Source organism: Collinsella sp. CLA-ER-H5 (genome assembly GCF_040092375.1).
Classification (GTDB): Bacteria; Actinomycetota; Coriobacteriia; order Coriobacteriales; family Coriobacteriaceae; genus Collinsella.
The window spans coordinates 1-115,343 of record NZ_JBBNLR010000002.1; the positions used below are offsets into that span (position 1 = coordinate 1).

At 60.5% G+C, this 115,343-nt stretch carries 100 protein-coding genes, 5 tRNA genes and 1 pseudogene (1 of these 106 running past the window's edge); 24 read left to right on the forward strand and 82 right to left on the reverse strand.

Translation table 11 applies throughout. From position 1 onward, the window contains the following. Positions 1-582: 582 nt before the first annotated feature. The gene (locus AAAX31_RS01195) at positions 583-1,974 is read right to left on the reverse strand and encodes an ATP-binding protein (protein ID WP_349075904.1); all 1,392 of its coding nucleotides are present in this window, start codon (positions 1,972-1,974) and stop codon (positions 583-585) included. A 591-nt stretch (positions 1,975-2,565) separates the two neighbouring features. On the opposite strand from AAAX31_RS01195, the gene AAAX31_RS01200 reads away from it, so the two are divergent. Beyond that, complete coding sequence (locus tag AAAX31_RS01200) at positions 2,566-3,564, forward strand: hypothetical protein (protein WP_349075905.1); 999 nt, start codon at positions 2,566-2,568, stop codon at positions 3,562-3,564. A gap of 426 nt (positions 3,565-3,990) precedes the next feature. Here AAAX31_RS01200 and xdh read toward each other — a convergent pair whose 3' ends face one another. The 5 genes from xdh to AAAX31_RS01225 all read right to left on the reverse strand — a co-directional run bounded on the left by xdh (position 3,991) and on the right by AAAX31_RS01225 (position 13,365). Next, positions 3,991-6,768, reverse strand: coding sequence for a selenium-dependent xanthine dehydrogenase (gene xdh, locus AAAX31_RS01205; RefSeq protein ID WP_349075907.1), 2,778 nt, complete (start codon positions 6,766-6,768; stop codon positions 3,991-3,993). 12 nt (positions 6,769-6,780) lie between these two features. Further along, positions 6,781-7,260, reverse strand: a complete 480-nt coding sequence (locus tag AAAX31_RS01210) for a 4Fe-4S binding protein (RefSeq protein WP_055252516.1) — start codon at positions 7,258-7,260, stop codon at positions 6,781-6,783. Positions 7,261-7,271: 11 nt separating this feature from the next. Further along, positions 7,272-10,271, reverse strand: coding sequence for a putative selenate reductase subunit YgfK (gene ygfK / locus AAAX31_RS01215; protein ID WP_349075909.1), 3,000 nt, complete (start codon positions 10,269-10,271; stop codon positions 7,272-7,274). A 148-nt stretch (positions 10,272-10,419) separates the two neighbouring features. Then, positions 10,420-11,775, reverse strand: a complete 1,356-nt coding sequence (ssnA, locus tag AAAX31_RS01220; protein ID WP_195569018.1) for a putative aminohydrolase SsnA — start codon at positions 11,773-11,775, stop codon at positions 10,420-10,422. Positions 11,776-11,970: 195 nt separating this feature from the next. Further along, on the reverse strand, positions 11,971-13,365 hold the full coding sequence (locus AAAX31_RS01225) for a solute carrier family 23 protein (RefSeq protein WP_055285183.1): 1,395 nt from the start codon (positions 13,363-13,365) through the stop codon (positions 11,971-11,973). 352 nt (positions 13,366-13,717) lie between these two features. Between AAAX31_RS01225 and AAAX31_RS01230 the strand changes: the two genes are divergently transcribed. Next, entirely contained in the window at positions 13,718-14,374 is a 657-nt protein-coding gene (locus tag AAAX31_RS01230; RefSeq protein ID WP_349075911.1) for a PAS domain-containing protein, read from the forward strand. A 122-nt stretch (positions 14,375-14,496) separates the two neighbouring features. Here AAAX31_RS01230 and AAAX31_RS01235 read toward each other — a convergent pair whose 3' ends face one another. Beyond that, positions 14,497-14,874 (reverse strand): RidA family protein, encoded by a 378-nt coding sequence (locus tag AAAX31_RS01235; RefSeq protein ID WP_035137477.1) that lies wholly within the window; start codon positions 14,872-14,874, stop codon positions 14,497-14,499. A 298-nt stretch (positions 14,875-15,172) separates the two neighbouring features. On the opposite strand from AAAX31_RS01235, the gene AAAX31_RS01240 reads away from it, so the two are divergent. Together AAAX31_RS01240 and AAAX31_RS01245 are read left to right on the forward strand one after the other, a co-directional pair. Next, positions 15,173-17,668, forward strand: a complete 2,496-nt coding sequence (locus AAAX31_RS01240; protein WP_349075913.1) for a U32 family peptidase — start codon at positions 15,173-15,175, stop codon at positions 17,666-17,668. 15 nt (positions 17,669-17,683) lie between these two features. Then, positions 17,684-18,343 carry an RluA family pseudouridine synthase gene (locus AAAX31_RS01245; protein ID WP_349075915.1) on the forward strand — a complete coding sequence of 220 codons (660 nt, stop codon included), beginning with the start codon at positions 17,684-17,686 and terminating at the stop codon, positions 18,341-18,343. Positions 18,344-18,720: 377 nt separating this feature from the next. Here the strand turns inward: AAAX31_RS01245 and AAAX31_RS01250 are convergent, their stop codons facing one another. The 18 genes and pseudogenes from AAAX31_RS01250 to AAAX31_RS01335 all read right to left on the reverse strand — a co-directional run bounded on the left by AAAX31_RS01250 (position 18,721) and on the right by AAAX31_RS01335 (position 32,026). Further along, positions 18,721-19,467 (reverse strand): DeoR/GlpR family DNA-binding transcription regulator, encoded by a 747-nt coding sequence (locus AAAX31_RS01250; protein ID WP_349075916.1) that lies wholly within the window; start codon positions 19,465-19,467, stop codon positions 18,721-18,723. Positions 19,468-19,470: 3 nt separating this feature from the next. Beyond that, positions 19,471-20,550: a Gfo/Idh/MocA family oxidoreductase gene (locus AAAX31_RS01255; protein ID WP_349075917.1), complete on the reverse strand. Its 1,080-nt coding sequence runs from the start codon at positions 20,548-20,550 to the stop codon at positions 19,471-19,473. 475 nt (positions 20,551-21,025) lie between these two features. Beyond that, entirely contained in the window at positions 21,026-21,331 is a 306-nt protein-coding gene (gene rplX, locus AAAX31_RS01260) for a 50S ribosomal protein L24 (protein WP_099432059.1), read from the reverse strand. A gap of 13 nt (positions 21,332-21,344) precedes the next feature. Beyond that, positions 21,345-21,713 (reverse strand): 50S ribosomal protein L14, encoded by a 369-nt coding sequence (gene rplN / locus AAAX31_RS01265; RefSeq protein ID WP_006235041.1) that lies wholly within the window; start codon positions 21,711-21,713, stop codon positions 21,345-21,347. A 118-nt stretch (positions 21,714-21,831) separates the two neighbouring features. After that, positions 21,832-22,092 carry a 30S ribosomal protein S17 gene (gene rpsQ / locus AAAX31_RS01270; RefSeq protein WP_006235040.1) on the reverse strand — a complete coding sequence of 87 codons (261 nt, stop codon included), beginning with the start codon at positions 22,090-22,092 and terminating at the stop codon, positions 21,832-21,834. A gap of 16 nt (positions 22,093-22,108) precedes the next feature. After that, entirely contained in the window at positions 22,109-22,324 is a 216-nt protein-coding gene (rpmC, locus tag AAAX31_RS01275; RefSeq protein ID WP_006235039.1) for a 50S ribosomal protein L29, read from the reverse strand. Between the two features lie 107 nt (positions 22,325-22,431). After that, positions 22,432-22,827: pseudogene (gene rplP / locus AAAX31_RS01280) on the reverse strand (50S ribosomal protein L16); the annotation flags it as partial. Continuing rightward, positions 22,827-23,537 carry a 30S ribosomal protein S3 gene (gene rpsC / locus AAAX31_RS01285; protein WP_006235037.1) on the reverse strand — a complete coding sequence of 237 codons (711 nt, stop codon included), beginning with the start codon at positions 23,535-23,537 and terminating at the stop codon, positions 22,827-22,829. The gene rpsC and the pseudogene rplP, both read right to left, overlap by 1 nt. Positions 23,538-23,543: 6 nt before the next feature. Beyond that, positions 23,544-23,915 (reverse strand): 50S ribosomal protein L22, encoded by a 372-nt coding sequence (gene rplV, locus AAAX31_RS01290; RefSeq protein ID WP_117773442.1) that lies wholly within the window; start codon positions 23,913-23,915, stop codon positions 23,544-23,546. A 14-nt stretch (positions 23,916-23,929) separates the two neighbouring features. Then, positions 23,930-24,190 (reverse strand): 30S ribosomal protein S19, encoded by a 261-nt coding sequence (gene rpsS / locus AAAX31_RS01295; protein WP_006235035.1) that lies wholly within the window; start codon positions 24,188-24,190, stop codon positions 23,930-23,932. Between the two features lie 32 nt (positions 24,191-24,222). Next, on the reverse strand, positions 24,223-25,053 hold the full coding sequence (gene rplB / locus AAAX31_RS01300) for a 50S ribosomal protein L2 (RefSeq protein ID WP_055250219.1): 831 nt from the start codon (positions 25,051-25,053) through the stop codon (positions 24,223-24,225). Positions 25,054-25,232: 179 nt separating this feature from the next. Next, complete coding sequence (gene rplW / locus AAAX31_RS01305; protein ID WP_022094197.1) at positions 25,233-25,520, reverse strand: 50S ribosomal protein L23; 288 nt, start codon at positions 25,518-25,520, stop codon at positions 25,233-25,235. Further along, positions 25,521-26,147 carry a 50S ribosomal protein L4 gene (rplD, locus tag AAAX31_RS01310; RefSeq protein ID WP_006235032.1) on the reverse strand — a complete coding sequence of 209 codons (627 nt, stop codon included), beginning with the start codon at positions 26,145-26,147 and terminating at the stop codon, positions 25,521-25,523. A gap of 46 nt (positions 26,148-26,193) precedes the next feature. Continuing rightward, positions 26,194-26,814, reverse strand: coding sequence for a 50S ribosomal protein L3 (gene rplC / locus AAAX31_RS01315; protein ID WP_035137484.1), 621 nt, complete (start codon positions 26,812-26,814; stop codon positions 26,194-26,196). A 599-nt stretch (positions 26,815-27,413) separates the two neighbouring features. Then, positions 27,414-28,211 carry a sulfite exporter TauE/SafE family protein gene (locus AAAX31_RS01320; RefSeq protein ID WP_117647575.1) on the reverse strand — a complete coding sequence of 266 codons (798 nt, stop codon included), beginning with the start codon at positions 28,209-28,211 and terminating at the stop codon, positions 27,414-27,416. Between the two features lie 501 nt (positions 28,212-28,712). Then, complete coding sequence (locus AAAX31_RS01325; RefSeq protein WP_117647577.1) at positions 28,713-29,324, reverse strand: hypothetical protein; 612 nt, start codon at positions 29,322-29,324, stop codon at positions 28,713-28,715. Between the two features lie 15 nt (positions 29,325-29,339). Then, positions 29,340-30,824: an arylsulfatase gene (locus tag AAAX31_RS01330; protein WP_117862211.1), complete on the reverse strand. Its 1,485-nt coding sequence runs from the start codon at positions 30,822-30,824 to the stop codon at positions 29,340-29,342. A gap of 101 nt (positions 30,825-30,925) precedes the next feature. Continuing rightward, complete coding sequence (locus AAAX31_RS01335; RefSeq protein ID WP_117647580.1) at positions 30,926-32,026, reverse strand: radical SAM protein; 1,101 nt, start codon at positions 32,024-32,026, stop codon at positions 30,926-30,928. A gap of 145 nt (positions 32,027-32,171) precedes the next feature. On the opposite strand from AAAX31_RS01335, the gene AAAX31_RS01340 reads away from it, so the two are divergent. Beyond that, positions 32,172-32,567, forward strand: a complete 396-nt coding sequence (locus tag AAAX31_RS01340; RefSeq protein WP_349075921.1) for a hypothetical protein — start codon at positions 32,172-32,174, stop codon at positions 32,565-32,567. A gap of 15 nt (positions 32,568-32,582) precedes the next feature. Continuing rightward, positions 32,583-33,344 carry a DeoR/GlpR family DNA-binding transcription regulator gene (locus AAAX31_RS01345; protein WP_349075922.1) on the forward strand — a complete coding sequence of 254 codons (762 nt, stop codon included), beginning with the start codon at positions 32,583-32,585 and terminating at the stop codon, positions 33,342-33,344. A gap of 99 nt (positions 33,345-33,443) precedes the next feature. On the opposite strand, the gene AAAX31_RS01350 is transcribed toward AAAX31_RS01345, so the two are convergent. From AAAX31_RS01350 to AAAX31_RS01415, 14 genes are all read right to left on the reverse strand, one after another. After that, positions 33,444-33,671 carry a hypothetical protein gene (locus AAAX31_RS01350; protein WP_233506705.1) on the reverse strand — a complete coding sequence of 76 codons (228 nt, stop codon included), beginning with the start codon at positions 33,669-33,671 and terminating at the stop codon, positions 33,444-33,446. Positions 33,672-33,702: 31 nt separating this feature from the next. Further along, positions 33,703-34,323 (reverse strand): histidine phosphatase family protein, encoded by a 621-nt coding sequence (locus AAAX31_RS01355; RefSeq protein ID WP_349075925.1) that lies wholly within the window; start codon positions 34,321-34,323, stop codon positions 33,703-33,705. Between the two features lie 39 nt (positions 34,324-34,362). Next, on the reverse strand, positions 34,363-35,517 hold the full coding sequence (locus AAAX31_RS01360) for a cation diffusion facilitator family transporter (protein ID WP_349075927.1): 1,155 nt from the start codon (positions 35,515-35,517) through the stop codon (positions 34,363-34,365). 150 nt (positions 35,518-35,667) lie between these two features. Next, complete coding sequence (locus AAAX31_RS01365; protein ID WP_349075929.1) at positions 35,668-36,882, reverse strand: hypothetical protein; 1,215 nt, start codon at positions 36,880-36,882, stop codon at positions 35,668-35,670. Between the two features lie 40 nt (positions 36,883-36,922). Then, positions 36,923-38,647, reverse strand: coding sequence for an acetyl-CoA carboxylase, carboxyltransferase subunit beta (accD, locus tag AAAX31_RS01370; protein ID WP_349075931.1), 1,725 nt, complete (start codon positions 38,645-38,647; stop codon positions 36,923-36,925). Next, positions 38,634-39,977, reverse strand: coding sequence for an acetyl-CoA carboxylase biotin carboxylase subunit (locus AAAX31_RS01375; protein WP_117629226.1), 1,344 nt, complete (start codon positions 39,975-39,977; stop codon positions 38,634-38,636). The genes accD and AAAX31_RS01375 overlap by 14 nt, the downstream gene beginning before the upstream one ends. A 10-nt stretch (positions 39,978-39,987) precedes the next feature. Then, positions 39,988-40,410 carry a 3-hydroxyacyl-ACP dehydratase FabZ gene (gene fabZ, locus AAAX31_RS01380; RefSeq protein WP_099432064.1) on the reverse strand — a complete coding sequence of 141 codons (423 nt, stop codon included), beginning with the start codon at positions 40,408-40,410 and terminating at the stop codon, positions 39,988-39,990. A 9-nt stretch (positions 40,411-40,419) separates the two neighbouring features. Further along, positions 40,420-40,893 carry an acetyl-CoA carboxylase biotin carboxyl carrier protein gene (gene accB, locus AAAX31_RS01385; RefSeq protein WP_117629227.1) on the reverse strand — a complete coding sequence of 158 codons (474 nt, stop codon included), beginning with the start codon at positions 40,891-40,893 and terminating at the stop codon, positions 40,420-40,422. 3 nt (positions 40,894-40,896) lie between these two features. Next, positions 40,897-42,147 (reverse strand): beta-ketoacyl-ACP synthase II, encoded by a 1,251-nt coding sequence (gene fabF, locus AAAX31_RS01390; protein ID WP_233540464.1) that lies wholly within the window; start codon positions 42,145-42,147, stop codon positions 40,897-40,899. 36 nt (positions 42,148-42,183) lie between these two features. Next, a complete protein-coding gene (gene fabG / locus AAAX31_RS01395; protein WP_117775852.1) occupies positions 42,184-42,957 on the reverse strand; it encodes a 3-oxoacyl-[acyl-carrier-protein] reductase in 774 nt (257 codons plus the stop codon). Positions 42,958-42,988: 31 nt separating this feature from the next. After that, positions 42,989-43,915, reverse strand: a complete 927-nt coding sequence (locus AAAX31_RS01400) for an ACP S-malonyltransferase (protein WP_117757103.1) — start codon at positions 43,913-43,915, stop codon at positions 42,989-42,991. After that, a complete protein-coding gene (gene fabK / locus AAAX31_RS01405) occupies positions 43,903-44,847 on the reverse strand; it encodes an enoyl-[acyl-carrier-protein] reductase FabK (protein ID WP_117563768.1) in 945 nt (314 codons plus the stop codon). Before fabK ends, AAAX31_RS01400 begins: the two co-directional genes overlap by 13 nt. Before the next feature lie 2 nt (positions 44,848-44,849). Continuing rightward, entirely contained in the window at positions 44,850-45,086 is a 237-nt protein-coding gene (locus tag AAAX31_RS01410) for an acyl carrier protein (RefSeq protein WP_006235019.1), read from the reverse strand. Positions 45,087-45,138: 52 nt separating this feature from the next. After that, positions 45,139-46,098 (reverse strand): beta-ketoacyl-ACP synthase III, encoded by a 960-nt coding sequence (locus AAAX31_RS01415; protein ID WP_349075935.1) that lies wholly within the window; start codon positions 46,096-46,098, stop codon positions 45,139-45,141. Between the two features lie 174 nt (positions 46,099-46,272). Between AAAX31_RS01415 and AAAX31_RS01420 the strand changes: the two genes are divergently transcribed. Then, positions 46,273-47,049 carry a biotin--[acetyl-CoA-carboxylase] ligase gene (locus tag AAAX31_RS01420; RefSeq protein WP_117635351.1) on the forward strand — a complete coding sequence of 259 codons (777 nt, stop codon included), beginning with the start codon at positions 46,273-46,275 and terminating at the stop codon, positions 47,047-47,049. 116 nt (positions 47,050-47,165) lie between these two features. Here AAAX31_RS01420 and rpsJ read toward each other — a convergent pair whose 3' ends face one another. The 8 genes from rpsJ to AAAX31_RS01460 form a co-directional block, all read right to left on the reverse strand. Further along, positions 47,166-47,474: a 30S ribosomal protein S10 gene (gene rpsJ, locus AAAX31_RS01425; RefSeq protein WP_022094184.1), complete on the reverse strand. Its 309-nt coding sequence runs from the start codon at positions 47,472-47,474 to the stop codon at positions 47,166-47,168. Positions 47,475-47,534: 60 nt separating this feature from the next. After that, entirely contained in the window at positions 47,535-49,634 is a 2,100-nt protein-coding gene (gene fusA / locus AAAX31_RS01430; protein ID WP_022094183.1) for an elongation factor G, read from the reverse strand. Between the two features lie 19 nt (positions 49,635-49,653). Further along, on the reverse strand, positions 49,654-50,127 hold the full coding sequence (gene rpsG, locus AAAX31_RS01435; RefSeq protein ID WP_006235013.1) for a 30S ribosomal protein S7: 474 nt from the start codon (positions 50,125-50,127) through the stop codon (positions 49,654-49,656). Between the two features lie 74 nt (positions 50,128-50,201). Beyond that, positions 50,202-50,579, reverse strand: a complete 378-nt coding sequence (rpsL, locus tag AAAX31_RS01440) for a 30S ribosomal protein S12 (RefSeq protein WP_006235012.1) — start codon at positions 50,577-50,579, stop codon at positions 50,202-50,204. A gap of 451 nt (positions 50,580-51,030) precedes the next feature. Beyond that, entirely contained in the window at positions 51,031-52,107 is a 1,077-nt protein-coding gene (locus AAAX31_RS01445; protein WP_349075936.1) for a DUF4179 domain-containing protein, read from the reverse strand. Next, positions 52,058-52,576 (reverse strand): RNA polymerase sigma factor, encoded by a 519-nt coding sequence (locus AAAX31_RS01450; RefSeq protein ID WP_187364957.1) that lies wholly within the window; start codon positions 52,574-52,576, stop codon positions 52,058-52,060. Before AAAX31_RS01450 ends, AAAX31_RS01445 begins: the two co-directional genes overlap by 50 nt. Positions 52,577-52,886: 310 nt before the next feature. After that, positions 52,887-57,362 (reverse strand): DNA-directed RNA polymerase subunit beta', encoded by a 4,476-nt coding sequence (locus AAAX31_RS01455; RefSeq protein ID WP_187361807.1) that lies wholly within the window; start codon positions 57,360-57,362, stop codon positions 52,887-52,889. Positions 57,363-57,368: 6 nt separating this feature from the next. After that, the gene (locus tag AAAX31_RS01460) at positions 57,369-60,860 is read right to left on the reverse strand and encodes a DNA-directed RNA polymerase subunit beta (RefSeq protein ID WP_255413271.1); all 3,492 of its coding nucleotides are present in this window, start codon (positions 60,858-60,860) and stop codon (positions 57,369-57,371) included. A 555-nt stretch (positions 60,861-61,415) separates the two neighbouring features. Here AAAX31_RS01460 and AAAX31_RS01465 point away from each other — a divergent pair. Next, entirely contained in the window at positions 61,416-63,026 is a 1,611-nt protein-coding gene (locus AAAX31_RS01465; RefSeq protein ID WP_349075939.1) for a zinc-ribbon domain-containing protein, read from the forward strand. A gap of 244 nt (positions 63,027-63,270) precedes the next feature. On the opposite strand, the gene AAAX31_RS01470 is transcribed toward AAAX31_RS01465, so the two are convergent. From AAAX31_RS01470 to AAAX31_RS01485, 4 genes are all read right to left on the reverse strand, one after another. Beyond that, positions 63,271-64,179 carry a UTP--glucose-1-phosphate uridylyltransferase gene (locus AAAX31_RS01470; protein ID WP_117806112.1) on the reverse strand — a complete coding sequence of 303 codons (909 nt, stop codon included), beginning with the start codon at positions 64,177-64,179 and terminating at the stop codon, positions 63,271-63,273. A 314-nt stretch (positions 64,180-64,493) separates the two neighbouring features. Next, positions 64,494-64,871 (reverse strand): 50S ribosomal protein L7/L12, encoded by a 378-nt coding sequence (gene rplL / locus AAAX31_RS01475; protein WP_006235005.1) that lies wholly within the window; start codon positions 64,869-64,871, stop codon positions 64,494-64,496. 102 nt (positions 64,872-64,973) lie between these two features. Next, positions 64,974-65,495, reverse strand: coding sequence for a 50S ribosomal protein L10 (gene rplJ, locus AAAX31_RS01480; protein WP_055250258.1), 522 nt, complete (start codon positions 65,493-65,495; stop codon positions 64,974-64,976). A gap of 504 nt (positions 65,496-65,999) precedes the next feature. Next, positions 66,000-67,136 carry an aminotransferase class I/II-fold pyridoxal phosphate-dependent enzyme gene (locus AAAX31_RS01485; protein WP_349075941.1) on the reverse strand — a complete coding sequence of 379 codons (1,137 nt, stop codon included), beginning with the start codon at positions 67,134-67,136 and terminating at the stop codon, positions 66,000-66,002. A 93-nt stretch (positions 67,137-67,229) separates the two neighbouring features. On the opposite strand from AAAX31_RS01485, the gene AAAX31_RS01490 reads away from it, so the two are divergent. Beyond that, positions 67,230-67,901 (forward strand): hypothetical protein, encoded by a 672-nt coding sequence (locus AAAX31_RS01490; RefSeq protein WP_349075943.1) that lies wholly within the window; start codon positions 67,230-67,232, stop codon positions 67,899-67,901. Between the two features lies 1 nt (position 67,902). Here AAAX31_RS01490 and AAAX31_RS01495 read toward each other — a convergent pair whose 3' ends face one another. The 7 genes from AAAX31_RS01495 to AAAX31_RS01525 form a co-directional block, all read right to left on the reverse strand. After that, the gene (locus AAAX31_RS01495; protein WP_349075946.1) at positions 67,903-68,466 is read right to left on the reverse strand and encodes a DNA-deoxyinosine glycosylase; all 564 of its coding nucleotides are present in this window, start codon (positions 68,464-68,466) and stop codon (positions 67,903-67,905) included. A gap of 3 nt (positions 68,467-68,469) precedes the next feature. Further along, a complete protein-coding gene (locus AAAX31_RS01500; protein WP_349075947.1) occupies positions 68,470-69,846 on the reverse strand; it encodes an alpha-amylase family glycosyl hydrolase in 1,377 nt (458 codons plus the stop codon). Positions 69,847-69,998: 152 nt separating this feature from the next. Then, entirely contained in the window at positions 69,999-71,195 is a 1,197-nt protein-coding gene (locus AAAX31_RS01505) for an MFS transporter (protein ID WP_349075949.1), read from the reverse strand. A gap of 121 nt (positions 71,196-71,316) precedes the next feature. Continuing rightward, positions 71,317-73,677 carry a ferrous iron transport protein B gene (feoB, locus tag AAAX31_RS01510; protein ID WP_349075951.1) on the reverse strand — a complete coding sequence of 787 codons (2,361 nt, stop codon included), beginning with the start codon at positions 73,675-73,677 and terminating at the stop codon, positions 71,317-71,319. 121 nt (positions 73,678-73,798) lie between these two features. Further along, on the reverse strand, positions 73,799-74,119 hold the full coding sequence (locus AAAX31_RS01515) for a hypothetical protein (protein WP_349075953.1): 321 nt from the start codon (positions 74,117-74,119) through the stop codon (positions 73,799-73,801). A gap of 462 nt (positions 74,120-74,581) precedes the next feature. Beyond that, positions 74,582-76,045 carry a basic amino acid/polyamine antiporter gene (locus AAAX31_RS01520; RefSeq protein WP_349075956.1) on the reverse strand — a complete coding sequence of 488 codons (1,464 nt, stop codon included), beginning with the start codon at positions 76,043-76,045 and terminating at the stop codon, positions 74,582-74,584. 109 nt (positions 76,046-76,154) lie between these two features. After that, positions 76,155-76,931 (reverse strand): arginine deiminase family protein, encoded by a 777-nt coding sequence (locus tag AAAX31_RS01525; protein WP_349075958.1) that lies wholly within the window; start codon positions 76,929-76,931, stop codon positions 76,155-76,157. A gap of 275 nt (positions 76,932-77,206) precedes the next feature. Between AAAX31_RS01525 and AAAX31_RS01530 the strand changes: the two genes are divergently transcribed. Beyond that, positions 77,207-77,836, forward strand: a complete 630-nt coding sequence (locus AAAX31_RS01530) for a GntR family transcriptional regulator (protein WP_349075961.1) — start codon at positions 77,207-77,209, stop codon at positions 77,834-77,836. Positions 77,837-78,046: 210 nt separating this feature from the next. On the opposite strand, the gene AAAX31_RS01535 is transcribed toward AAAX31_RS01530, so the two are convergent. Beyond that, positions 78,047-78,949 (reverse strand): alpha/beta hydrolase, encoded by a 903-nt coding sequence (locus AAAX31_RS01535; protein WP_349075963.1) that lies wholly within the window; start codon positions 78,947-78,949, stop codon positions 78,047-78,049. Positions 78,950-79,192: 243 nt separating this feature from the next. Here AAAX31_RS01535 and AAAX31_RS01540 point away from each other — a divergent pair, with 243 nt between their 5' ends. From AAAX31_RS01540 to AAAX31_RS01570, 7 genes are all read left to right on the forward strand, one after another. Continuing rightward, entirely contained in the window at positions 79,193-79,756 is a 564-nt protein-coding gene (locus AAAX31_RS01540) for a PTS glucose transporter subunit IIA (RefSeq protein ID WP_271748400.1), read from the forward strand. A gap of 181 nt (positions 79,757-79,937) precedes the next feature. Beyond that, positions 79,938-81,341 (forward strand): asparagine--tRNA ligase, encoded by a 1,404-nt coding sequence (gene asnS, locus AAAX31_RS01545; RefSeq protein ID WP_349075965.1) that lies wholly within the window; start codon positions 79,938-79,940, stop codon positions 81,339-81,341. Between the two features lie 258 nt (positions 81,342-81,599). Continuing rightward, positions 81,600-82,385, forward strand: a complete 786-nt coding sequence (locus tag AAAX31_RS01550; protein WP_349075966.1) for a hypothetical protein — start codon at positions 81,600-81,602, stop codon at positions 82,383-82,385. Between the two features lie 160 nt (positions 82,386-82,545). Next, positions 82,546-83,526, forward strand: a complete 981-nt coding sequence (locus AAAX31_RS01555; RefSeq protein WP_022093885.1) for an ABC transporter substrate-binding protein — start codon at positions 82,546-82,548, stop codon at positions 83,524-83,526. Between the two features lie 203 nt (positions 83,527-83,729). After that, the gene (locus tag AAAX31_RS01560) at positions 83,730-84,653 is read left to right on the forward strand and encodes an ABC transporter permease (protein ID WP_006234992.1); all 924 of its coding nucleotides are present in this window, start codon (positions 83,730-83,732) and stop codon (positions 84,651-84,653) included. After that, on the forward strand, positions 84,646-85,440 hold the full coding sequence (locus AAAX31_RS01565; protein ID WP_022093887.1) for an ABC transporter ATP-binding protein: 795 nt from the start codon (positions 84,646-84,648) through the stop codon (positions 85,438-85,440). The genes AAAX31_RS01560 and AAAX31_RS01565 overlap by 8 nt, the downstream gene beginning before the upstream one ends. Positions 85,441-85,598: 158 nt before the next feature. Then, the gene (locus AAAX31_RS01570) at positions 85,599-87,623 is read left to right on the forward strand and encodes a 5'-nucleotidase C-terminal domain-containing protein (RefSeq protein ID WP_349075968.1); all 2,025 of its coding nucleotides are present in this window, start codon (positions 85,599-85,601) and stop codon (positions 87,621-87,623) included. Between the two features lie 106 nt (positions 87,624-87,729). Here AAAX31_RS01570 and AAAX31_RS01575 read toward each other — a convergent pair whose 3' ends face one another. Next, complete coding sequence (locus AAAX31_RS01575; protein ID WP_199411040.1) at positions 87,730-88,635, reverse strand: IS3 family transposase; 906 nt, start codon at positions 88,633-88,635, stop codon at positions 87,730-87,732. Then, positions 88,602-89,093: a helix-turn-helix domain-containing protein gene (locus AAAX31_RS01580; protein WP_117736974.1), complete on the reverse strand. Its 492-nt coding sequence runs from the start codon at positions 89,091-89,093 to the stop codon at positions 88,602-88,604. The genes AAAX31_RS01575 and AAAX31_RS01580 overlap by 34 nt, the downstream gene beginning before the upstream one ends. Positions 89,094-89,203: 110 nt before the next feature. On the opposite strand from AAAX31_RS01580, the gene AAAX31_RS01585 reads away from it, so the two are divergent. The 3 genes from AAAX31_RS01585 (at position 89,204) to AAAX31_RS01595 (ending at position 92,687) form a co-directional block, all read left to right on the forward strand. Continuing rightward, complete coding sequence (locus tag AAAX31_RS01585; RefSeq protein ID WP_195239368.1) at positions 89,204-89,971, forward strand: mechanosensitive ion channel domain-containing protein; 768 nt, start codon at positions 89,204-89,206, stop codon at positions 89,969-89,971. A gap of 92 nt (positions 89,972-90,063) precedes the next feature. After that, complete coding sequence (locus AAAX31_RS01590) at positions 90,064-91,980, forward strand: BMP family ABC transporter substrate-binding protein (protein WP_349075969.1); 1,917 nt, start codon at positions 90,064-90,066, stop codon at positions 91,978-91,980. Continuing rightward, positions 91,977-92,687: a metallophosphoesterase gene (locus tag AAAX31_RS01595; RefSeq protein WP_117799696.1), complete on the forward strand. Its 711-nt coding sequence runs from the start codon at positions 91,977-91,979 to the stop codon at positions 92,685-92,687. Before AAAX31_RS01590 ends, AAAX31_RS01595 begins: the two co-directional genes overlap by 4 nt. A 125-nt stretch (positions 92,688-92,812) precedes the next feature. Here the strand turns inward: AAAX31_RS01595 and rplA are convergent, their stop codons facing one another. The 11 genes from rplA to AAAX31_RS01650 form a co-directional block, all read right to left on the reverse strand. Further along, positions 92,813-93,520: a 50S ribosomal protein L1 gene (gene rplA / locus AAAX31_RS01600; protein WP_022093892.1), complete on the reverse strand. Its 708-nt coding sequence runs from the start codon at positions 93,518-93,520 to the stop codon at positions 92,813-92,815. 117 nt (positions 93,521-93,637) lie between these two features. Further along, positions 93,638-94,066 carry a 50S ribosomal protein L11 gene (gene rplK, locus AAAX31_RS01605; RefSeq protein WP_022093893.1) on the reverse strand — a complete coding sequence of 143 codons (429 nt, stop codon included), beginning with the start codon at positions 94,064-94,066 and terminating at the stop codon, positions 93,638-93,640. Between the two features lie 120 nt (positions 94,067-94,186). After that, positions 94,187-94,723, reverse strand: coding sequence for a transcription termination/antitermination protein NusG (gene nusG, locus AAAX31_RS01610; protein WP_349075971.1), 537 nt, complete (start codon positions 94,721-94,723; stop codon positions 94,187-94,189). Positions 94,724-94,726: 3 nt separating this feature from the next. Next, a complete protein-coding gene (secE, locus tag AAAX31_RS01615) occupies positions 94,727-95,065 on the reverse strand; it encodes a preprotein translocase subunit SecE (protein WP_035137537.1) in 339 nt (112 codons plus the stop codon). A 76-nt stretch (positions 95,066-95,141) separates the two neighbouring features. After that, positions 95,142-95,217 (reverse strand) — tRNA-Trp (locus AAAX31_RS01620). 13 nt (positions 95,218-95,230) lie between these two features. Further along, entirely contained in the window at positions 95,231-95,380 is a 150-nt protein-coding gene (rpmG, locus tag AAAX31_RS01625; RefSeq protein WP_022093895.1) for a 50S ribosomal protein L33, read from the reverse strand. Between the two features lie 279 nt (positions 95,381-95,659). Continuing rightward, a complete protein-coding gene (gene tuf / locus AAAX31_RS01630; RefSeq protein WP_035137538.1) occupies positions 95,660-96,850 on the reverse strand; it encodes an elongation factor Tu in 1,191 nt (396 codons plus the stop codon). Between the two features lie 96 nt (positions 96,851-96,946). Beyond that, positions 96,947-97,023: transfer RNA gene (locus AAAX31_RS01635), tRNA-Met, on the reverse strand. Positions 97,024-97,026: 3 nt separating this feature from the next. Then, positions 97,027-97,102 (reverse strand) — tRNA-Thr (locus AAAX31_RS01640). Positions 97,103-97,112: 10 nt separating this feature from the next. Further along, positions 97,113-97,194 (reverse strand) — tRNA-Tyr (locus AAAX31_RS01645). An 813-nt stretch (positions 97,195-98,007) separates the two neighbouring features. Continuing rightward, positions 98,008-98,082, reverse strand: a tRNA-Thr gene (locus tag AAAX31_RS01650). Positions 98,083-98,306: 224 nt separating this feature from the next. Between AAAX31_RS01650 and AAAX31_RS01655 the strand changes: the two genes are divergently transcribed. Beyond that, complete coding sequence (locus tag AAAX31_RS01655; protein ID WP_349075973.1) at positions 98,307-99,647, forward strand: DNA-binding protein; 1,341 nt, start codon at positions 98,307-98,309, stop codon at positions 99,645-99,647. Positions 99,648-99,674: 27 nt separating this feature from the next. Here AAAX31_RS01655 and AAAX31_RS01660 read toward each other — a convergent pair whose 3' ends face one another. From AAAX31_RS01660 to disA, 6 genes are all read right to left on the reverse strand, one after another. Then, positions 99,675-100,352 (reverse strand): NYN domain-containing protein, encoded by a 678-nt coding sequence (locus AAAX31_RS01660; protein WP_006234978.1) that lies wholly within the window; start codon positions 100,350-100,352, stop codon positions 99,675-99,677. 3 nt (positions 100,353-100,355) lie between these two features. Beyond that, positions 100,356-101,276: a 23S rRNA (guanosine(2251)-2'-O)-methyltransferase RlmB gene (rlmB, locus tag AAAX31_RS01665; RefSeq protein WP_349075975.1), complete on the reverse strand. Its 921-nt coding sequence runs from the start codon at positions 101,274-101,276 to the stop codon at positions 100,356-100,358. A 142-nt stretch (positions 101,277-101,418) separates the two neighbouring features. Continuing rightward, a complete protein-coding gene (cysS, locus tag AAAX31_RS01670; protein ID WP_349075976.1) occupies positions 101,419-102,885 on the reverse strand; it encodes a cysteine--tRNA ligase in 1,467 nt (488 codons plus the stop codon). A 3-nt stretch (positions 102,886-102,888) separates the two neighbouring features. Continuing rightward, on the reverse strand, positions 102,889-103,383 hold the full coding sequence (gene ispF / locus AAAX31_RS01675) for a 2-C-methyl-D-erythritol 2,4-cyclodiphosphate synthase (RefSeq protein ID WP_006234975.1): 495 nt from the start codon (positions 103,381-103,383) through the stop codon (positions 102,889-102,891). After that, the gene (gene ispD, locus AAAX31_RS01680; protein WP_138339592.1) at positions 103,373-104,101 is read right to left on the reverse strand and encodes a 2-C-methyl-D-erythritol 4-phosphate cytidylyltransferase; all 729 of its coding nucleotides are present in this window, start codon (positions 104,099-104,101) and stop codon (positions 103,373-103,375) included. The genes ispF and ispD overlap by 11 nt, the downstream gene beginning before the upstream one ends. Then, the gene (disA, locus tag AAAX31_RS01685; RefSeq protein ID WP_040359001.1) at positions 104,101-105,168 is read right to left on the reverse strand and encodes a DNA integrity scanning diadenylate cyclase DisA; all 1,068 of its coding nucleotides are present in this window, start codon (positions 105,166-105,168) and stop codon (positions 104,101-104,103) included. Before disA ends, ispD begins: the two co-directional genes overlap by 1 nt. A gap of 346 nt (positions 105,169-105,514) precedes the next feature. On the opposite strand from disA, the gene AAAX31_RS01690 reads away from it, so the two are divergent. The 3 genes from AAAX31_RS01690 (at position 105,515) to AAAX31_RS01700 (ending at position 107,992) form a co-directional block, all read left to right on the forward strand. Then, a complete protein-coding gene (locus AAAX31_RS01690; RefSeq protein ID WP_138339591.1) occupies positions 105,515-106,093 on the forward strand; it encodes a manganese efflux pump MntP family protein in 579 nt (192 codons plus the stop codon). A gap of 120 nt (positions 106,094-106,213) precedes the next feature. Then, positions 106,214-106,684, forward strand: coding sequence for a helix-turn-helix domain-containing protein (locus AAAX31_RS01695; protein ID WP_171025111.1), 471 nt, complete (start codon positions 106,214-106,216; stop codon positions 106,682-106,684). 3 nt (positions 106,685-106,687) lie between these two features. Further along, complete coding sequence (locus tag AAAX31_RS01700) at positions 106,688-107,992, forward strand: type II toxin-antitoxin system HipA family toxin (RefSeq protein ID WP_138339589.1); 1,305 nt, start codon at positions 106,688-106,690, stop codon at positions 107,990-107,992. A gap of 126 nt (positions 107,993-108,118) precedes the next feature. Here AAAX31_RS01700 and AAAX31_RS01705 read toward each other — a convergent pair whose 3' ends face one another. The 4 genes from AAAX31_RS01705 to AAAX31_RS01720 form a co-directional block, all read right to left on the reverse strand. After that, positions 108,119-109,576, reverse strand: a complete 1,458-nt coding sequence (locus AAAX31_RS01705) for an aminoacyl-histidine dipeptidase (RefSeq protein ID WP_250786737.1) — start codon at positions 109,574-109,576, stop codon at positions 108,119-108,121. 214 nt (positions 109,577-109,790) lie between these two features. Further along, positions 109,791-112,433: an ATP-dependent Clp protease ATP-binding subunit gene (locus AAAX31_RS01710; RefSeq protein ID WP_195520834.1), complete on the reverse strand. Its 2,643-nt coding sequence runs from the start codon at positions 112,431-112,433 to the stop codon at positions 109,791-109,793. A gap of 192 nt (positions 112,434-112,625) precedes the next feature. Next, the gene (locus AAAX31_RS01715) at positions 112,626-113,315 is read right to left on the reverse strand and encodes a TetR/AcrR family transcriptional regulator (RefSeq protein WP_055309426.1); all 690 of its coding nucleotides are present in this window, start codon (positions 113,313-113,315) and stop codon (positions 112,626-112,628) included. Further along, positions 113,299-115,343: the end of an acyl-CoA dehydratase activase gene (locus tag AAAX31_RS01720; RefSeq protein ID WP_250786736.1), read on the reverse strand. Its footprint extends 2,395 nt past the window's final position; 2,045 of the gene's 4,440 nt are visible here — the last part of the coding sequence; its start codon lies beyond the right edge, outside the window — the gene reads right to left on this strand; its stop codon occupies positions 113,299-113,301. The genes AAAX31_RS01715 and AAAX31_RS01720 overlap by 17 nt, the downstream gene beginning before the upstream one ends.

Consider the following 115,343-nt stretch of genomic DNA (forward strand, 5'->3'; position numbering starts at 1 on the left):
TGACCGCTTTGGTCTCGCTCCTCACGGCGCTTATCGGACTTTCCGAGGCACTTAAGCAGCGTACGAAGCAAAAGAAGAGGGGTCGACGCCGTTAAGGCATTGACCCCTTGAACTAAGTAACGGCGCTGCCCAGCTATCACCCTTGGGCTGCCGTCGACTTTATTCTACCTACGGTTGCCAGGTTTAACAAATGAATTTTCAGTAATGGAGCCCCGGAGCCCGCTCGCTCAACCACCTGGCCATCGGATTAGCCGGATTCTGGGACACGCCTTCCGTCCCAGGCCTCTACCGGAAAATGCGTCCCACCCTGAGGCTCAATTCCGGAACACGGTTTCCGTTTGAAGCCCCGATGGGAAAGCGTGTCCCGTTCCGAGAGCTCATTCCTGGATGCAGTTTCCGCTAGAGATGCCACCGGGAAAGCGTATCCCGTTTTGGAGCCAAATTCCGGGTCGTAGTTTCCGCCTGAGGGCCGATCCGGAAACGGCATCCCATTCTGAAGCCGAAATCTGGGACACGCTTTCCGCCAAGGGTTGCAAAAGGAAAGCGCATCCCATTCCGAGCATCACATCAGAGCGCGCTTGGTTATCTCCGCTCGCACATCTCGGCAAACGAAATCAGCTTGGCATCTCCCCTGCTCGCCGCAGCTTCCTGACATCCTTGCGTAAAGCCACGCTTCGAGAAGATCACGTAGCTTTTATGCTGCCGCCTAAAGAGCTCGCTTCGGTACACGAGTTTTTCCAGAACATCCTCGCCCACCGGCTCATTGCGCCATTTGCACTCCGCAAACAGCGCAGTGCCCTCGCCATCGTCAACAATCAAGTCGATTTCTTCCTGCGTATGCGTGCGATTGTCCGTCCCCCACCAGCGTCCGACGCTCGCCGGAACCACATCGAGCTGGCCCGCGCGCGCGAGTTCGTACACGTATTGTCTGCATATAAGCTCAAAGACCGTACCCATGTAATCCGATACGTGCGGCTCAATGCGCTTATACGCCATCTCGGCCATATCGTTTTGAATCAGCCCAATGTTCTGCGGCACAAACTTGTACCAGAACCTAAACATCTGGTCGCTCAGCAGATACACGGCTCGCTTATTGCTCGTCTCGTTTAGGGGCAGCTCGCGCTCGACAATCCCAAGCGACGCCAGCTTATCCACATAGCTCTTTACGTTGCTCGCAGGGATTCCCGTAGAGCTCGCAATCTCCGAGATCTTCGAGCGCCCCTGAGCAATTGCTTGCACGATCGCATCATATTGCTCGGGATTGCGGCACTCTTGCAATAGCAGGTTACTCGGCTCCTCAAAGAGATAGCCCGTAGGAGTAAGAAAAAGACGTTTGATGTTGTCCTTGAGCGGTGCGACAGGATCGACTTTCTCGATATATGCAGGAATGCCGCCCGTCATGCCATAGCAAACCGCAGCGTCTTCGCGACTCATGCCCTGCCACAGGCCGAGGGTCGTCGTAAAATCGAGCGGCATGATCTTAAACTGGGCCGTACGCCTACCGTATAGCGGACTCTCGTAGCCCAACACCTGCTCTTCCATAAACGAAAGCGACGACCCGCACAGGATAAGCATAAGCTTGGTCTCTTTGTACAAGTGATCGATCTTGTCTTGCAGCAACGAGCTGATCTCGGGATTCGATTGGGCGAGATAAGGATACTCGTCGATCACGACAATCAAACGTTCCGTGCGAGCCATGGTAGCCAATGCATCGAACGCTTCGTCAAAACTACGAAACGACACGCCTGCAGCACCAACCGAGCCTGCAAGTATCGCCTGGCTAAAGCCGTGCAGGTTTGCCTCCGCATTGGTACGACGAGCTTGAAAGTAAATAGCCTTCTTGCCTTGGATGAATTCTGTGATGAGACGCGTTTTGCCCACGCGACGGCGGCCGTAAATCACAGGCATCTCAAAGGAGCCCGTGCCATACAGTCGATTGAGCTCGGACATTTCCGCCGTTCTTCCGATAAACATAGGGCCATCCTTCCTTTGCGTTATAGCTAGCTATATTATACCTTCCTATAATATAGCTAGCTATAACGCAATTCGACAAGCGGCGCACGAAAAAGGGCGATACACCGCCGCACGTGGACCGTTCCGGAAAATGTATCCCGTTCTGGAACCAAAAACTGGGCCGTAGTTTCCGCTAAGCATGCCATCCGGAAAGCGTGTCCCGTTCTGAGCCTGAATTCTGGGATGCACTTTCCGCTGAAGCTTCTACCGGAAAATGCATCCCATTCCGAGCGCTCATTCCGGGTCACAGCTTCCGCAGATACAAGACGACGATCCGCAGCCCTTATCACATGCCTTCAAATATGCGATCCAGAAACACAAAACAGCAGATAGAATGCTCTTTTTCAAAAAAGTACACGTTCCGAAACTTACCAAGACTTCATATCCAGCTACCGTTCACGGTCGCCGATTACCGCCCACCGATTCAAACAAGAAATATGTCGTCAAAAGCATGTCATCTACCTGCATGGTTAGATTATGGTCAGCTTTTGGTCAGCTGAGCGGCAAGTTCCAGCTGATACGTTTTTGCTACCCAAAAGGAGGCGGTAGCTCATGACCCATTGCAATGACCAGCTCATCGACCAACTGCTCACTCAAGCCGAACAAGAGGGGCGCTGTCTGATTCCCCCGAGCACGGCGATCCGAAAAGCGCTCCTTCGGCGCACCGGCGGCACGGTTGTCTCGCCCATGCCGGGGTTGTTTGCGCGAAAAACGCGCTGGGATGAACTCAACCGAGCGCAACGCCATTGCGAGATTATCCGCGCCCTTGCGATCATCCATCCCGATTGGACGTTCTGCTCGTTTTCGGCAGCTTGCCTGCTGGGGCTCGAGGTCTCGTGGCGACACCTGAACGTCGTGCATGTTTGCAGCTCGACAAAGCCGTCGGCTCGTCCGGGCGCACATATTCAGCGACACCAGATTAAGCCGGCCGGAGCAATACGCAGAGCCGGCATATCGGTAACGCCGCCCATCCAAACGGCCACAGATTGCCTGCTGCAAACTGGTTTTGCCGACGGCATGCCCATTGCCGATTCGGCGATCTCAAAGCTCGGCCTTGCGCCGGAACAGCTGATGGAGGCCGTTGAGCAACGAGCGACTGCCCGCAATGGTCGCGCGATTCGCACCGCCCTCACAACGCTTCAATATGCCGACGCCCGCGCCGAAAGCGGCGGGGAATCGGTCGCCCGAGCCGTCATGATCGAGACGGGCTTTGCGCCCGACTGGCTTCAATACGAGCTGACGGACCCCTTCGATTCGGCCAAGCCCATACGAACGGACTTTGCCTGGGAGCGCCAGGCACGGGAACTCACGCTGGGCGAGCTCGACGGGCTTGTCAAATATACCGACCAGACCATGCTGGCCGGACGCACCACCGCCGAGGCGCTCGTTGCCGAACGACAGCGCGAGGCGCACCTATCGCTCTACGGCCACCCTCTGCTGCGCTTTACCATGAACGAGGTCCGCTCGGCAGGAATGCTCGCCAAAAAGCTGCAGACGGCAGGCATCCGGCAGACCGCTCTACCGACATGGCTCAACGAGGTGGACCTGTAGGAGCTGCTAGGCCACGCATCGCCGAATCGCATCCCCCCTATCTGGGCCGCGTTTTCCCAACGGCCACGCCAACGGAAAGCGCGTCCCAGCCTGGACACTCAAAACGGGATGCGCTTTCCGGATGGCGGGCCTAGCGGAAAGCGTGTCCCGGAATCAGGTCTCGGAACGGGTCGTGCTTTCCGGTTGAGTCCTTCAGCGGAAACCGCATCCCAGAATAAACGCTCAAACTGGGATGCACTTTCCAAACGGCCGGCCAGCGGAAAACACATCCCATTCTGAGGCATGATTCCGGGACACAGCTTCCGCATGCGGAGGCGCTCCAAACAAAAGGCCCCGGCTCTCGATGGAGCTGGGGCCAAAGGCGCAGCGTATGTAGTTGATGCTCAGCGCGAACAGCCCATCAGCAATGACTGTCCGCGCCCTACCCTACCCGCGGTGACGGGCGCGGCTGTACGGCGTATCCGCCATGGGCAGATCCGGACGCAGCTTGCCGTCAAACGCGCGATAGGCGTTCTGCACGGCGGGCGCCGTGGGGATCGTTGCGATCTCGCCGATGCCCTTGCCGCCGTATGCCACGGGCAACAGTTCGTCCTTCTCCACGTAGATGGCGTGGATATCCGGAATCTCGGGCGCGCGGAACAGCCCGAGCGTGCCGTACCTCGCCTGGGGCACGCAGTCCTTGAGCGGCCAATCCTCGGTAAGCGCATAGCCCATACCCATGAGCACGCCGCCTTCGATCTGACCCTGGATGGAGATGGGATTGACCACCTTGCCGGAATCGTGCGCGGCATAGACCTCGCTCACGCGGCCGTCGTCGTCCAAAATGACCACATGCGTGGCAAAGCCGTAGCAGATGTGACTCTTGGGGTTGGGAACATCCGCACCCAGCTTGTCGGTCGGCTCCAGGTACACGTAGCCAAACTCGCATCCCTCGAGTGCCTTGATAGCAGCCGCGGGATCTTGAGGATACATACCCTGGCCGGCGACGAGTTCCTGCGTGCGCAGCTGATAGGCGCGACCGTCGTCGTACTCGATCTTGACGCCATCACCATGCGCACTCACGGGAGCATCGGGCGCGGGCTTGCCGGCCTCGATGTCAAGCATGGCGTCGCGCAGCAGGAAGGCGGCGCCGCGCACGGCCTCGCCAGTCACGACCGTCTGACGCGAGCCAGACGTGGTGCCGGAGTCGGGAGCGTTCTCGGTGGAGCACTCGCCATTGGCAATGCAGCTCAGCGGCAGACCGCAGGCCTCGGCAACGTCCTGCAAAAAGACCGTGTTGCAGCCCTGGCCGATGTCGGACGTAGCGGCGTAGACCACGGCGCGGCCATCCTCGACGCGAATCTTGCAGCGGCCGGCGTCGGGCAGGCCAACGCCCACGCCAGCGTTCTTCATAGCGCAGGCAATGCCGGCGTGGCCGGGATGCGCATAGTAGGCATCCTTGACCTCGAGCAGCGTCTCCTTAAGCGCCGTGGAGCAGTCGGCAATCTGGCCGTTGGGCAGAACCTCATCCGGCTCGATGGCGTTTCTGTAACGAATCTCCCACGGATCCAGGCCGACCTTCTCGGCCAGCAGGTCGATCAGGCTCTCGAGCGCAAACTCGGACTGGCAAACGCCAAAGCCTCGGTACGCACCGGCGGGCGGGTTGTTGGTGTAGTAGCCAAAACCGCGAATGTCGGTGTTCTGGTACTTGTAGGGGCCGACGGCATGCGTGCAGGCGCGCTCGAGCACCGGGCCGCACAGCGACGCGTAGGCGCCGGTATCGAAGTTGATTTCGCAATCCAGGCCGGTAAAGTTGCCCTCGGCGTCGCAGCCCAGTGTAAAGGTGCCGTCCATGGCGTGACGCTTGGGATGGAACGCGAGCGACTCGGCACGCGTGAGCTTACACTTCACAGGACGCTGGAACTTATATGCGGCGAGCGCGGCCAAGTGCTGGATGGACACGTCCTCCTTACCGCCAAAGCCGCCGCCCACGAGCATGGTCTCGACGACCACGCGCTCGGGCTCGTTGTCCCAGCCAAACATGTGGGCACACTCTTTGCGCGTGTCGTAGGCACCCTGGTCGGTCGACTGCACCTTGACGCCGTTCTTGTACGGAAATGCCACGGCGCACTCGGGCTCCAAGAAGGCATGCTCGGTAAAGGGCGTGGTAAAGCGCTGCGTCACGGTAAACGCGCTCTCCGTCAGCGCCTTGGCGGCGTCGCCGCGCGTCACGTGACGGCTCTGACACACGTTGTCCTTGAGCTCCACTGTGTTGCCAAAGGCAAAGAAGCTGTCGTGCAGGCGCGGGGCGTCGGCAGCCCTGGCCTCGACAATGTTACGCACGGGCTCCAGCGGCTCGTAATCGATCTTTACGAGCTTCTTGGCCTTCTCGAGCGTCGCCTCGTCCTCGGCGACCACCAGCACGATGGCATCGCCCACGCAGCGGGTGATATCGCCCGCCGCGATCATGACGTCCCAGTCCTGGATAAGGTGGCCGACCTGGTTGACCGGCACGTCCTCGGCGCGCAGGATGCCCACCACGCCGGGCAGGGCCTCGGCTTTGGAGGTGTCGATGGAGGGCACACGGGCGCGCGGATACTTGGAGCGCACGGCGCTGGCATAGGTCAGGCCCGGCTGATCGAGCTCGTCGATGTCGTCGGGATACTTGCCCTCGCCGAGCACCTTCTTGCGCACGTCGATACGGAAGGCGCGCTTGCCCACGCCGTAGTCATCGCCGCGCTCCAGATCCTCGTCGATCTGCTTTTCGCCGCGGAGCACCGCAGCGGCCAGCGAGATACCCTCGATAATCTTTTTGTAGCCGGTGCAGCGGCAGACGTTACCGCGAATGGCGTACTTGATCTGCTCCTCGGTGGGCTCGGGGTCCTCGGCGATGAGCGCTGCACCCGCCATGACCATGCCGGGGATGCAAAAACCGCACTGCACGGCGCCCACGGCGCCAAAGGCGTACACAAAGGCCTCGCGCACGTCCTGGGGCAGGCCCTCAACAGTCACGATGTTGCGACCGGCGGCAAGAGCAGTGGTCAGAACGCACGCCTTCACAGCCGCACCGTCCACATGGATGGTGCAGGTACCGCAGGCGCCCTCGGAGCAGCCATCCTTGGCGGAGTGAATGTGCAGGTCGTCGCGCAGGTAGCGCAGCAGCGGTTTATTCTCCGTCGTTGTGCGCTCGACACCGTTAACGGTAAAAGTGAATTCCTGTGCCATGGTGATTCCCTTCTACACGCCAGCGGCGATGCCGGTGCGGTCGTGGATGGCGCCATGCGGGCAGACGACGGCGCACATGCCGCACGACAGGCAATCCGCACCGTCGATATGGGCGCAGTTGTCCTCGATGCGGATAGCGCCGGCAGGGCACTTTTTGGCGCACATACCGCAACCGATGCAGCTCGTGTCGCAGATCTTGCGCGCAATGGCACCCTTATCGGTGTTGTTGCAGCGCACCAGGATGTTCTGGTAGCCGGGAACGAAGGCAATCACGCGCTGCGGGCATGCCATGCCGCACAGGCCACAGCCCGTGCACTTGGAGCGGTCCACGCGGGCGATGCCGTCGACCAGCGCAATGGCACCGTGGGGGCAGGCCGTGACGCAGGCGCCACAGCCAATGCAGCCTTCGCTGCAGCGGGCGTCGCCGCCTGCGGAGGCACAACCACTTCCGCAGGCAACGTAGGCCACGTTATGTTGAATGGATTTGGCCATAAGAGACTCGCCTATTTCTTAAGAAGGTACGAATAGTTGTCGCGCACAGCCCTGATGGTCAGGCGGACGGCCTCGGGAAGACCGGTGTTGACGGCATCGACCGAGACGGTGCGGACCGTGCCGGCGACGCGAACCTTAAAGTGGTCCTCGTCCACGGCCAGGAAGCCCTCGTTCTCGGAGTTCTCCATGTCCTCCTCGCTCCAGAACAGGGTGAGCTTGTCCTTGTAGGGACGACCCTCCTGGTAAGGGCAGAACACGGCGCAGTTGCCGCACTCGTTGCACATGCCGTCGACATGGACGACCTGATGCTTGGCCAGGCCCGGCACCTTAATTGCCACGTTGGCGCGGTTGGGGCACACGTCGCAGCAGACCTCGCACACCGAGCCGCAGCCCAGGCAGCGGGTCTTGGTGCAGTTGCGCTTGTCGCGGCACAGCGACCCCTTGCGCTCGTAGCAGGTGTCCTCGCGGCCGGCCTGAGCATTCTGGTCGGCGTACTTGTTAAAGTCCACGCCGGCGATGGCACGGGCAACCTCGGCGGCATCGGCGATGGCCTCGACCACGGTGGCAGGACCGCGACGGCAGTCGCCCGCAGCCCAGACGCCCTCGACGCCGGTGGAGGTGGCGGCAAGGCGGCCGCGACGGTCGTGCTCGACGCCCGCGGCATCGTACAGGCTGGCGTCGATGCCCTCGCCCACGGCGCAGATCACCGTGGTGGCGGGAAGCTCGACGGTCTCGCCCGTGGCGACGGGGCTGCGACGGCCGCTTGCATCCGGCTCGCCAAGCTCCATAACATCGCAGGTCAGCACGGCGCCGTTGAACGCCTTGGGCGCCAGCAACTCGCAGAACTCAACGCCGTCGGTAAGAGCAAGATCGAGCTCTTCCTCGTCAGCGGGCATCTGCTTCTTGGTGCGGCGATACACCAGGCGCACGTTCTTCACGCCAGCCAGACGCTTGGCCACGCGGGCCGCGTCCATGGCGGTGTTACCGGCGCCAATGACCACGACGTCCTCGCCCAGCTCGAGTTTCTCGCCCTTCTTGGCGGCCTCGAGGAACTCCAGCACGTCGAGCTCGGCACCCTCGCCTAGGCCCGCAGAGCCGGGCATCCAGGCACCGGTGGCCACGACCACGTCGGTAAAGCCCTGGGCCTTGAGCTCGTCAATGGAATCAACGCGAGCGTTGAGCCGCACCTTGGCGCCAAAGGCCAGGCAGAGCTCGGCATCGTGGGAGATATCGTCGCTCGCGATGCGGAACTCGGGAATCACGTGACGGACCACGCCACCGAGCGAATCGCGGGCCTCAAAGATGGTGACGGGCACGCCGGCGCGCGTCAGGAAGAACGCCGTCGCCAGGCCGGCCGGGCCGCCGCCGATAACGGCAACGTTGCGCTCACCGTCGTTGGCGATGGCCTGGGCGCGCAGCTTGGGCAGCACGGCGGTCATGGCCTCACGGGCGGCCTTGAGCTTGCTGGCGCGAATCTGGGCACCCTCGGGCTCGTAGAACGCACGCTCGCAGGCACGACCGCAGGGATGCGGGCAGATGGTGCCGGTAATAAACGGCAGGGCGTTGCGCTCGATGATGATGTTGAGTGCGTCCTCGTAGCGGCCCTCGTCAACAGCCGCCAGATAGGCGGGAATATCCTGTTGGATGGGGCAGCTCGTGCGGCACGGCGTGGTAAAGCAGTCGGAAAGCGGGCTCTTGCCGGCGACCTTGCGGTCGGGCAGCGGACGCAGCGGCTTCTTGTAGAGCGGGTTGGTGAGCGAGTCAGCCTGAATCGCGGTCACAGCCTTGAGAGAGACGCCCGCGAACGGCTTGCCGTTCAGATCGCCAAATTCGCCGGCCATCTGACTAAAGCGCTCGTAGCCACCAGGCTTGAGTACGTCGGTCGCCAGGGTGACGGGCCAAATGCCGGCATCGTACAGGGCGCGGATGTTGTAGACCGTGGCACCGCCGGAGTAACTGATGCGCAGCTTGCCATCGAACTGCTCGGTAATGCGACGGGCGGCCTCGATGGTCAGCGAGAACAGCGAACGGCCCGACATGTACATCTCGGTGGAGGGCAGCTCGTTCCTCGTCACATCGACAGGGAAGGTATTGGTGAGCTTGACGCCAAACTCCAGGCCGCGCTCGGCGCACAGGGCAATCAGGCGCTCGAACATGGGCACGGCGTCGGCCCACTGCAGGTCCTCGCGGAAGTGTGTATCGTCGAAGACGATGTAGTCAAAGCCCAGCTCGTTCAGGCGCTGACGGGCAAACTCATAGCCCAGCAGCGTGGGGTTGCACTTGATGTAGGTGTTGAGGCCCTTCTCGGTGATCAGATAGGTCGCGATGCGCTCGATCTCCGCCGGCGGGCAGCCGTGCAGGGTAGACTCGGTGATGGAGTTGGAGACGCGCGCCGGGATGGACTCGACAAACGCGGCATCGACATGCTCAAACTTGTCCAGGTTGGCAAGCGCCCATGTGCGGCACTCGTTCCAAACCTCGGAGCCGCTGGCGTCCTTCATGCCCTCGATGTAGGCGTCGACCTTGGGGCTCTTGATGCCCTCGAGGTCATAGCCCACGGACATGTTGAAGACAAAGCCGTCCGGGCTGCCCAGGCCGTACTCGCGAGCGATCAGGTGGCAGGCGAACCATGCCTTCACGTACTCGGCAAAGGCCTGCGGAACCTCGAGCTCGGTCGACCACTCGCAGTTGTAGCACTCGTCCTGCGCCACAATGCAGGGCTTGTTCACACACTTGGAGAGCTCCTCGCCGTCCATAACCTGAACGGTCTTGAGCTCAAAGAAGCGGGAACCGGCAACGTAGGATGCCACGATGTTCTGGGCCAGCTGCGTGTTGGGGCCGGCAGCCGGGCCAAACGGAGTCTCGATGCGCTCGTCAAAAATGGGAAGCGCGCCCTCCTGGTTGGTCGTGACCATCTTGCGCACGCCAAAGATGGCGTCCTGGGTCTTGTGCTCCTCGATGATCCAGTTCATCAGCTGCGAAAACGGGATCGGCCTCATGATGTCGCTCATAGTGAGCTCCTCTCTGTAACGCCCGGCGAGACCGCGCGGCGGGCGCAAATACGGCGTAGCGCTAGCACAGCGCCGGCGACCCCGCGGAGGTCGCCTATACGCGCGTCGGATGCGGCGAAACATCCGACGCGCGTGAATCTACTTGTAATTAGTACGTGCGATCGTTGAGCGTGCTCCAGAGCTTCTTGGACTCGGCCATGGTCCACGCGTTGATCTTGTCCTCATCAATGCCAACGAACTCGCGATCCTTGTACAGGACGCGGCCGTTGATGATGGTGGTGCGGCAGTTTTTGCCCATCATGCCAAAGAGCATGTGGCCGTCGATGTTCTCCTCGCTCAGCGGCGTAAAGGGCTTGTAGTCCATGACGATGACGTCGGCGGCAGCGCCGGCCTCGAGCACACCGAGTTTGCGATCGAAGTACTTGCTCGCCATCTTGGCGTTGTTCTCGAACAGCATCGTCATGGCCTCGCACCAGCCCACGTTGGGCATGGCGGCGTTGTGGCGCTGAATGATCAGGAAAACCTTAAGGCTCTCGAGCATATCGTGGGTGTAGGCGTCGGTGCCCATGCACACGGGGATACCGCGGCGGAAGAACTCGAGCACGGGGGCGCAGCCCACGGCGTTGCCCATATTGGATTCGGGGTTGTTGACGAGCCAGGTACCGGACTCCTTGACGATATCCATCTCGGCGGGCGTCACGTGGATGCAGTGGCCGAGCATGGTGTCGGGACCCAGCAGATTGTGCTGCAGCAGGCGCTCGACGGGGCTGATGCCACCGCGGTTGAGGCGGGAGTCCCACACGTCATTCATGCCCTCGCACACATGGATGTGGAAGCCGGTCAGGCCGTTGTTGGCCTCGGCCATCTTATCCATGGTCTCGTCCGACAGCGTAAAGGTGGCGTGACCGCCAAACATGGCGGCGATCATGTGGTTGTCGTTATCGCGACGCTCCTTGGCGGCCCACTGGGCAAACTCGGCGTTCTCGGCAATGGCCTGGTCGCATTTTTCCTGGCCGCGGCGGTCGGAGACCTCGTAGCACAGGCACGAACGCATGCCCAGCTCCTGAGCTGCATCCTTAATGGTAAAGAGACTGCCTGGGATCTCGCAGAAGCTCGCGTGGTGATCGAAGATCGTGGTGACGCCATCGCGGATGGAGTCAAGAATCGTGGCATAGGCGCTGGCCTTGGTGCCGTCGAGCGTCAGGTTATCGTCGATCTTCCACCACTGCTGCTCAAGATTCTCCAGGAAGTTGGTGGGGTTGCAGCCCTTAATGGCAAGGCCGCGGGCCAGACCCGAGTAGATGTGGGTGTGGCAGTTGATGAGTCCGGGCATGATGAGGTTGCCCTGGGCGTCGACGTACTCGGCATCCGGGTACTTGGCCTTGAGCTCGCACTCGGGGCCCACTTCGACGATCGTATCTCCGTCAATGGCGACCGCACCGTTGGGAATGAACGGGGTCTGAGCGTTGCGAGTAAAGACGGAACCGTTAGCGACCAGAAGCATGAATGCTCCCTTCAACATCAGGGGCGGGGTTTGACACCTCTGACATGGCGGAGTGCGAAGCGCCGGCCTACACCGGAAACGGGCCCTCTCCCGTCAACGCTTCACCAAAGGGACAAACCCTTTGAAGTGCGGCTTGGCGCCGCATGGCGTCGGCGGACGAGGCGATGCGCCCGCCGACGAATAGCACCGAATTGGTTACTTCTTGCTCTCGGGCAAGACCAGATCCACGGCAGCGTCCTTGGCAGCATCGATGTGCTGAGCCACGACCGGCGTCTGCGGAAGGATCAGGTTAAGGACAATGGCCATGATGGCGGTGGGGGTTACGGCATTGGAACCGATGACGGTGGACACCCAGGCGGGCATACCCTCGCCGGCAAGGCAACCGCTGGCCATCCAGATACCCAGGCCAAAGACGACGGAGGTGCCGACGATGGTGGTAGTGCGCTGCGTGAGGCCCTCGCGGGTGAACATGCGCACGCCGTTCATGGTGATGGTGCCAAAGACGCCGACGGTCGCGCCGCCGATAACGGGCTGCGGGATAGCGGAAAGGACGGCAGAGAGCTGCGGGAACAGACCGGCGATGGCAAAGACGGCCGCGATGATCACAAAGACCCACTTGTTGACGACCTTGTTGGAGCAGATGATGCCCACGTTCTGGCCAAGGGCGCTGGTGGGAAGACCGCCCAGCAGGCCGCCGACCATAGAGGTGAGGCCCTGGGACACGATAGCGCCGGAGAGCTCGCGCTCGGTGGGCATACGGTCGATGGAGCCCAGGCAGGCGGCGGAGACGTCACCGATAACCTGGATGGCAACCATGGGGAACACAACAGCGAGGGTAATGCAGACTTCGGGATCAAACTCGAGCGCGTAGGGCATGAGCTTGGGAAGGGCGAAGACCTGAGCGGTGGCGACGCTGGAGAAGTCGATCATGCCAAAGGGGATCGAAACGATCATGCCAACGATCATGCCAAAGAACACGGATCCCAGCTTGAGCGTGCCCTTGCCAAAGTTGGCGAGCGCAAAGACCACGGCGAAGGTGATAAGAGCGACGCACCAGGCCTGCGGAGTACCCCACAGCGGCGTACCCATACCGCCGGCCATATACTTGACGGCCGTGGGATACAGCGAAACGCCGATGGAGAAGATGACCGTACCGGTCACGACGGGCGGGAACAGCCACTTGATCTTGCTGTAGGCCAGACCAAAGAGGACCGCGACGGCGCCGCCGACGATCTCGCCGCCCAGCAGCGCACCAAAGCTAAAGCCCGAGGCACCCATGGCCTGCAGAGCCGGCAGGAACGCGAACGAAACGCCCATGACGATGGGCAGGCCGCCGCCGATGCGACGGAAGGGAGCGAAGGCCTGAAGGGCCGTATCGATCGCCGAAAGAATGAGCGCGACCTGGATGATGTCGGTGCTCTGCTGGCTATTAAAGCCGTAGACGCCGGCCATGATGACCGCCGGGGTAATGATGCCGGCAAACGATGCCAGTACGTGCTGAAGGGCACACGGGATCATTTCCTTAACGGGAGGCATGCCTTCGCGAGTGAACAGGGCTTCAGTGCCGTTCGTAACCGTCTCCTGGGTCATTTGACCACCAATCCTCGAAGTAGTTGTTTTCGCATCTAACGCTCTATTGTGACGCAGTGCGGGGTTGAGGTTGTGCCTTCATTGCATATCGTATTAAAGATGATTCTCATTCTCAATAATAATTTTTTGTTATCAGACTATTCTTCAGCTGAAATTACGCATTTCCGCAGGTCAGGAAAGTGTCTGGTCAAAATAACATCTAACATTTCTTTTGGTCAACCGTTTACCGCTAAATTCCTACCGTTCGTCTGCATTACGCAATGTACCTGCGGATATACGAGATGATGGGCAGCGTGTTACCATGAGAAAAAATTGTTATGAACATTTCCGATTTCACCCAAAGGAGTTGCCCGTGAACGAGACCGTACGTCGCTTTTTGCCGATGGTCGATTTTCTGGAGCAGATACTCGGCAAAAACAGCGAAATCGTGCTGCACGATTTCTCGGATCCCGACCACGCCATCGTCGATATTCGCAACGGCATCGTGAGCGGCCGCAAGGTCGGCGGTCCCGCCACCGATCTGGCACTCAAGATCATGCACGACGCCAAGTATCGCGACCTGCCGTTTATTACGGGCTACGAGGGGCGCGGTGCCGGCGGCAAGACGTTGGAGTCAGCGACGTACTTTATCCGCGAGAATGACGAGATCGTCGGTATGCTCTGCGTCAACACCGACCTCTCGACCGTGCGCTCCATCAACGCCATGGCGCAGCAGCTCATGGCGTGCTTCGACGCGGCGCCAACGCGCACGGAGCCCGCCCCTATCGAGGTCGAAAGCCTTTCGGAGTCCACACAGGAGCTCATCGACCGCAGCATTGCCGAGTTGCTGAGCGCGCGCGGGCTGGATGTAGCGTCGCTTGGTCAGAGCGACCGCGTGGACGTCATTCGCCACCTCAACGGTAACGGGGTGTTCATGCTCAAGGGCGCCGTGGCCTGCGTCGCCACCGCGCTGGGCATCTCGGAGCCCAGCGTCTACCGCTACCTGCAAAAAGTCCGCAAGGAGGGCTAAACGTGATCCCTTGGGGACGAAGGGAAACGGATCATTTTTGTCGCATCGCTTGACAAAAGACCCTGCAGCTCGCACGCGCTGCAGGGTCTTTTTGCATGTCATGTTTAGTTGTTACCAACACCTTAGAGAGCGGCGACAACCTCGATCTCGACCAGACCGCCAGCCGGAAGGGCGGCAACCTGGAAAGCGCTGCGCGCGGGGAACGGAGCCTCGAACTTGGAGGCGTAAATCTCGTTCACGGCGGCAAAGTCGGCGATGTCGGCCAGGTAGACCGTGGTCTTGACGACATCGGCAAACGTGGCGCCGGCAGCGGTCAGCAGGGCCTCGACGTTAGCAAGGGACTGCTTGGCCTGGGCCTCGACGCCCTCGGGCATCTTACCGGTTGCGGGGTCGATGCCCAGCTGGCCGGACAGGAACACCATGTTGCCAGTCTGGATACCGGGGGAATACGGGCCGATGGCTGCGGGTGCGTTATCGGAAGACACGACGGTCTTGCTCATGTTTTTCTCCTTACAAGTAAAAGGGAACGGGAGCGCGGCGTTCACACCGGGAGGCACAGTTCGGTCTGAACACCGCGCTTGATTGGGATAGTACTCAAGGTTTCCGCGCGATGCAAGATTATTATCACGTTGCGAGAATATTTTATCGTCCAACGGTTTCCCCGGACCGCTGAACGGTTCTCATGTGAAGCAGCCAGTCCAAGCTGCTGAAGACTTTATCCCGCTTAGAGCACGGGCATCGCCTGCCGCGACGGCACCACTATACTTTTGAGTATCTGAGCATTTTGAAAGGCAGGATATGACCGCAACCGCCAGTCGAACCACCAACCGCAGACCCGAGCTTTTGGCGCCCGCCGGAGGCCCGGAGCCCTTTGCCGCCGCGCTCGCCGCCGGGGCAGACGCCATCTACTGCGGCATGGGCAGCTTCAACGCCCGCCGCAAGGCCACCAACTTTACCGACGAGGCCTTTGAGCAGGCCTGCCGCGCCGCGCATCTGGCCGGCTCGCGCGTCTACGTCACGGTCAACATCGTCATCAAGGAATCCGAGATGAGCGATGCGCTGCAGCTCATCCATCGCTGCTCCACGCTGGGCGCCGACGCCTTCATCATCCAGGACTGGGGCCTGTTCTTTGAGGTCAAGCGCACGATGCCCAGCATCGAGACGCATATCTCGACCCAGGCAAACATCCACGACGACCGCGGAACCCTTTGGTGCCGCGAGCAGGGCGCCGACCGCGTGACCCTCTCGCGCGAGCTTTCCATCGACGAGATTGCCGCCATTCACGATGCCGCGCCCGATGTGGACCTTGAGGTCTTTAGCCATGGCGCCATCTGCTTTTGCTACTCTGGCCTGTGTCTGCTTTCGAGCTTTGCCATGGCGGGCCGCTCGGCCAACCGCGGCATGTGCGCTCAACCCTGTCGCCTGCCTTACGAGCTGATCGACGAGAACGGCCGCTCGCTCTCCCCTGCCGGTCGCGAGCGCGCGCTGTGCCCGCGCGACACCAACACTTCGCAGCTTGTTCGCCGTCTGTATGACGCCGGCGCCGCATCGCTCAAGCTCGAGGGCCGCATGAAGGCTCCCGATTACGTGTATTCCATCGTCGACGTGTATCGTCATCAGATTGACGATATGCTGGCCGATGTTTCGACCTCTAAGGACGAGGAAGCCGCCCGTCAGCGCCAGCTCAAGCGCTGCTTTAACCGTGACTTTACGCACGCCTACCAAGACGGCACCTCGGGTGACGAGATGATGAGTTACGAGCGCTCCAACAACCGCGGCCAGATCGTGGGCACGGTGCTCGGCAGCCGCCTGGCCAACCGCGATGTGCGCGGACTCAAGCCCGACGACCGCCGTCGCCGCGCCGCCATCGCCCGCATTGAGTTGTTTGAGCCCGTGGGCAAGGGCGACCTGCTGGAGCTTCGCCACGACGATGAGTTCGACCAGTTCCTGACCACCATCGCCGCCGATGATGCCGCTGCCGGCGATGTTATCGAGTGTCGCGTGCCCCGTAGCATGCCCGAGGGCTGCCGCGTGCGCGTGATTCGAAGCCAGCGCGCTATTGACGCTGCCAGCGCCGCGCTCAAGCGCGATGTGCTGCGCCGCCGAGCTGTTGATGTATCCGTCGTGGCGCGCCTGGGCGAGCCGTTTGCCGTCACACTCACCTGCTGCGACGACCCTTCGCTTACGGCCACGGCCACGGGCTTTATTGTCGAAGCCGCCAAGACCCGTGCGGTCGAGGCGTCCGATCTGGTTGAGCACGTCGGCCGCATGGGTTCCTCTCCCTTTGAGGCTGCGAGCTTTGAGGTGGCGCTCGATGAGGGCTGTGGCATGGGTTTCTCCGCCGTACATAAGGTGCGCGCCGCCGCTTGCAAGGCACTGGAAGAGGCCATTCTGGCGCCGTACGCGGAGCGCGCGAAAACGCTCGAGCTGCCGGCGATTGTCACCAGTGATTCCCGCCCCGCGCCCGAGCACTACCGCGACGAGCCGCAGATCTGCGCCACCGTCACCTCGCTCGAGGCCGCCGAGGCAGCGCGGGCGGAGGGTGCAACGCGCATCTACATGACCACCGACGCGCTCGATGCGGCCAAGCTCTCCCCCGCCGATACGTTTGAGCAGGGCATCGTACCCGTGCTCGATGAGGTCTGCCGCGCCGTTGGCCACGTCCGCGTTGACCCATGGGTTGTTGCTGGCGCCACGGTCGCTATTGGCAACATCTCTGAGCTTGCCCTGGCCGCCCAGGTTGGCGCCACGGCCGAGATTCGCTCTTGCCTGCCGGTGCACAACACGCCCTGCATGGAGGCACTCGCCGAACGCGGAGCCGGCGCGTTTTGGCTCTCGCCCGAGATCACGCTCGACGAGATTGTCTCGCTCGGCGCCGCCGCGCCCGCGGCTCTGGGCATCACCGTCTTTGGCCGCCCGCGCGTCATGACAAGCGAGCATTGCATTCTGCAGGTTGCCAACGGTTGCATCCACGATTGTGCCAGCTGCCGCCTGCGTGCCCGTAAGCTCTCGCTCAAGAATATCGACGGAAAGGTCATGCCCGTCCGCACCGACATCCACGGCCGCTCTCGCCTGTACGACGCCTACCCCATCGACCTCACACCGCAGGTTCCACAGCTGCTCGACGCCGGCGTGCGCCGTCTCATGGTGGACGGAACGCTGCTCGAGACGGATGAGGTGGGCCGTGCCGTCGCCCGCGTCCGTCGCGCCGTTGAGGCCGCGCAGGCCGGTCGCAAGCCCGCCGCCCGCCTACGCGGGGCGACCTCGGGCTGCATGTTTGTGGGAATTAGCTAACCGAAAGGCTTACACGTGAACGAAGAACCTCAAGTCCTCTACTGCGACGCCTGGCTCATGGCCATCGACAAGCCTGCCGGCATAATCGTCCACGGCGATGGCACCGGCGAGCGCACGCTCACCGACTACGCCAGCGACCTGCTGCTGGCGATGGGCGACGGCTTTGCCGCGACCGACATGCAGCCGCTCAACCGCTTGGACTGTGACACCACCGGCGTGGTGCTGTTCTCACTCGACAAGCAGACGCAGCCCGCCTTTGATCAGATGATCATCGACCACGCGTTCGAAAAGCACTACCTGGCGCTGGCCGAGGGCAAGATCGACTGGAACGAAAAGCTCATCGACAAGCCCATCGCCCGCGACCGTCACGACAGTCGAAAGATGCGCGTCGGCGCCAGCGGCAAGCCGTCTCAAACACGCGTAAAGGTGCTCAAGCGTCTTAAGAGCCGTCGAGGCCTGCCCACGCGCTCGTATATTGATGTCGAGCTGCTCACCGGCCGCAAGCATCAGATTCGCGTGCACCTGGCAAGCGAGCATCATCCCCTGGTTGGCGACGACCTGTACGGAACGCCGCGCCCCTGCGGCCTCATGCTCCATGCCCACAGCGTGTCCTTTACGCATCCCGTAACCGGCGAGCACATCCACATCGAAGCCCCCTGCCCCTGGGAGCCCTAAACCACCACAAAGGGGACAAGCACCTTTATGGTGGTTTTGCCGCAATGGCTCAGCCGCGGTCCCAAAACGTCTCGATCTGTAACAGTTAGAACCCATTTTCCGGTCTATCTGTTACAGATCGAGACATTCGAATCCCCTCAAGGGAATAATCTCAATCTGTAACAGTAACTCGGCAAAATCAGTCCCAGATGTTACAGATTGAGACAAAGGGGCGGCGCGGTTCGTAAGTATCTCGATCTGTAACACCTAGCCCACTTTTAACGGTCCAGTTGTTACAGACTTAGACAAACCGGCAGACAACGAAAGCGGCAACGCCCGTAATGGACGTTGCCGCTTTTCTATTGAGAAAACTAAATGGTTTTGACCTTGCCCCGCCGCTAGACCGTGACGACGTTGTCCATTGCCCGGTACTTGGCGGGCACCTCGCCCGCGGTGATGATCGTTGCATCGCGGAAGTCCGCGAACTTGACGGGCGCCACCATGCCAAATTTACTGGCGTCCGAGATTACGAAGCGCTTGGCCGTATGGCGCATCGAGATACGCTTTACTTGCGCCTCCTCGATATCGGGCGCCGTGAAGCCCTGCTCGGCGGCAATGCCGTTAGAGCCCCAAAAGCCACAGTTGAAGTTGTAGCGGTCTAAGGTTGCCAAGGCATCGGGGCCAACGAGCGCCTCGGTCTCGGGTTTGAGCTCGCCACCCAGCACCACGGTACGCATGCCGCGCAAAGCAAGGCGTTGAGCATGGAGCACGGAATCGGTCACATAGGTGACATCTTCAAGGTGTGGAAGATGCTCGATGAGCCTGAGCGTCGTCGAACCCGAGTCGATGTATACAAAGCTCTCGGGCTCCACAAGTGCCGCCGCACGGGCGCAGATACGCTCCTTGTCGTCGTTATGGAGGTCGCTGCGCTCATTAAGCGTTAGGTCGCGCGTCACGTGCGCGCGCTCCAGACTTGTCGCGCCTCCGTGCACCTTGGCGATACGGTGTGCTCGGTCGAGCGTCTGCAGGTCGCGCCGAATGGTAGACGCCGTCACGCCCAGGGCCTCAGCAAGCTCCGGCACGGTAACCGAGCCGGCTCGCTGCACCATCGACACGATCGCGTTGAGCCTATCTTCCGCAAGCATCGCTTATTCCTCCTCGGGGTACACAACTCCCCAGTCGGCGCGGAGCTTGGTCATAAGCTCCATAACATCAGAAGCATAGCCCAGAAGCTCACGCTTCGAATCATCGCCGGCAACGGCCCTCTCCAGGTCGGCCATCTCGTAGCACAGAGCGTATGCCTCGGTGCCAGCGTGGACCTCCTCACGGTGACCGTCTGCAGTCCACACGATGGTCGCGTGATCGGCACGCGGATAATCGTTGACCTCGATATAGCACTTGTCGAAGCTGATGACCGAGCGCTTGGGTTGCTTGGAGTGGAGCGTGAGGCTCACCACGCCCAGCTGCTGTTCGGCATTACGGCAGACGATGCCGCCCGCAACGTCAACGCCGGTCTCGCAGGTGTTGCCCAGCGAGACAACCTCAGCGGGCTGACTTGCCATAAAGAGGCGCATGACGGACAGGGCATACACGCCAATGTCGAGCATGGCGCCACCGGCAAGGTTGCGGTTGTAGAAGCGATTGGTCAAATCACCGTACTCCTTGTAGCTGCCAAAGTTGAGTTGGGCGAGATTCATGCGGCCAAACTCGCCGGCATCCATGCGGCGGCGCAGCTCCTGATACAAGGGCATGTGGAGCACCGTAGTGGCGTCCATAAGGACCACGTTATGCTTGTCGGCAATGGCGCGGGCCTCGTCAAGCTCGGCGGAGTTGAGAGTAATGGCCTTCTCGCAGAGCACGTGCTTGCCAGCTGCCAGAGCGGCGCGCAGGTAGGTGATATGCGTGTTATGCGGGGTGGTGATATAGATCGCGTCGATGTTCGGATCGGCATAGAGATCCTCGACCGCGTCATAGACCTTCTCGATGCCATACTGCTCGGCAAAAGCCTGAGCCTTGGACAGCGTACGGTTGGCGACGCCCGCAAGCTTGCGGCCGGCAAGGGCGAGAGACTGGGCCATCTGGTTAGCGATAACACCGCAACCGATCACGGCCCAGCGAAGCTCGGGAGCCGTAAAGATATCATCGGGGAATGGCTTGTCCTGGACCGAAGCGAACGCTGCCTTAGCGGCTGCCGCAGCGTCGAGCGGAGCCTGTTTGGAATCTGCCATATGTGCCTCCTAAGTCATCGGAAGTCCTTCATTTCTAACAACCCTATATTCGCACAATTGTGCGCGTATCTACTCGTATTTGCGTGTTTATTTGCTTATCGGTCTAAATTTTGCCATGTTTGGCAGATGTCTGTGCAGCTATGCGCATTATCGCGCAAGGCTATGCGCATAAATGCGCATGCGACGATCCTTGTGAAACATTAAGGAACGAACACCATAGCCATAAAAGACAGAGTAGGCTGTATTACTCCACCCCTCTGGGGGCACCAGACATCAAAGGACCGTCCCAAACTGCCGGCACATAGGGACTGTCCCCAACGACTGGTCATTTAAGTCTGTCCCCAATGAATGGTCCCCAATGAATGCCAAGCGACGGCCACTCATGTAAGTCTGTCCCCAATGAGTGGGGATAGAAAAAGGCCCGGGTGCCGTGGGGCATCCGGGCCTTTGCTAGCAACATGATGTTGCGGGCAGCTTAGAACTTGTGGCCGCACTTCTTGCAGACGCGCAGCTTGTTCTTGCCGTCCTTCTCGTGACCGACGCGGGTAACCTTACCGCACTCGGGGCAAACGAGATTGACGTTGGAGGCGTCGATGGGAGCCTCCTGCGAAACGATGCCGCCCTGCTGGTTGGCAGCGTTGGGCTTGACGGCCTTCTTGACGACCGAAACGCCCTCGACAACGACCTTGTTCTCGGCGGGGAGAGCACGCAGGATAACGCCCTGCTTGCCGCGATCCTTACCAGAGAGAACCTGGACCTTATCGCCCTTCTTGATATACATATATCTCCCCTAACTACAGGGTCTCGGGAGCGAGCGAGACGATCTTCATGTACTTCTTGTCACGAAGCTCGCGAGCGACGGGCCCGAAGATACGGGTGCCGACGGGCGAACCATCGTTGTTGATGACAACGCAGGCGTTCTCATCAAAGCGAATGTAGGAGCCATCCTTGCGGCGGATCTCCTTAACGGTGCGAACGACGACGCAACGGACAACGTCCTTCTTCTTGACGTTGGCGCCAGGGGTAGCCTCCTGGACAGCACCGATGAACACATCGCCGATGCCTGCATAACGACGCTTGGAACCGCCAAGCACCTTGATGCAGCGAATCTTGCGAGCGCCGGAGTTGTCGGCGACGTTCAGCATGGTTTGCATCTGAATCATGGTAGATGTTCCTCCGAACTAAGAACCGAAGAGAGGTGCGCTGCCTTTATACGGCCTGTGGTATGCAAGCCAGGCATACGCACATCTTCGGAAACGTACAAGTCGTAAGAGCGACTGCTTATTTAGCGCGCTCGACGACCTCGATGAGGCGCCAACGCTTCATCTTGGACATAGGACGGGTCTCCATAACGCGGACGGTGTCGCCCACGCCAGCCGTGCACTCCTCGTCGTGAGCGTGCAGCTTCTTGGAGCTGGTCATCATCTTGCCGTACTTGGGGTGACGCTTGCGCTCGGTGATGGTGACAACAATGGTCTTGGCACCGGAGACGGAGGTAACGACACCCGTACGGACCTTACGCGAGTTACGCGAATCAGTCATGTTCTCTCCTTAGGTCCTACTCGGCGACAGCGGACTTCTCCGCTGCGATCTCGCGGGCGCGCTGCTCCGTGAGGACGCGAGCGATGTCCTTCTTCACGGTGTTGACGCGAGCGGTGTTGTCCAGCTGGCTGGTAGCCATCTGGAAACGAAGGTTAAAGAGCTCGGCGCGCATTTCCTTCAGCTTCTCAACGAGCTGAGCGTCCGAGAGCTCACGAATCTCTGCGGGCTTCATTAGTTCTCCTCCTTGGCGGCGGCGGCGTCCTCAGCAGCCCACTTGGCCTCGAGAGCGGCCTCCTCAGCCATCTCCTTCTCGATGCGCTGCTCAGCGTTCTTGGCAGCAACAATCTTGGTCTTGATGGGGAGCTTGTGCTGCGCAAGACGCAGAGCCTCGCGAGCGACCTCCTCGGGAACACCCTTGACCTCGAACATGATGCGGCCGGGCTTGACGACGGCCACCCACTCCTCGGGGTTACCCTTACCAGAACCCATGCGAGTCTCGGCAGGCTTCTTGGTGATGGGCTTATCGGGGAAGATCGTGATGTAGACACGACCGCCACGCTTCATGTAGCGGGTCATGGCAATACGAGCGGCCTCGATCTGACGGTTGGTGATCCAATGGGCCTCGAGAGCCTGGATACCAAACTCGCCGAAATGCAGCTCGGTATTACCCTTGGCCTGGCCCTTCATGGAGCCACGCTGCACCTTGCGGTGAAGAATACGCTTAGGGGCAAGCACTACTGACCCCTCCTCTCGGAGTTACGACGACGAGGACGGGAAGAGCCCTCGAGTGCAGGGTTGGGAACAGGCTGGCCCGGGAGCTTCTCGCCCAGGTAAATCCAGACCTTCACGCCGCAAGCGCCCATGGTGGTGCTGGCGACAGCCGTGCCGTAGTCGATCTTGGCACGGAGGGTGTGCAGAGGCACGCGACCCTCGCGGTACCACTCACGACGGCCCATCTCGGCACCGCCGAGACGACCGGAGCACTGGATACGGATGCCCTTAGCGCCGGCCTTGCGGGCGGACTGGACAGCCTTGCGCATAGCGCGACGGAAGGCAACGCGGCCCTCGAGCTGCTCGGCGATAGACTGAGCAACGAGGTTGGCGTCGAGCTCGGGGCGCTTGATCTCGACAACGTCGACGGAGAGCTGGCCCTTGGAGACGCCAGCGACCTTCTCGAGCTCGGTGCGGAGGGTATCGATCTCGGCACCCTTCTTACCGATGACAACGCCGGGGCGAGCGGTGAGGATAATGACCTTCACCTTGTCGCCAGCGCGCTCGATCTCGACGCGGGAGACAGCTGCGCGGGAAAGACGCTTCTCGAGGTACTTGCGGATCTCGAGATCGTTACCGAGGGTCTTAGCGTAATCCTTCTCTGCGAACCAGCGGGAGCGCCAGTTCTCGGTGATGCCAAGACGGAAGCCGGTGGGGTAGACTTTCTGACCCATACAGCTTTACGCCTCCTTTCGAGGAGCAACGACGACGGTGATGTGGGAAGTACGCTTCAGAATGCGAGAAGCGGAACCCTTGGCGCGGGGACGGATGCGCTTAAGCGTCGGACCCTCGTCAACATAGGCAGCGGCGACAACCAGGTTGTCGGCACGCAGACCGTTGTTGTTCTCGGCGTTCGCAACGGCGGAACGGAGAACCTTCTCGACATCCACGGCGACGGCGCGGTCGCAGAAGTGGAGGATGTCGAAGGCCTGAGTGACAGGCTTGCGGCGGATCAGATCGACCACCAGGCGGGCCTTGCTGGGGGAAACACGCACGTACTTAGCGACGGCGCGAACCTCGGTGGCCTCAGTTTCAATAGACTTAGTTGCCATTTACGGTTAACCCCCTATTTGGCCTTGTGGCCACGGAACGTACGAGTCGGCGCGAACTCGCCGAGCTTGTGACCAACCATGGACTCGGTAACATACACGGGCACATGCTTGCGGCCGTCGTGGACGGCGATGGTGTGACCAACCATCTCGGGGAAGATGGTGGACGCGCGGGACCAGGTCTTCACGACGTCCTTCTTGCCAGCCTCGTTCATCGCGGTGATACGCGAGAGAAGGCGAGTCTCCACGAACGGGCCCTTTTTGAGACTTCTGCTCATAAGTGCTTTCTCCTAAAACTCGGTATCCGAAATTACTTCTTACGGCGACGAATGATGTGCTGGTTCGAGACCTTCTTCTTCTTGCGCGTACGAAGGCCCTTCGTCGGCTTACCCCAGGGGGTAACAGAGGGACGACCAGAGGTGTGGTTCTTGCCCTCGCCACCGCCGTGCGGGTGGTCGACAGGGTTCATGACGGTACCGCGGACGGTCGGGCGCACGTTCATGTGACGCTTACGGCCGGCCTTGCCGATGACGATGTTGGCGTGATCGGCGTTGCCGACCTCACCGACGGTGGCGCGGCAGGTAACGAGGATGCGGCGCATCTCGGAGGAAGGCATACGGACGATAGCGTACTTGCCCTCCTTACCCATCAGCTGGCAGGAGTTACCGGCGGAACGGGCGATAGCAGCGCCCTTGCCCGGCTGGAACTCGACGGCGTGGATGAGCGTACCGACGGGGATGTCGGCGAGGGGCAGAGCGTTGCCCGGCTTGATGTCGGCGTCAGAACCGGACATGATGGTCTGACCGACCTCGAGGCCCTTGGGGGCCAGGATGTAGCGCTTCTCACCGTCAGCGTAGTGCAGCAGAGCGATGCGAGCGGAACGGTTCGGATCGTACTCGATCGTGGCAACCTTGGCGGGCACGCCGTCCTTGTTGCGCTTGAAGTCGATCACGCGGTAACGACGCTTCACGCCGCCGCCCTGGTGGCGGGTGGTGATGCGGCCGTTGTTGTTACGACCGGCCTTCTTGGGCAGGGGCTCGAGAAGGGACTTCTCGGGCTTGGTGCAGGTGATCTCGGAGAAATCGGAGATCGTCTGCCAACGCCTACCAGCGGAGGTCGGCTTAAGGTGCTTTACAGCCATTACAATCCCTTTCAATAGGAATCCGTTAGCCATCGCAGACAGGGATTCGAGGTTCTGCCTCGGGTGCGATGACACCGGACGTATACACGGTTCCGGGCGTGTCCATTTTATACGCCCGAAACCTTGAGCTCTCGCCTCCCCTATTTGGGAGGCATGAGCTCACTCAACAGCAGCGAGTCTTAGGCCTGATTGCCAAAGACCTCGATGGTGTCGCCCTCGGCCAGCGTGACGATGGCCTTCTTCCAAGAACGGGTCTTGCCGGCGACATAGCGCACACGCTTGGTTTTGGGCTTGACCGTCAGGGTGTTCACGCGAACGACCTTGACGCCGAAGATCTCCTCGACAGCGTCCTTGATCTGATACTTGTTAGCATCCTTGGCGACCTCGAACGTGTACTTGTTCAGCTCCATGCCGGAGAAGGAACGCTCGGACACGATCGGACGGATGATGATCTCGTGGGCGGTCATTTATGCAAGCACCTCCCCGAAGTGAGCGGCGATGTCGGCGGGCATCAGCACAGCGTTGTTGTTGACGAGATCGTAGGTGTTGGCCTCGTCAGCGGTGATGATGAACGTCTTGGGAATGTTGCGGAACGACAGGTAGGCGTTGACGTCCTCATCGCGAACGATGATGGTCAGACGCTTGCCCTCAAGGCCGAGAGCCTTGAGCATGGCGACAGCAGCCTTGGTGGAAGGCTTCTCGAAGCCGTAGTCGTCGACGAGCACGAGCTCGCCATCGGCCAGCTTGGCGGACAGCGCGGAGCGCATAGCCAGCTTGACCTCCTTGTTGTTCATACGCTTGGCGTAGGAACGGGGCTTGGGGGCGAAGACGACGCCACCGTGACGCCACTGGGCAGCACGGATGGAACCCTGGCGGGCACGGCCGGTGCCCTTTTGACGCCAAGGCTTCTTGCCGCCACCGGAAACCTCAGAGCGGCCCTTAGCGGACTGGGTGCCCTGACGCCAAGAGGCCATCTGGCACTTGACGATGTGGTGCATAACGTGGATGTTCGGCTCGATGCCGTACACCTCAGCGGCGAGCTCGGCCTCGGCGACCTTCTTGCCCTCGCTGTTCTTTACTTCAAACTTTGCCATTTAAGTGTTCTCCTTGGTATGACGCTGGGCTAAATGGGCTGGGCCCTTAGGCCATACGGATGGCGACGAGACCATTCTTGGCACCCGGGACAGCGCCCTTGACCAAGATGAGGTTCTGCTCGGCATCGATGCGGACAACGGAAAGGTTCTTGACGGTAACGCGCTCGTTACCCATGTGACCGGCCATCTTGACGCCCTTGAGGACGCGCGCAGGATAGGCGCACTGACCGATAGAACCGGGGTGACGCTGGAAGTGAGAACCATGCGTCATAGGACCGCGGCGCTGACCCCAGCGCTTGATGCGACCCTGGAAGCCCTTACCCTTGGAGGTACCGATGACGTCGACCTTCTCGACATCAGCGAAATCAGCGACGGTGACGACCTCGCCGACCTTGTGCTCCTCGCCGTTCTCGACGCGGACCTCACGAAGGAAACGGACAGGCTCGACGCCAGCCTTGGCGAAGTGACCAGCCATGGGCTTGTTCACGTTCTTGGCCTTGATGTCGCCGAAACCGATCTGGACGGCGTCATAGCCGTCGGTTGCCTGAGTTTTAACCTGCGAGACAGCGCAGGGGCCAGCCTGGATGACCGTGACGGGAACGACGTTATCGTCCTCGTCCCAAACCTGGGTCATGCCAATCTTGCGGCCGAGAATCATGCTGATCAAGATATGATCCCAACTCTCGCGTGGTCTTGGGACAATGCGTACACCACCGAGCGTACGCCCCTAGAGGACCACTACTTACACGACGTGCTCCCCAGTCTTGTATTGCGCCCGGACTACCTGACAACCCTATTAAGCAGGCATTTTGTCCAGCCAGAATACTCCCCTGGTTTCACACAGCTGTTTAGTATACACGGCTGCGGGCGTATCCATCGAGATTCATATTTCACTCACATTGTTTACGCAGGTAAAGTGCGCGGAGTCGCCTGGGGCCGGCAGAGCGGCGGCGAAATATATTAAGGTTGCTGCTCTGCCGGGCTTGGGAGACGACACGTTGACGCCTGCTTAACTCTGCTCGCTCAGGCTAAAGACTTTGTTGGGGATCCACTATTTGTTGGAGGGTGAATTTGCTTTGAAGCGGTTTGCCTTCCGCCTGTGGCTTTTTTGAATTGGCGGCTGACGCTGCCGCGACTTATTGCCAAGAGGACTTCAACACCATCGGCGCTCATGAGACGAGCGGGACACGGCGACCTCCTCAAGGCAGAAGAGGAAGGCCCGCGCTCCAGCTCCATTATCGCGGCATCCCGTTTCGGGGCGAAGAACTAGAGCACCGAGAACCGGATGAAATTGTACGTGCAGATCACGATGATGAGCACGAGGGCGAACACGTAGAGCTTATCGACCGCCGCCGAGTCCATCCGGCGCAGCAGGCGGCGCCCCACGACCGACCCAAGCACCGCCATCGCCGCCATGCCCAGCAGGACCACGGGGAGGAACGCGGGCACGCTGCCCGTGGCCAGCGTGTAGATGAGGCTCGCCGTCTGCGAGAACGCGATGATGAACAGCGACGCCTGCGCGGCGGGCTTGCTCTCCATGGCGAAGAAGAAGACGAGGATGGCCAGGTTGAAGGGGCCGCCGCCGATGCCGAGGAAGGACCAGCACGCCCCGGCGCAGAACCCTATGAGCGCCTGCGCCCACGCATTCTCGAGCTTGAGGCCCTTGATGCGCGCCTTGTTGAGCGTGTAGGCCAGCACGAGGACGGCGAGCACGATGAGCACGGCGGCCTGGACCGCGCCGACGAGCTCGGCGTCGGGGAACACGGACCCCAGCCGGTTGAACAACATCTTGCCGATCACGCCGCCCACCGCGGAGCTGACGGCGATGGGCGACATCGCCCGCGCGTCGATATCAGACTGCCCGCTCGCCGCGTTCTGCGCGAGCGTGGAGAGCGACATGATGAGCACCGACATGCTCGAGAGGAAGCTCACCGTGCTCACGCTCATGACGTTCATCGCGTCGACCACGGGCTTGATGATCACGCCGCCGCCGATGCCACAGAGCGGCCCCAGAAGCGACGCCAGGAAGCATACCGCGAAGACCAAGATGTATTGAGGACCCATCCGAACAAGCTCCTATCGATCGAGCAACACCCTATGCAACGAATTGCAAGCGTTCGTATCATTCAAAACCGCAGCGTATGGTTGTGGACTTTTACATATCTCGAACGCTGCTGCGCGATATGTCCCTATTTACGCCGCTCATGCGGAGCACCGTTGCGCCAAGGGCTAGGCGTCCCCGCCAATCTGCCTGCCGAGTCCATCAATGGCCCGCGCACCGTCTCGACACGCCGCTAGTAGTTAGCGAAGTAATCCTGGTTGAAGATGCACGCGTAGACGACGTCGAGCAGCAGCGCGGTGGAAACGCTCATGGCGAAGTGCCCGATGTTGTCCTCGCGGTGCATCCGGACAGGAAGTTGATGGTCGCCACGTCGGCGACACCCACGGCGTCCATCACGGGCTTAATGATGATGCCCCGCCGACACCGCAGATGGCACTGATGGTAGAGGCGAAAAACGCAATGGCGAATACGATTGCTAGCATATGAAGCGCCTAGACTCTTCCCTACTTGTCAGGCATGGCTGCTGCGAGCGTCCGCTCAGCGCGCTCGCAATAGGACGCGGCGCGCCCCTCGTCACCCTTGTTCTCGTACTGAACCGAGAGCATCTGGCAGAGCAGGGCCTCTTCCATGCCAGCCGCCTCCGACAACGCGCGCTCCATCTCGTCGATATAGGCATACGAGCCCTTGAGGAAGACGTCATAGGTGCGACGGTCGGCACGCGCAGCCTCGCGATCACCGTGCTCCTCGAGGTAGGAGAGCACCTCGCGTGCGTGGGGCTCATCCCCGATCTCCACGTAGAAGGAGAACGCCTTTGCCGCCAGCGCGAGTGTCTGCTCCTCGCTCATCTTGAGCGAACCCATCTCGCGGATGATGCGCTCGGATGCCTCGACGTCATCCATGGCAAGAGCTGCGTTCAAGCGCATGAAAAGCACGTTGTACTTGGGGTACAGCACGCTAGTGAGCGGGCGGTTCAGGACCTTGAGGTAGTTGTTGAGGTCGCCCTCGCGCAGGTACGCCTCGAGCTTGGCGAAGGTTGTGCGCTTTTGGACCTCCATGTAAATGGTGAACCCGACCGCAACCACTACGACCACAATGCCGATCGTCTTCATATCCATGGATAGGCCTTTCTCTTAACGTTGGAGGCGCGAGGGCCGGGGGCGCTCAAGCATAACGGCGGGCGCACGTCCCGCCACCAACTCGCCGTCACGAACATATCCCTCTTCGCGACCAGCGAGCTCCTCAATCAGGCAGGCACGGAGCACGGCGATGCGCGCGGCGCGCTCCGGAGCGTCGATGAGGTCGTGCTCCTCACGCGGATCGGCGTCCAGGTCGAAATACTGCTCCACCCCGGTCCGTGTGAACCAGATGTACTTGTCATGCGGGGTCACGATCCACTGGTTGGACTGCTCGCGGCTGCCGCTGTGCTCGCCGTGCAGGTATGCACGGTTCAGCGGCGCGGCGCCGGTAAGCTCGCCCATGAGCGAGGCGCCCTCCACGCCCTCGGGCACGGGCAGGTCGCACGCCTCGAGGATGGTGGGCATAAGGTCCATGAGTTCCACCGTGCTCTCGCTCACGCCGCGAACGCGCTCGCCGCCCGGCACATCGACGTTTTTGCCCACGTGCACGATGAAGGGGATGCGCGCGGAGCCCTCGTAGGGCAACACCTTGCGAAAGAGACTGTGGTCAAAGAGCATCTCGCCGTGGTCGGAGCAGAACACGATCACGGTGTCGTGGTAGGTCTCGTCGTTCTCGAGCGCCGTGATGAGCCGGCCGATCTGGTGGTCCATATGTGTGATGCAGGCATAATAGCCCGCCATGGCCTCGCGGCGCAGCTCGGCGTCGCGGCAGCCGTGCACGCTGTCCAAGATCATGCCATCGCGCTCGGTGGCATCGGCGTCATCCCAATCGCCAGCGGCAGGCGCGCGCAGCTCCATGTCGCGGTACAGATCGAAGTAGGTCTGCGGCGCGTCGAAGGGCGGGTGGGGCCGCACGAAGCTCGTCATGAGGAAGAACGGGCGCGTGCGATCGCGGGTCTCCAAAAAGCGGATGGACTCGTCCACCACCCAGTTGGTGGGGTGCAGGCGCTCCTCGTAGGCCCAGGGATGGGTGATCCAGGAGTTGTTCTCAACGCCCGAACCGTTCACGTCGGCGAATTCGCCCAGTTCATTTTTGAGGAAGCGCATGTAGTCGTCGGAGACGTTCTGGTGCATCCAGTACGGCAGGTTCGCCTTGCGGTAGTGGCCGATGTAGCCGTCATGCAGGCGCATGTGCTCGAAGCCGCAGCCCAAACGCGGCGGATGCACGTGCATCTTGCCTACCACGGCGGTCTGGTAGCCGCCGTCGCGCATCTCCTGCGCGAGCATATGGTCGTACTCCCACGCGATACCGTCCTGGTAACCCACGCGGCCCGTGCCCGCGGGCGTCTTGCCGCAAAAGAGGGCGGCGCGCGCCGGGATGCAACTCGGGCAGGCGGAGTAGGCGTTCTCGAACAGCATGCCGTCGGCGGCGAGCGTGTCCAAGTAGGGCGTCTGCACGTCCGGATGGCCGTCGATACCCAGGCAGTCGCCGCGCATCTGGTCGCACATGATAAGGAGAACGTTGGGTTGCTGGGGCATAGGGAACTCCAAACTCACGGGAACGGGATGAAGATTGAGTGGTCAAGGCGGGAGGGGCGCAGAGCCCCACACAACTACGACGAGGCAAAACCCGGGCAGGATCAGCGCCGCGTGAACATGCGAGCCACGCGCTGCAGGCCGGGATAGGCGTACTCCAAAAACTCACGCAGCCCGCAGTAGCCCGCATCGTAATAGGCGATGTTCAGGCGCTTGCAGTTGCGATGGCAAATGCCCTCAAAGGGGCAATCGGCGCACCGCGCGCAATCGCGACGCGGCTCGTTCAAAAACATGCGCATGGTCTCACAGGTCGCCATTGCCTCAAGGGAATCGACGCGAATATCGCCCACGCGGTACTCATCCAGCGCATAGAAGTCGCACGGATACACCGAACCGTCGCTTTCCACCACGAACTGCGGAGCGCAGCGGCCGAGCATACCGCACTGCGACGGAAACTGCCCGAGCGCCATCTGCATGACGTTCTCGAACAGCCAGATGCTCACATAGCGCCCAGCACCGAGCTCGCGCCACCACAAGTCGAACAAGCGGCGGTAGAACGAGGAGAAGGCACGCGGGTCGAGCGAGAACGTGTCCCGCTCATCGTCGAGGCCCGGCAGGCACGGGATGAACTGGATATGGGTGATCTTCTCCTGCTTGATGAAGGAGAAGACGCGCTGTGGATGCGCCGCCATCTGCGAGGTGAGGACCGAGAGTATGTTGACGTCCACGCCGCGCTCGCGCAGCAGGCGAACGCCGCTCATGACGCGCGCGTACGTAGCGGCACCGTGCGCATCGGGACGCATCGAATCGTGCAGGTCGCGATAAGCGTCAACCGAGACTCCGATGAGGAACCCGTGCTCGCGGAAGAACTCGGCCCATTCCTCTTCGATCAGGTAGCCGTTGGTCTGCAACGCCCAGCTCACCCGCTGGTTCTCACGGCGCTCCTCCACCCGCGCGACGAACGAATGGAAGAAGTCAAGGCCGGCCAGGGTGGGCTCGCCGCCCTGGAAGGCGAAAGAAATGTGCGCATCACTCGCCACGGCGAGTGCACGGTCGATGATGGCACTTGCCACGTCTTCGCCCATGACGCGGGCGCTCCGCTCCTCGCGATGAGCAGCGACATCGCAGTAAAAGCAGTACCTGCACCGCATGTTGCAAGCACTCGATGCCGGTTTTATCAAAAAGCCAATATGCTTCGCGCACATGGCACATACCCCCCTTCGCACAGGCTAGCCCTCACTCATCGGGCCGGAAACCACCTCCTTACCCGAGGCGGCGCATCCGGCCCGCACAATCACCGCATGAATCTTAGGCCAAGCCCAGGCGCTCCTTTTGCTCGGCCGGGGACTCATGCTCCTCCAGGCCGCGCAGCAGCAGGTCAATCATGCGCTGTTCGGCGTGGTCGTCCTTGCCGGCGAGATTATTAACCTGGCCACGCGAGTTTTCACCATGCCATACAACGGCCGCGGCCCCTACGGTCTATCCGCTCCCAAGGCCTACGTCTCGGCAACCGGTATTTTTGGAAACGAGGTCTTTGGCTCTCGTCCCGATGCAGCCATGGTCCTCTCAGACGCTCTTTCTCGAGCTCAGGAGCGTTATCTTGTTGTAGATGCTGAAAAAGTCGGAAGGCGCGACTTCTGCCTTTTCACCACACTGGAGGATATGACCGCGGCATTCATTAACGAGGACGCAGACCCCCGGACCATCGAGGCCCTCCGCGCCTATACCTCCGTCATTACCGCATAATCCAATTGGCAAGCCATGCTTAAACCCGAACGTCACGAACAATTACTTGAGCTGTGCGCTCAGCGCGGAATGGTCACTGTTGCCCAAGCCGCAACAATCTTTGATATATCTGAAATGACCGCTCGAAGAGACTTCGATGAGCTCTCGCGACGCGCTGGCGTCATCCGCGAGTACGGTGGCATCCGACTTTCAAGCGGCTCCCCCATTGCCGAAGAGGTCCCGTTTTTTGAAAAGCTCTCAATCCGCTCCCCTGAAAAAGAGCATATCGCACGCACCGCTGTCAACCTCATCAGAGAGCGCGACACCATCTTCCTCGGACCCGGTTCGACTTGCGCTCTCATCGCCCGTGCGCTGCCGCGCATGCGGCTGCGCGTCATCACAAACAGCATCATCGTGCTGAACATGCTCCAGACGCGTAACGATGTGGAGATCTGGGCCCTGGGAGGACAGTATCGCAAACGATCGGGTTCTTTCGTCGGGCCCATCGCCGAAGATGCTCTCGCCCCGCTCGGTATCGACACTTGCTTTATCGGCACCAACGGCGTACTCGCCCAATCCATCTCCTGTTCTAACCTTGAGGAAGGACGCTTACAGGCGCTCGCTTGCGATCGCGCCGCCAAGCGTTACCTTGTCTGCGATTCAAGCAAGATCGGACAGATGGACTTCTTCGGCTTCTTCAATCTCGATCAAATGGACGCACTCATCACCGATGCAAATGTCAACGACAAACAGCGTTCCATGGTTCTCGAATCAACTCGCATCATCGTCGCAGAATAGGCCTGTTTTGATTTAGCTGGACACCACAGCAAAGACCCCGATTCGATAAAGCCGAATCGGGGTCTCATTATTCGCATCAAATCGCAAATAGGTCAGCAGCTACTTCTCAGTGTAGACGCTCTCGCCACCGAGATAGGTCTCGACGAGGGATAGGTCGGGGTTGAGGACGACAACCTCACCCACGTAATCGGAGGTGCCGGCACCGGTGAGCACCACATTGAGGCGACCGTCGCCCATGGCGCGGGCGTCGGCCAGGAACGCCTCGACGGCCTCAAGGTTATCCTTGTAGATGTTCAGCGTGTCAAGCCAAAGCTCGGGAGACGACACGTTGATGCCTGCTTAACTCTGCTCGCTCAGGCTAAAGACTTTGTTGAGGATCGATGATCTGCTGCAAGGTGAACTTACATTGGGACGTGTCGCATTCTTCTTGCGAATCCTCAAAATCAAAGATCATGATGGCGCAGTTGGGGAGTTTTGTTGGGAGTTCGAAGCCCTCTGGGGCTGCAGCCTTGATGAATTGGCGGCTAGCGCTGCCGTGGCTTACTGCTAGGAGGGTTTCGATCCCCTCGGCGCCCATGAGATTGGTGAGGGCGCCCACCATGCGCTCCTGCAGGGCATGGCTTCCTTCTCCGCCAAATGGGATCAGGTCCTCGCCGGGGTCCCAGACGTCGGTGGGTAGGGCGTCGTGGGGGCCTTCTTCGAAGGTGCCGTAGCTGCGCTCGATGATGCCTTCGCAGGGCTCGACTGCTGCATCCCGGCCGAGGAGTTCGGTTGCGACGAGACTTGCCGTGTCCATGGCTCGGCCTAAGGGCGAAGAGACCACTTTGTCGGGAACGACGTTGTGGGCTTTGAGCCACGCGGCTGCCATCCCGGCTTGCTGACGACCCAGGTCGGTCAGCGGTGAATCGCAGCGGCCCTGGACCAGCTTTTTGACGTTAAACTCCGTCTGACCGTGGCGGAGTAGATACAGCTTCTTCATGCTCTCCCCTTCTGCATAACCTGCTTTGCCGGCACAGCCTTACTCGTGGGTATGCCCTACGTAGTCTTCGTCGATCGTGATCTTGGCAATCGACTTGGAATATTCCGATTCGACCCGTTGTGCCAGCGCGTGCTTTAAGTCTTCGGCACTCATCTGCAGATCCGAGGGACGCACGCAGTCAAAGATCACGTTGGTGTGCGTGGGGCCCAGAACACAGCGTAGGTCGTGGATCGAGAGGCGGCTATCAATCTCTTGAGCCATAGCGTTGATGCGCAGACGCATGCTCGCCACCTTTGGATCGTCGGTCACGATGGGATCGTAATGGAGCGTGACGATCATGCCGTCTTCGACCCTAAACGACTGCTCGATGTTATCGAGCGTGTCGTGACTTTCCAGCGGGCTGGCCTCGGCTGCCATCTCGGCGTGAGCGCTTGCGAACTTCCTGCCCGGGCCGTAGTCGTGAACCATCAAATCGTGAACGCCCAAAACGCCGGGGTAGCTCATGATCTTGTCTCGAATGTGCTTGACCAGCTTTGGATCAGGTGCCTGGCCCAAAAGCGGGCTCACCGTATCCTGGATGAGCTCAAAGCCGCTCCAGCCGATATAGGCGCCAACGGCAAGGCCGACCCATGCGTCAAGATTGATGTGCGTCACCTGCGAAACAATTGCGCACGCCAGCACGGCACCCGTAGCTAGGACATCGTTCTTTGAGTCCTGAGCGGTCGCATGCAACGTCTCGGACTCAATGCGATCGCCGAGCTTTTGGTTGAGGGCCGCCATCCAGAGCTTAACAATCATCGAAAGCACCAAGACTGCCACCAGGGCAAGCGAGAACTCGACAGGTTCGGGGTGGATGATGCGCTCAACCGAGGACTTCACCAGCTCAACGCCAATCAGCAGCACGAGCGCCGCCACGACCAGACCCGAGAGATACTCGTAGCGGCCATGTCCGTAAGGATGCTCGGGGTCGGCCGGCTTGCCCGCCAGCTTAAAGCCAAGCACGCTCACGATGTTCGAGCTGGCATCAGACAGGTTGTTCATAGCGTCCGCCACGATTGAAACCGATCCCGACAGCACGCCAATTGCACCCTTCGCAGCGCATAGTGCCACATTGGCGAGAATACACACCATACCCGTCAACGTTCCCACGCGTGCTCGGTCGCCCTGCGCACGCTTAACAATCCACTCGACCATCTATATCCGCCCCCACGGTACTACCTATATATCTATTGCTCAAACGGATTGTAGTGTAGCCACTTTGTCCTCCAGATACAAAAAGGCCGCAGCCCACACGGACCACGGCCTTGGAATGTGGCAAAGGAATCGTCCTTGTGTCGCACAGGTTTACGCGCTTACTTCGGCCACGCTCTTCGAGGTTTCGGGTGAATCGGCTCCGTCTTCTGCCGCCTGCCCCTTCGCCGGCACCACGCCAAAGCAGTAGCTCAGCGCCGCAGACACCGCAAATGCCACACCGCCGGCAGCGCAGCACCACAGCAGGTTCGAGATGCCACCCGTGGCAAAGCCAATGACCATGAGGACATTCGTCATGCCGATGGTATAGGCCGTAACGTGGCCCACGGCCGCAACGAGGCCTCCGACGGCGCCGCCAATGGCCATGCACGTCAGGCACCTGCCATATTTGAAGCCGCAACCGTACAGCGCCGGCTCGCTTACGCCGCCAAGAACGCCCGAGATCGAATAGCCCAGCATGAGCGTCTTCTCGTCCTTATCCGCAACGCGGAGCGACGCACCAAAGGGCATACCCCAAACGGCGAACGTTGCCATCGTCGCGGCGATCAGGATGCACGAATCCGTTCCCACACTCATAAACTGCGCATAGGCGAGCGATAGGACAACGTTGCTGACACCCGCGATCTTAAGAAACTCCCAGCCCGCGGCAAGCCCCATGAGCGTGAGCAGCGACACGATGCCACCGGAATTGCCAAGCATAAACATAAGCTGGCCCAACAGCATACCCAGATAGCTGCCCGCCGGCGCCGTAATGCACAGCGAAACCGGAACCATGACAAGCATGGTCGCAAACGGAACAAACGAAAACGCCACGGCCTTAGGGATAACGCGCTGAAAGAAACACTCCACTCGCCATAGCAAGGGCACCGAGATGAGAACCGGAATAACAGTCGTCGTGTAATCGTTGACCGGCGCGGGAAGCAGACCATACACGGAAGTCATCGATGCCCCCGTCGTCGATGCGGCATCGAAGAGCTTAAGCAGATCGGGCGCAATCAATACGCCGCCCAGCATCATGCCCAGCTGCTCCGAGCAACCGAGCTGGCGGGCGGCCGCCCAACCAAGATAAATGGGCAAAAAGTAGTAGCCGGCGTTATAAAGCCAACTGTAGAACAGGCGATAGATTTCGGAATCGGCAGACCACAGGCCCAGCATGCCTTCGCCCATAATGACGGCGACGGTGCGGAACAACGCTGCGCAGACAATAAACGGCAGCGCCGACATCATGCTTTTGGACAGATAGTCCACCACGGCCGTGGCGTTTGATGAAACCGTCGTTGTAAACGAGGTGTTAGAAACTTGCGACATGGAACGCCTTTCCCAATGTGACATGCGGGCTGCCCCTTTGTCACATCGTGCGGTACTGACCGATTGTGCGGTACTTTTCATAGCGGAGGTTTGTGAGGGCGGCGTCGTCGAGCTGCCCAAGCGTATCGAAGGCATCAAATGCCGAAGACATGACGGCACCGGCGATCTCCTCATGCGACAGGCCCCTATCGTCGACAATGCCGTCGATGATGCCGAGCGCCAGCAGATCGGGGGCCGTGAGCTTCAGCGCCTCGGCGGCCTCATCCGCACGCTCCGTATCCTTCCACAGGATCGACGCGCAGGCCTCGGGACTCACGACCGAATAGGCCGAGCTCGAGAGCATCAGGATGCGGTCGGCCACGGATAGCGCCAGCGCGCCACCAGAGCCGCCCTCGCCTGTCACCACCGAGACAATCGGCGTCTTAAGGCCGCTCATCTCCATGAGATTCTGGGCAATCGCCTCGCCCTGGCCGCGCTCCTCGGCACCGATGCCGCAAAACGCGCCCGAAGTATCGACCAGGCACAGAACCGGTCGACCAAACTTTTCGGCCTGACGCATAAGGCGACGCGCCTTGCGGTAGCCCTCGGGATGCGCCATGCCAAAGTTGCGGCGGATACGCTCTTTGGTCGTGGTGCCGCGCTCGATGGCGATAACCGTTACGGGGCGTCCGTCTTTCCAGCCAATGCCAGCCAACACAGCGGCGTCGTCGCCAAAGTAACGGTCGCCGTGCAGCTCAACGAATCCGTCGAGGCCCAGCGAGATCGTCTCACCCGCCGTGGCGCGATCTGCCGAGCGGGTCTGCTTGACAATCTCGAGCGCGGTTTTTGGTGCGGCCGAGCGCTTAAACAAGTGTCCCAGCTTTTTGCCGCGGCGACCCGTATGCACAATCTCATGCGGTGCCCCCAGGCCGGGTGCGTGTCCTTCGTGCAACGCCAGCAGCTCGCCTACCGTGAGCGCAATCTCGCCACGCGGAACAACGGCATCGCAAAAGCCGTGCTCCAGCAAAAACTCGGAGCGCTGGAATCCCTTGGGCAGGCGCTTGTGCATGTTCTGCTCGATCACGCGCGGGCCGGCAAATGCCGTCAGGGCATCGGGCTCGGCCAGGATAATGTCGCCCTCCATGGCAAAGCTCGCGGTTACACCTCCGGTCGTGGGATCGGTGAGCACCGTGATATACAGGCCGCCCGCCTCGCTGTGGCGCCTAACCGCCGCAGAAATCTTGGCCATCTGCATGAGCGAGGTCACGCCCTCCTGCATGCGGGCGCCGCCCGATACGGTAAAGCCAACGACCGGCAGCCCCAACTCGGCCGCGCGCTCAAAGACACGACAGATCTTCTCGCCCACCACGGAGCCCATTGAGCCCATCATAAAGTTGGCATCCATAAAGAAGAGCGCGGTATCGCAGCCGCAGATTTTGCCCCTGCCGCACACAACGGCATCGCGCTCGCCCGAACGCTCGCTCACGCTCTTAAGCTTGTCGGCATAACCGGGAAACGAGAGGAAGTCCTTCGACGCCAGATTGGCATCCCATTCCTCAAAGGTACCCGCGTCGACCGTCATGCGCATGCGCGCGCGACCGCTCACGCGAAAGTGCTTGCCGCAACGAGGGCAGACCTCGAGGTTGTCGTGCAGGCGCGCCTCATCGATCACACGGCGGCACTCCGGGCATTTGACAAACACGTGGCGCGCGGGGAACTCGGCGCACGACTCGGTTATCGGCCCCTCAAGGACATTGACCGTCTTCGCTTTTCTATTCATCAGCATAGAGATGCCCCATCAGATCGGTGTGATACATGCCCGACAAGAACTCGTCGTTTGCCAGCACGTCGAGCTGAAGCTCGCTGTTTTCGCTCACGCCCTCAATCACGAGCTCGCCTAGGGCCGAGCGCATCTTGCGAATGGCGCCGTCACGCGTGGGCGCACACACGATGAGCTTGCCGAGCATGGAGTCGTAGTACGGCGGAACTTTCGCACCGGTAAACATGGCGGAATCCCAGCGCACGCGCGGGCCACCCGGCACACGCAACGCGGTGACCGTTCCGCACGACGGCAGAAAGTCCGGCGTTTCGGCATTGATGCGGCACTCCATGGCGTGGTTGCGCACCGGCATGTCCTCCTGCTCAAAGGGCAGAGGCTGGCCGGCAGCCACGCGCAGCTGCCACTTAACCAGGTCGGTATCGGTCACAAACTCCGTAACCGGATGCTCCACCTGCAAGCGCGTGTTCATTTCCATAAAGTAGAAATTGCCGTCATCTGAGTACAAAAACTCGATGGTGCCAGCGCCCTCATAGCCAACGGCACGAGCCAGGTCGCGCGCGGCCTTGTGCATGCGCGCGCGAATATCATCGCGTCCGTCGAGGCACGGCGCGGGGCTCTCCTCGATCAGCTTTTGGTTGCGGCGCTGCACCGAGCACTCGCGCTCGCCGAGCGAAAACACATGGCCCTGCTTATCGGCCATAATCTGTACCTCAACGTGATGCGCCGGCGCAACGAACTTCTCCATGTAGCACTCGCCGTCGCCAAAAACGGCCTCACCCTCGGCACGCGCCTCGATGAACGCCTTTGCCGCATCTTCCACGCGCTCGACCTTGCGAATACCGCGACCGCCGCCGCCCGCGCGCGCCTTAATAAGCACGGGGCAGCCGATGCGCTCGGCCTCGGCCGTTGCTTCCTCGGGGCTTTTGAGCAAATCGCAGCCCGGCACGATGGGCACGCCCGCAGCAGCGGCCGTTCGGCGTGCGGCGTCCTTGTCGCCCATGCTGTCGATCACCTCGGCCGAAGGACCGACAAACGCCAGACCGAACTTGTCGCAGTCGCGCACGAAGCTCGCCTTCTCGGAAAAGAAGCCATAGCCGGGATGAATTGCCTTAGCTCCCGACTTTACGGCACAGGTGAGCACGGCATCGTCGTTGAGGTAGCTCTCGGCAAGACGCGGGCCGCCGATGCAATACGCCTCGTCGGCAAGCTGCACGTGTAGCGCGTCCGCATCGGCCGTGGAATAAACGGCGACGGTCTTGATGCCCATATCGCGGCACGCGCGGATAACACGGACCGCGACTTCGCCGCGGTTGGCGATGAGCACTTTGTCGAACATGGAGCCTTCCTTAACTTTCGTGCATGAGTGCAAAAGACATATCGGCGCGGCAGCAAACCTCACCGTTGACGCTCGCAGTACCCGTCGCAAAGCGGAACGGCCCGCGCGCACGCGTGATGGAGCACACCAGATCCACCGTGTCGCCCGGGCGCACCGGACGCTTAAAGCGCACCTTGTCCAGACTCGTGTAGAACGGCGTCGCGCCGCGCGCCTCCTCATCGCCCATCAGCAGCACGCAGCAGTTCTGGGCGAGCATCTCGCACTGAATCACGCCGGGAACGACCGGGTTTCCCGGAAAATGTCCCTGCAAAAAGTACTCGTCGCCTGTAATCGTGATCTTGCCGTGGGCCTCGTCGCCCACCAGCTCGGCTTCGTCGAGCAAAAGCATCGGCTCGCGATGCGGTAACAGCTTCTTGAGCTCTTCTTTGTTCATGGATATCACCTATCCGATCCTCATGAGGCAGCTGCCAAACTCCACGAGGTCGCCGTCGGCCACGCAGATCTCGAGCACCTCACCGTCTGCCTCGGCCGTCACCTCGTTGAGAACCTTCATGGCCTCGATGATGCAGAGGGTCTCGCCGGCCTTGACCTTGGAGCCCACGCGCACAAACGGCTCGTCGCCCGGCGCAGGGGCAGCATAGAAGACGCCCACCATGGGAGCAGTCACCTCGGTGCCCTTGGGCTCCGGCGCGGCGGCAGGTGTCTGCGTGGCGGGTTCCGGTGCGGCAGGCGCGACTGTGGGAGCTGCAACTTGAGCGGCCATGGCGCTCGGCATAGGCATGGGCACGGCAACCGGCTGCGCCACACTCGCGCGCTCGAGTTCGACCGCGGTGCCATCGGGCTCCTCAACGCGTACGCGCGTGAGGCCGCGGTCCTCCATCACATCGGCTATCTCGGCAAGTCTTTTGGAATCCATGCTCTAGCTCCTCGTATATCTACGCAGCGCGATGGCGGCGTTGTGCCCGCCAAAGCCCAGGTTGGTCGAAAGCGCCCAGGTAAGGTCGGCGCGAACCGCGCGATTGGGCGTGTAATCAAGATCGCAGGCGGGATCGGGCGTGTGGTAGTTAATGGTCGGCGGCACCACGCCCTGCTCGAGTGCCATGGCGCAGGCCATGACCTCAATGGCCCCCGTGGCACCGATCATGTGCCCCGTCATCGACTTGGTCGACGAGACATGTGCGGCGCGCGCCGCGTCCTCGCCGAGCGCCCGCTTAATGCCTGTCGTCTCGGACGAATCGTTGAGCTTGGTCGAGGTGCCGTGGGCGTTGATGTAGAGACCCTCGGAAGGCTTGACGTCGCCCTCGGCTACCGCCAGCGATATCGCGCGGGCAATGCCGGCAGCCTCGGGATCGGGACTCGTGATGTGATAGGCATCATCGGTGTTGCCGTAGCCCACGACCTCGGCATAAATGTGCGCACCGCGCGCCTGCGCATGTTCCATGCTCTCGAGTACCAGCACGCAAGCGCCCTCGCCCATCACAAAGCCGTCGCGGTCTGCATCGAACGGGCGGCAAGCCGTCGCAGGATCGGGGTTGGTGGTCAATGCGCGGCAGGACGTAAAGCCTGCAACGGCATCGGGGATAATGGCCGCCTCGGCGCCGCCCGCGAGGATCGCGTCGGCATAGCCGTGCTTGATGGCGCGGAACGCCTCGCCCACCGCATGGGCCGAGGTCGCGCAAGCAGTCACGACTGGCAGGGTCGGTCCCTTTGCCTTGTGGCGGATCGCGATATTGCCCGAAGCCATGTTGGGGATCATCATCGCAATCATATAGGGCGATGCGCGGCGAGGTCCACGATCGGCGATCGTGTGGACGTTGTCGACGAGCGTCTGCATGCCGCCCACGCCCGAGCCCACGTAGACGCCCAGACGCTCACGATCGATGGCGCCTTCGACATCAAAGCCCGCATCGTGCATTGCCTCGTCCGAAGCCACCAGCGCAAACTGAACGCAGGGGTCCAGATGCTTGGCGTCGCGCTTGCCAAAGTACTCGTTGCCGTCAAAGCCCTTGACTTCGGCCGCCACCTTGACGGTAAACGCATCGGTATCAAAGTGCGTGATCGGGCCGATGCCACAGGTCCCGGCGCACATGGCCGCCCAGGTGGCAAGCGCGGTGTTGCCGAGCGGCGATACGGCACCGATGCCGGTGATTGCAACTCTCTGTTCCATCATGGTCTCCTCATCCAAGCCGTTCTTCGGCCCTGGTTTCTACATCGCCATTCCGCCGTCGACGCGCACGACCTCGCCCGTAATGTAAGCAGCCGCATCGCTCGCTAAAAAGCGCACCACGCCGGCCACTTCCTCGGGACGTGCCATGCGCTTAAGGGGAATCTGTTCCTCGGTTGCCGCACGCACCTTCTCCGAGAGCTTTGCCGTCATATCTGTCTCGACAAACCCGGGAGCGACCGCGTTCGCTCGTACGCCACGAGGCGCAAGCTCGCGCGCCACCGCCTTGGTAAGCCCTATCACGCCCGCCTTGGAAGCAGCGTAGTTGGCTTGCCCGGCATTGCCCATCAGGCCCACGACCGAGCTCATGTTGACGACGCAACCGCCGCGCTGGCGCATAAAGGTCTTGGTGAGCGCGCGCGTCATATTGAATGTTCCCTTGAGATTGACATCGAGCACGCGATCGAATGCGTCATCGCCCATGCGCATGAGCAGGCCATCGCGGGTGATGCCGGCGTTGTTGACGAGCGCCCAAATGGAACCAAAGTCGTTGAGGACCGCTTCCACGCACGCGTTGACAGCAGCGGGATCGGCCACGTCGCATTGATATGCGCGTGCCGTGGCGCCAACCGCCTCACAGGCTTCGCACGTCTTGCGCGCCGCATCGACGCTGCCGGCATAGACGACGGCGATATCAAAGCCGTCCTCCGCCAGACCGACAGCGCAGGCGCGGCCGATACCCCGCGAGCCGCCCGTGACCAGTGCCACGCGACGTGAGTCGTTGCGCTCGAGCGCGCCGTTGTTCAAGTTGCCCATGTCATTCCTTTCCGGGTTACAGCCCTGTGGACTATGCGAGCTCGTCGGCAATAGCTGCGACCTGCTCGGCCGTTTCGCACGAATACACGCGAACGTCGCTCAGCGTACGCTTGACCAGGCCCGACAGCGTTTTGCCAGGGCCGACCTCAATAAACGTGTCGATGCCCTGATTCTGCAGAGTATGCAGCGTGTCGACCCAACGAACGGCATGACTCACCTGATTGGCCAAGACATCCGATGCCGCTCGCGGGTCCGCCGGATAGGGCGCCGCCGTCATGTTTGCCATGACCGGAATCAGCAGCGGTGACGGCGCGTGGCCGGCTTGGATATACGTCGCCAGCCCCTCAGTCGCCTCGGCCATATAGGGGCTATGAAATGCGCCCGACACCGCGACTTTCATAGCGCGGCCGCCAGCCTCTTTTACTAGGACGTCGAGCTCCTGCAGCGCCTCGGGCGCTCCGGCAACAACCGTCTGCTGCGGACTGTTGTAGTTGACCGGCCAGCAGTCCTCGCCGGCCTGTTTTGCCAGGTTCTCGACTTGCGCCGCATCGAGCTTGATGACGGCGCGCATGCCGCCCGGATGGCGCTCGGCAGCCGCGGCCATCAGCGCCGCGCGCTCGCACACGAGCTCAAAGCCCGCTCGCGTATCGAACGCCCCCGCAAAGGTGAGCGCGGCGACCTCGCCAAGCGAAAAACCCGCACAGGCGGCAGGTACCACGCCGCGCTCACGCAGGGCGGCAGCCGCTGCCAGATCGTGAACGAACACGCACGGCTGCGTGTTCTCGGTCTGCGAGAGTTCCTCCTTGGAGGCGCTTCGGCACTGCTCACTGGTCCCCGGGCGCACCTCGTCGACAATGGCGAACACCTCGGCGGCCGCCGGCGATGCCTCGATCAGGTCGACGCCCATCGCGGGGTGCTGGGCGCCCTGGCCGGCAAACAGAAACGCTACGCCACCCATGCGCACGCACCCTTCAGGACGTGCTCGGCGCCATCGACTAGGTCGTCAACGATTTCACGTGCACTTTGGCGCTCGTTGACCATGCCGGCAATCTGTCCACACAAAAACGAGCCCTCTTCGTAATTGCCGTCCTTGGCGGCCTTGCGAAGGGCGCCCGTGCCCATGGCCCCGAGCTCCTCGACGCTTACGCCCGCCGCCTCGCTCTTGGCGTAGGCGTTAGTGAAGGGGCTCTTGAGGGCACGCACCGGGTGTCCCGTCGAGCGGCCGGTCGCACGCGTCGAGGTGTCGTTGGCCTTCAGGACCATCTCCTTGTACTGCTCCGATACGGTGCACTCATCTGCGATCAGAAAGCGCGTACCCACCTGCACGCCGGCGGCGCCCAGCATAAAGGCGGCCGCCACGCCGCGGCCATCGGCGATACCGCCAGCCGCAACCACGGGAATATCGACCGCATCGACAACCTGTGGCACCAGTGCCATCGTCGAGGTCTCGCCAATATGGCCGCCTGATTCGGTACCCTCGGCAACCACGGCAGTGGCTCCACGACGCGCCACGAGACGCGCCAGCGCCACCGAGGCAACGACCGGGATGACCTTGATGCCCGCCTCGTTCCACGCCTTCATGTACTTGGTGGGATTGCCGGCACCCGTCACGACGACCGGCACCCGCTCGTCAATCACGACCCGCGCGACCTCGTCGGCAAACGGGCTCATGAGCATGACGTTGACGCCAAAGGGCTTATCCGTCCTGGCGCGCAGCTCATGAATCTGGTCGCGCAGCCAGTTGGCGTCGGCGTTCATGGCCGCGATAATCCCTAAGCCGCCCGCCTCGGACACTGCGGACGCCAGCGAGGCGTCGGCGATCCAGGCCATACCGCCCTGGAACACGGGCTTTTCGATGCCGAGCAGATCGCAGAGAGGAGTCTTGAGCATCTCTACTTCTCCAATGCCGCCTCGACCGTATCGGCGAACTCGCCGACTGTCTTGGGGTTCTCCTCGGTATCGAGCTGGATGCCAAACTCGTCCTCAACGGCGACGAGGATCTCGACGGTGCCCAGACTGTCGAGACCAATCTCCTCGAGCGTGGACTCGGGCTTCATCTCGACGTCGTCAAGACCGGCGGTCTCGCGGATAACATCGCAAACGCGCTCGAAGGTCTTCTGATCTGCCATGGTAGTTCTCCTTTGTTTGTGCCCTAGGGGCGTTTTTATTTCCTATGTGCGACTACTTCCAACGAAGTAGATAGCCACCTATATCCAGACCGGCGCCAAATCCAACGAGGGCGATGGTGTCGCCCGTGTGAAGTGCACCGGCGTTTGCCAGCCGGTCGAGGGCAAGCGGAATGCATGCGCTCGAAATGTTGCCGGTCTCGCGCAGCGTTCGAACCACGCGCTTGTCTGGCACACCGAGGCGCTTGACCGCCTGACTCAGGATTCGTTCGTTAGCCTGATGGAATACAAAATGGTCGATGTCCTCGACCGAAATGCCCGCATCGCTCGCAAGCTTATGGACCGTGTCGCAAATCGCGTTGACGCCGAACTTGAACACGCGGCGGCCATTCATGGACAGCACGCTCTCGCTATCTGCGGAGGCCTTAAACGGCGAGGTGCCGACCAGACCGGGAACGCACAACGTCTCGACGTCGGGCGCCGTCGAAAGCTCAACGGCAAGGGGGCTGTCTCCCCCAGCCTCAATCACCGCGGCGCCTGCCCCATCGCCAAAGAGCACACAGGTGGCGCGGTCGGTCCAGTCGAGCGCGCGCGTCATCTGCTCGGCGGCAACGACAAGCACATGCTTGGCTCGTCCTCGGGCGATATAGCCCTCGGCAACATCGAGCGCAAATACGAAGCCGGCGCAGGCAGCCGAGACATCGAAGGCAGGGCACGTCGCGCCCAGTCGCTCAGCAACGGCACACGCCTCGGCGGGAACAAGGTGGTCACCCGTCGTCGTCGAGCAGACGATCAGATCCAACTGGCTCGCGTCGATTCCGGACACCTGGAGTGCCCGCTCGCTCGCCGCTACGGCAAGGTCGTCAAGTGACTCGGTGGTGCAGACGTTGCGACTCTTAATACCTGTGCGGGTAAAAATCCACTCATCCGAGGTATCGAGGAACTCGGACAGCTCGTCATTGGAAACACTGCGCTTAGGAAGCGCCGAGCCTGTTCCAAGAATCGTGAAACCCATCACTAACCTCCTTTGAGTTGTTGACGTGTTTACATCGACCAAGAGAGGATAGCGCATTTCAGTCGTTGTTAACGTGTTAACATTAAATTGTCCAAATGCGACAAAGGCTTCACATTGTGTCTCTCTCGACACCATTGCGTTATTCACTTATTCATTAAGGAGGTGGCAGCCGTTATGGATGCCAAATTAACGATAGTCGACGTAACCGGATCGACCAACGATGACCTGCTCGAAGCAGGAAAACAGGGAGCGCCGCACGGCACAGGACTTGCCGCCCGGGCTCAGACAGCAGGACGCGGCCGGCGCGGCCACAAGTGGGATTCAACCGCCGGCAACCTATTGCTTTCGATTGTCCTGCGTCCATGCGTTAATCCTGCGAAGTACTCTGGTCTTGCTGCCGTCAGCGGCCTAGCGGTGCTCGAGGCGCTCGAAAAACAGGGTCTTGCAAACGAGATTGGCCTCAAATGGCCCAACGACCTGGTCGCGCGTGGACGCAAACTCGGCGGCATTCTGGTCGAGGCCGCACGCGATAACGAAGGCAAACCTTTCGCCGTCTGTGGCATTGGTGTCAATGTGAACTATGCGCCCCAAGAGGTGCCCGATGGCGGCCTGCCGGCAATCGGTCTCTCGGACCTTAACGAGAACGTTCCAGCTGTCGACATGCTCCTCGATGAGGTCTATCACGCAGTTATAGACGCTATAGATGCCTGGGCAGAACGCCTCAACGCCATGGAAGAAAACACCGGACCGCTCGCGCCCGTCCACGGCGAATATGTCGCTCACCTCAATTGGATTGGAAAGCACGTTATCGCCCGCTCCCCTGCCGGTGACGAGCTGGCGCGAGGCATCTTTAAAACGGTCGATGGCTTTGGTCGTGCGTGCATCGAAACAGAAGACGGCTTGCGATCCTTCCATTTTGAGGAAGCGTCATTGCGCCCCTTGAGTGAGTAGGTCGCCACAGCCAGCCGCTCGGCAGCCTTACCCGGCGATCCAAACCCATCATGCAAAACAAAAGGGCCCCGCTACCGTAGCGGCAGCGGGGCCCTTTAAGCTATGAGCGATATCGCTTAGAGCTTGATGTCGATGTCGACGCCAGCGGGGAGGTCGAGACGCATAAGCGAATCAACGGTGCCCGAGGTGGGGTCGAGGATGTCGATGAGGCGCTTGTGGGTGCGCATCTCGAACTGCTCACGGGAGTCCTTGTTCACGTGCGGCGAGCGGATAACCGTGTACAGGTTGCGCTCGGTGGGCAGGGGGACAGGACCGGAAACGCGAGCGCCGGTCTTCTGAGCGGTCTCGACGATGAGCTTCGCGGACTGATCGACGACCTCGTGATCATAGCCCTTGAGGCGAATGCGGATCTTCTGGGTAGCCAACTTAAACCTCCAAAGAGTGCGAGAGATGCTCTCGCGGATTACGTAACAGGGAGCTCGAACTTAGGCGTTCTTGCTCATGACCTCGTCCACGATGGACTTGGGCGCGGGCTCATAAGAGTCGAACTGCATCGTGTAGGATGCACGGCCCTGGGTCTGGGAGCGAAGGTCGGTAGCGTAACCGAACATCTCGCCCAGCGGCACCTTGGCACGGATGAGCTTGCTGTTCTTGCGATCCTCCATGCCCTCGATCTTGCCGCGGCGACCGGAGAGGTTGCCCATAACGTCGCCCATGTACTGCTCGGGGGTCTCGACCTCGACAGCCATGATCGGCTCGAGCAGCTGCGGGTCGGACTTCTTGAGGGCGTCCTTGATAGCCATGGAACCGGCGATCTTAAAGGCGGCCTCGGAGGAGTCGACCTCGTGGTAAGAACCGTCGAACAGGGTGACCTTAACGTCGAGGACCGGGAAGCCGGCGATAACACCGGTGTTCAGGGCCTCCTGGATGCCCTTGTCGATGGACGGGATGTACTCCTTGGGCACGACGCCGCCGACGATAGCGTTGACGAACTCGTAGCCGAAGCCCTCCTCCATCTTCTCGAGCTTGATGACGGCGTGGCCGTACTGACCGCGACCACCGGACTGACGGACGAACTTGCCCTCAGCCTTCTCGACGTCGTGACCAGCGGTCTCGCGGTAGGCAACCTGGGGCTTACCAACGTTAGCGTCAACCTTGAACTCGCGGAGCAGACGGTCGACGATGATCTCGAGGTGCAGCTCGCCCATGCCGGCGATGATGGTCTGGCCGGTCTCGTGGTTGGTGGACACCTGGAAGGTCGGGTCCTCCTCGGCGAGCTTGGTCAGAGCCAGGGACATCTTGTCCTGCTCGGCCTTGGTCTTGGGCTCGATGGCAACGTCGATAACGGGCTTAGCGAACTCGATCTTCTCGAGGACGATCTCCTTGCCCTCGGCGCACAGGGTGTCACCGGTGGTGGAGTTCTTGAATCCGACGCAAGCGACGATGTCGCCGGCGGCAGCGTCGTCACGGTCGATACGCTCGGCGGCGTTCATCTCGAGGATGCGGCCGAGGCGCTCGCGCTGACCGTTGGAAGCGTTGACAACGTAGGAGCCGGACTCGGCGCGGCCGGAGTAAACGCGGACGTAGGTGAGCTTACCGACGAACGGGTCGGTCATGATCTTGAAGACCAGGCCGGAGAAGGGCTCGTCGAAGGAAGGATGACGCTGGATCTCCTCGCCGGTGTCCGGATCGGTACCGGTGACGGCCTCAACGTCGAGCGGGCTGGGCAGGTAGTCGACGACAGCGTCGAGCAGCTCCTGGACGCCCTTGTTCTTGTAGGCGGAGCCCACGAAGACGAGGTTGAGCTCGTTGGCCAGAACGCCCTTACGCAGAGCAGCCTTGAGCTCCTCGACGGTGAAGTCCTCCTCCATGAGGATCTTCTCCATGAGCTCGTCGTCAAAGCTGGCAGCAGCGTCGAGGAGCTCCTCGCGCTTGGTGGCAGCGATGTCGGCGAACTCAGCCGGGATCTCGTCCATCGGCTCGGGGTAGGTCATGCCCTTCTCGTCGGCCTTGAAGTCCCATGCAGTCATGGTGACCAGGTCGATGACGCCCCAGAAGTTGTCCTCGGCGCCCATCGGGACCTGAGCGGCCACGGCGTTAGCGTCGAGACGATCCTTCATGGTCTCGATAGCGTTGAAGAAGTCAGCGCCCACGCGGTCATACTTGTTGATGAAGGCGATGCGGGGAACGTTGAAGGTAGAAGCCTGACGCCAAACGGTCTCAGACTGGGGCTGAACGCCGGCAACGGCGTCGAAGACGGCGACAGCGCCATCGAGGACGCGCAGGCAGCGCTCGACCTCGGCGGTGAAGTCAACGTGGCCCGGGGTGTCGATGATCTGGATGCGGTAGTCCTTGCCGTCCTTGTTCCAGAAGCAGGTGGTAGCAGCGGAGGTAATGGTTACGCCGCGCTCCTGCTCCTGAACCATCCAGTCCATGGTGGCAGCGCCCTCATGGACCTCACCGATCTTGTGGGTCTTACCGGTGTAGTAAAGAATACGCTCGGTCGTGGTGGTCTTACCGGCATCGATGTGGGCCATGATGCCGATGTTACGGGTATCGGAAAGCTTGTACTTAGGCTTAGCCATGTTAGTTCCTTACCTTAACTTACCAACGATAGTGAGAGAACGCGCGGTTGGCCTCGGCCATCTTGAAGACGTCCTCACGCTTCTTGACGGAAGCGCCCAGGCCGTTGGAGGCGTCGAGGATCTCGTTGGCGAGACGCTCGGCCATGGTCTTCTCCTTGCGAGCGCGGGAGAAGTTGACGATCCAGCGGATACCCAGAGCGGTGGAACGACGGGAGTTGACCTCCATCGGGACCTGATAGGTAGCGCCACCGACACGCTTGGGCTTAACCTCGAGCGTGGGCTTGACGTTGTCCATAGCCTTCTTGAAGGTAGCGAGAGCGTCGCCACCCTCGGACTTCTCGGCAACGATCTCGAAAGCGGTGTAAACGATGCGCTCAGCGGTGGCCTTCTTGCCGTCAAGAAGGACCTTGTTGATGAGCTGAGTCACCAGGCGGTTGTTGTAAACGGCGTCAGGCTGAACCTCACGACGATTAGCTGCTGCACGACGCGGCATGTGAAATCTCCTTAAGTGTCTACCGTGCGGCGCTCAAGGCGGCACACGGCGAAAGTATCAAAACGTTATCTGGCTTATTTAGCCTTGGGGCGCTTAGCACCGTACTTGGAACGGGCCTGCATACGGTTCTGGACCGGAGCAGCGTCGTAGGCGCCACGGATGACGTGATAACGGACACCAGGGAGGTCACGGACACGACCGCCGCGGACGAGCACGATGGAGTGCTCCTGCAGGTTGTGGCCCTCACCCGGGATGTAAGCAGTAACTTCGATGCCGTTGACAAGGCGAACACGGGCAACCTTACGAAGAGCCGAGTTCGGCTTCTTGGGGCTCGTGGTGAAGACGCGGGTGCACACGCCGCGCTTCTGGGAGTTGTGCTGCAGAGCAGCGTTCTTGGACTTCTTGGGCACGGAACGACGGCCCTGGCGAACCAGCTGGTTAATAGTAGGCAAAGCGTACTCCTTCTCGAATGATTCCAGCTTTCTGTAAAGTGCAACGGCTTGAATCGAGGGGTCAGCATCCCCCTACGAAACACGCAGTTCGATAGGATACGTGGCGTTAGCTGTGCCGTCAACAGACCACGCCGCCGGGCGTATCCTAAAATAGGCACATTTCCGCAAAGCCTACACAAAAGGAATCCCCTCCTGTGCACGGGGGCGGATTCCCGGACCGGGCGGCGCGGGGGTTAAGTTTGCTGCTCTACAGTCCTGGCTCGCACGGAGGCCACATTAAGTGGCCTCCGGCTCGTGCGGAACTCGCGACAAACTTAACCCCCGCGCCGCCCGGGCCGGGAATCCGACGCGCTCGTCGGGGCAACGTTACCTGCCAAAAAGGGACAGGTTTGTTTTGGCAGGTTTTATCTGGGAAAAGGCCGCTTCCCCTAGTGGGAAGCGGCCTCAAGCCTTACGAGTAGACGATGGTAAAGGGTTCTTCCGTTTGAGTCTCCCCTGTTGATGTGCACCTCGTTCCCTCAAGGGTTACCGATACAACCTGATCGACATTGATGAGCCTTGTCGGAACCCAGATGTTCTCTCCGCTATTGCGTCCCATCGAAACATAGAAATTGTACGCCCCTGCGTCGTCATCTTCGATAATCTGCTCTGACCCATCCTTGTAGGTGACGGTCAGTTTATGATCAACTGCTTCATAGCCCAGATCATCGATGTGCGTCTGGATGGAAAACGGACTGATCTCGAGAGGCGAGTCATCGGAGCGGAGTTCTTTTGTATCGACGTGCGCTCCGACGTTAAACTCTGGCGTCGATACCTCGATCACCTTCGCATCCTCACCTTTGCCCTCCGTCCAACTGATATTCCAGGTGACCGCATGTCGTAAATCTCGATCGCGATTCCAAGATGCAAAGTACATCGTGCCGTTAATGACCGTGTCGCTTGATGTGTCTTTATCAATGGTGCAGCGTGTATCAGCCCATTCCTCGCCGAAGTTCATGCTGGGTGTACTGACGCCCCCTTCTTCTTCACCATAGAGAACAAGTTCGCCAAGCTCTGCCGCCGGCTTGTAGTAGTTAACGCCATTCGGATTGGACAATGTAAACGTCACAGCACCGCAACCGTTCTCGTCGATTGCCATCTCATGAATGTCGAGCGTATAGCCGTTGCCCTCGACGGACAGATTGACCTTCTGGACTGCACCCTCCAGGCTTTGGGGCGCGATACCATCACCAAACTCTCTGGTGTAGGTATATTTCGTCCCCGACGAGCCGCCATTTGTCCAGGTAACGGACTCTCCGTTGCCATGGTTTCCCCAGGCAGAGGCAAAATAACTGGAATTGACAACAGCGTAGGCGACCCCTCCGGTCGCCAGCACTCCGGCAAGACATCCGATTACGGCAACATACAGAGGCTTCGCGTGACCCTTTCGGCGAAGCGGCTCGCCAGCAGCGGCATAAAGAACACGGTCAGCAAGATCGCTATCGGCTTGGACGGACTCGAAGGCCTGCTTGATCTGGTTGGATTTCACGGTCGCCCTCCTCTAGGATGAACTTGAGCTTCGATCTGCCGCGAGCTAAACGCGTTCGAACGGTCGCGGCTGGCACATGCAGTAACTCGGCAATTTCTGAAGTCGAGAAGCCCAGATAGTAATAGAGCACGATAGGAATACGGAATCGCTCCGGAAGTCGCATAACGTCTGACAGGACCGCCTTGGTCTCCTCCTGCGCCGTCGAAAGCGAATCGGCCAGATTCTCAATATCCTCCACGCGCCTCCACGGCTTTCGAAAGAGAGATTTACATTCATTGATCGTGACCCGGATAAGCCATCGACGAAGATGCTCCCAGTTTTCAAATTGCGCGTCGCTTTTGAGCAACTTAAGAAAGACGTCTTGAGCGACATCGTCGGCGTCAGCGCGATCACGCAGATACGTCAATGCGATCCGAAACACGACATCCCGGTGGTCTTCGACCGCCTGTCTAAAAGCTTGTTCTTCCATAATCACCTCCCGGTGACATTAATGGTTCTCGATGAGGCCCTCACCATAGATACGCTCTTGTCGGGCGAAATGTTTCAAATTCAAGCATGAAAAACCGACCAAAATAAACCTGTCCCTTTTTGGCAAGGGATCAACGGAACGCAACAGGTTGAGCATACGCAAGCGAGCGGCCCCCAGAGCGTACAAGGTGGCATGAAAAAGGCAGGGCATTGACCTTTTGGTCATGCCCTGCCTTTTGAATGACAGATTGTAGCTCTGGGGGCCGCGCAGCGACGGAGGTCGCCGCCGTTCGTTAGAACGGCGGAACTAATTACTCCTCGTCGTTGTCCTTGGCCTCTTCGGCGTCGTCGGTGTCCACGAGCTGGTTGAGCAGCTCGTCGAGGGAAGCCATGTCCTCGTTGATCGCGCCGTTGGCGGGAGCCTTCTTGTCGTCGATCGGGGCGCCCAGGAGCTCCTCGTCGGCGTCGGCGTGATGCGTCGGAGCGGAGGTACCCAGCAGGATGTCGTCCGGACCGTCGGGGCTAAAGACCATCTGCAGCAGCTGCGAGAGGTCTTCCTCGTCGGCAACGTCGTCGTTGTTCTCGAGGATGTAGAGCAGGTCGTGGGCCTCAAGGCCGTCACGGAGCTCCTCGATCGCCTTGGCACCGATGCCATCGATGCGCAGCAGATCCTCCTCGGACTTGCCGACCAGGTCGCCGACCGTCTCGATGCCGACCTCGCTGAACTTGTTGGTCCAGCGCTGCGACACGCCCAGGTCGTCGAACAGGTACAGGCGAGCCTTCTCGGCGGAGATGGTGTGGCCGTTGCGGGTGAACGAACCGTCAGCACCACCGAACTCGTCGTAGCCGGCCCAGTCGAGCTGCTGCGGGAGCTGCTCGTCCAGGTCCTTGAGCTCCACAGGAGCCCACTCGGGCAGCGACTTGGCGTTGGGCGAAGCCGGGCCGTCGATGTCCACGTAGCCGTCGGCCGTGCGATACGTCAGCTTGGCGTTGGCGTACGGCTTGAGGCCGGTACCAGCCGGGATCTTCTTACCGACGATGACGTTGGACTTAAGGTCGAGCAGGTGGTCGACCTTGCCCTCGATGGCAGCCTCGGTAAGGACGCCAGCGGTACGGATGAACGAAGCGCTCGACAGCCAGGAGTCGATGTTGGACGCGACCTTGAGCGTACCCAGGATGACGGGCTCGGCCACGGGAGCCTGACCGCCCAGACGGGCAACGCGCTCGACCTCGTCGGCAAACTCGTAGCGGTCGACGTACTGACCAAGCAGGTACTTGGAGTCGCCGGGGTTGGTGATCTGAACGCGACGCAGCATCTGACGTGCGAGCACCTCGATGTGCTTGTCGTTCAGGTCGACGCCCTGGCTGGTGTAGACGTCCTTGACGCTCTCGACGAAGGTGTGCATCGTCGACTCGATGTCGGTCAGCTTGCGCAGGTTGCGGAAGTTGACGAAGCCCTTGGTGATCTGGTCGCCGGCGCGAACCTCGCAGCCGTCCTCGATCTCGGGCATAAAGCGCACCGATGCGGGGACGCGACGCTCGTCGAGGACGCGGGTGTGATCCTCGGAGTCGGTGAGCGTCAGCACGTACTCGGACTTCTCGGGCTTAATCGAGAGGTGGCCGGAGTACGGAGCCAGCTCGGCCTCGCGACCCAGGATCTTCTCGTTGACGTTGCCGACGATATCGAACATACGGCTGACCGTAGGCAGACCCTGCGTAATATCGTCGACGCCAGCGACGCCGCCGGAGTGAATGGTACGCATCGTAAGCTGCGTACCGGGCTCGCCGATGGACTGGGCGGCAATAATGCCGACCGCGGTACCGATGGCGACCGGACGACGGGTGGAAAGATCCCAGCCGTAGCACTTCTGGCACACGCCGTACTTGGAACGGCAGGTGAGCAGCGCGCGAAGCTTGACCTTCTTGAGGCCGGCATCGACCATCTTCTGGATGTCAGCGACCTTCTCGATGTAGCCGTCCTGCTCAAAGAGCACGGTGCCATCGGGAGCCACGACGTCCTCAATGAAGCAACGGCCGACGAGGTCGGTGTTGAGGTCGGTGGTGCCGGGGATGATGAGGTTGTAGGTGACGCCCTCGTGCGTACCGCAGTCCTCCTCGCGGACGATGACGTCCTGGGCCACGTCGACCAGACGACGGGTCAGGTAACCAGAGTCCGAGGTGTGGGATGCGGTATCGACCAGGCCCTTACGGGCGCCGTAGGTCGAAATGAAGTACTCGAGCGGCAGCAGGCCCTCGCGGAAGTTCGCCTTAATGGGAAGGTCGATCGTCTCGCCGGACATGTCTGCCATCAGGCCACGCATGCCGCCGAGCTGACGCAGCTGGGTCTTAGAACCACGGGCGCCGGAGTCGGCCATCATGTAGAGCGGGTTCTCCTCGTCGAACAAGTCGAGCATGAGCGCTGCAACCTTATCGGTACAAGCGGTCCACTCATTAACGACTTCGATGTGGCGCTCCGTCTCGTTGATGAAGCCCTCCTCGAAGTACTCGTTGATCTGGTCGACGTTGGCCTGGGCGCGATCGAGCAGCTCCTGCTTCTCGGCAGGGATGAGAGCGTCCCACACCGAGATGGTGAGGCCAGCGCGGGTAGCGTAGTGGAAGCCGGAGTACTTGATGGCGTCGAGGATCGGGCCGACCTTGGCCTCGGGATAGCGATCGCAGCAGTCCGCAACCAGCTTGGCCACGTCGCCCTTGACCATCTTGTAGTTCATGAACTCGTAGTCTTCGGGCAGGCACTGGCGGTTGAAGATGATGCGGCCGATAGAGGTCTCGAAGCGCGCGGTCTTGTTGCCGGTGACGTCGTAGTCGACAAACTCGTTCTTGCCGTTCTTGACGCGGAAGATACGGGTGCCGTCCTCGTTGATGACATTGGCGTCGGCAGCGGACACGCGGACCTGAATCTTGGCCTGCATGTCGACCTCGGAGCGGCAGTCATAGGCGTGCAGCGCGTCGTCGAAGCTGGCGAACACGTGGTTCTCGCCCGGCAGACCGTCGCGGACCTGGGTCAGGTAGTACACACCGATGATCATGTCCTGCGAGGGGATGTTGACCGGCTTGCCGGATGCCGGCGAGCGCAGGTTGTTCGCAGAGAGCATAAGCACGCGAGCCTCGGCCTGAGCCTGGCTGGACAGCGGCACGTGGACAGACATCTGGTCGCCGTCGAAGTCGGCGTTGAAGGGCGAGCAGACCAGCGGGTGCAGGTGGATAGCCTTGCCCTCGACCAGAACCGGCTCAAAGGCCTGGATGGACAGACGGTGCAGGGTCGGTGCGCGGTTGAGCAGCACGACGCGACCGTCGATGACCTCTTCGAGGATATCCCACACAAAGGTGGCACCGCGGTCGATAGCGCGCTTGGCACCCTTGATGTTCTCGACCTTGCCAAGCTCGACCAGGCGCTTCATGACGAAGGGCTTGAAGAGCTCCAGCGCCATGGTCTTGGGCAGACCGCACTGGTGCAGCAGCAGCTTGGGGTCGGTAACGATAACCGAACGGCCGGAGTAGTCGACACGCTTACCCAGCAGGTTCTGACGGAAACGGCCCTGCTTGCCCTTGAGGGCCTCAGCGAGCGACTTGAGCGGGCGACCGCCACGGCCAGAGACCGGGCGACCACGACGGCCGTTGTCGAACAGGGCGTCCACGGACTCCTGGAGCATGCGCTTCTCGTTGTTCACGATGATCGCAGGGGCGTCCAGGTCGAGCAGGCGCTTGAGTCGGTTGTTACGGTTGATCACGCGACGATACAGGTCGTTGAGGTCGGACGCGGCGAAGCGGCCGCCGTCGAGCTGGACCATCGGGCGCAGATCGGGCGGAATGACCGGGATGACGTCCAGGATCATGTTCGCGGGGCTGTTGCCGCCCTTCAGGAAGGCGTCAACGACCTCAAGGCGCTTGACGGCCTTCTCGCGCTTCTGCTTCTGGGAATCCTCGTCGGCGATGATGGCCTTGAGCTTCTCGGCCTCGGAGGGGAGGTCGATGGCAGCGAGCAGGTCGCGGACGGCCTCGGCACCCATGCCACCCTTGAAGTACATGGAGTAGTAACGGGTCATCTCGCGGAACAGCGGCTCATCGGAGATGAGGTCGCGCTCGGTGAGCTTCATGAAGGCGTTGAAGGCGTCCGTGCGGAGCTGCTTCTCGTCCTTGCACTCTTCCTCGATGTCGACGATGCCAGAGGCGATCTCCTCGGGGGTCAGCGGCTCCTCGTCGGAGAACTCGTCAAAGTTCTCGGGGTCGCCCTGCTCCTTGAGGGACTCGATCTGGCGGGCGCACTCGGCATCGATCTCTTCCAGATCGGCGGCGAGCTCCTCGCGCAGGTCGTCGGCGTCGGCCTCGCGAGCCTCGTAGTCAACCTCGGTGATGATGTAGCTGGCGAAGTACAGAACCTTCTCGAGGTCCTTGGACTTGATGTCGAGCATACGGCTCATCGGGAAGCTCGTGGGGCTCTTGAAGTACCAGATGTGGGACACGGGAGCGGCGAGCTCGATGTGACCCATGCGGTCGCGACGCACCTTGGCCGAGGTGACCTCGACGCCGCAGCGCTCGCAGACGATGCCCTTAAAGCGGATGCCCTTGTACTTGCCGCAGGAGCACTCCCAGTCCTTGGCGGGACCGAAGATCTTCTCGCAGAACAGGCCGTCCTTCTCGGGCTTGAGGGTACGGTAATTGATGGTCTCCGGCTTCTTGACCTCACCGTGCGACCAGGAACGGATCTGGTCGGCGGAGGCAAGGGAGATCTTTACCGAGTCAAAATCAGTAGCTTCGAAATCTGCCACAGTCAACTACTCCTTATCAGTGGTCGTGGCGGCGACAGCCTCGGGTGCCTCGGCGGTCTCGGCATCCTCGGCCTCGACGTCGGTGTCAACGCCGGCGAGCGCAGCCAGGTCGTCGAGAGCAGAGGTCTCCTCGGCGGTCACAGGGGCGGAGGCGTCCTCGTCGGCATCGTGCATGGGCTCGATGTCCAGCGCGAGGGAGCGGATCTCCTTGACGAGAACCTTGAAGGACTCGGGGATACCCGGGACAGGAACGTTCTCGCCCTTGACGATGGACTCGTAGGTCTTGACGCGGCCCACGGTATCGTCGGACTTGACGGTCAGAATCTCCTGCAGGACGTTGGACGCACCGTATGCGTACAGTGCCCAAACTTCCATCTCGCCGAAGCGCTGGCCGCCGAACTGGGCCTTGCCGCCCAGAGGCTGCTGGGTAACCAGGCTGTAAGGGCCGGTCGAACGGGCGTGGATCTTGTCGTCGACCATGTGGCCGAGCTTGAGGATGTAGGACGTACCCACGGTAATGGGCTCGCGGAACTCCTCGCCGGTACGGCCGTCGAACAGACGGGTCTTGCCGCGCTCGTCAAGCTGGGTGACGAACTCGGGGCGCATGTGATCGCCAAAGGCAGCGGTGGCCTTGTTGAGCATGTTCTTGTTGGCACGACGAATGACCTCGGCGATCTCGTCCTCCTTGGCGCCGTCGAAGACGGGCGTGGCGGTGAAGAACGGACCGGGGACGTACTTGTCGGAGTCGGCCTGCTCGGTATCCCAACCGCAGGCAGCAGCCCAGCCAAGGTGGCACTCGAGCAGCTGGCCGACGTTCATACGCGAGGGAACGCCCAGCGGGTTGAGGATAACGTCGATCGGGGTACCGTCAGCCATGTAGGGCATGTCCTCGACCGGCAGAACGTTACAGATAACACCCTTGTTGCCGTGGCGGCCGGCGATCTTATCGCCCTGCTGGATCTTACGACGCTGGGCGACGTAGACGCGCACCTGCTCGTTGACGCCGGGGGCCAGGTCGTCGCCGTTCTCGCGGCTAAAGCGGACGACGTCGATGACGCGGCCGTAAGCGCCGTGAGGCATCTTAAGGGAGGTATCGCGGACGTCGTGGGCCTTGGCACCGAAGATGGCGCGCAGCAGGCGCTCCTCGGCGGTCAGAGCGCTCTCGCCCTTAGGCGTGACCTTGCCGACCAGGATGTCGCCAGGGCCGACCTCGGCGCCGATGCGGATGATGCCGTCCTCGTCGAGGTTGGCAAGCATGTCCTCGGAGAGGTTCGGGATCTCGCGGGTGATCTCCTCGGGGCCGAGCTTGGTGTCGCGGGCGTCGATCTCGTGACGGGTGATGTTGATGGTCGTCAGCAGGTCCTCGGCCACCAGGCGCTCGGACACGACGATACCGTCCTCGTAGTTAAAGCCTTCCCACGGCATGTAGGCCACGGTGAGGTTCTGGCCCAGTGCGAGCTCGCCGTGATCGGTCGAAGGACCGTCGGCCAGAGGCTCGCCCTGCTCAACGGTGTCACCGACGCGCACGAGCGGACGGTGGTTGATGCAGGTGGACTGGTTGGAGCGCTGGTACTTGGCCAGGTGATACTCGTCCATGCCGCCGGCATGCTTGACGATAATCTTGGCGGCGTCGGCAAAGATGACCTCGCCGGCATTCTTGGCCAGGGTGACCTCGCCGGAGTCCAGAGCGGCGCGACGCTCCATGCCGGTACCGACATAGGGAGCGGCGGGGTGAACCAGCGGCACGGCCTGACGCTGCATGTTAGCGCCCATCAGCGTACGCTTGGCGTCGTCGTGCTCAAGGAACGGAATCAGCGTGGCTGCGACGGAGAGCATCTGACGCGGCGAGACGTCCATGTAGTCGACGTCCTCGACGGGCACGTCGGCGGGAGCGCCGAAGGAGCCGTCGAAGTCGCGGGTACGGGCGATCACGGTGTGCGGGCGGACAAGCTTGCCCTCGGCATCGGTCGTGATGAACTCGTTGGTCTTGGGATCGAGCGGCGTGTTGGCCGGCGCGATGACGTGCTTCTCTTCCTCGTCAGCGGTCATCCAGTCGATCTGGTCGGTGGCAACGCCGTTCTCGACGCGACGGAACGGGGCCTCGATGAAGCCGTACTCGTTGACGCGGGCGTAGAGGGCGAGCGAGCCGATCAGGCCGATGTTGGGGCCTTCGGGGGTCTCGATCGGGCACATGCGGCTGTAGTGCGAGTTGTGAACGTCGCGGACGGCCGTCGGCACGTTGGTGCGGCGGCTGGAGCCGGACTTGTGGCCGGCAAGACCACCAGGGCCGAGTGCGGACAGACGGCGCTTGTGGGTCAGACCGGTCAGGGGGTTCGCCTGGTCCATGAACTGCGAGAGCTGCGAGGAACCGAAGAACTCCTTGATGGAGGCCACGATCGGGCGGATGTTGATGAGCGACTGCGGGGTGATCTCGTCGATGTCCTGGGAGCTCATGCGCTCACGGACGACGCGCTCCATACGGCTCATGCCGATACGGAACTGGTTGGCGACGAGCTCGCCAACGGTGCGGATACGGCGGTTGCCAAAGTGGTCGATGTCGTCGACCTTGAAGCCCTGCTCGCCGGCAGCGAGGGACAGCAGGTAGCGCAGCGTTGCGACGATATCCTCGTCGGTGAGCACCGTGACCTCTTCCTCGGTGGTGAGGTTGAGCTTCTTGTTGACCTTGTAACGACCGACGCGGGCCAGATCGTAGCGCTGCGGGTTAAAGAGCAGGCCCTCGAGCAGGCTGCGGGAAGCGTCCACGGTGGGAGGCTCGCCCGGGCGCAGGCGACGGTAGATCTCGATGAGGGCGTCCTCGCGGGTGAGGGCGGTGTCGCGCTCCAGGGTGCGCTTGATCACATCGGAGTTGCCGAGCAGCTCGATGATGTCGTCGTTGGTGACGGCGATGCCAAGGGCGCGCAGGAACATCGTGGCGCTCTGCTTGCGCTTACGGTCGATGGAGACCATGAGCTGGTCGCGCTTGTCGACCTCAAACTCAAGCCAGGCACCGCGGGACGGGATGATCTGGGCCTTGTAGATCTGCTTGCCCGAATCCATCTCGGAGCTGTAGTACACGCCCGGGGAGCGGACGAGCTGCGAGACGACGATACGCTCGGTACCGTTGATGATGAAGGTGCCCTGATCGGTCATCATGGGGAAGTCGCCCATGAAGACGAGCTGCTCCTTGATCTCGCCGGTCTCCTTGTTGGTGAGACGAACGTCGGTCAGAAGCGGAGCCTGATAGGTCATATCCTTCTCGCGGCACTCCTCGACGGTGTGCGCGGGGTCGCCGAACTGATGCTCGCCGAAGGTAACCTCGAGAACATGGTTCTGGCTCTGGATGGGGCTGGATTCCTTGAACGCCTCACGAAGGCCCTCGTCCTTAAAACGCTCAAAGGATTCCCTTTGAACAGAGATAAGGTTGGGGAGCTCCATGGCCTCCGGGATTTTCCCGAAGCTGACGCGCTTGCGCTCAGTGGCAGTGTATGCGTAGGTCACCAGGTTTTTCCTCCTTCACGGAAATGCTCGGTGGGTTGGCGAGGCATAGCTTCGCCAGTTATCGCAACCTAATAGTTTATCAGGTACCGACCGTTGGGCAAGAAAAGCCTTGACGCGATTGAGTTTTTGGAGTAGCAAAGTTTTTCGACGGAAAAGGTGCAGGTAAATAGGTGTGCATCGAACATCTGTTCATATAATTTCTGTGAACAGAGTTGCTGGTGCGCGCCGCTGAATGGCGGAATGGCGGCGAGGGTTGATCAGGCGGAAACTGTATCCCGTTTTGAGGCCTCAAACTGGGTCGCAGTTTCCGATTGAGCCCTGTCTGGGAAACTGCATCCCGTTCTGAGCCGATATTCCGGGTCGCAGTTTCCGCTAGGAGCCTCAGCCGGAAAGCGCATCCCAGAATTCGACCGAAGGGTGGGACGCGCTTTCCGGCAGGATGCGACAAAGGGACCGCCGCTTTACCACATCCGTTTGGCAATGTTGCGCAACAGATTCTTCGAATCCGGCATGAAGATACTGGATAGTTACCTATAGCCTAAAGAAAGGATCGCTATGTTTAAGAGCATCCGAAAAGGCGGAAGGATTGCCGCAGTCACAATCGGCATCGTAGCGGCGCTGGCCCCGCTGGCTACCCCACCCGCAGCATTAGCAGACGGCCTGCCGACACCGGAGCTGGAGAAGTCGCTAACTGTCGACGTCGAAGGCCAAGATTCGAGTGCATGGCTCACAGACGACGGCAATTATGCCATCATCGACGACTGTGACTATGATCTTGACGATAACGATAATAATGTATATTACGGTTATTCACGGCTTGATCTTAAGAGCGGCGAAGTCACTCCTATCGACATACCGAAATCCTGTCTATCCGATGTTCAGAGTACTTGGAACAACAAGTATCTTTATTGGCTGGAGGACGGCAAGGTCATCGTCTATTCCGTCGAAGATCAACAACGGGCCGCTTACTCTATACCCATAAAGAAATTAGAGGCCGGCAGCATCGACCTTAATGAAGACGGAAACAGCTTGACTGCCTATTGTTCGAATGGCAAATACGGGGATTTTTGCGTTTTCAATCTGCGATCAAATAAGAAAACATTTACGTACAAGTTCGAAAAAGACGATGTGAATGCCGTCCTCTCAAGGGATGGAAAGCGTTTGTATGTCTGCTCGAATCGAAAGCTCAAGATAATCGACATTCCCGATGGCTCCACGTCAATTAAAGAGATACCAGGCAACGCCCAATGCAATGGGGTAACTAGGGCATACGGGTCCGATAAACTACTCATAGGGACTGCCAGCGACGATGACGATTCGCCATATACGATCTATTTCATGGCGGATTACGATGGCAACATCGATAAAGTAGCCGACGGTAATAAAATTTATATCTACAATTGGGGAGAGAATTGGGGGAAATATTTTCTAGCCCTTACCGGCGAAAACTACGACACTATTGTTATTGACCCAAACACCGGGAAGCAAATTCGATATTTAATAAAAAACGACGACGAGGACTGGACTGATAATTACGACATCTCGAGAGACGGCAATATCGTGCTGGCCTCGATCTCAAACGACAGTTCAACCGTCATTCGCCTCATCGATACCCAGACAGGCCAGAGGGTCGACAGTAAAACTAAATCGGATAGCTATTGCTTCCCCGAGTTCGTCGATAACGACCAAAAAATCTACGTGGACTATTCCGATACCGAAGACCCCACGAAGATGCACATCGACGTCTACAAGTCGAATATCAACTATAGCCCGATCGAGAAACTCATCTTCTTTGCCCAGGACAACATGCCAATCGTTGTTGGCGGTGGGATTGCGGCTGTCCTGATGATCATCGGCGGCATCGCAGTCGTTTGCATCCGTCGCAAAAAGCGCGCCGCAGCTCAAACAAGCATCGCTGGCACCGCACCCAAAGCAAAGAAGCATAAACGCAGCCGCCACAAGAAGTATGCCCAGCAGGGACAGGTCGCTCAACAGTCTTCTGCTGGTTCAGCATTTGATACACAATGGCAATCATCAGGGGAGCCCCTCGCGGTCATGCCCCAGCAGCCGGTCGCATCTTCTACCCCGAAATTCTGCCGCCACTGCGGCACCCCGCTCGTGCCAGAAGCCAAGTTCTGCCCCAAATGCGGCCATCCGTTCGAATAGCATCTGACAAGCAAACCCGCAGCTAAATCGGGCCGCCCCTCACGGGACGGCCCTTTTGCTCGGAAGACCAGCGAACGACACCGTCATGAACGAGCGCCAAGTTGTTCGTGACAGATCAGGCGGAAACTGCGGCCCAGTATTCAGCCAAATAGCGGAATGAAGGTTCCGGACCCGCAATCGTAGCTAGCATAAAAAAACGGGTGCAGACCGAAGTCCGCACCCGTAAATGTCGATGCCCGAAGAATTACTTGCGCATCAAGCCACCGCGCTCGTCGATGGCGTCCCAGAAGGCATCGGCAAAGCGGGGGTCGTTTGCAGCCATGAGGGCGTTAGTGGCCATCCAGCCAGAGGGAGTGCCGGTGTCGTAGCCCGACAGCGGGTCGATGACGACCGCATACATGGCCTCGCGGTCGAGCGAACGGGCCATGGCGTCGGTGAGCTGGATCTCGCCGCCCTTGCCGGCCTGCTGATCTGCCAGCAGGTCCATGACCAGCGGGCTCAACAGGTAGCGACCGACGATGTACAGGTTGGACGGAGCAGCCTCGGGAGCGGGCTTCTCAACCAGACCGCCGATACGCCAGACAGCGCCCGGCTCGGCATCGGCAACGTCCTCGGCGCCCTCGAGCGAACCGACGCGCTCGCCGGCGATAACGCCGTAGCGGCTGACTTCCTCGGGCGAGCAAGCAGCGACGGCGATAACCGAAGCGCCACCGTGCTCCTTGGAAACGGCGAGCATCTTGTCGCAGATATCGCGGTTAGGCACAACGTAGTCGCCCAGAAGAACCAGGAAGTTCTCCCCTGCCACGGCGTCGGCAGCAGAGCGAATAGCATGGCCGAGGCCCTTGGGCTCGTACTGATAACGGAAGTCGACCGGCATACCGCCAGCGTGGGCGACGGCATCGGCATAGGCGTTCTTGCCGCGCTCGCGCAGCAGGTTCTCGAGCGAACGGTCGGGCTGGAAGTAGTTCAGCAGCTCGGGCTTGCCGGGAGAAGTAACGATGATGGCGTCGTCGACCTCCTCGGGGTCGAGTGCCTCTTCGACGACGTACTGAATGACGGGCTTGTCGAGCACCGGCAGCATCTCTTTGGGCGTGCACTTGGTACCAGGCAGAAAACGCGTGCCAAGACCGGCGGCGGGGATGATTGCCTTCATGTTATTCAAAGATCCTTTCGCAGGCGCAAAAGCGCCCCATGCGTGCGGCACACAGCCGCAGACCAAATTGCGATACCCAAGCATCTTACCGCTGGAACTATATGTCGCTACAAGGCAGAGACAATTCTTCAGCAGGTCAACGCAAATTATTGCTCGAATGGTGCAATTTTATTGCCCAACGGCAGGGCACCCGATACGACGCAAATCACAGAACATGGCAGATTGAGCAACCGATGCCGAGGGACCGAAAAACAAAAAAGACGGGGCTCGCAATGCGAACCCCGTCTGCAAAGGAATCTGGCGAGAAAGCCTGATTACTTGAGGGTGACAGCAGCGCCAGCAGCCTCGAGCTTCTCCTTGGCAGCCTCGGCGTCCTCCTTCTTGGCACCCTCGAGAACAGCCTTGGGAGCGCCCTCGACGACCTCCTTGGCCTCCTTCAGGCCAAGGTTGGTGAGCTCACGGACGGCCTTGATGACCTGGATCTTGTTGTCGCCGAAGCCCTCGAGCACGACGTCAAACTCGGTCTTCTCCTCGGCCTCAGCAGCGCCAGCAGCGGGAGCGGCGACAACAGCAGCAGGAGCAGCGGCGGAAACGCCGAAGGTGTCCTCGATAGCCTTAACGAGCTCGGAAGCCTCGAGAAGGGTCATTTCCTTAAGAGCATCGATGATCTCATCGGTGGTAAGCTTAGCCATTTCTAAGTCCTTTCGGTTTCCGTGCGGATGCACGGAGATCAGTTAAAACACGGCGCGAATGCGCCAGGGGTGCGGCGTTGCCGCCGCGGGTGAAAACAGCAACTAGGCTGCCTTCTGCTCGGAGACCTGCTGGATCGAACGAGCGAGACCAGAGGAAACGCCGTTGACGCAGACAGCGATGTCGCGAGCGAAACCGGAGATGAGACCGGCGATCTGGCCGAGAAGCTGATCCTTGGTGGGCAGCTCGGCGATAGCCTTAACATCATCGGCGGAAACGGCCTTGCCGTCGGAGATACCGCCCTTGATCTCAAGGACGCCCTTGGACTTAGCGGAGAAGTCCTTAAGGGCCTTAGCGGCCTCAACCGGCTCGGTCTCGTAGAACACATAAGCGACGGGGCCGGCGAGGATCTCGTCGATCTCGGGCTGCTCCTGGTTCTTGAGAGCGATCTTGACCAGGTTGTTCTTGTAGACCTTCATCTCGGCGCCGCACTCGCGAAGCTGATGACGCAGCTCCTGAGCCTGCTTAACCGTCAGACCGTTGTAGTTGACGACGAACAGACCGGCGTTCTCGGCGATACGGGACTCGATCTCTGCAACCTTGTCGATTTTGTACTGCTGGGGCATGAATTACACCTCCTCGAATTCTTTCCGGGCACGGTCCGCCACAAGGACGTGACGGGGGCATGTCCAAAAAGAAAGCCCCCGCGCTGCATGAGCGACGGGGGCGAGAAGACATATCTACTCGACCACCTCGGCTGGCGGGAAGTCCCATTAAGCTCGCGGGCGATGCCCGTTTGCACCGGCTGTCTCTGGCAGCGGATTCGTGCGTGAACCGAAAGTATTATGGCGGGGACCCCGGCGTCGGTCAACGGGCACGAGGATTCGCACACAAACCCTGCATACGCTCCGGTCGGGAGGGGCAGGGCGAGTTTTCCGCTCGGTCAAGTCCTGGGCTCGCACGAAGGCCACATTAAGTGGCCTTCGGCTCGTGCGGAATCTACGGAAAACTCGCCCTGCCCCTCCCGACCGGAGCTACGTTGCCTTTGTTGCGAATCCTCGTGCCCGTTGGCCGGCGCGCCCCACGCATAACCCTTAGGTCGGTGGGCTGATGGGTTGGGTCCCGTTGGGCTACAGGGTTGAAAGGAAGGTGGACAGGCGGCGGAGGCCTTCGTCCAGGTCTTTATCGGAAACGCAATAGCTGAGGCGGACGTGGCCTTCGGTGCCGAAGCAGTCGCCCGGGACTAGGGCTACGTTGGCCTCTTTGATGGCTTTGATGCAGAAGTCTTCGCTTGTCAGGCCGAATTGTTTGATGCTCGGGAAGGTATAGAAGGCTCCTGCGGGCTCTACTACGTCGAGGCCCATGGCGTATAAGGCTGCGAGTACGCGTTCGCGGCGGGCTCGGTAGACTTTGAGCATGGGGGTTGGGTCGACGGTCAGGGCTCGAGCTGCGGCGTCCATCTCGAAGGAGACGGCGCTCGATACTAGGTATTGGTGAGCTTTTGCGATCTCGGCGATGACGGGTGCCGCTGCTGCGAGCCAGCCCAGGCGCCAGCCGGTCATGGCCCAGGGCTTGGAGAAGCTCTCGATGATCACCGTCTGCTCGCGCAGCTCCGGGTGTCGCTGGGCAAAACGCTCGTAACCATCCACATAGACCAAACGGTTGTACACGTCGTCGCAGACCACGTAGATGCCCGACTGCTCCGCTACGCGCGCCACGGCGTCGAGCGATGCCGCGTTGAGAATGCAGCCCGTGGGATTGTTGGGCGAGCAGATAACGATGGCCTTGGTCGCCGGGGTCACACAGGCGCGAAGCGCATCCTCGTCAATCTGAAATTGCGCAGGCTCCGTATCCAAAAAGACCGCTTTGGCGTGATTGGCCACGACGATGCTCTCGTACAGGCCAAAGGCCGGCGTGGGAATAATGACCTCGTCGCCGGGGTTGAGCATAGCCATGAATGTTGCCGACAGGGCCTCGGTCGCGCCGTCGGTCAGGATGACCTCGTCGGCCGAAAACATAAGGCCCGCGTCCCCCATGTAGGCAGATAACGCCTCACGCAGGGCGGGGCGACCGTTGTTGGGCGGATAGTGCGTGTCGCCGCGGTCCAACGAAGCAGTCACCTCGGCGCTAATCACATCGGGCGTGGGAAAATCGGGCTCACCGAGCGCGAGCGCGATGCACCCCGGATGCTGGGCGGCGAGCGCGTTGATCCGGCGGATACCGGAGGGCTTAAGCGTGGCAAGCGAGGTGTTCATGGGCAGACGCATGACGTTCCTTTCGTAAGGGTTGCACTAGGATAGCGCGGCGGGACGCCGCCGGACGGTGTAACCTAAACGGAAACCAACCGGAAAGGAGGCGGCATGGAGACGACCGCACGCGGCGATGTACCAAAAACGCTGCAAACCATTGCGTATATCAGTATTCCCAAGAGCGCCGATCTTGAGTTTTTGCTCTGGGACCTGCAGGATGCCATCGCCGCCTATGCACAGATTTCCGGCACTGTGCTCCCCCACCCGGTCGATTTGGAGGCGGATGATGCCGGCAGCGTTGCCGGTACCGCCGATGGCATTGTGTTCGCCGTTGAAGATGCACCCAATGATGAAGCGATGGCGCCCATTGAGCAGGTGCTCGACCGCTTTGGCGGCGCAGGGACGCGTGCCTACGTTGTTGTCCAGGCCGACATCGGCGGCCTGGAGCGAGCACACGGGCTCGTCGTGCGTCTGCGAGCGGCGTGCGACCTTCGTGGGCTGTCATGGTGCGGCGGCGTTGTCGCCTGTACCGGCAGCGGCTTCGCGGCGCTTCGTCACTCACCGCGCATGGGACTCTTGCGGCGACCGTTTTCGGAAGCGATGGACAAGCTCGTAGGCGCCGTTCGTATGGGCTGTTCGGTTGAGCATGCGCAGCGACTTGGTGGTGGTAATGCCGAGGACGTCGACGCCGACGGCATGGCTTGCGCCGAGCCAGCCGTGCCCGTGCCGATCTGGCGAGGCGTTCTGAAACACCTCGGCGCCCGCACTCAATCAATAATCTAAATTAATGAGCTGCCCAGTCAACGGCTTCACTCCAACGCTCGACAAGCCGCTCCAAACGCCACGCCGCGTTGGCAGGACTCGTCGACGGCAGCACGATGGCGGGTAGCCCCGTCCGCTCTTGTAGATAGCGTTTGTAGAGCCGTCCGGCCGTGCCGCCGTTGCAAACAACGATCTCGATCGGCGTGGCATCCACAATGCGTTCAATATGTGCCGGCACAACGTTTTTGATGCTAGCGTCACTCGAGCCCTTAATGTCGCAGCTCTCGATCACGTCCCACAGGGCCACACCGCCGTTGAGCAGCATAGCCCGCTTGGCAGCAATCGAGGCGGCGAGCGTCGCGGGCTCGCCGCTCGCCAAAGAGTCTCCCTCGTTGGGCGGCACGGGCGCACCAAGGCACGCGGCCATCACACGCCAAAAGCGGTTCTGCGGATTGCCATAGTAGAAGGCATTGGCACGCGAGAGCACCGAGGGAAACGACCCCAGCACCAAAACGCGCGAGTGCCGGTCGAACACGGGCTCAAACCCATGCTCAATATGCTGATAGCCCTCGTCAGACACAGGCATGGGCTAGGCCCTCAGCAGATAGCGCACCTCGTAGGGCGCAAGCTCAAGGGAGCCCGCCAGCTCGACCGTGGGCACGCCGTCGGCCAGCAGGTCGACAAAGGACCCATTGAGCTCGCCGGTGCCAAAGGTGTAAGGCTCGCCCACGGCATTGACCGCCACGAGCACCGTCGCGTCGTCGCAGGCGCGCACGAACAGCAGCTGCTTGTTCTGAATCACCACGTTGCGATAGGCACCATAGTTGAGGGCACGGGCCGCCGCGTCGTCTGCCGAGCGCAGGTGCGCGAGCTGCTTGATGAAGGCCGTCAGCTCGTTGGGCGCAGGCTCATCGAGCGCAGGTCGCAGCGCCCAGTCACCATCGGGGCCGCCCTTTTCGCCAGGAATCCCCCACTCGCTGCCATAGTAGACGCACGGAATGCCCGGCATGCCAAAGAGCATGCCATAAGCGGGGCGCAGACAGGACTTGTCGGTAAGGATGCTCGCCAGGCGCGGCACATCGTGGTTGTCGACAAACGACAGCAGATGCTTGCCGCGATAAATGCACCACGGGTCACCGCCAAACTGGCGGTGCAGCGAGTGCGCGATCTCGAACATATTGACCGAGTTAAAGCTGGAGTACAGGCCCTTGTAGCACTCGTAGTTGGTGCAGGAGTCGAGCATCTCGTCGTTGACGATCTGGTTGTAGTCGCCGTGGAGCGTCTCGCCGATCAGCACAAAGTCGGGCTTGAGCTCACGGGCAAAGGCGTGCAGGCGGCGCATAAAGTCGCGGTCGAGCATATAGGCAACGTCCAGGCGCAGGCCGTCGACGCCAAAGACGTCGGCCCAACGGCGCACGGACTCGAGCAGGTAATCGACCACGGCGGGGTTTTGCAGGTTGAGCTTCACGAGCTCAAAATGGCCTTCCCAGCCCTCGTACCAAAAGCCATCGCCATAGCAGGAGTCGCCGTCAAAGCTAATGTGGAACCAATCCTTGTAGGGCGAGTCCCACTTGCGCTCCTGCACATCGCGGAAGGCCCAAAAGCCACGGCCCACATGGTTGAAGACCGCATCGAGCACCACGCGGATGCCATGGGCGCGCAGCGTCTCGCACACGGCGGCAAAATCGGCATCCCCACCCAGGCGACGGTCGATATGGCGCAGGCTGCGCGTGTCGTAGCCATGGCTGTCGGATTCGAGCGGCGGGTTAATGAGCACAGCACCGATGCCGAGCTCTTGCAGGTAGTCGGCCCATTGGGCGATCTTCATGATGGGCGCATCGGGGTTGGGCGCAGCGTTGGCAGCCTGGGCGAGCTCATCTTCGGCAACGGGCGCGGCGTTTTCGCGCGGAGCTCCACAAAAGCCCAGCGGATAGATCTGGTAGAACGTCGTCTCGTATGCCCACATAGCAACCTCCCGGTAAGCTCAACACAACGACATCCATTGTATGCCGGCTTGTATCCTCTCCCCCAAAATAAGCTGCGGTGGAATAGGAACTGTTGGGGCCAATAAACCGGGCAAACAGTCCGTATTTCACCGCAACTGATGAGGGAACGTGATTAGGCGACGGGCTTGGCGCGGCGTATGGCCGGGAACAGTACGGTGATGGCGAGGATGACGCCCACGACGGTAATCGCCCCGCCCGCGAAGCCAATCCAGGAGATACCGGGACCCGAAACCACGGCGCCGCCGATCGCGGTGCCCGTGCCGATGCCGAGGTTAAACAGGCCCGAGAAGATCGACATGGCGACGGCCGACGAATCCGCCGGCGTGTACTTGATGAGCTCGGCCTGAAACGCCACGTTAAAGGCCGTGGAGCAGCAGCCCCATAGCGCGCAAACAGCGAGAACGGCGACGAGCGACGGTGCAACCGGACCCATGAGCAGCAGAGCCACAGGCACGCCGGAGAGTGTGATAGCCAAGAACGGAAAGCGATGGCCATCGAACAGTCGGCCGAACAGCCAGCTTCCGAGCAGACCGGAGCAGCCAAACGCCGTCAGCGTCATGGTGATGGCGCTTGCGTCGACATGGGCGACCTGCGCCAGGAAGGGCTCGATATAGCTGTAACCCGCGTAGTAGCCGGTCGCCATAAAGACCGTGACCGCATAAAGCGCGATGAGGAACGGATTCTTGAGCAGCTCGGGCAGCTGCTTAACGGTAAAGCGCTCGCCCACCGGCATGGCCGGGAACACCGCGGCCTGGTAGACGACCGCGACGGCAGAAAAAGCTCCGACCACGGCAAACGTCATACGCCAGCCCACGGCCAGCCCGATGGCGCGGCCGATCGGCAGGCCAAAGATCTGCGCGATGGACGAGCCCGTGGCGATCATGCTAATGGCGAGCGCCCCGTGGCGACTGTCAACCAGGCGCGAGGCCATGATTGAGGCGACCGACCAGAACACGGCATGCGCGCAGGCGACCACCAGACGCGCGCAAACCAAAATAGGATAGGTAGGCGCCACGGCGGACAGGAACTGACCCAGCGAGAACACGGCAAGCACGCCGAGCAGCATACGCTTGAACTCGAAGCGCGAGGCAAACACCATAAGCGGCAACGACAGCAACATGACGCCCCAGGCGTAGACCGAAATCATGATGCCTGCCTGGGCCTCGGTGAGCGAGAACGACGCGGCGATATCGGTCAGAAGGCCGATGGGCATGAACTCCGACGTGTTGAACACGAATGCGCAGCAGGCGAGCCCGATAAGCGGGAGCCACTGCCTGAGTGAGATGCCATCTTGTCTTGCCTGACTCATATATAACGTCTCCAATCATTTTGAGCGGAGGCGATTATATAGCAACGGTCCCGCATCCGTCAGCAACAGATGCGGGGCCGTAATCAACTCAATACACAGAGGTTGCGCCATCAATAAATAACTAAGCCAGCCCCAGCAATATGCCCGCCGAATGCACGACAAACGCCACGATCCAGGCGACCGTCACCTGAAACGCGAACACGGCCACGGCATAGCGCGCGCCCAACTCGCTCTTGACGGCGCCGATTGCCGCTACGCAGGGCGGGTACAGCAGCGTAAAGACCAGGAACACGTAGGCGGTAAACGGCGAAAACATGGTCGACAGCGCCGCGGGCGACGTTGCGCCCAAAAGCACCGTGAGCGTCGAGATGACGCTCTCCTTGGCAATGAGTCCGGTGACGAGCGCCGTCGACGCACGCCAGTCGCCAAAACCGAGTGGGGCCAACACCGGCGCGATGATGCTACCCAGACCGGCAAGCAGACTCTGCGACTGATCGGCGACCACATTAAAGCGGATATCGAACGTCTGGAGGAACCAGATGACCACGGTGGCGGCAAAGATAATGGTAAAGGCCTTGGTAATAAAGTCCTTGGCCTTATCCCATGCCAGCATCACCGTCGTCTTGACGCTCGGCAGGCGGTAATTGGGAAGCTCCATGATAAACGGCACCGGGTCGCCCTTAAATGCCGTGCGGTTGAGCACCAGGGCGGCAATGCAGCCGACCACGATACCAATCAGATAGAGCGAGACCATGGCGGGAACTGTCGCCTGCGGGAAGAATGCCCCGCACAGCAGACCGTAGACCGGCAACTTGGCCGAACAGCTCATGAACGGCGTGAGCATGACCGTCATCTTGCGGTCGTGCTCGGATGGGAGCGTACGGGTCGACATGATAGCCGGCACGGTGCAGCCAAAACCGACGAGCATAGGCACGAAGCTGCGGCCCGACAGGCCAAAGCGACGCAGCACTTTATCCATGACAAAGGCCACGCGCGCCATGTAGCCGGAGTCTTCCAGAATGGAGAGGAACAAAAAGAGCACGACGATAATCGGCAGGAAGGTCAGCACGCTGCCCACGCCCGTAAGCACGCCGTCGACAGCCAGCGAGCGCACCACGTCGTTGGTGCCGAACGCCTTGAGGCCCGCATCGGCCGAGGCGATGATGGCAGCGATGCCGTCCTCCATAAGTCCCTGCAGCGCCGCGCCGATCACGCCAAACGTCAGCCAAAAGACGAGACCCATGATCACCAGGAACGCTGGAATGGCCGTGTAGCGACCCGTCAGGATGCGGTCGATCTTGACGGAACGCACGTGCTCGCGGCTCTCGTGCGGCTTGACGACGCAGCGCCCACACACGTCGCCGATAAAGCCGAAGCGCATGTCAGCCAGTGCAGATAGACGGTCGGTACCGGCCTCACCCTCCATCTGGGCAATGATGTGCTCGATGGCGTCAAGTTCGTTACGGTCCAGATGAAGCGCCTCGGTCACCAGCTCGTCGCCCTCAACCAGCTTGGTCGCCGCAAAACGCACCGGGATATGCGCCGTCGCGGCATGGTCCTCGATAAGGTTGGCGATGCCGTGAATGCAGCGATGCAGCGCGCCGCCGTCTGGACCATCGGGCGCGCAGAAGTCCAGGCGGCCGGGGCGCTCGCGGAACCGTGCCACGTGCAAGGCATGATCCACCAGCTCGCCGATACCCTCGTTGCGGGCAGCGCTAATGGGGACAACAGGCACGCCCAACAGGCTCTCGAGCAGGTTGACGTCTACGGCGCCACCGTTGGCGGTCACCTCGTCCATCATGTTGAGCGCGATGACCATGGGGCGGTCGAGCTCCATGAGCTGCAGTGTCAGGTACAGGTTACGTTCGATGTTGGTGGCGTCGATAATGTCGATGATGGCATCGGGGTTTTCGTCCAGGATAAATTGGCGACTGACGATCTCTTCGCCCGTGTACGGAGACAGCGAATAGATGCCGGGCAGGTCGGTAACGCTTGCCTCGGGATGGTTACGGATGGTGCCGTCCTTGCGGTCGACCGTCACGCCGGGAAAGTTACCGACGTGCTGGTTGGAGCCCGTCAGCTGGTTGAACAGCGTGGTCTTGCCGCAGTTCTGGTTGCCGGCGAGGGCAAAATGCAGCGGTGCGCCCTCGGGCACGGCCGTCTTCGCGGCGCGGGGCGAGTACGTCCCCTCGCCGAGTGCCGGATGCTCCGTCGTGCCGATTGCAGCGTTGGCGCGCGGACCCATATCGGTGTCGTGAACGCCCACGAGCTCGATGCGAGCGGCATCGTCCTTGCGCAGCGTCAACTCGTAGCCACGCAGGCGAATCTCGAGCGGGTCGCCCATGGGGGCGTACTTCATCATGGTGACTTCGGTACCCGGTGTGAGGCCCATGTCCAAAATATGCTGTCGGAGCGCCTGATCGTCGGATGTCACCGATGCGACAACGGCGTCCTTTCCAATCTCGAGTGTATCGAGCTTCACACGCTCATCCTTTCGTTAGACGCGGTTAACCGTTTACCGGGGCTAACCAACTCGTAACGACAAATGATAGCGCTCTGAACTATTTTATAAAGTCAAATACCGATGTTTACCTGCGCAAACTTTATGCGGTGCGCCCCGAAAGCTCTTTGCGCATACCGCTCAGTGAGATCGAAACGGAACCCGACCGCGCGGTAGCGGTGAGTCGATCACCCTCGACCGACCCCGTGCATGTAAAGGGCGCCTTGCCCATCAAGACGTGGGAGATAGTACCCGAGAGCTCAAAGAAATCGCCCTCAGCGCGGGCACTCGAGAGAGCGATATTGAGACCCCTGACGTTTAGTACTGCCCTGAGCGCGCCGTTCACCCCATGTGAAAACGCCACCTCGCCGCGTTTACTCCCCACCGGCGTCCGGGCCGAAACCACATACGTACCCTCAAGCATGGCTCCTCCTCTGAGCAGGCTTTTTGAAATGGCAATCTAGTCTACTTTGCTGCGAGACGGCTTGCCCAGAAACCGCGAGCACGCAATGACGTTCAATCAACAGATTGCTGCAAGGGGAACAAGCGTGCAAGGGGGACAGATTACATTTGACACCATTTGCGCCAACGGACGGGATGCGGAGCGACGACCGTGCAGGTGGATTCCGGATCGTCGCTTCCTCCGTCCCCCAGCGAATCAAAACAAGTTGCGGTGGAATAGTTCCTGTTTGATGCTTTAACCAGCAAAAACAGGAACTATTTCACCGCAACTGCAAAAGCCCGCGCTGGCAACAAATGTCACCTGCGCGGGCTTGGTGGGCGCTCCCAAAGGCACGTTATAGAGACCCACATCAGTTATGGAGTGCCAAGCAGCACCGACACGCGATGCCCGCCGGCTTACCAAGCAACGAAGCTCGCCATAGTCTTAGACAATCGGCGCAATGCCGGCAAAGTGCAGATACAGCGAGATGACCGCCACGACAATGACCACCGCTGCGATCAGCTTGTCGTGCAGATGCGGAAGCACCTGCTTGCCGCGCCCGCGCTCGCCCACAATGTAGACGGGAATGGCCGGGGCAAATAGGATCGTCGTGATCATGACGCCCTGGAGCCCCGTCGACCACACAAGGAACAATGTGTAGATGAAGCCGAGCGTACCGAAGAAGCGCGCCTTGCCGACGCTTGGCGCATGCGGTCCGTCCAGATGCTCCTTCTTCCAACCAATCACCATGTAATAGGCAGCCGAGCACACGTATGGAACTAGGATCGTATTGACCGCGCAGCTATAGAAGAACTGGTAGGTGCTCGCCGCCACATACGACACGATCAAGAAGAGCTGCGTGATTCCGGAGCTCACGAGAATCGTCACCACCGGGGCATCATGCTTATTCGTCTTGGCAAACGCCAGCGGGAAGGAACCCTGGCGCGCCGCCTCAAACGGCGTCTCGGATGCAATGATGACGTAACCCAGCATTGCGCCGACCAGCGAGAGGATAACGCCAAGGTTTACGATGGCAGCGCCAACCGGACCGATTGCGCGCTCAAGAATTCCCGCCATGGAGGGCGTTGCGAGCTGCGCCATCTCCGCGCGCGGCATAATGCCGAGCGACAGCAGCGAGATAATCAGATACAGCGTGAATACAGCCGCAAATCCAAGCGCCGTCGAGCGGCCGACGTCACGCACGAACTTAGCACGGCCCGAGATAACGACAGCGCCCTCGATGCCCGTGAAGACCCAGACAAGGGCGATCATGGTCGAGACAACCTGCTCGCCAAAGCCAGGACCAGCCGGCTCTCCCCAGAAGTTGTCCATAAAGATATCGACGTTGAACTTACCCAGGAGCACGATGCTCAGCACAAAGAGCCCCAGCGGCACCAGCTTCGCCAACGTGACGATCGTGTTAATGCCCGCAGCCTCCTTAACGCCACGAAGCACAAGGGCGGTAAGGAACCACAAAAACACGCTGGCGCAGACGATGGAAAGCAGGTTGTTACCCGCGCCAAACGCAGGGAAGAAATAGCCCAGCGCGCTAAACAGCAAGAGCGCGAAGCTCACGTTGGAAAGACATGCGCTGATCCAGTAGCCCCAGGCGGAGTTGAATCCAATGTAGTCGCCAAAACCAGCCGCAGCGTATGCATAGATGCCGCCGGTCAGGTCGGGACGGGCCTGAGACAAACCGTTGAACACCATCATCAGCGCAAAGACGCCAATGAAGCAAATTCCCCACGAGACGATAACCGCACCGGTATTTGCCCCGCCTGCTGCCATATCGCCGGCAAGCGAAAAGATGCCGCCACAAATACTGGCGGTAATGACCATCATGGTCAGACGAAAGAGATCGAGGCCATTAGGGTCGATAATCTCGTCGTTTTGAGCTTTAGAGGCCATTGTATGTGTACCCCCTTCATCATGTGATCGAACGAAAGATGGCCCGGACGTCCCGAATCGGGTGCCGGGCCATCGGTCAAGCGATCATCAGACTGTTACAGCCATCGCGTTAGAAGCGCAGCGACAGGCAAGAGAGGCCACCGTCGACCTTGCGATACTCGGAGGTGTCGACAACGAGCGTCTTGTAGCCCAGATCCTGCACGGCCTTGAGCACGGTCGGATAGCCCTCGGCAACGATAACCGTACCGTTGACCCATATGCAGTTGGCGCCATAGGCCTCATCCTCGGGCACGACGATCTTGTTGTACTGGGCAAAATCGGACTTATCGATGAACTCACCGGAGACGAGCATGTTGTTGTCCTCGATGTAGTTGACGCCCGTCTTGAGGTGCAGGACCTCCTCCAGCGGAACCTCGGAACCCTCGAGGCCCCAGCCCTCGAGAATCTCGCAGAACTGGCGGATGCCCTCTTCGTTGGTGCGGGCAGAGCGACCGACGTAGAAATGGTCGCCGACCATCATGACGTCGCCACCGTCGAGCGTGCCGGGAGAAACAATGTGCTTCACATGCTCGTCGTCAAAGAAGCGACGGACGACCGGCTCGATCTCGTCCTTCTCGCCGTTGCGGCTGTCGGCACCGGGGTTGGTAATGATGGCGCCGCAGCGAGTAATAACGGCCGGATCCTCGACGAAGCAGCTATCGGGATACTGCTCCAACGCCGGCAGCACTGACACGTCAACGCCGCACTGCTCGAGCGCGTGCTCGTAATCGTAGTGCTCCTCGATAGCGCGCTCGTAGATGGGCTGACCAAGCTCGGGGGCGCTCGTGATGCCATTGCTCAGGGACTTGCCGGGACGACGGATGATGACGTGACTGAACTTGGTCATGATGATCCTCCTTGGATCTCTTAGCGAAGAGCGGACTTCCTTGCGCCCGCCTTCCTTTCGATGGCTTTATCTTATGGTGTCTTTACTGTTTTGTATATTGTATACAATCCTGAACGGTAGATATTTCTCGGTGAACGTATTTTTGCTTCCTAGGGTCAGGTGGCGCGATTTAGCTGGTCGTTCTATAATCCAATTAGCCTATTCAAACCAAACGTATTTAAATTTGAAAATATACAGTTAAGGTATATAAGCTCATGGAAACACTCAGAAGACCCTTGAAGGATCATGTATACGACTATATTTCGAGTCGCATAGACGCCGGCGAGCTTTCGGCCGGCGACCGTGTGAGCGAGCAAGCGATCTGCGATGCCATGGGCGTATCGCGCACGCCGGTTCGCGAGGCGCTCATCCAGCTGGCAAGCGACGGCTATCTGGACAACCTCCCCCGCCGCGGGTTCCGCGTCCGTGGATTCGATCAGCAAAACGCCGTCGAAGTCTTTGAGATTATGGGGCCGCTCGACGGGCAGGCGGCATACCTTGCCTGCCCCCTCCTGACCGAAGAGGACATCATGCAGCTAAAGTTCTTGGTTGGATCCATGGACCTCGCGATCCAAGGCGGTCTTATCCGAAAGTACGACGACATTCAGCGGGACTTTCACCTTACGTACTTCAACCGCTGCGGCAACGACCGTCTGCGCGACATGATTTCGCAACTCGAGCGTTGCTTTATCAAACGCGATTACGAGACCGTCGATCAGGAGACGGCGTGCAAACTGCTGGGTATAGCCAATACCGAACATGCCCACATTCTTGAGCTCTTCGAAGCGCGAGATGCAGCGGGCGTGCGAGACTACGTTCGCGATGTCCATTGGAACACGGAGAACGCCCAGTTCACCGTTTGGTAGAAATATAACAATCGGTGCCGGCCCAACCCTTGGCGGCCAGGGCAATGTCGATGTTTTGGCACCGAAAGCGAAAACCCGCCAAAGCGAGCAAGGTGCCTTGAAACGAGGCGGCATTGACCTTCTGGTCATGCCGCCGAAGTTGAAAGGCAGATTGCCGCTCTGGCGGGCTTGCAGCGTCATGCGGTTACGGCGTTTGGCAAAACGCCGTAACTAAAACCCGTGGCGCTCCAGGAAGCGGAAGGCTAGGCGAATCCAGGGACGGACCGCCACTTGCTTGTCCTCATTGTCGACCGCAGTGTTGGCGTTGCCGAGCGAAAGGCCGTGGCCACCCTGGTCAAAGACGTGCATCTCGCATGCAACGCCCTCCTCGGCCATGCGCTGCGCAAACGGATAGACCTGCGCGATCGGCGCCGTCTTGTCGTCGGACACGCCCCACACAAAGGTCGGGGGCATCTGGCGCGAAACGTGCGTGGTAGGGCAAATGTCGGCCAGGTGCTCATCGGTCGCCTCGCCGCCCGTCACCATCGACAGATAGTCGTTGAGCAAATCGCGCCCCGTCTTGCCACCCGTCTTGGGCACGCGCAGGTCGATGCGCGGGTCGCGCGTCTGCATATCACGCACATAGGCAAGGTCGAGCAACGGATAGCCCAGCACCACGGCGTCGGGACGAATATCCTCCGGACGAGCCCCGGCAAGTGCAGCGAAGGGACCAGTCTTCCACTGCGTTGCCAGCGAAGCGCAAATCATGCCGCCCGCCGAGAAGCCCACGACGCACACGCGCTTGAGATCGACATGCCACTCGTCGGCGTTGGCGCGCACGGTAGCAACCATCTTGGCAAGGTCCGCCTGCGGGTGCGGAAAACTCACGTCGCCCGTGGCGCTCGTCACATAGTTGAGCACAAAGGCCTGGTAACCGTGATCCAAAAACGCAAACGCCACGGGATCCTGCTCGTGCGGAGCGATATGTGTAAACGCACCTCCGCCGCAGATAATCACAGCAGGGCGGCGGCCATTCGGCTTATCGGGCAGCGGCTCGGCACCCAAATACGTAAACGTCGCCGGATACTCCTCGGTCGGCTCCTCGCCCCACAGCGCATGGCTCTCGACAATCATATGTGCTCCCTTCGCGCAAATTATGCGCCCTTGTTTTTCGCGTCTAAGCGTACCCCACTTGAGCCCGTGGCGAAGAAATACTCCAGCAATAAGTTTCCCTTCAACTGATATATCACATAATCCCAGTTCAGAGGTATCGTTGAGCAGCGTAAAATAAGGGCGTTGACCAAGCCGCGAAACACATATGAAACGTTTCCGGCAAACCAAGCGCGCGATATGCGCCTATTTAAGTTGGAGGCAACTATGGGTCTGCTCGATTCGCTTAAGTCCACCTTCACCTCGGCGGGCGAGGCATCCGTTCCGCCCGCGGCAAGCTTCGCCACCCGCGAAGGCGTCATCTACGCCCCCGTCAACGGCGTGCTCGTCAACCTGGATGAGGTTCCCGACGAGACCATCGCCTCGGGTATGCTCGGTCAGGGCTACGGCATCGAGCCCATTACCGGCACCATCTATGCGCCCGCCAACGGCCGCATCGGCGCCACCACCGTCACCAACCACTCCATCGGCATGATCACCGAGGACGGCCTTCGCGTGTTCATCCATGTTGGTCTGGGCACCGTGGAAATGAACGGCAAGGGTTTTGCCCGCTTTGTCGAGATGGGCGATGAGGTCAAGGCAGGCCAGCCGCTCATCAGCTTCGACCGCGAGGCCATCAAGGCCGCCGGTCACGAGGACATCGTGACCGTCATCGTCTCCGAGCTCGATCGCCTTAAGAGCATCGACCATGTCGGCGAGTCCGGTACGCTTATCGGCGGCAACCCGCTCGTCAAGCTGGGCGACCCGCTGCTGGTAGCCAAGACCAAGTAGCCAGGCCCCGCGCCACACAGCCAAAAGGCACCTCGTCAAGCGCCCGCGACCATTTGGCCGCAGGCGCTTTTCGTTTGAAAAACCATCCCGCCAATGCCTTATCCGTATAGCCCAAATGAGCCGAGCTGCTAAAATATCGAACTGTATGGATAACTATCATTCAACCGTTATGGGAGGATACGTGAACCGCACCAAAATCGCGCAGCTTTACGCCGATGCCGAGTCGCTTGGCGGCCAGACCGTCACCGTCGCCGGCTGGGTCAAGTCCATCCGCGACATGAAGAACTTTGGCTTTGTTACGCTCAACGACGGCAGCTGCTTCCGCGACCTGCAGGTCGTCATGAACCGCGAGGCACTCGACAACTACGACGAGATCGCCCATCAAAACGTCTCGGCCGCACTCATTTGCACCGGCACCGTCAAGCTGACCCCCGATGCGCCCCAGCCTTTCGAGCTTTCTGCCACCTCCATTGAGGTCGAGGGCGTCAGCGCCCCGGATTACCCGCTGCAGAAGAAGCGCGCAACCGTCGAGTTCCTGCGCACCCAGCAGCACCTGCGCCCGCGCACCAACCTGTTCCGCGCCGTGTTCCGCATCCGTTCTGTCGCGGCTGCCGCCATCCACCGCTTCTTCCAGGAGCAGGGCTTTGTCTACGTCAACACCCCCATCATCACCACGAGTGACTGCGAGGGCGCCGGCGAGATGTTCCGCGTGACCACGCTCGACCCCAAAAATCCGCCCCTCACCGAGTCCGGCGAGGTCGACTGGAGCCAGGACTTCTTTGGCAAGCACGCGAGCCTTACCGTGTCCGGCCAGCTCAATGCCGAGAACTTTGCCATGGCCTTTGGCGACGTGTACACCTTTGGCCCCACCTTCCGCGCCGAAAACTCCAACACCACGCGCCACGCCGCCGAGTTTTGGATGATCGAGCCCGAGATGGCCTTTGCCGACCTTAACGACTACATGGATAACGCCGAGGCCATGCTCAAGTACGTCCTTAAGGACGTTATGGCCACCTGCCCCGACGAGCTCAATATGCTCAACAAGTTTGTGGACAAGGGTCTGCTCGAGCGTCTGGACCACGTGGCAAACTCCGACTTTGCCCGCGTCACCTATACCGAGGCCGTCGAAATCCTGGAGCAGGCCGTCGCCGCCGGTCACAAGTTTGGCTATCCCGTGAGCTGGGGCATCGACCTGCAAACCGAGCACGAGCGTTTCCTGACCGAGGAGCACTTTAAGCGCCCGACCTTCGTAACCGACTACCCGGCCGAGATCAAGGCGTTCTACATGCGCATGAACGAGGACGGCAAGACCGTCGCCGCCGCCGACTGCCTGGTGCCGGGTATCGGCGAGATTATCGGCGGCTCCCAGCGCGAGGAGCGCCTGGATCTGCTCGAGGCCCGCATCAAGGACCTGGGCATGAATCCCGAGCAGTACAAGTACTACCTTGACCTGCGCCGCTACGGTTCCTGCAAGCACGCCGGCTACGGTCTGGGCTTCGAGCGCTTGGTCATGTATCTGACCGGCGTGGGCAACATCCGCGACGTCCTGCCGCACCCGCGCACCGTGGGCAACGCCGACTTCTAATTGTCGAACGCTAGCTCGCGTCGCCACACGCCAACGCTCATCGCACAAGCGTCTCTCGACATCGGTCGAGAGACGCTTTTTTCAACAGCATCCGTCAAGCTTTTGGCAAGTTTTTGGTCAGTTGAGCAGGGCTGTTGAAAACTCGACCCGCCGTTTGCCGACGACTACCGACCGCCCAGAGCGCCCTGCGCCCCTGGGAAAGCCCCGCGTCTTAGGCTCCATACCGTCGCCACCCAAAACGGAAAGGACGTGGGCACCATGACCGAAGCCGCTGTTGAAACCTACGACACCACGACTAGAGGCGCCGCCTCGATGGCAGCCTATCGCGCCGTTCGTATCCTGCAGCTCTTGAGCGAAAACACCGGCGAAGACAAGGCCATGCTTTCCGATGAGCTGATCCGGCGCCTCGCCCATCCCGACGACCCCGCCCGCATGCCCATCTCGGCGGCGCGGCGCAGCATCTACACCGCCATCTCCGCGCTTCGCCATGCCGGATACGAAATTGAGTACAAACGCGGCGTGGGCTACAAACTTCTTACCCGCCCGCTCACCGATGAAGAGATCATCCGGCTCCACGGTATGGTCATGCGCAACCGCTCCACGCCTATCGCTATCCGCAAGAGCATGGCGCAGCACTTAGTTGCCATGGCGAGTGCCGACGTTCGCGGCTACCTCGATACACCCGAACCCGTTCCGAGCGCAGGCAGCAAGGCTACCAAGGCAACACGCACGCCCATCAAGCGCATCGACACGTGCGAGCTCGTCGAGCAGGCCATCGACCACGGAACCACGGTGAGTTTTGATATTTCGAGCGTTACGACGCGTGGCGAAACCGAAGCAGCACGGATGACGCTGCGTCCCTTTGCCATCAGGCAGCGCGATGGCATCTCGTATCTGCTGGGAACGGTCTACGACGCCCGAGGCGCCGATGACACGTTGCGTACCGTAGAGATTGGCCGAATGAGAAACGTCACCACACGTCTCCTCGACGGCAAGAAGCTCTTCGCCGCCCTAGACGAGGACGACGCCTCCGCCGCCGCATAAGACCCTCCGCCGCCCATTCGACTACCCGCACCGCCCATCCGATTCTGTATTAAAAAACCCGCCAGGCTGTTGTAAAAATGGACATCAGCGCTACTATAGTTCCACTTGCACTTTGTCCCAGTGCAGTGTTTCCAGCCATTTTTATACTGGGGGTAATGATATGAAGGACATCACCATCAGCCGCAGGAGCCTTCTGGTCTCCGCCGGCCTGCTCGCGCTCGCCCCGCTCGCCGGGTGCGGCGGCAACTCTGGTTCCGGCTCTGCTGCCGCCGGTTCCGACTACACCATCGGCGTTCTGCAGCTCACCGAGCACTCCGCACTCGATGCCGCCAACGACGGCTTTGTCAAGGCCATCAAGGAGAGCGGCCTTAAGGTCAAGATCGACCAGAAGAACGCCCAGAACGACCAGTCCACGTGTAAGTCCATTGCCGACAAGTTTGTGGGCGACAACGTCAACCTGATTTATGCCATCGCCACGCCCGCCGCGCAGGCTGCCGCCGGCGCCACGGCCGATATCCCCATCGTGGGCTGCGCCATCACCGACTACGCCGCCTCCGGCCTGGTCCAGGACAACGACAAGCCCGGCACCAACGTCACGGGCGCTTCCGACCTCACCCCGGTCGCCGAGCAGCTCGAGATGATGCAGAAGGTCCTGCCCGACGTTAAAAAGGTCGGCCTGCTCTACTGCACCGCCGAGTCCAACTCCGACGTCCAGATCAAGGCCGCCAAGAAGGAGCTCGACAAGCTGGGCCTCGAGTACACCGATTTCACCGTCTCGAGCTCCAACGAGATTCAGTCCGTCGTCGAGTCTGCCGTGGGCAAGGTCGACGCGCTGTACTCCCCCACCGACAACACCATCGCCGCGGGCGCCTCGCAGGTGGGCCAGATCTGCAAGGAGAACAAGCTTCCCTTCGTGACTGGCGAGGAGGGCATGTGCATGGCCGGCGGCCTGTTCACCCTCTCCATCAATTACGAGGATCTGGGCTACGCCGCGGGCGAGATGGCCGTCAAGATTCTGAAGGGCGAGGCCAAGCCCGAGGATATGCCGATCAAGCACCTCTCGAGCAAGGACCTGGTCGTCGTCAAGAACGACGAAATGGCCGAGGCCCTGGGCATCGACCTTTCCGCTCTGGACGCGTAATGCTATACGCGGCATGCGTCTAGAGCCCGTGCTCGCGCTTTAGCTGCGTTATTCAATATCTGAGCCACAGGGGCGGGCGCTGTAGACCGGCGTCCGCCCTGCTTGTTTCAGGTAAAACAAAACGTCTGTCCGCAGCTCTTCTATGCATTGTTACCGCTATTATGGTGAATCACGTGTCCACCCTATCCTAGGAGGTATGAAGCATGCTCATTGCATTGCAGGGCGCCGTTTCGCAGGGCGTCCTCTGGGGCATTATGGTGCTTGGCGTGTTTATCACGTTCCGCCTGCTCGACATTCCCGATATGACCTGCGACGGCAGCTTTGCCCTCGGCGGCTGCGTCTGCGCTGTGCTCATCGTCAATAACAACGTCGACCCGCTGCTCGCCGTGCTGGCCGGTATGTGCGCCGGCGCCATCGCGGGTGCCGTCACGGGCATTTTGACCACCGTCTTCGAGATTCCCGCGATCCTCGCCGGAATCCTCACCCAGATCAGCCTGTGGTCCATCAACCTGCGCATCATGGGCAAGTCCAATACGCCAATTCTTGCCAAGGGCACCGTGTTCTCGGCCGTCAGCAATATGACCGGTCTGCCGCAGTCCACCGTTGCCATCATCTTGGGCATCCTGCTCGCCGTGGCTATCGTTGCCATCCTGTATTGGTTCTTTGGCACCGAGATCGGCTCGGCGCTGCGCGCCACCGGCAACAACGAGTACATGATCCGCGCTCTGGGCGTCAACACCAACTCCACCAAGATGATCGCCCTCGTGCTCTCCAACGCCCTCATCGGCCTTTCGGGCGCGCTCATCTGCCAGAGCCAAAAGTATGCCGACATTGGTATGGGCACCGGTGCCATCGTTATCGGTCTTGCCGCCATTGTTATCGGTGAGGTGCTCGGCCGTCTGCTGCCCGGCGGCCTCACGCAGTTTAGCGTCCGTCTTGCCTCCGCCGTCTTTGGCTCCGTGGTGTACTTCCTTATCCGCGCCATCGTGCTGCAGTTGGGCATGGACGCCAACGACATGAAGCTGCTCTCCGCCGTAATTGTCGCTGTGGCCCTGTGCGTGCCCGTGGTTTGGGAGCGCTATAAGCTCCGCAGCTCCTACACGAAGGGGGATGAGGCAGATGCTTAAGCTCTCGCACGTCAAGAAGACCTTTAACAAGGGCACCGTCACCGAGAAGCGCGCGCTCACCGGCGTCGACCTCACCCTGAATGACGGCGACTTTGTAACCGTGATCGGCGGCAACGGCGCCGGCAAGTCCACGCTGCTCAACATGATCGCCGGCGTGTACCCGCTCGATTCGGGCGTTATTGAGCTCGACGGCACCGACATCTCGCGCCTGAGCGAGTCGCAGCGCGCCAAGTACCTGGGCCGCGTGTTTCAGGACCCCATGCGCGGTACCGCTGCCGACATGCAGATCGCCGAGAACCTGGCCCTCGCCAAGCGTCGCGGCCAGCGTCGCGGCCTTTCGTGGGGCGTCACCAAGGCCGAGAAAGATGAGTACGTTGAGCTGCTCAAGCGCCTGGATCTTGGTCTGGACACGCGTCTCAACGCCAAGGTCGGCCTGCTCTCGGGCGGCCAGCGCCAGGCACTCACCCTGCTGATGGCCACGCTCACCAAGCCGCGCCTGCTGCTGCTCGACGAGCACACCGCGGCCCTCGACCCCAAGACGGCCTCTAAGGTGCTTAACCTGACCGAGGAGATCGTCGACGAGAACCACCTGACCACGCTCATGGTCACGCACAACATGAACGACGCCATCCGTCTGGGCAACCGTCTGATCATGATGCACGAAGGCCACGTGATCTACGACGTGGCGGGCGATGAGAAGAAGTCGCTCACCGTAGCCGACCTGCTGCAGAAGTTCGAGGAGGTCTCGGGCGGCGAGCTCGCCAACGACCGCATGCTGCTGAGCTAAAACCTGCCAAAAAGGGACAGGTTTATTTTGGTAGGTTTTATCTGCGCAAACGTCAAAACCGCCGCAAAGGGACAGGCGCCCTTGCGGCGGTTTTCGCATATTATGTCGATAATCCGATATTCAACCAGACATTCTGGCTAAGGACTAAGGAAACTGCCATGAAAAGACTCCCCCGCCTTGCGTTAGCCACCGCGTTGTTTGCCGGCGCGCTCGCAGGCATCCCGAGCCTCGCTTTCGCGGAGAACCTGCCCGCCGCTATTGACGGCTCCGTGGCCGTCATGCACACCAACGACATCCACGGCAGCTACAAGTACAGCTACAACGCAAGCAAGGGCACCGGCACTGTGGGCTTTGATGGGCTGGCGGTTCTCTATAGCGCCCAAAACAGCGCCCCCGATCTTTTGCTCGATGCGGGCGACACCTTCCACGGGCAGTCCTTCGCCACCATGAGCGAGGGCAAGAGCATCGCCGAGCTCATGGACACCTTCTATGTAGACGGCTACGACGCGACCACGCCGGGCAACCACGACTGGAGCTACGGCGCGGACAAGCTCCGCACCATGACCGGCTACAGCACCACCGGCACGCCCTTCGTCATGCTCTGCGCGAACGCAAAGTCTACGAGCGGCGTATGGAGCTCGAGCATCACGAAGACGCTCGATCGCACCTGGGAGGATAGCGAAGATCACTCCACATTCGACTACAAAATCAAGGTCGGCGTCGTGGGTGCCATGGATGAGTCGCTAGGTTCCTCGCTGCGCGCGGACCTGGTCGCGGGCACCAGCTTCTCGAGTGCCGCGAACGCCATCAATACCGAGGCAGAGCAGCTGCGCAGGGAGGGCTGCGATGTTGTTGTGTGTATCGCGCACACGCTCGACGCCAAGACCTTTGCCACGCGGCTCCGTGGCGTCGATGCCCTTATCGCAGGCCACGAGCACATCAACCTTAACGAGAAGGTGACGGGAGCCGACGGCAAGACGATCCACGTTGTCGAGGCAGGCAGCGCCTTTGCCGAGGTGGGGCTGCTTTCCGTCCCCTACGAGTACGACACCAAGGGCACCGAAAGCACCGACGATGACACGGTCACGGTCCCTGCAGACGGCAGCGATGAGAAGCTCTACACCGCCAAGAACGTCAACGACCTTTTGGCAGACCCCGACAAGGGCTCCGACTACCAAAGCCGCCTTGAAGCCGTCCGCAACAAGATCAAGCCGCTCGACGAGGACTTTGAAAACGAATCGAACAAGGTGCTCGGCACATCCACCACCAACTATTTCTACGGCGAGGACGCCGCAGGCACGCATGGTTGGGAAATGGTGCGCACCACCGATTTCCGCCCCAGCAAGGAGGGCGACACCACCAAGGCCCAGACCATCGGCCACGTGATTTGCGGCTCCTATCTTGCCCTGACGGGCGCGGACTTCGCTATCGAAAACGCTGGCGGCATCCGCGGCGGCATCGCGGCGGGCAACGTGACCGCCGGCAACGTCATCGCCATCTCGCCCTACGGCAACACCGTGGAGACCTGGACCATGACCGGCGCGGACTTCCTCGCAGCGCTCGAGCACTCGCTACAAATCAGCGACGATTGCAACGACAGCTACGAGCTTCAGCAGGCTTATGTGGCGGCCGGTCACACCGAGCAGGAGGCGCAAGACAAGTACAAGTGGCGCGATGACTCTGGCAGCGTTCTCTCCTTTGGCGGCATCAACGTGACGATTGATTGGACGCAGCCCGAAGGCAAGCGCATTGTGAGTGCCACACTCACCAAAGACGGCAGCACGCTCGATCCCACCAAGACCTATACCGTCGCCACCAACAACTACATCATCACCAACACGACCGACTTCCCCACCTTCGCAAACGCCACTAAGCACACCGAGTGGGGTACCTGCGAGTCAGCGCTAAGGGCGCTGATCGGGCAGAACGGCTGGGAGAGCAAGATGGCCGGGCTCGCCGGCACCATCGGCTTCGGCTCCGCAGCCGTGGACCCCACGCCCTCACCGGCCCCGGCGCCTAAGCCCTCGTCTAAGACGGACACGGCGACCACGAAGGTCATCACCAAGAAGACGACCGGTAAGCTTGCCGCAACGGGAGACCGCACGCTGGCAGTAGTTGGCGCGTGCCTTATCGGCGGCATCATCGTCATCATGCTCGGCATTATCTGGAAGCGTCGACGCTAAGCTACACCGCCGGGCCTTACAGCCCCGCCGCGTAAACCTTATATCGAGCACAGAAGCCCGTCCGAATTTGAACTGCGTCCCAAATCTTGGACGCCCTAAATAGCGACTAGGCCGCGAGGGCCTGATTCCGGAACTCCTCCGGGGTCAGGCCCTTCAATCTTACCTGCCTCCGGCTCGTGTTCCAGTGGACTATGTATTCCTCCAGGTCGCGTTTGAAATCCTCGAACGTCTCCCACTCGCGGCCCCGGTAGAACTCGTCCTTGACGTGGCCGAAGAGCTGCTCGGTGGCGGCGTTGTCGATGCAGTTCGCCTTCCTGGACATGCTCTGGACGATGCCGGCGGCCTCGAGCCTGGATGTGTACGAGGCGTGCTGGTACTGCCAGCCCCGGTCCGAGTGCATGGTCGGGGCGGCGCCCTCGGGGATCTTGGACAGCAGCTCGTCGAGCATCCTGACCTGCTGGGCCATGTCGGGCGTGGTCGATATGTCGCTCGCCACGATCTCCTTGGTGCAGAAGTCCAGCGTCGGGGCCCAGTAGGCCTTGCCGCCCGCCACCTTGAACTCGGTGACGTCCGTTCCCAGCTTCCGCCACGGGGCCCCGGCGTCGAAATCCCTCGCGATCACGTTCTCGAACGTCCTGCCGACGACGCCCCTGTACGAGTTGTACCTGTGGTAGGCCGTCTCGCGTCTGATACCGCAGCGAATCCCCATCTCGCGCATCATCTTGAGCACGGTCTTGTCGGCTATCACGGCCCCCTCTTCCGCCCTGAGGCACATCGCTATCTGCCGGTGCCCGCAGCCGTTGGCGGTGCGCGAGAAGATCTCGGCGGCCGCCTCCCAGAGCTCGGGGCGCGTGGGCCTCGGCGGGTGCGCGAGGGCGTAGTAGTAGGTCGACCGCTTGAGCTCGGCGCATGCGAGCAGGTGCCCGAGCGCGTGCCCCTCGGCGCGCAGGGCCGCGACCGCTTCGGCCTTCGCCCTGGTCAGAGCCCGTCCCTCTCGACCAGGGCGCGTAATTTTTTTAGGTAGGCCACCTCGGCCTCGAGCCTACGGCACCGCTCCTCGAGCTCCTCCTCGCGGGTCCGCGGCCTCGCCTTGGAACCCTTCGGCCGGCCCTTGGGCCTCGGGCGCAGGGCCTCCGCGCCGCCCCGGCGGTATAGCGCGCACCACTTCTTGAGCGGCGACATCGACATTATGCCGAACGCCGCCATCGCCTCGGTCTTCGTCATGCCGCCGTCGACGACGGCGGAGGCGGCGGCGACCTTCTGCTCGTATGTGTACCTGCCCTGCTTTCCGTCCATGCGCAGCAGCACCTCGCTCCCGAATGCGCGGTATATCTCCTGCCATCTTCTCACGGCTTCCACGGGAAGCGAAAGGGCAATCGCGGCAGATTTATACCCGTGCCCGAGCTCGAAGAGCCCTATGGCCGCCTTCCTGGCCTCGATATCATGCTTCACTCTCAAATCAACGCGCATAAAGAAAGCCTCCCATTTCTCATGTCCAAGAAATGGGAGGCAGTTCAATTTGATCGGACGGGCTTCTTGGTGGGTATCATGGTTGGACGATCATTAGGAGGTTTCCCTACATGGAATTGTTTGAGCCGATTCTTCATTTCTTTGAGCAACGGTGGGTCCACAACATCATCTGGGCCGTCATCTTGGCGATAGGCACCGCCGTCGCCGCCAAGGTCGTATCCAAGACCCTGAACCATCTGCTTAACCGAGACGATAACCCGCTACCGGCATCGAGTATCTTCATCAACATCGCGCGCGCCGTCATCTGGATGATCGGCGGCAGCTTTATCCTCGACAACTGTTTTGGCATTAATGCAAACGCCCTCGTCGCCGCTCTTGGCGTCGGCGGCATCGCCATCTCGCTCGGCTTTCAGGACACGCTGTCAAACCTTATCGGCGGCATGCAAGTGACCTTTATGGGCATCATCAAACCCGGCGACAATATCGAGGTCGGCGGCGTATCCGGCGTGGTCCAAGACATCACTTGGCGCCATACAACGATTGAGGATGCCTGTGGACAGACCATCATTGTGCCCAACTCCAACATCTCCAAGAACACGCTCGTGCATTTGATGCCCTTTGGACGCGTGGCCGTGCCCGTTGCCGTAAAGGACACGTCTAAGTGGGCTTCCCTTGACGTGCTGGCAGACGAGCTCACGAGCGCAACCAAAACGGCCGTCTCGCCCATCTCGGGCTTTGACAAAGAGCCCTACGTGCTCTTTAGCGAAATCGGCGACTTTGGCATCAAAGGAAAGATCATCTTTATCGTCAGCGACGACAGCACCACTTTCACCGCTGCCGACGCCTGCATCCGCGCCATCGCCCCCATCATCGCCTAAACCACCGCAAAGGGGTCAGGCATCTTTGTAGTGGTTTTCATTCGTGGTACCATGGTTCATATAGTTGTTTAAACGACTAAGGGAGCAACATTATGGAAGAGGCCTATCGTCAAGCACGCAAGCGCGGCGAGCAAGGACGTCGACGCGCCATTAGCCAAAGCGAGCATCCATACCTTACGGACCTCGATAGCTTGGTTGTTCAGCTCCCCTTAGGTCAGCGAGAGAATGTCGGCCTGCGGGATATTCCGCTCGAAATGGTCGTCGGCACGGTCACCAAGGGCCGTCAGTCCGCCTTTTCATGCAACTTTATGCCCCTGCTTCCGTTTAGCACCGAGTTCGCCCGCAAGTGGTCCAACCTCTACGACATCCAGGTGACCGAGGGCTATCGCGACCCCGTCATCGTCACCGAGTTCATGCATCGGTTCTATGTCCAAGAAGGCAACAAACGCGTCAGTGTCCTCAAATTCCTAGACGCCCCGACGGTTTCGGCCAAGGTCACCCGTCTCTACCCCGGCACATGGGATTCCGTCGAAAGCCGCCTGTACGGCGAGTTCTGCGCGTTTTGGCGCGTCTGCCCCCTATACGAGATCGAGTTCTCGCGTGAGGGAAGCTACGAAACGCTCGCGAAGATGCTCGGTCAGAACCTTATCGAAAAATGGCCGCAGAAAAAGGTCGACTACCTGCGCCACACTTTCCTGCTCTTTAAGCGTGCCTACCTTCGCGCAGGCGGCGATCACCTGGACATTACGCCCGCCGACGCCATGCTCGTCTACCTCAATGTGTACAACCAGGACCGCCTGCTGGATACGCCAACGGATATCGTCGTAAACCACCTGTGCAAGATCTGGCGCGAGCTGGTCATTGCCGGCAAAAATGACGAGGACAAGGTCGATCTTGTCGAAGCACCGAGCGTCGACGAGGAGGAGACGCCCGCCAAGTCCACCTCTGGCGTGCTCAACTTCTTTATGGGCAAGACCGTCTACTCGACGGCCAACCCCCTGCGCATCGCCTTTATCCATGAGTTCCCCTGTGCGACGTCGAGCTGGGACAGCCTGCACGACCAAGGGCGTCAGTATCTCGATGAGCACTTTGGCGGTATCGTGCGCACCGAGGCGTTCGAGGACTGTCACGATCCGGATGTGTTCTACGCCGCCGTGGAAACGGCTGTCAAACATGGAGCAAACGTCATCTTCTCGACCTCGCACCGCCTGATGGAATACACGCTCAGGGCTGCCGTTGAGTATCCCCGGGTTCGGTTCCTCAACTGCTCTATCGGCCTTCCCCATCAAAGCGTCCGTTCGTACTTTGGCAAGATGTACGAGGCCAAGTTTCTGCTGGGCGCCCTTGCGGCCAGCATGGCGGACAACCACCGCATCGGTTACCACGCGTCGGTCTTCGCCTCGGGCGCACTCAGCGAGATCAACGCCTTTGCGATTGGCGCCTCGCTGCTCGACCCGCGCGCGCAGGTCATCCTCACCTGGGGCGATGTTCCCGCCGGTGGTCTTGCCGAAGCCATGTGCCGCGAAGGCGTAAGCGTCATGACCGGCGCTGACATGTCAAAGTCGCTCGAAGACCCAACGGCCTACGGGCTTCACCGCTTGGTCGACGGCAAAGTCACCGGCATCGCCATGCCCGTATGGAACTGGGGCCGTTACTACGAGCTCATCGTTCGCAGCCTTCTTCACGGCACGTGGGACGAGACCAGCGACGACAACCAAGTGCGCGCTGTCAACTACTGGTATGGCATGAGCTCCGGCGTTATCGACATCCGTTACGCTCCGGGCCTACCCTACCAAACGCGCAAACTCGTGCAGTTGCTCCGCAACGGCATTGTTGTGGGATCCATCAACCCCTTTGGCGGCGAGCTCCACAGCCAGAACGGCGTGGTACAGATCGAAGGCTTCCCTCCGCTGCCGAGCACGCAGATTGTCGAGATGAATTGGCTGGCGGACAACGTGGTAGGCACCATTCCGCAGCTCGACGATGAGCCGAAAGTCCCTGCCCTATGAAAATCCTTGCCATAGCCGATACCGAAGAACGATGCCTTTGGGAGTGCTTTCGCAAGGAACGCTTTGAGGGAGTCGACCTGATTTTGTCCGCCGGCGATCTGGACCCGGACTATCTTGAGTTTTTGGTTACGGTCATCAACAAACCGCTCATCTACGTGCGCGGCAATCACGATGACCGCTACGCACGTCATGCACCGGGTGGATGTATCTGCGTAGAGGACAGCGTGTACACGTACCGAGGGATTCGCATTGCGGGCCTTGGCGGGTCCATGCGTTATCGCGACGGCGCCAACATGTACACCGAACGCGAGATGTCCAAGCGCATGCGTAAGCTGTCGCGTAAGGTTAGGATGGTCGGCGGGTGCGACATTCTGCTTACCCATGCACCCGCCGCCGGTATGGGTGATCTGGACGATCTGCCGCATCGAGGATTCGAGTGTTTTAACACAGCACTCGAATCCTGGAATCCCGACTACATGGTGCACGGGCATGTGCACCAAAGCTACGGTTGCGATTTTCAGCGCGAGCGTCAGCATGTGTGTGGAACGACGATCATCAACGCCTGCGGCTATACGCAGTTTGAGCTCGACCAGACGCACTACCCCATCCGCGGCTGGCAAGCAGCTTGGCTCAACTCACAAACCATGCGCCGCGAGCTCAAACGCCACGAAGCCATCGAGTCTTCAACAGCCAGAACACCCTGGTAACCACCATAAAGGGGACACTGTCCCCTTTATGGTGCTTTTGACGCGATAGCAAGAAACCCGGTCCTGCACAAGGCAGAACCGGGTTTCTTTAGCAATGCTTGCTGTACTCAGGCAGTAACTAGCAGTTACTCAGCCAGGAAGTCACGCTGGACAGCGGGATCGACCTTGACGCCAGGGCCCATGGTGGAAGACACGGAGATGGACTTGACGTACTTGCCCTTAGCAGAAGAGGGCTTGACGCGCAGAATCTCGGTGTACAGGGCAGCGTAGTTCTCGACGAGCTGCTGCTCAGAGAAGGACTTCTTGCCCAGGGGCACGTGGCAGATGCCGTAGCGGTCGGCGCGGTACTCAACGCGACCAGCCTTGAGCTCGGAGACCATCTTGGCGACGTCCATGGTCACGGTGCCGAGCTTGGGGTTCGGCATGAGGCCACGGGGACCAAGGATCTTACCGATGCGGCCAACCTTGGCCATCATGTTCGGCGTAGCGATAGCGGCGTCGAAGTTGATCTCGCCCTTCTGAATCTGGGCGACGAGCTCGTCGGAACCGATGATGTCGGCGCCGGCAGCCTCAGCCTCACGGGCCTTCTCGCCCTCGGCGAAGACGGCAACACGAACGGTCTTGCCGGTGCCGTGGGGCAGGGAGATGGAACCACGGATGTTCTGGTCAGCCTTACGAGTATCGATGCCCAGACGGAAGTGAGCCTCGACGGTCTCGTCGAACTTGGCGGTGTCGAGCTCCTTGATGAGCTTGGCAGCCTGAAGGGGGGTGTAGAGCGTGGCGCGGTCGATCTTCTCGGCAGCGGCGTTATAGCTCTTACCATGCTTAGCCATGTGCATTACCTCCTGTGGTTAAACGGGCGTGAGCCCTCCCACATCGTATCGTGTGCCCTATTGCACACATTTAACGGGCGCCCCGGTCGGAGCACCCGCCGTTACCATAAGAAATCGCTACTCAGCGATGGTGACGCCCATGGAACGGGCGGTACCGGCGATGATCTTCTTGGCGGCGTCAATGTCGTTGGCATTGAGGTCCGGCATCTTGATCTCGGCGATCTTGGTGAGCTGCTCCTGGGAGAGCTGACCAACCTTGTCAGCCTGGGGCTTAGCGGAACCAGACTTGAGGTTCAGCTCCTTCTTGATAAGGTGAGCCGCCGGCGGGGTCTTGGTGATGAAGGAGAAGGACTTGTCCTCGTAGACAGAGATCTCAACGGGGATGATGTCACCCTTCTTGTCCTGCGTCTCGGCGTTAAAGGCCTGGCAGAACTGCATGATGTTCACGCCAGCAGCGCCCAGGGCGGGGCCGACGGGAGGAGCGGGGTTTGCTGCACCAGCAGGAATCTGGAGCTTAATGACGTTGGCAACCTTCTTCTCAGCCATGGTCATTCCTTTCGAATCACGAGTGTGAAGTACTTGCTATATCGTAAGCACGCACGTGTTAGAAGCACTCCTGAGATGAGCAGTCACAGAAGAAGCACGCTCGCGCGAACGGACGAAAACTTAAGCGATGACAGCGACCTGGTTAAAGTCGAGCTCGACCGGCGTCTCGCGGCCAAAGATCATCAGCGTGACCTTGAGCTTGCCAGCCTCGGTGTTAACCTCGGAGACCTTGCCATCAAAGTCGGTAAGCGGGCCATCGGTGACGCGGACGGACGTACCGACCTCAATATCAACCGAGGTGCGCTTGGGCGAATCGCCCTTACCGGGACGACGAGTCATCTTGTTGTACTCGTCGCGGGAAAGCGGAGCGGGCTTGCCGTTGCCGCCTAGGAAACCGGTGACGCCAGGCGTGTTACGAACACACGTCCAAGCATCGTCATCCATCTCCATGCGGACCAGGACATAACCCGGGAAGATCTTGGAATCCTTGATCTCACGCTTGCCACCCTCTTTAATCTCGGTGACGCGCTCCATAGGAATCTCGATATCAAAGATACGGTCCTGCATGCCCATAGTCTCGATGCGATGCTCGAGATCGGACTTAACGCGGTTCTCGTATCCAGAGTAAGTGTGAACGACGTACCAACGCTTAGACATGGTTTAGCCCCTCAATCCAGAGAACAGAGCAAGAGCCTCGCCAAAGCCAGCATCGAGCAGAGCGATGACGACGCCGACGACGATCAGAGAAGCGCAAACAACAACCGAGTAGTTCACGAGCTCCTTCTTATCGGGCCACGTGACACGCTTCATCTCGGACTTGACCGAAGCGAAATACTTCTTGGTGCGGGCGAAGAAACCAGGCTTCTCGTTCTTCTTGGACTTCGCAGCCTTCTCGTTCTTCTTGGCAACGGCCTTCTTGGCCTCAACCTTGGAGTTGGCGGCAGCTTTGTTGGCAGGTGCCGGCTGCTGAGCCTTCTTCTTGTTCTTCTTGTTGGCCATTTGGGTTACCTCCGCGCAATGCGCTTATACATGAGTAAACCGTAAGCCCCCAAGTGGGAGCTTACGGAATAATGACTGGCACGCCAGGAAGGACTCGAACCCTCAACACTCGGTTTTGGAGACCGATGCTCTACCAATTGAACTACTGGCGTATGTGACTAGAGACTAGCGAGTCTCTTTGTGCAGCGTGTGGTGACGGCACCAGGGGCAATACTTCTTGATCTCCATACGATCAGGCATGGTCGACTTGTTCTTGGTGGTCGTATAGTTGCGGCGCTTGCACTCAGTGCACGCAAGAGTAACTAGAGTACGCATGTATCCTGAACCTTTCATTTCCGCCCCGTACGGGCACGAGTTGTTACTTTATCAGCTCCACGTAAGTGCTGTCAATGAAAACCTCGAGTCAATTGGTTCTCGGTGGATCCATTCATATTTGGAACACATCAATGAAGCCATCGAGAGCTAATCGACGGTGCATCCAGGACCATTATCGATCCTCTCGACACCAGCAACGGCTCAATATCCATTGCAGAAAAGAACCCGGCACCCATATAAGTGCCGGGTTCTCTAAGTCAGCTATATCAAAGAGCTAATTTACTCAATGATCGTGGAGACGATGCCCGAACCGACGGTGTGGCCACCCTCGCGGATAGCGAAGCGCAGGCCCTCCTCCATGGCGATCGGGTGGATGAGGTCGCCCTCGATGGTGATGTGGTCACCAGGCATAGCCATCTCGGTGCCCTCGGGGAGCTTGACCGTACCGGTAACGTCGGTGGTACGGAAGTAGAACTGAGGACGATAACCATCGAAGAACGGGGTGTGACGGCCGCCCTCCTCCTTGGTCAGAACGTAGATCTCGCCGGTGAACTTGGTGTGCGGGGTAACCGAACCGGGCTTGCAGAGAACCTGGCCGCGCTCGATGTCCTCACGCTTGATGCCGCGGAGCAGCAGACCGACGTTGTCGCCAGCCTCGCAGAAGTCCATGGACTTACGGAACATCTCGATACCGGTAACGACGGTGTTCTGGGTATCCTTGATGCCGACGATCTCGACGGGCTCGTTGAGCTTGAGCTCACCGCGCTCGACACGGCCAGTAGCAACGGTACCACGGCCGGAGATGGTCATAACGTCCTCAACGGCCATCAGGAACGGGAGGTCGTTGTTACGAGCAGGCGTCGGGATGTACTCGTCGACGGCCTTCATGAGCTCGCGAATGGCGTCCATCCACTTGGCGTCGCCCTCGAGAGCGCCCAGAGCGGAGCCACGGATGACGGGGATGTCGTCGCCGGGGAAATCGTACTCGGAGAGGAGCTCACGGGTCTCCATCTCGACGAGGTCGATGAGCTCGTCATCGTCGACCATGTCGCACTTGTTCAGGAAGACGACGATGTAGGGAACGCCGACCTGACGGGCGAGCAGGATGTGCTCGCGGGTCTGAGCCATGGGGCCGTCGGTAGCAGCGATGACCAGGATAGCGCCGTCCATCTGAGCAGCGCCGGAGATCATGTTCTTGACGTAGTCAGCGTGGCCCGGGCAGTCAACGTGAGCGTAGTGACGGGCAGCGGTCTCGTACTCAACGTGGGAGACGGAAATCGTAATGCCGCGCTCGCGCTCCTCGGGAGCCTTGTCGATGTTCTCGAACGCAGTGAAGTCAGCCTTGCAGCCCTCGGTCTCGGAGAGAACCTTGGTGATGGCGGCGGTCAGCGTGGTCTTGCCGTGGTCGACGTGACCAATGGTGCCGATGTTAACATGCGGCTTAGTGCGCTCAAACTTCTCTTTGGCCATAAAGCCCTCCTCTTAACAGGTCGTCCCCGGACGGGACTTTGCCTTTATACCATAGTGGCCTCTCAACATACTATTGAGAAGCCACCGTGTTACCTATGGTAGCGGTGACTGGATTCGAACCAGTGACGCCACGGGTATGAACCGTGTGCTCTAACCAACTGAGCTACACCGCCGGATGGAGCCTGCAACCAGACTTGAACTGGTGACCTCTTCGTTACCAACGAAGTGCTCTACCGACTGAGCTATACAGGCACTTGACGGGTGGGAGCTATAGGATTCGAACCTATGTAGGCAGAGCCAACGGGTTTACAGCCCGTCCCCATTAACCACTCGGGCAAACTCCCAATCGTTCAAGTATCCGCAGGTCCTTTGGTCTTTTGGACCGCCGCCCCCGCGAACGAAGAAGATAATACGATGCCACCTTGGGGGCTGTCAACGAAAACCTCTAGATACACGGTGCCGGGCGTATCTATATAGCCGTGACCTGCGGTTTTATTGAGTTTGGATATGAAGGACAGTGGTTTTGGATACTGAGGTGACGTTTCCCAAGGTAACACTTTGCTGTAGTGGAGTACACCTTCAGTATCGAACTTCGATACCAGCTTATTTGCACCTATATATAGGTCGAGATCGGGGCTGCCCAGACAGAAGATTGCTCTTCCCAGGCAAAATCGAGCGTGGATTTTCTTCCGTTTGAAATCGAGCGTGGATAATCTCCCACTTTGCCGTGCCATCGAATCCAAAGTGGCAGATTATCCACGCTCATTCACTAGGCGGAAGATTTTCCACGCTCGTGTGTCCGATAATCCACGCTCGATGACGATGACCAACCTCGCCCCGGCCTATGTCTCGACCTGTAACAGTAAGAGGGTTATTCCTCCCCTATCTGTTACAGATCGAGATGTTTCGCAGAAACCCCCGCTTACGTCTCATTCTGTAACAGTAAGAACGGTTTTCAGCCTCTTCGTGTTACGGATCGAGATGTTATCGGCCTTCCCTTGGCAATGTTTCGATCTGTAACTATAAGGAGGGTCTTCAGCCCACTCGTGTTACGGATCGAGACAAACCTGAAGCTTGGTTGGCGCCAAACACGCTGACTTATCGACATAAATAGAAACGGGCCCTGTCCCACAAGGGAACAGAGCCCGAAACTCTCATGGAGCCAGTGACAGGAATCGAACCTGCAACCCACTGATTACAAATCAGTTGCGCTACCGTTGCGCCACACTGGCACACTTGGCGCTTTCACGCGAAGCGAGTTAAGAATAAAGGAATTGCGGACGGGGCGCAACAGGCCGCACGGCGTTATACAAATATGCAAAATCCAGCAACAACGCGTACCAGGCCCGTTCATTTCTGTCAGTGCGCCCTCAATCTTAAAACCATTCGCCAGAACGAATAGTTTTAATTACAATTGCTATATATAAAACTATTCGTTCTGGCGAAGGGTTTCGCGATGCTTACTACCAAAGAAGCCGCCGAGCTGCTCGGCATCACTCCGCGCAGGGTGCAGGAGCTCATAAAAAACGGAGCACTTGAGGCCCGCAAGGCTTCTGGTGTATGGCTCATCGACAAAGACAGCGTCGACACGCGACTCCGCTCTGTGACCAAAACGGGGGGACGTCCCCGCCGCGGCCACGGTAAGAGCGAGATCGCGTTCACCCTCATGAACCGCACGTACGAAGTCGCTCAGCTGGTCTACAGTACATCGCGAAAAGACTTTACCCACATCAGTGCCGACATCGATTACGCCCACGCCCCTATTGGAGTATTTGGCCCTAATAGCCCCATATCGCTAGACTCCTTCCGCATCTGGTGGCGCGGCCGCGGTATCCCGCTCGCACGCATTGGGCTAGCCTCCCTGCTTGCAGAAGCCGCAGTCGATGTTCCCGATGAACTCGTCCAGCGAAATCTCGGCCTCTCCTTATCCGACCAGTATTGGATTAGGCCCCAAGGTTCCGGTCTCACCTGGGAGGATATCAATTTCTTCAATAACGCCTTTGATGACGTCTCTCTCAGCATCGCACCCTTCGCCCCAGAGGGAAAAGCGGCTGCCGCAAAGCCCGATAACACCTCGGACGGCAATCTTCAAAAGTACTGGACGTGCGAGGGCGAACGTCGAATTCTGCATAAGGCAGGAGCGCACCTGGACCAGGAACCTTATAACGAGCTGGTGGCGACCGCGCTCCACCGTCGCATCCTAAACGCCTGCGATTATGTGCCTTACTCGCTCGAGGGCACGGGCACTTCCGCCCTGAGCACATGCGATGTCTTCTTAACTGATGAAGAAGAGTATGTCCCTGCGTTCTATGTAAACCAGCACGCAAACGCAGATGAACGGCTAACCGACTACGAGCGATATGTAGCAAACTGCGAGGAGCTCGGGGTGACAGGCGTCAAGGATGCCCTTGACCGCATGATCGTATGTGACGACATCATTGCCAACTACGATCGTCATTGGCGCAACTTCGGCCTCGTGCGAAACGTAAACACGCAAGCTTGCAGACCTGCCCCCATCTTCGATTCGGGCTCATCGCTCTGGTGCAACATATCACTAGAGGAGCTTAGGGCGGGAGAGCACAGTTTTACCAGCGCACAATTTCATTCAAGCCCCGCCAAACAAATGTTGCTCGTCGAGGACATGGGCTGGTTTGACGGCGACAAACTCGAAGGCTTCGTTGACGAGGCAATCGAGATTCTTTCCAGAAACGACGCGCTCACGGCAAGGCTGCCATATCTAAAAGAGGCGCTAACGTGGCGCCTCGAAAGAATGATCGACATCGCTGAATGGAGTTAGCGAGGCAGCATTGCCCCGCCAACTCCCCTACCTCCCGCGCAGGGCCTTGAGCTTGGCCAGGGCATCGGGGCTCAGGCGACTGCCCAGAGTCATCTTGATCTGCGGAGCTTCCTCTGCCTCGTGAACGTCGTTATCGATCTGTTTAATCTCGTCTACCAGCATACGGCTCGAGATGCGCGTAACGCCCTTGCCCATGACGACGGCCTGGATCGTGCCGTCGCTCGATACCACGGAGCACGCGCGACCTTCCTCACGTGCCTCGATGCAGAGCTTCTGCACCACGGTATCGGCCGAAACACCCGTCGGCGAAAACTCAATGCGCACGCCGCGGGCCGGTAGGTTGGGGCGCTCGCTGGAGATATTGCCCGCGCCGTCAAACACGATTACGGCCTCGTAACGGCCCTGGGCAAAGGCGGCGACGTCGTTGATGAGGGCGGTGCGCGCCATATCGTGAACGTCGCTGGAATACGGATCGTCGGAATGGTCGTACACGAGCTTTTCGTAGCGCGGCGTGCAGTGGATCACGTTGTAACCGTCGACCACCAGCAGCTCAGGCTTATTGGAGTGCACCGTCGAGACTGGGTCGGCGATAGCCTGCGCAAACGCATTGCCGCCCACGCCATAGGTCGCGGCCGAAACAATCGGCTTGGCCGAGCCCTCGCCAAAGCGCTTGGCCTTGGACTTAGCGCGGTTCTTCTTGGACATGCGCTACTCCTCCCCCATGAGCTCGCCGGCATTGCGGCGCAGCCACTCAAAGCACAGCGCGGTGGTCGCCTGGGCAACGTTGAGACTCTCGGTCATGCCGCGCTGGGGAAGCTTGGTCAAAAAGTCGCATTTCTCGAGCACCAGGCGCGAGATGCCGTCGCCCTCGGAGCCCATGACGAGCGCCACGCGGCCCTCGAAGGGAGCATCCCAGCAGCTGCCCTCGGCGTGCTCGGAGGCACCGCCCACCCAAAAGCCAGCGGCCTTGAGGTCGTCGAGTGCACGGGCGATATTGGGAACCTGCGCGATAGGCAGGTGCATGACGGCGCCGGCGGAAGTCTTGTAGCTGCCAACGGTCACGCCGGCAGCGCGCTTGTTGGCAATGATGACGCCCGCCGCGCCCACGACTTCGGCGGAGCGCACGATGGCACCAAAGTTGCCGTCGTCGGTCACATGGTCGAGCACAACGACAAGCGCCGGACCGTCGCCCGCGCGGTCGAGGATATCGGCAACATCAGCGTAAGGGAAGTTACCAACCTCGAGCGCAATGCCCTGGTGAGCGCCATGGCTCGACAGCGCATCGAGCTGCGCACGCGGCACATACTTAATGCGGACACCGGCGGCGTTGAGGTCATCGACCAGACGAGACAGGGCGGCATCGCGCTCCCCGCCCTCGGCGATGAGCGCACACTTGACGGGAAAGCCGGTACGCAGCGCCTCGGCGGCTGCACGACGACCTTCGATAAACTCGCCCTTGGGAGCCTGAACGTTGTCGCGGTTGCGATCGCGCTGCGGACGCGCAGCCTGGGCTTGGGAGCGCTCGCGCTGGCCCTTGGGAGCGGCAGCGCGGTCGTTGCGGCGAATCGGACGCGAGTCAGAAGCAGCCTGCTTGCCTCCACGCGGTGCACGCTTGCGATTGTCGGCCATAAAGCGACCTCCTAAATACATAACGAACAAGAATCGACCGTCCGAGCCACGGCACCTTGCCTTTCAATCGTCGGGCATGACCACCAGGTCTATGCCCTCCTCTTTCAAGGCAATCTGCCGCACCTCGAACGGTCAACAAATACTAGAGAGTCTTAATACGGGTGCCGGCGGTCGTATCCTCGATCGTCAGGCCCAGGTCCTTGAGCTGGTCGCGGATGGCGTCGGCCAGATCCCAGTTCTTGGCGGCGCGGGCCTCGGCGCGGGCCTCGAGAATCTTGGCAGCGGCCTCGTCCACGTCGTCACCCGTGTAGGCAACCAAACCGGCGGCAACGCCCAGCAGGCCCAGCGGCAACTCGACCTTGGGCTCGGGGAGCTCAACGCCAAGCGTATCGAGCAGCTCGGCCAGCGTGTCGGCGGCGGCAAGCGCGGCGGCCTTGTCGGCAGCGTCGCCCGCCTGCTCCAGGTACTGGTTGCACTCGGTCACAAAGCCAAAGACGGCACCCATGGCACCAGCGGTGTTAAAGTCGTCGTCCATGCACTCCTTAAAGGTGGCACGAGTCTCGGCGGCCTTGGCGGCAAACGCCTCGGCGGCAGCCGCATCGGCATCGGCCGTCGCATGGTTCGCGGCCCAGCGCAGGTTCTCGACCGTACCGGCGATACGCGTGAGCGAGTTCTCGGCACCCTCCAGGCGCTCCCAAGAAAAGTCGAGCGGCGAGCGATAGCTCGTCTGCAGCATCAGCAGGCGCAGGGCGGCAGCGGAGTGCTGTTCGAGGACCTCGGCCAGCGTAAAGAAGTTGCCGAGTGACTTGGACATCTTCTCGCCGTCAACCAGCAGCATGCCCGTGTGCATCCAGGTGTTGGAGAAGCCCTGGTGCCAGGCGCAGGTGGCCTGGGCGCACTCGTTCTCGTGATGCGGGAAAGCAAGATCGGAGCCACCGCCGTGGATATCGATCGGGGTACCCAGGTAGCGATGCACCATGGCGGCGCACTCGGTGTGCCAACCGGGACGGCCCTCGCCCCAGGGGCTCGGCCAGCTGGGCTCGCCGGGCTTGGCGGCCTTCCACAGGGCAAAGTCGAGCGGGTCGATCTTGTCCTCGTTCTCCTCGATGCGCGCACCAACCATAAGGTCGTCGATGTTGCGGCCCGAGACCTGACCATAGTTGGGATCGCTGCGCACGGCAAAGTACACATCGCCGTTATCGGCTGCGTAAGCGTGGCCCTGCTCGATAAGCGTCTTGATCATGGCGATCATGGGGCCGATCTCCTTGGTGGCGCGGGGGCGCACATCGGGATCGAGCACGTTGGCGGCGCGCATGACGCCGATGAACTTGTCGGAGAACTCCGTCGCGACCTCGGCAGCCGTACGGCCCTGCTCGTTGGCGCGCTTGATGATCTTGTCGTCGACATCGGTGAGGTTCTGGGCGAACGTGACCTCGTAGCCGCTCGCGATGAGCCAGCGTCGAATCACATCGAAGCTGATGAACGTGCGGGCATTGCCGATGTGGATGTTGTCGTAGACCGTGGGGCCGCACACGTACATGCGAACCTTGCCGGACTCGATGGGCTGGAACTCTTCCTTTTTATGGGTAGCGCTGTTGTAGATACGCATTCGTTACTCCTTAACGGTTTTCTGTAGCAGGCAGACGGCCCAGGCGCCGATTCCCTCGCCCTGGCCTTCCCAACCGAGCTTTTCGGTCGTAGTGGCGGCGACGCCTACATTTTCGACGTCAACGCCCAGGGCATGGGCAAGGTTGGCGCGCATGGCATCGCGGTGCGGGGTGATCTTGGGTTGCTGACAGGCAATGGTGCAATCGGCATCGACAAACTCAAAGCCCAGCTCGCGCGCATAGTCCATCACGCGAGCGAGCAGCACCATCGAATCGGCACCCTCGTAGGCAGGATCGGTGTCGGGGAATAGCTTGCCGATGTCTCCCCCGCGGCAGGCGCCCAGAATGGCGTCGGCCAAGGCGTGCGCGAGCACATCGGCATCCGAGTGGCCCAGCAGGCCGCGCTCGTAGGGAATGTCGACCCCGCCGATGATACATCGACGCCCCTCCACCAAACGGTGGACGTCGTAGCCGTGGCCAATGCGCAGGTTACTGAACATAGGGAAGGTCCTCTCCCTCGGCCATGCGGCCAAGCAGAATCGCGGTTACGGGACGCAGATCCTCGGGCACCGTCACCTTAAGGTTGTCGCGCGGGCTCTGGACACAGCGGACGCGCCCGCCCATGCGCTCGACCAGCGATGAGTCGTCGGTACCGATAAAGCCCTCGGCAATCGCCGCGGCATGGGCACGCTTCATCGCGTCGACGCTAAAGATCTGCGGCGTCTGCGCGGCCCAATAGAGCTCGCGCGGCGGCGTCTCGACGATATTATCGCCGTCGACGATCTTGAGCGTGTCGATCGCGGGCTGACCGCACACGACACCGTCGAGCGAGCGGTCACCCATGAGCACGTCGATAGCGTGGTCGATGGCCTCGGTCGTAATGAGCGGACGAGCGCCATCGTGGATGGCGACATATTCGAAACCCGCCGGAACCGCATGCACGCCGGCACGGGTGGAATCCTGACGGGTATCGCCGGCATCGGCAAAGCTGATGGGCGTGTCATAGTCAAACGGGTCGATGGCAAGGCGGCGCATCTCGGCACGGCGCTCGGCAGGACACACCACCACGATATGGCCGACCTTGTCGCTACGATCAAACGCGCGGATGGACCAGCTCATGAGCGGACGGCCCGCCACGTTAACGAGCTGCTTGCCGCCGGGATTTCCAAAGCGCTGACCGCTGCCGCCGGCAACGACCACGGCGCATACGGGCGCCATTATGCGTTCCCCTGTTTGGTGCCCTTCATGCGGTACAGCGAGTCCGCAAGAATGGCAGGGTTGTTGACGCCAAAGTCGCCCAGGCGCTCCGGATCCTCGCTGATGTCGTCCATGAGCTCCTGCAGCGAGCCGTACTCGTCGACGATCTTCTCGGCCACGCCGTCGCGCACGACGGACACGCGCGAAAGCGTGCGCAGGCCCAGCGGCGTCATGACGGAGTCCTCGTCCAGGTCGTCATAGCCCAGAACTGCCGCCACGTGCTGCGGGTCGGACAGGTCCTTAGGCGTCATGCGAGCGAGCTCTGCACGAATCTTCTCGGCGTTTGCCTCGGAGGAATCGCTCGCGTAGTCGCGGATCATCAGGTCGTATTCGGTATCCATGCTGGAACCGGCGAGCTGCTCGAGCTGCATCTGCACGAGCTTGCCCTGGTTGCCCAGCTTGACGATGCAATCCTTAAGCTCGGTCTTTGCTTGCTGCATGATCTCGAAGCTCGAGAAAATACCGGTAATGTCGGCGAGCGTAACGTAGTCGTCGAGCTCGAGGGCCGTCAGGCGCAGCAGGGAGCGGTCGAGCGACTGACGAGTAGTCTGAAGCGTGGCGACGAGCTGGTTGACCGAGCTCATGATGGTGGTGACGGGCTGGATCTCGTAGCTCTTGCCGTGAACGTACACGTTAACGACGGCACGACGGGCCGAGACCGAGATCACGATGGCATCGGTGAGCACCGACATGCGAGCGGCGGTGCGGTGACGCATGCCCGTCTCGCTCGTGGCAAGCGAGGGATCGGGATTGAGGTGGAAGTTGGCGCGCAGGATCTGGGTGAGGTCGCCGTCGATGACGATGGCACCGTCCATCTTGGAGAGCTCGAACAGACGGTTCGAGGTGAACGAAATGTTGAGCGGGAAGCCGTCGTTACCGGCAGCGAGCACGTTTTCGGTGTCGCCGACGCAGATAAGGGCGCCCAGGTGACCGGCGATGATCATGTCGAGGGCGGTGCGGATCGGCTGACCAGGTGCCGTCAGGCGGATGGCCTGTTCCATACGCTTTTGCAGCTCGTTCTTATCCAAGGCATCGCTCCCATCGTATACGCTCCATAAACGCTAAATAGTTTCTCACGGTTTGTCCCCGCGGCGCTTGCGAAATCCGATGCTTACAGAATGAGCGAACACAGCTGAGAGCCCAACCCAAATGGGCTGCTTATGTGGTAGCATCGGGGTTCACATGAATGAGGGAGTAGTCGCGTGGCCGGGTTCGCCTCCGGTGGCGCGGCAAGTCAACATACTGGCCGAAACGGTCTGGCTTGCCTTAATGAACGAGACTCGTGGTTGTGCGCGCAGCGCGTACGCCACGGGTCTTTTTTGTTATTCCCCCAAGAGGTACACGCGGGCTCGCCCGCAGAGAGGGAGCCATGCTATGGGACTCGCAGAGCTCGTGTTGCTCGCCGTTGGCCTTTCGATGGACGCCTTTGCCGTTTCCATCTGCAAGGGTCTCGGCATGAAAAAGATCAACCTTAAGGTCGCCGTGGTGCTCGGCCTGTTCTTTGGCGGCTTCCAGGCCGGCATGCCCGTAATCGGATGGGCGCTTGGCAGTCAGTTTATGGGCATCATCGGCCCCATCGACCACTGGATCGCCTTTATCCTGCTCGCCTTCATCGGCGGCAAAATGCTGTGGGAAGCCTTTACCGAGGACGAGGATGAAGGCGACGGCAAGGATGCCGAAAAGATTGACCTGGTCGAGTACCTGCTCCTCGCCATTGCCACCTCAATCGACGCCCTAGCCGTGGGCATCTCGTTTGCGGCACTCTCGGTCGACATCGTGCCCGCTGTATCGCTTATAGGCATCACAACGTTTATCTTCTCCGTCGCCGGCGTGGCGATCGGCCACACCTTTGGCGCGCGCTACGAAAAACCCGCCACCATCGTGGGTGGCGTCGTGCTTATCCTTATCGGCCTCAAGATTCTGCTGGAACACTTGGGGTTTTTGGCGCTGTAAAACACCCTTCAAAACTAAACGTCCGGGCAAGGCCTCATGCAGAGTTTTGCATGAGGCCTTTTCATGCAGACTTTTGCATGTCATACTGATATGCAAAAGTCTGCACGTTAGGAGATCGCCGTGGATACCCTTCCCATCACCACACCGCGCCAAGCTGGCATCTACGTGCGCCAGGCACGCGATGCTCAGGGTCTCACCCGTGCAACCCTCGCTAAAAAAGCCGGTGTTTCGGAGCGCCTGCTCGCATCGCTCGAGCTGGGAGATGCCACGGGTATTCGGCTCGACAAGCTGCTGGCGGTTTTCGGTGCTCTCGGACTGGCACTAGTTGCTCAAGGGAATATCGACGACACGAAACATGAGCAGCCAACCGACGCCCCGCATGCCGATTTGCAACCTTGTAGCACCCCCAGGTGCCATCACACTCAACGTCTTCACCATCGCAACCGACGCGGCGCAGCCATTCCAGCTCTTCCAGATACCCCCTTTACGGCCGAGCTCTACGACAAGGCCTTCGCCGATTTCGCCATGTCCAATCTCGGAGTCTCGATTGCCGCAAGCGCATCTGCCCAAACCAAGCCCGAAGGGAGATAGCCAATGGCCAGAAAAACGCTTCGGACTATTATTTGCGGCGTACCCGCAGGAACGCTCATGCAAGATGAGAGCGGTCTAGTCAGTTTTGCCTACGATCAAGATTATGACGGGCCAGCCCTATCGACCAACATTCCCGTATCAAATCGCACATACGGCCAACAGGTCATGAATCCGTACTTGTTTGGCCTTCTGCCCGACAGCGAGGACCAACGAAAAGCGATTGCCGCCGAATTCGACGCCAGGCCCAATAATCCCGTTGCGCTGCTCAGCCATATCGGACTCGACTGTCCGGGCGGAGTGCAGTTTTGCGCCGAAGAAGATATCGACGCCGCCTTGCATCGCACTGGCGAATACCGCCCTATAGACGACCACGAGATTGCCTTGCGCCTCAAGTCGATCAGGGATGACCGCGAGGCATCGTGGATGGGCCTAGATGAAAGTTGGTCACTTGGAGGCAACCAGGGCAAGTTCGCACTCGCGCTCATAGACGGTCGCTGGTGCGAATGCGTAGGTTCCTCGCCCACGACGCATATTTTCAAAAATGGCGTTATCGGATTTAAACTTGAAGCTCTTAATGAGTTTGTCTGCATGAAAAGCGCCCAGCGCGCGGGTATCGCAACGGCGAACGTTGAGTATCGCTTATTTGAGGACGAACCCGCCCTCATTGTTGAACGCTATGACCGTGTGAAAGCCAAAGACGGAACAATCATGCGTCTACACCAAGAAGACCTCTGTCAGGCCCTTGGAGTGATGCCCGCTCAAAAGTACACGGCAGACGGTGGCCCGACCGCACGCGACATTCAGGAACTCCTCGTCAACACGAGCCATCATCAACTTAACCTGTATCTGTTTACGCAGATACTTTTCTTTAACGCCATCATCGGCGCACCGGACGCGCATGCGAAGAACTATTCCCTGCTTCTTGGAAACGGCAGCACAGCTATGATGGCCCGTATGTATGACGTTGCATCGGGGCTGGCATACGAACGCATGCGGCGAAAAGCGCGCCTTGCCATGAGCGTTGGCGGCGAAAATCGTGTGGGGCGCATCGGTCCAGGCGCTATCCGCCGATACCACGGTATGGGCGACCCCGCGCTGGAGGCGGCGCTCACCGATGCCGGGCTATCCGAGAAGTTTTGCTTTGCGACCATGATGGACCTCGCCTACGAGGTACCCATTTGCATGGAAGAGGTCATGGACGAATACGCCGACCTGCCCGGCATGGCGGACCTGCGCGAGCATATGCTCGGCCCCGTCTGCGAAAACTGCCAGCGCACCCTCGACCTCATCAAGGCGGATATGGGCTAGGTGTCCGTAATCTCCCATTTCCCAAAAGAAGAGAGGAGGCACCCGTCGCAAAAGCTCGGGTGCCCCCTCTCATAATGTCATTTGCAATCCACCAGCACGTGGCTCGGACTGCTGCTAGCGCAACCTTTACGCAGCGAGGCGCTTGAGGACGTCGATGAGCAGCTCGTAGAAGCGCTCGGCAGAAGCGAGCTCCATGCTCTCGTCCGGGGTGTGGACATCGGAGAGCGTCGGGCCCACGGCGATGGCGTCCAGGCCGTGCAGGGCCTCGGCAAACAGGCCGCACTCAAGGCCGGCGTGAATGGACTCGATTCGTAGCTCGGAGCCAAAGAGCTCGCGATAGCTCTCGACAAAGATGTCGCGGACCGGCGAATGCTCGGCATAGCTCCAGCCGGGATACTCGAACTCAAACTTGGCGTCGAATCCCAGGACATCGGCCAGCGTCTGCAGGCGGTCCTTGAACTCGTTCTGCAGCGAGGTGATCGAGGAGCGCGGGGACAGCATGATCTTGACTTGGTCGTCAGAGGTGGCAACCACGCCGATGTTGGAGGAAACCTCGACGGAGCCGTCGGTGGCGACATTGCGGCGGATCACACCGTTGGGGGCAAGACGCAGAGCGCGAATAAGGGCAAGTGCGGACTTTTCGTCCATGGCCTCGACCTCAGTGTTGTCGGCAATCTCAACCGTGCAGGTAAAGCCGGGGTCGAAGACCTCGAGCTCGGCAGTAACGTCGGCGATGATGCCCTTTGCGATCTGGGCCGCGGCCTCGGCTGCAGCGTGGTCGGCGTAGACCAGCTCGGCCTTGCACTCACGGTTGATGGCGTTGTCCTTGGTGCCGCCGTTAAAGCTAACGATGGCGGGCTCGCCGGCAACCATCAGGCGGTCGATGATGCGGGCCATGATGAGGTTGCCGTTGCCGCGCTCCAGGTTGATATCGCTGCCGGAGTGGCCGCCCAGCAGGCCGGAGATGTCGAGCGTGAGGGTGCTACCGGTCTTGTGCTCGCGCGCGATCGGGCAGGTGTAGGTAACGACGACGCCGCCGGCACAGCTGACGGTGGCAACGCCCTCTTCCTCGGAGTCAAGGTTGATCATGGTGCGGGCGCTAATCTGGGACTTGTCGAGCGTCTCGGCGCCGACCAGGCCAGTCTCCTCGTCGGTGGTGAACACGCACTCGAGGGCCGGATGGGTAATCGAATCGTCGTTGAGCACGGTAAGCATAAGCGCGACGGCAATACCGTTGTCGGCGCCCAGAGTGGTGCCGTTAGCGGTGAGGACGCCGTCCTTGACGACCAGGTCGATACCATCGGTCGTAAAGTCGTGCTCAACGGAGCCCAACTTGTCGCACACCATATCGATGTGGCCCTGCAGCATCACGGTCGGGGCATTCTCGGCACCGGCAGATGCGGGCTTGCGAATGATGACGTTGTAGACCTCGTCCTGGTACACATCGAGACCGCGCTCCTTGGCAAACGCAACCAGGAAATCGCTGATGCCCTTCTCGTTGCCAGACCCACGGGGGATCGCGCTGACCTCCTCAAAGAAATGGAACAGCTGGGCGGGCTCGTAGCCGGTAATCTTGTAGTCCATGGTGCCTCCTTGGCGCAACTGGTTAGACAGTAAGACATGCGACTTGTATATTCCCAGACTTTGCGTGCATAAACCAGTCGAAAACGCCGAGCGCCCTCGCATCATCGGCTAACGGTGGACCGTATAGCGTAACGGTCACAACTTCCGCAGCTCTACAAATCGAGGCGCCCTTTCCGGAGCGCCTCGATTGCGCGTATCAAATTGTCGCCACGCCCTACAGCGCGCCGGAACCGGCTTGCATCATGCCGCCGGGGCCCGAGGTCACGCCGCCGCTCACGGGCGCGGCGTTGCCGGTGTGCGGTACCGCCGGGGCGGTATCGCCACCAAGCGTGCCCGCCGGACGCGGTGCCGGGATCTCGCCCGTGCCGCGGCTAAAGACAAACTTGCCATCGGCCACGTCGCACAGGACGGTATCGCCCTCGCCCCACTCGCCGGCCAGGAGCTCCTCGGACAGCGGGTCCTCGATGAGCTTTTGAATGGCGCGGCGCAGCGGACGCGCACCGTTGGTGAGGTCGGTGCCCTCGGCCACGATCTTGTCATAGGCCGCATCGGTGAGCTTGATGTTCATGCCGTTGGCAATCAAACGCTGACGCAGGTCGTCCACCAGCAGGTGCGCGATCTTGGTGAGATTCTCGCCCGAGAGCTTCTGGAACACCACAATGTCGTCGATACGGTTGAGCAGCTCGGGGCGGAACAGGCGCTTGAGCTCGCCCATCGCGCGACCACGGATCTCACTCGACGTGAGACCCTGCTCGCCGGTGGTGCCAAAGCCAACGCTCGCATCCTGCGCAATCTCGCGGGCGCCCACGTTGGACGTCATGATGATCACGGTGTTGCGGAAGTCGACCGTCTTGCCCTGGCTATCGGTCAGGCGGCCCTCCTCCAGCACCTGCAGCAGGATGTTGAAGATATCGGGGTGCGCCTTCTCGATCTCGTCGAACAGCACGACCGAGTACGGGTGACGACGAACGGCCTTGGTGAGCTGGCCGCCCTCGTCGTGGCCCACATAGCCCGGGGGGCTACCGATGAGCTTGGAGACCTCGAACTCACTGCCAAACTCCGACATATCGAAGCTGATGAGCGCGTCCTTGCTGCCAAAGAGATACTCGGCGAGCGTCTTGGCGAGCTCGGTTTTGCCCGTGCCGGTGGGGCCCAGGAAGATAAAGCTGCCGCCGGGGCGACGCGGGTCCTTGAGCGGCGAGCGGCTGCGGCGCACGGCCTTGGCAACGGCCTCGACGGCCTCGTCCTGACCGATGATGCGCGTCTTGAGCACGCTTTCGGCCTGCAGCAGGCGGCGGCTCTCGCTCTCGGTGAGCGAGGACACCGGCACGCCCGAGGTCACGGACACGATGTCGGCAATCTGGGAGACATCGATGGTGAGCGGGCTGGCGTCGAGCTCGGCGGTCCAGGCAGCCTTGGCCTCGGCGAGCTCAATCTCGGCGGCCTTTTGCTGCTCGGTGATCTCGGCGGCCTTGTTCATGTCGTCGCTCTCGGTGGCCTCCTGCGCGGCGGCCTTAAGCTCCTCCACGCGATGCTCGGCCTCGCGCACCGGCTCGGGCGCGCGGTTGGCGGCGATGCGGGCGCGGGCGCCGGCCTCGTCAATGAGGTCGATGGCCTTATCGGGCAGGAAGCGATCCTGGATGTAGCGGTCGGAGAGGTTCGCGGCGGCCTCGATAGCACCCTGCGTATAGCGCACATGGTGGTGCTCCTCGTAGCGCGGCTTGAGCGCGGTCAGGATCTTGACCGTGTCCTCGACGCTCGGCTCCTCGACATCGATGGTCTGGAAGCGACGCTCGAAGGCCGGGTCCTTGGTGAGGTACTTGCGGAATTCCTCGGCCGTGGTGGCGCCGATAATCTGGAAGGCACCGCGCGCGAGCACGGGCTTGAGCATGGAGCTCGCGTCGATGGAGCCCTCGGCAGAGCCGGCACCGATGATGGTGTGCATCTCGTCGATAAACAGGATGACGTCGTCAGCTTCGGTGGCCTCCTGGATCACGTTCTTGAGGCGCTCCTCAAACTCACCGCGATACTTGGCGCCCGCAACGAGGCCCGGCAGGTCGAGCGTCCAGATGTTCTGGTTCATAAGGTTCTCGGGCACGTTGCCAGCTGCAATCTGCTGAGCCAGGCCCTCGACGATGGCCGTCTTGCCCACGCCGGGGTCGCCCAAGATAAGCGGATTGTTCTTGGTGCGACGCGAAAGGATCTCCATCATACGCTGGACTTCCTTTTCGCGACCAATTACAGGGTCGAGCTCGCCGTCGCGCGCCTTCTGCGTAAGGTTGGTGGCGAACTGCTTAAGCGTATCGGTGCCGCTCCCCTTTTGCTGCGACGCGTCCGAGCCGCTAAAGAACGGCAGGCCCGCACCGGGACGCCCGGCACCGGCGCCGGCGAGCGGACGCTTCTTGTCCTGGTCCTTGGCGGTAAGTTTCTCGATAGCCTTTTTGATGGAGGCGGACGACACACCCAGGCGCATGAGGATGTCCATGGCCATGCCGTTACCCTCTTCGACGATGCCAATCAGCAAGTGCTCGGTCGACACGTAGGTCTGGTTGTTCTCACGTGCCACGCGGAAGGAGCGCTCCATCACGCTAATGACGAGCGGCGTAAAGGCAAGCTTGGCAGCCTCGGTCTCCTCGCTGGGCTCGGGAACCGTGGTCTGGACCTCCTTGAGGGTGTCCATGATGTCGTCGTAGGAGATATCAAGCGAGCGCAGCGCCTCGGCAGCGATGCCCTCGTCCTCCTTGGCGAGTGCGAGCAGCAGGTGCTCGGTGCCCACCTTATTTGAGTGCAGATCGAGCGCCTCCTGTTTGGCCATCGACATGACCTTGCGCGCTCGATCGGTAAATCTATCTAACATGCTCGTTTCCTTACATGAGTTCATCGAAATCAAAACGCCCGCCCGTCGGCGGCGCTTTTGTCTCTTTACCCACAGGTTGTCTATGTTAACAGCTGGAGGAATATCTATAAACCCGGCTCACATGAATGCAGGTTATGACCGCATCGCGGGACTCACCGCGCGATGCGCGACAGGCGCCCCGCAAGAGAAACCCTAGGCGTCTTTCACCACGTCGGGACTCGTCGCACGCGATGCGCGATAGGCATCGGCCTCCTTGGAGACGCGTTCGAGCAGCTCGGATGTATCGACGCCCTCGACTTGCGCGACCGTTTCCACCGTCTGCATGGCGACCGCCCTCAGGTACGCGCACGCGCTGTCCCCCGGCTGCTCGAGGTCTATCTCCTCGCCGCCCTCCCGGGCAAAGCCGACCGCCATCACAAAGCCCATGATGCCCGAGACCAGAAAGCCCACCGCAAAGCTCGAATCTGCCTTGAGCTCTTCTCCGTCGGGGTGGACGATCTCTCTCACGCGGTCGATGATGATCGTATGGATGCCCTGCACGACCTGCTCGGCGGCACCCGCCCTCATGGTGATGACGATGCGCCGCAGCAGGCAGCGGACGTCGCGCCGGTCGAACGCCGAAAGGTCGCCCTCGCTCGAAAAATGCCAGAGGGCATCGGTGATGAGCTCGTTATCCTGCAGCAGCTGGGCTATGGCGATGGCGACGAGTTCATCGAAATCGTGAAAATAGTAGTAAAACGTTCCGCGATTGCACTGGGCGGCGCGGGTCACCTCGCCAACCGACAGCTCGAAGATGCTGTTGTTCTCGATGAGCTCCCAAAACGCCTCGATGATACGGGTGCGTGCATCGGGCGCATCGGCGTCCTTACGCGGTCTCGCCATGCGCCTCACCGCACCCCTGCGCCTTGGCGTTCATGATGAGCATCTGAAGACGGTTCTCCACGTTGGCGAAGCTCACGTCGGGATCGTAGTCGAGCGGTAGGAACTGCGCCGTGGGATACTGCTTCTTGAGCGCATGGATGAGCCCGCGCCCCACGACATGGTTGGGCAGACACCCGAACGGCTGCAGGATCACGAAGTTGCGGCAGCCGCGCTTGGCGTGCTCGAGAATCTCCGCCGGAATCAGCACGCCCTCGCCCGCATCGAACGTATGGTGCAGGATCTTATCGCTCGCGCGCACGAGCTCGGGCATGCGCGTCGGCGGCTCGTAGAGCGGGCTCGCCGCGCCCAGGCGGTCGCAACGGTCGTGCGCGAGCTCGAACAGGTTGTCCGCCGTGGCGTACCAGGCCTTTTCGGGCAGCGACAGGTCGACGTGGAACTCGCGCGACTGCGCATGCTTGTAGAAATAGGTCTTGCGGATCACGTCGGTCATGCGCGCCTCGATGACCTCGAGCCCGTTGTCCTCGAGGTAGCGCTCGATCTCGTGGTTGGCGCCGAGATGGAAATTGAGCAGGTACTCGCCCACGATGAGAACGGTCGGATGCGGGTTCGAGCGGTCGTACGGAACGGCGTCCATGATCGCAAGCGCGCGTTTGAAGCCCGTCGCCTGGCCTCTCAGCCCGGAGCGCTCCATGCCCTCGATAACCTCATCGAGCGCGCGGTCGAACGCAGCGTCCGCCGCGCCCTTCTCGAGCTCGTAGGGACGGATGCGCCTAAGCATGGCCTCGAGGGCATCGATCATGGGAAGACCGTAGGCGATCTGGATGCTCGGGCCAAGGCCGAGCTTGAAGCCCGGATGCGCATTGTGGGCATCGACGTCGTCGTTGGTGAGCACCGGGACATAGTCGTATCCCGCGTCGTCGAGCGCGCGGCGCAGCAGGGGCATGTAGTGCGTCAGGCGGCAGTCGCCGATATACTTGCCAGTCACCACGGCGACGTCGTGCGGGTCGTACTTACCGCTCTCGAGTGCCGCGAGCGCCTCGCCGATCACGATTTGCGCGGGGAAGCAGATGTCGTTGTGCACATAGCGTTTGCCCAGGCGGATGGCATCCTCGCGCCCGATATCAAGGGCCTCGGCGCGCACGCCCTGATTGCGCATCGCCGCGGTCATGAGCCTGCAGAACGCATGGGAGGTGTTGGGGACCAGCGCGATCTTGTCGTGCCGGTCGCGCTTGGTGTACTTGACCTTATACGGGTCGTCGAGCGGATGGACCGCGTGCACCCGGGCGCCCTCGGCACGCTCCTCCGCGCGACGACGGTTGACCGACTCGATAAACGAACGCACGCGAATGCCCATGGGACCGGCGACGTCGCTCTCATCGAGCTTGATCATCATCGGAACCTTGGAGCCCATCTCGCCCATCATGCGCGCGATCTCGTCGGTGAGATACGCATCGTGGCCGCAGCCGAAGCTGCCCATCTGCACGAGCTCGAGCTCGGGCGTCGATGCGACGATGACCGCGCACGACAGCATGCGCGCATGATAGTTGTTCACGATGTCGATGCGGCTGTTGGAAAGATCGACGTTGCAGACCCCCGGCACCGCATCGGGCGTCAGCACGGGGATGCCGCGCTCAGAGAAGAGCTTGGGCAGCCCATGGTTGACCAGCGGGTCGTTGTGGTACGGGCGCGAAGCGATCACCACCGCGTAGCCGCCGTCCTCGTGCACGTTCTCGAGCACCTGCCTGCCGCGCAGCTGCAGCTGGTTCTCAAACGTCTCCTGCGCGCGGTCCGCCTGCTCGGTCGCCTTGGCAACCAGGTCGGCATCGATATCGAAGGTCTCCTTGCACCACGCCTTGAGCTGGCGGTTTCGGTCGCCCTCGTCGTACCAGTGGAACAGCGGCGTATCGAACGGAACGCCGAAACGCTCCTCCGGGTTATCGGAATTGCGCATCACGTAGGGGTATCCCTTTACGACGGCGCACATCCACTCGCTGGTAGAGGCGGTGTTTTCGGTGGGCACCGTCGTGA

Bases quoted from the DNA above. Each gene is read 5' to 3' on its own strand.
- AAAX31_RS01415 (WP_349075935.1), bottom strand. From the start codon at position 46,098: ATGGGTTTCACGATTCTTGGAACAGGCTCGGCGCTTCCTAAGCGCAGT.
- AAAX31_RS01410 (WP_006235019.1), bottom strand. From the start codon at position 45,086: ATGGCAGATCAGAAGACCTTCGAGCGCGTTTGCGATGTTATCCGCGAG.
- secE (WP_035137537.1), bottom strand. From the start codon at position 95,065: ATGGCCAACAAGAAGAACAAGAAGAAGGCTCAGCAGCCGGCACCTGCC.
- AAAX31_RS01535 (WP_349075963.1), bottom strand. From the start codon at position 78,949: ATGATTGTCGAGAGCCATGCGCTGTGGGGCGAGGAGCCGACCGAGGAG.
- rlmB (WP_349075975.1), bottom strand. From the start codon at position 101,276: ATGGCCGACAATCGCAAGCGTGCACCGCGTGGAGGCAAGCAGGCTGCT.
- AAAX31_RS01540 (WP_271748400.1), top strand. From the start codon at position 79,193: ATGGGTCTGCTCGATTCGCTTAAGTCCACCTTCACCTCGGCGGGCGAG.
- rplN (WP_006235041.1), bottom strand. From the start codon at position 21,713: ATGATTCAGATGCAAACCATGCTGAACGTCGCCGACAACTCCGGCGCT.
- AAAX31_RS01550 (WP_349075966.1), top strand. From the start codon at position 81,600: ATGACCGAAGCCGCTGTTGAAACCTACGACACCACGACTAGAGGCGCC.
- AAAX31_RS01515 (WP_349075953.1), bottom strand. From the start codon at position 74,119: ATGCTTGAGGGTACGTATGTGGTTTCGGCCCGGACGCCGGTGGGGAGT.
- AAAX31_RS01225 (WP_055285183.1), bottom strand. From the start codon at position 13,365: ATGACCCAGGAGACGGTTACGAACGGCACTGAAGCCCTGTTCACTCGC.
- rpsC (WP_006235037.1), bottom strand. From the start codon at position 23,537: ATGGGTCAGAAAGTCTACCCCACCGGCTTCCGTCTTGGCATCACCGAG.
- cysS (WP_349075976.1), bottom strand. From the start codon at position 102,885: ATGCGTATCTACAACAGCGCTACCCATAAAAAGGAAGAGTTCCAGCCC.
- AAAX31_RS01505 (WP_349075949.1), bottom strand. From the start codon at position 71,195: ATGAGTCAGGCAAGACAAGATGGCATCTCACTCAGGCAGTGGCTCCCG.
- AAAX31_RS01240 (WP_349075913.1), top strand. From the start codon at position 15,173: ATGACCGCAACCGCCAGTCGAACCACCAACCGCAGACCCGAGCTTTTG.
- AAAX31_RS01235 (WP_035137477.1), bottom strand. From the start codon at position 14,874: ATGAGCAAGACCGTCGTGTCTTCCGATAACGCACCCGCAGCCATCGGC.
- AAAX31_RS01700 (WP_138339589.1), top strand. From the start codon at position 106,688: ATGGCCAGAAAAACGCTTCGGACTATTATTTGCGGCGTACCCGCAGGA.
- AAAX31_RS01325 (WP_117647577.1), bottom strand. From the start codon at position 29,324: ATGGATATGAAGACGATCGGCATTGTGGTCGTAGTGGTTGCGGTCGGG.
- rpsS (WP_006235035.1), bottom strand. From the start codon at position 24,190: ATGAGCAGAAGTCTCAAAAAGGGCCCGTTCGTGGAGACTCGCCTTCTC.
- rplW (WP_022094197.1), bottom strand. From the start codon at position 25,520: ATGACCGCCCACGAGATCATCATCCGTCCGATCGTGTCCGAGCGTTCC.
- AAAX31_RS01585 (WP_195239368.1), top strand. From the start codon at position 89,204: ATGGAATTGTTTGAGCCGATTCTTCATTTCTTTGAGCAACGGTGGGTC.
- AAAX31_RS01355 (WP_349075925.1), bottom strand. From the start codon at position 34,323: ATGAAGAAGCTGTATCTACTCCGCCACGGTCAGACGGAGTTTAACGTC.
- AAAX31_RS01420 (WP_117635351.1), top strand. From the start codon at position 46,273: ATGGATGCCAAATTAACGATAGTCGACGTAACCGGATCGACCAACGAT.
- AAAX31_RS01400 (WP_117757103.1), bottom strand. From the start codon at position 43,915: ATGGGTGGCGTAGCGTTTCTGTTTGCCGGCCAGGGCGCCCAGCACCCC.
- AAAX31_RS01710 (WP_195520834.1), bottom strand. From the start codon at position 112,433: ATGTTAGATAGATTTACCGATCGAGCGCGCAAGGTCATGTCGATGGCC.
- AAAX31_RS01470 (WP_117806112.1), bottom strand. From the start codon at position 64,179: ATGAAGGCAATCATCCCCGCCGCCGGTCTTGGCACGCGTTTTCTGCCT.
- tuf (WP_035137538.1), bottom strand. From the start codon at position 96,850: ATGGCCAAAGAGAAGTTTGAGCGCACTAAGCCGCATGTTAACATCGGC.
- fabG (WP_117775852.1), bottom strand. From the start codon at position 42,957: ATGGGCAACTTGAACAACGGCGCGCTCGAGCGCAACGACTCACGTCGC.
- AAAX31_RS01490 (WP_349075943.1), top strand. From the start codon at position 67,230: ATGGAGACGACCGCACGCGGCGATGTACCAAAAACGCTGCAAACCATT.
- AAAX31_RS01335 (WP_117647580.1), bottom strand. From the start codon at position 32,026: ATGTGCGCGAAGCATATTGGCTTTTTGATAAAACCGGCATCGAGTGCT.
- AAAX31_RS01360 (WP_349075927.1), bottom strand. From the start codon at position 35,517: ATGGTCGAGTGGATTGTTAAGCGTGCGCAGGGCGACCGAGCACGCGTG.
- rplJ (WP_055250258.1), bottom strand. From the start codon at position 65,495: ATGCCCCAGCAGTACAAAATCGACAAGGTTGCAGAGATCGAGTCCCGT.
- AAAX31_RS01590 (WP_349075969.1), top strand. From the start codon at position 90,064: ATGGAAGAGGCCTATCGTCAAGCACGCAAGCGCGGCGAGCAAGGACGT.
- rplD (WP_006235032.1), bottom strand. From the start codon at position 26,147: ATGGCAAAGTTTGAAGTAAAGAACAGCGAGGGCAAGAAGGTCGCCGAG.
- AAAX31_RS01200 (WP_349075905.1), top strand. From the start codon at position 2,566: ATGACCCATTGCAATGACCAGCTCATCGACCAACTGCTCACTCAAGCC.
- rplX (WP_099432059.1), bottom strand. From the start codon at position 21,331: ATGTATATCAAGAAGGGCGATAAGGTCCAGGTTCTCTCTGGTAAGGAT.
- rplB (WP_055250219.1), bottom strand. From the start codon at position 25,053: ATGGCTGTAAAGCACCTTAAGCCGACCTCCGCTGGTAGGCGTTGGCAG.
- AAAX31_RS01565 (WP_022093887.1), top strand. From the start codon at position 84,646: ATGCTTAAGCTCTCGCACGTCAAGAAGACCTTTAACAAGGGCACCGTC.
- AAAX31_RS01655 (WP_349075973.1), top strand. From the start codon at position 98,307: ATGCTTACTACCAAAGAAGCCGCCGAGCTGCTCGGCATCACTCCGCGC.
- AAAX31_RS01255 (WP_349075917.1), bottom strand. From the start codon at position 20,550: ATGGCAGATTCCAAACAGGCTCCGCTCGACGCTGCGGCAGCCGCTAAG.
- nusG (WP_349075971.1), bottom strand. From the start codon at position 94,723: ATGTCTAAGCGTTGGTACGTCGTTCACACTTACTCTGGATACGAGAAC.
- AAAX31_RS01715 (WP_055309426.1), bottom strand. From the start codon at position 113,315: ATGGCGAGACCGCGTAAGGACGCCGATGCGCCCGATGCACGCACCCGT.
- AAAX31_RS01560 (WP_006234992.1), top strand. From the start codon at position 83,730: ATGCTCATTGCATTGCAGGGCGCCGTTTCGCAGGGCGTCCTCTGGGGC.
- AAAX31_RS01320 (WP_117647575.1), bottom strand. From the start codon at position 28,211: ATGGGTCCTCAATACATCTTGGTCTTCGCGGTATGCTTCCTGGCGTCG.
- AAAX31_RS01465 (WP_349075939.1), top strand. From the start codon at position 61,416: ATGTTTAAGAGCATCCGAAAAGGCGGAAGGATTGCCGCAGTCACAATC.
- ispF (WP_006234975.1), bottom strand. From the start codon at position 103,383: ATGTTCAGTAACCTGCGCATTGGCCACGGCTACGACGTCCACCGTTTG.
- rpsQ (WP_006235040.1), bottom strand. From the start codon at position 22,092: ATGACTGATTCGCGTAACTCGCGTAAGGTCCGTACGGGTGTCGTTACC.
- rpmC (WP_006235039.1), bottom strand. From the start codon at position 22,324: ATGAAGCCCGCAGAGATTCGTGAGCTCTCGGACGCTCAGCTCGTTGAG.
- AAAX31_RS01705 (WP_250786737.1), bottom strand. From the start codon at position 109,576: ATGGACTACAAGATTACCGGCTACGAGCCCGCCCAGCTGTTCCATTTC.
- fabK (WP_117563768.1), bottom strand. From the start codon at position 44,847: ATGCTCAAGACTCCTCTCTGCGATCTGCTCGGCATCGAAAAGCCCGTG.
- AAAX31_RS01660 (WP_006234978.1), bottom strand. From the start codon at position 100,352: ATGTCCAAGAAGAACCGCGCTAAGTCCAAGGCCAAGCGCTTTGGCGAG.
- AAAX31_RS01520 (WP_349075956.1), bottom strand. From the start codon at position 76,045: ATGGCCTCTAAAGCTCAAAACGACGAGATTATCGACCCTAATGGCCTC.
- fusA (WP_022094183.1), bottom strand. From the start codon at position 49,634: ATGGCTAAGCCTAAGTACAAGCTTTCCGATACCCGTAACATCGGCATC.
- AAAX31_RS01450 (WP_187364957.1), bottom strand. From the start codon at position 52,576: ATGGAAGAACAAGCTTTTAGACAGGCGGTCGAAGACCACCGGGATGTC.
- AAAX31_RS01570 (WP_349075968.1), top strand. From the start codon at position 85,599: ATGAAAAGACTCCCCCGCCTTGCGTTAGCCACCGCGTTGTTTGCCGGC.
- xdh (WP_349075907.1), bottom strand. From the start codon at position 6,768: ATGGCACAGGAATTCACTTTTACCGTTAACGGTGTCGAGCGCACAACG.
- ispD (WP_138339592.1), bottom strand. From the start codon at position 104,101: ATGGCGCCCGTATGCGCCGTGGTCGTTGCCGGCGGCAGCGGTCAGCGC.
- AAAX31_RS01250 (WP_349075916.1), bottom strand. From the start codon at position 19,467: ATGCTTGCGGAAGATAGGCTCAACGCGATCGTGTCGATGGTGCAGCGA.
- AAAX31_RS01555 (WP_022093885.1), top strand. From the start codon at position 82,546: ATGAAGGACATCACCATCAGCCGCAGGAGCCTTCTGGTCTCCGCCGGC.
- AAAX31_RS01690 (WP_138339591.1), top strand. From the start codon at position 105,515: ATGGGACTCGCAGAGCTCGTGTTGCTCGCCGTTGGCCTTTCGATGGAC.
- rpsG (WP_006235013.1), bottom strand. From the start codon at position 50,127: ATGCCGCGTCGTGCAGCAGCTAATCGTCGTGAGGTTCAGCCTGACGCC.
- rpmG (WP_022093895.1), bottom strand. From the start codon at position 95,380: ATGCGTACTCTAGTTACTCTTGCGTGCACTGAGTGCAAGCGCCGCAAC.
- AAAX31_RS01525 (WP_349075958.1), bottom strand. From the start codon at position 76,931: ATGACCAAGTTCAGTCACGTCATCATCCGTCGTCCCGGCAAGTCCCTG.
- accB (WP_117629227.1), bottom strand. From the start codon at position 40,893: ATGGATTCCAAAAGACTTGCCGAGATAGCCGATGTGATGGAGGACCGC.
- ygfK (WP_349075909.1), bottom strand. From the start codon at position 10,271: ATGAGCGACATCATGAGGCCGATCCCGTTTTCGCAGCTGATGAACTGG.
- AAAX31_RS01340 (WP_349075921.1), top strand. From the start codon at position 32,172: ATGCTCCTCCAGGCCGCGCAGCAGCAGGTCAATCATGCGCTGTTCGGC.
- rplA (WP_022093892.1), bottom strand. From the start codon at position 93,520: ATGGCTAAGCATGGTAAGAGCTATAACGCCGCTGCCGAGAAGATCGAC.
- AAAX31_RS01580 (WP_117736974.1), bottom strand. From the start codon at position 89,093: ATGCGCGTTGATTTGAGAGTGAAGCATGATATCGAGGCCAGGAAGGCG.
- accD (WP_349075931.1), bottom strand. From the start codon at position 38,647: ATGCTGATGAATAGAAAAGCGAAGACGGTCAATGTCCTTGAGGGGCCG.
- rplK (WP_022093893.1), bottom strand. From the start codon at position 94,066: ATGGCTGAGAAGAAGGTTGCCAACGTCATTAAGCTCCAGATTCCTGCT.
- fabZ (WP_099432064.1), bottom strand. From the start codon at position 40,410: ATGAACAAAGAAGAGCTCAAGAAGCTGTTACCGCATCGCGAGCCGATG.
- AAAX31_RS01365 (WP_349075929.1), bottom strand. From the start codon at position 36,882: ATGTCGCAAGTTTCTAACACCTCGTTTACAACGACGGTTTCATCAAAC.
- fabF (WP_233540464.1), bottom strand. From the start codon at position 42,147: ATGATGGAACAGAGAGTTGCAATCACCGGCATCGGTGCCGTATCGCCG.
- AAAX31_RS01375 (WP_117629226.1), bottom strand. From the start codon at position 39,977: ATGTTCGACAAAGTGCTCATCGCCAACCGCGGCGAAGTCGCGGTCCGT.
- ssnA (WP_195569018.1), bottom strand. From the start codon at position 11,775: ATGCTTCTGGTCGCTAACGGTTCCGTCTTTACTCGCAACGCTCAGACC.
- rplV (WP_117773442.1), bottom strand. From the start codon at position 23,915: ATGGCAACTAAGTCTATTGAAACTGAGGCCACCGAGGTTCGCGCCGTC.
- AAAX31_RS01210 (WP_055252516.1), bottom strand. From the start codon at position 7,260: ATGGCCAAATCCATTCAACATAACGTGGCCTACGTTGCCTGCGGAAGT.
- AAAX31_RS01500 (WP_349075947.1), bottom strand. From the start codon at position 69,846: ATGTGGGCATACGAGACGACGTTCTACCAGATCTATCCGCTGGGCTTT.
- AAAX31_RS01495 (WP_349075946.1), bottom strand. From the start codon at position 68,466: ATGCCTGTGTCTGACGAGGGCTATCAGCATATTGAGCATGGGTTTGAG.
- AAAX31_RS01195 (WP_349075904.1), bottom strand. From the start codon at position 1,974: ATGTTTATCGGAAGAACGGCGGAAATGTCCGAGCTCAATCGACTGTAT.
- AAAX31_RS01485 (WP_349075941.1), bottom strand. From the start codon at position 67,136: ATGCGTCTGCCCATGAACACCTCGCTTGCCACGCTTAAGCCCTCCGGT.
- rplL (WP_006235005.1), bottom strand. From the start codon at position 64,871: ATGGCTAAGCTTACCACCGATGAGATCATCGATGCTCTTAAGGAAATG.
- AAAX31_RS01330 (WP_117862211.1), bottom strand. From the start codon at position 30,824: ATGCCCCAGCAACCCAACGTTCTCCTTATCATGTGCGACCAGATGCGC.
- AAAX31_RS01595 (WP_117799696.1), top strand. From the start codon at position 91,977: ATGAAAATCCTTGCCATAGCCGATACCGAAGAACGATGCCTTTGGGAG.
- AAAX31_RS01345 (WP_349075922.1), top strand. From the start codon at position 32,583: ATGCTTAAACCCGAACGTCACGAACAATTACTTGAGCTGTGCGCTCAG.